The organism is Psychrobacter sp. TB55-MNA-CIBAN-0194 (assembly GCF_040309505.1).
In the GTDB taxonomy this organism is placed as follows: Bacteria; Pseudomonadota; Gammaproteobacteria; order Pseudomonadales; family Moraxellaceae; genus Psychrobacter; species Psychrobacter fozii.
This window is the reverse complement of the sequence record NZ_JBEOOW010000005.1, coordinates 57,672-173,014: the sequence shown is the minus strand read 5'-3', so window position 1 is coordinate 173,014 and position 115,343 is coordinate 57,672. Positions and strand designations below refer to the sequence as shown.

The window sequence follows — 115,343 nt, the reverse complement described above, 5'->3', positions numbered from 1 at the left end:
CAAATACCGTCACCAGATGACGCTATTGGGGTTTTAAACCTTAGCACAGCGTGGTCAATGGACAATAAAGCCGTGACCAATACTGCTAAAAATCTCAGTGAGACTAGCTACATCAGTACAGGTGATTTGGTCTATCGTAATGTAGAAGGGTATCTGTTCCTAAAAGGTCGTGCGGACGACATGATCGTATCTGGTGGTGAAAACGTGTATCCGCTAGATATTGAAAGTGCACTCAAACAACATCCGCAGATTGAACAAGTTGCCGTCATTGCGATAGACAGTGATGAATTTGGTAAACGGCTCGTCGCTTTTGTCAGTTTGATTGATGCTATTGGTACTAGCAAACTTGAGCTTTCAAATATGATAGGTAGGTCAAGTCTGCTAGATTCAAGTATGTCCTTAAATAATAGCGAGTCAATCACCGCCTTGCAGCTGATGCAGTGGTTGAAGCCTAAGCTGGCACGTTATCAGATGCCTCAGCAGATTAGGTTGATAGAGAGTTTGCCTATGACTAAGACGGGGAAGGTGAGTCATGCGAAACTTAAAGAATGGTTTTATAGTGAGTCAATAATATCAGTACACTAAGGCACTTCATTATTTAGGTTATGACACCCAAACTAAAAAGGCTACTCCGTTGAGAGTAGCCTTTTACTTTTAGCTAAGATAATAAGTTTAACGCATCGTCAACTACCGCATCGTCACAAACTCTTCTGAGCCAGTTGGGTGAATGGCAACCGTATTATCAAAGTCAGCTTTAGTCGCGCCCATTTTGATAGCGACGGCAAAGCCTTGAATCATCTCATCGACACCAAAACCAATACCATGCAGACCGATGACTTTTTCGTCATCGCCCAAGCATACCAATTTCATGGTGCATTTTTGGCGATGCTGAGTCACTGCACTATACATAGAGGTAAAGCTCGATTTATAGCATTTGATATTGTCTTTGCCATAGCGTTCAATCGCGTCAATTTCAGACAAACCGATTGTACCGATGGCAGGATGAGTAAAGATAACTGTCGGTATCAACGTATAGTCTAAATGCTCATTAGGCTTATTGTTAAACAGACGCTCTGACAAGCGGCGACCTGCGGCAATCGCCACTGGGGTCAAATCAACACTGTTTTCGATAATATCGCCGACTGCATAAATATTGTCGACATTGGTATTTTGGAGCTCATCGACTTTGATTTTGCCAGTCTCAGTTGTCGCGACCCCTGTCACTTGCAGGTTGATATTGTCCGTAGAAGGCGCACGACCAATGGCCCAAATCAAGCAATCAACTGTGTCAACACAGTCTTCGCCACCACTATTGGTAGATAGGTTCAGGCTATCATCGTCATTTTTATTGACTTCATTGATGGCAGTGTTGGTGTGTAGATGAATGCCATCTTGCTCCATCTCTATCAGCAAGGTTTCTACAATAGTATGGTCAAATGCGCGTAGTGGCGAGTGTTTACGCACATACAAATGCACCTCTGCGCCCAGACTGTTTAGTACGCCTGCGATTTCGACAGCGATATAGCCTGCGCCTACAATCGCCACGCGTTTTGGCAAGTGATTCAAAGCAAAGAAGCCATCAGAATCGATGCCGTATTCTGCACCTTTGATGTTTGGTTGAATCGGGTGACCGCCCGTAGCAATCAAAATATGGTCAGCGGTAATGAGTTCGCCATTCACTTCTACGGTATTGGTATCGACAAATTTGGCAAAACCTTTGATCACTTCGACGCCATTTTTCGCCAAGTTGTTATCATAAGAGCGGTGAATATTTTCGATGTACTGTTGACGGCTTTGGACCAGTTTTTGGAAGTCAAAACCTTTAAACTCAACATCAAAACCATAATCGGGCGCATATTTATGGATGGCTTCGGCAACTTGCGCGCCATACCACATCACTTTTTTGGGAACACAGCCCAAATTCACACAAGTACCACCCAGTTGATTGGCTTCGATAATGGCGCATTTTTTGCCATAGCTTGCTGCACGGTTGATTGAAGCAATGCCGCCGCTGCCGCCGCCAATGGCGATATAGTCATAATGTTTGGTCATAATCAGGTCTCTTTATTAAATTGTTATTGGTACAGTTTTAAGGTTTATTTTTTTGAATGCTAGTGTTCTGGACTCTACTGTAATGGGTCTTATAATCCATCTTACAAGTTTTTTATGGTTAAGGTGTGTTGAGTTGCTTCCATGTGGTCAGTGTTTATATAGCTAAGCTTATCTAGAGCCACTTAAACAATAGCACGACGTCTATAAAATAACAGCCCAGGAATCGACAAACCCAGTACCAATCCTGAGGTCACAAACAAAGCCTCAAACAAGTACACCATCATTTGACTAAATAACTCGTCTGAATAGCCGAAATAGCCAATCTGCACCATACTGACCATTGCCTTATACGCGGCGATACCGGGCATCATACAGATGACACTTGGCGAAATAAGCGCTTTGGGTGGTAGGGTATACTTCTTAGAAAAATACACGCCCAAAAAACTGGCAAGCATTGCCCCAAAAAAGCTGGCTACTACAAGATGTACTTGCTGATGGACAAGGGCAGTCTTTAGTCCAAACCCAAAAGCAGTCATGAGCAAACACGGCAGAATGTAGCGTTTGGGAACAGTGAACATCAGCGTCCAACCAAGGGTGATGATGCAAGACAGTACAACGGTTTCTATAAACCACATGTCAAAACCCCCAGTGCTGTATTTGAAGTAAAACAAGGGCCATCACGATGCCAACGCACGCGGATAAGGTCAACATATAGGTAAACACGGCACGTCCAACCCCGATATTGACATAACCTTTTAGGATATCTGAAAAAGAGTTGATGAGCGGGAAGCTGGGCACCAGTAACAGCACGCTAGAGGCAACAGCGATATCGGCATTGTTCCCAATATCAAAATAATAAGTAGTTGCGCCAATGAGAGAGGCGATAAATGCTGTCACGATAACGGTGATAAAGGGGTTAAAGTGATGTTTGGACAAATAAATACGAGTAAGCATCGCCACCATACCAGCGACAAATGTCACCGCCGTCATCAACCAGCTGGCACTGTTAAGATAAGCAAATGCGGCACAAGAAATGCCCACGAATATGCCGACTAGCCATGTTGGATAAACGGTCTTGTCTAACTCATCAAAGGCAAGCGTAGTCAGATCTATCAAATCATCATTATCTATGGTGTCTTCGGTCTTATTAACGATTTGCTGAATTTGCACCAATAAATTGACGTTGATACTCTGATTGATCGTGTCTCTGGTAGTCGTGATACAGCGCTCATCACAGATAGTGGTCAAGGTAAGGGCATTAAAATTCAGCGAGCATTCTACGCTGTTCATTCCCAAAGCAATGCCCAAGCGCTTGGACAAGTCCACCACGATGGCAGACTCAGCACCATACTGCATAAGAAGTAGGCCGCAGCGCACGCATAGTCGGGTAATGCGCTGCTGCTTTACGTAACTGATAGAAGTCATTGTGGAAGTACGCATATTGGTTATTGATACGCTATTATAAAGGGTCTGGGTGCTGACGCGCAGGCATTATTGGACATTATATTTGATGCGACTACAAAGGATAAGGTTTTTTAGACAATAGAAGATAGAGACTAGCGCAGATGCGTGGGTGATGATAGTAGACATAGTGTTTATTTAGGTGGGCTTGGATTGCAGAATGTACTCTAAGCAATGACTCAAATTAAAATAATGACGTTATATACTTCAGATGTATGTTGGGTATGACTTGCGACGGAAAATAGGCGATAGATTATAAAATTAATAGACTTTTGTTTTCTATGGTGATAATCTCTTCCTCGATAATTCAGACACATTACTTACATCTTGGTTACATTCTCAATTCATTACCTTTATCTAGCTACCTACTTCAACTGTATTTTTTAACTTGGACGTCTAATGACCACTTTTAATAAAATGAAAAATGTTCTATTGCTTACCACCATTACTACTTTGGCAGGCTGTACTACTGTCGCCGATATGGCAGGATACGATACTGCTACCCTAAATAGCGATGCGGCAAAAAGCTACTCTCAAGTGGTTTCTAGTGCCAAGAGTCAAGGCGCAGTAGATAATACTTCTTCGACTGCTATTCGAGTTAAAAAAGTCTTTAATCGTATAAAGCCTTACGCCGTTCAAGCCAATACAACAGGCGTTCCTTTTGATTGGCAAATTACTGTTATAAAGTCACCTGAACTAAATGCTTGGGCAATGCCTGGTGGCAAAATGGCCTTTTACACAGGTATTGTAGAGACGTTAAAGTTAACCGATGCAGAAATCGCTGCAATTATGGGACACGAAATGACCCATGCATTGTCTGAGCACAGTAAAAAGGACGCAGGGCAAAAAGTTCTGACTGGTTTAGCGATGCAGTTAGGTGGTGCGCAACTACAGTCAAAAACAGGGTTAAGTGATAATGCGTTGGGCTTAATTAATGACCTAGGTATTGATAAGCCGTTTTCTCGTAGTCAAGAATCACAAGCTGATGCAGGTGGTTTACGTTTGATGGCGCAGGCAGGCTATAACCCAGCATCTGCAGTGTCAGTATGGGAAAAAATGGAGGCCGAAAATGGTCGTAGTAGCGCTTTAGTTACTTTGACGTCTACGCATCCAAATTCCGGGCAGCGTATCGCTAAAATCAAAGCACTCTTGCCTGAAGTTACGCCAATTTATCAAGCGGCTGCTAAAGCACCTCAATAGATCGGTACAATTAGATAAGTACGATACTATTAAAAGAGCATGGTAAATAAAAAAAGCAAGTCGAGAGGCTTGCTTTTTTGCAATGAAATATCGAGAAATGACTGGTTTGATTTTGAAATTACATCGTAGGCTAGGTGTTGCAATCTGTACCCAAATTATGGGCCTTGGCAATACGCCAAGCATCGCGGTATATGAAAGCGGTGAGCGTGATCGGCATGATGCCAGTGAATGGACGTTTGTGATCGTTGGCCTGTCTAAACGTGAAGTCGAGTCGCAGTGCAGCCAAATTGAGGAGAGGATAGAACGTACGGTGGATGCACGGATGATGAATGTTGAAAGAGAGTTTGTTTAGGTTAAACGTTAATTACCTTAAGTCTTAGGTCGGAGAGTATCTTGCGATTTCAAAGCAATATGTGGAGTTAAAGAATATGTCTGTTATGGGAATGGTTGATAATGCGCAAAGTTCGGATGAAGAAGAATTCAGTTTTCCAATATCTTTTGAGAGAGTTTATAGGGATTATTGGTATAAGTTTGCTAATGAGAATGAACTATATTGGTTAAAGTCCTTTTTATATGGCATTGAAGTAGAGAGAGCTAGTTTCAATGAAGTAATAACAGAATTGAAGTTATTAAGAAAATTCTTACTGAAAGGAGAAGATGTTTATTACTTATCTGAAAGGAAGTATATTCTTTCACGAATTGAGCTGTTTCTTGAAAAGCTTGATGAAGCAGAGAGTTTTAGAGATGATATAGTCTTATATATTGGTTAGCTAATATAAGTCATCAACTACAACTATTCCATGTAAATCTGAAACCAAGGCGATACCACATTGAGTATCAGTAATCTTATTCATAGCGCTATCAACATATTCAATATAACCAAACACACTTTGCTTGAAAACTAGATTTGTATTCTTATCTTTATAATAGTGGAACTGACCCTGCGTGCTACAGAGGTCATCTTCCTGCGAATAGGTAAATAATTTTTCACATGTATCTAACAATATATCTCCAAAGGTTGTTCTACTATAACTATGTTCACTCCATGATTTTTGAGCGTCAACGACTGCATGCTTTGTCATTGGGATTTCTGAATGGTCGATGTTTTGTAATTCATCAATCCAAAAACTAAAATTACCTATTTTTAATAAAGAAGCCGAGTTTTTTAGAATAATAATAAACTCACCAATCAATACTGATTTGTCACTACTGAGAGCGCTAATAACAGCCAATTTATTTCTTTCTAAATGTGTATTGAAATTCATAAGATTATAGACTTACTATTAATGATTTGAATGGAATTGTGACATTTTAAGAGGTTTCATGAGATATGCTACGGTATGTGAGGCATAATTATTGTAAAAATGGAGAATAAGTTATGGGTACATCCTTCTGCAGCGTTGTAATCCAAACAGATACGAAAGACTTAGATTTTATGTCGGTCTTGACTAATTTATTCAATAAAGAATTTATACCTATTGAAAAGCATTGTGATTGTAGAGACGAGGATTGCTTTTTCATAGCTAAGACTGATAAATATTTGATAGTATCTAACTCCAAATTTGTTGATGAAATTCTACAGAATAATAGCTCATATAATATGGATATGATTCAGAAGACTTTTGTTCCTAAATTTGTTTTTGTTTTCGAAGAGTATGATAGTGGAGGTACTTACAGTTATGCAGTTATACTCGATAAGAAGATTGTCAGAAAATTTCGCAGCATTACCTATGAAATTACTGTCGATGAAGGCGAGCTATATGAGATTGAGTCCAAATGGAGAAGTTTGCCTACAAAGTTTATGAATGATGAAGATTATGAACATGAAAAGGTCTATTTTCATCGCTGATAGCGAGACTGAGTTTTATACTGAAGAATCACTACCGCAACTAATTTTGCACGAATTGATGAATGATAAAATTGGATTTGATGTTCATACATTAGATGAACATATAATTGATTCAGGTTTTTTTAAATATAAGAATAATGATTTTATAGGCAAAAAATGGTGGCAAGTCTGGAAGTAAGTATTACTATAGTCAAACAAAAAAAGCCACTCCCTAAAGAGTAGCCTTTCATCATCAGTCATCTGAAAATACTAATTATTGCGGAGGACCTTAACCTTCAGGTTTTTATACCCTTTTGCACTCATACAGGCCTCTAATTTCCAGCATCAGCTTATCTATTGAAATCAAAACAAGTTAAGTAAACCTATAACGATACCTAATAAAAAACATATACCAAGAAGTAAAGTCTTATACGTGGACATCTCAAATCCCTGTTCATAAGGACTTGAATAATGTCTTTTTTTATCATAACTCTTGAACAGTTCAGTATGACATATTTCTTTTTTAGTCAATAAACCAACGGCAACTGGGGTTTTATAATAAAGTTTATAATATGTGACTTGAGTACCTACTAGCAATATATCCTTGCCTGTATATTTACATAAGTCGTAGTAGAAAACGGTATCTTCATAGGCATCTCGAATATAGGCTTTGTATAAGATACTATCTATATTAGTAATGATGCCATCATTTGTATCAGAACCCATTTCTTCCTCTGAAATTTATATGTTGGGCGAAGACTACAATACCCAATGATTGTATGGTTGATTCAGTTTAAAAGAGAGTTAAAGCAACCGAGTGCAGATGTAACTGTGATACTTCAAGCGAGATTGACTTGTCCGAGTTGTGGCTGTCATCAAGAAACATTAGCTGAACGGAGAGTATTTTATGTCTCTCAACAAAAAAAGCCACTCACTAGAGAGTGGCTTTTCATCATCGACTATCTAAAGATATTAATTAATGTGCAGATGGACGGCCTTCAGGTTTTTTATAACCTTTTGCAGTCATACATGCTTCTAATTTCTTCATCTCACTTTGGCTTGGGCGACTGTCTTTAGACATTTTTACGCCAGCATTTTTAGCACAATCATCCATAGCTTGTTTCATGTCAGCTGACATCGCTGGTTTTTTGTGATTGTGGCTGCTATTTGATGTTCCGCTTGATGCACAGGCAGCAACGCCAACAGTAGAGGCTAAGACAATAAATAGTAATTTTTTCATGGAAAGTCCTTAAAGTTTTTAAAGGTCGTATAAAAGGAAATAGCGTCGATTCATGCACGCTATATCGTTCTCAACCAATTATTTCTATATCGCATGCATTTGCGCATGATGTTGTACCATTTAAATATTAATACAATCAAAGTTTAAGTATCTTTAATAAATATTAAGAAAGGTAACGCAATGTAGCCGTACAGGTCGAAATTTTACACACATCTATCAGTTAAGGTTTTCAACTCATGGACTGGGTAGCGCTTTATAGTATTCAATAAAATAGTACCCAACAAAAAAGGCCACCCTATTAAGTAGAGTGGCCTTTTATCAATAGTTTATTAACTGGTATCAGCTTACTTCTTTCATGCTTTGTTCAAGCATCGGCTTTAAGAATATACCCGTGTAAGACTCTTTGACTTCCGCCACTTGCTCAGGCGTACCTTCAGCGATGATCATGCCTCCACCTTTACCACCTTCAGGGCCAAGATCAATCACCCAATCCGCAGTCTTAATGACATCTAAGTTATGCTCGATGACCACAATGGTATTACCTTTATCACGTAGGGCATGCAAGATGTTGAGCAGCTTATCGATATCATGGAAATGCAAACCAGTGGTTGGCTCATCCAAGATATAGAGCGTCTGTCCCGTATCGCGTTTGGCAAGCTCACGAGCCAGTTTGACACGCTGTGCTTCACCACCTGAGAGTGTCGGTGCAGATTGACCTAAGCGAATATAGCTAAGACCAACATCCATCAAGGCTTGCAAACGACGATAAATCGCTGGTATGGCTGAGAAGAACTCAGTCGCGTCCTCAACGGTCATATCGAGCACATCGGCAATGGTTTTGCCTTTATAGTGAATCTCTAAGGTCTCGCGGTTATAGCGCTTGCCTTCACAAGTATCACAAGGTACATACATGTCTGGTAAGAAATGCATTTCAACTTTGATAAGACCATCACCTTGACACATCTCACAGCGTCCGCCTTTGACGTTGAAGCTAAAGCGACCAGCTTTATAACCACGGGCACGCGCTTCTTGCGTTTGTGCAAACATCTCACGCACAGGGGTAAACACACCCGTATAAGTCGCTGGGTTTGAGCGCGGTGTACGACCAATTGGGCTTTGATCGATATCGACCATTTTGTCCAAATGCTCAAGACCGCTAATGCTTTCAAACTTGTCGGCAATCAGTGTTGAAGCATTGTTTAACTGAGTCGCGGCCAATGGCATCAGCGTACGGTTGATCAAGGTTGATTTGCCCGAACCCGATACGCCAGTCACGCAAGTCATAATACCAATGGGAATGGTCAAATCCACATCATGTAGATTGTTGCCTGAGGCACCTTTTAGCTCAATCGTCATCGGTACTTTTTTCGGTTTGGCTTTTCCTTTGACTTCCACATCTATCATTTTTGGCTGATGACGAACGGTTGGAATCTCGATTCTCTTTTTACCAGACATGTATTGTCCAGTCAGCGATTCTTTGTTTGCCATGATGTCATCGACTGTACCTTGAGCAATGACATGACCGCCATGTATACCTGCGCCGATACCGATATCGATGACGTGATCCGCTTGGCGAATCGCATCTTCATCATGCTCAACGACCAGTACCGTATTGCCCAAATCACGCAAGCGCGTTAGGGTTTTGAGTAGGCGATCATTGTCACGTTGATGGAGTCCAATAGATGGCTCATCGAGTACATACATCACTCCCATCAGGCCGGCACCGATTTGGCTGGCAAGACGAATACGCTGTGCTTCACCGCCCGATAGCGTTTCAGCAGAGCGGGCAAGAGATAAGTAATCCAGTCCAACACTCACTAGGAAGTTCAGACGCTCATTGATCTCTTTAAAGATTTTTTCTGCGACTTCACCTTTATGCCCGCCAATCTTTAGCGTTTTATAATATTCTGCTGCATCACCGATAGAGAGTTTGACGATTTGAGCGATGGTCTGATCGTCAACACGGACATTGCGTGAGATTTCATTCAGACGCGCACCGTCACAGACGTTACAAGTGGTATCAGCTAAGTATTTGGCTAACTCATCACGTACGAGATTGCTTTGCGTCTTAGCATAACGACGTTCTAGATAAGGAAGCACGCCTTCAAATGGTACGGTTTTATTGGTTTTACGACCGCGCTCATCGGTAAAATTAAAGGTTAACTTTTCTTTACCAGAGCCATTCATAATGAGGTCTTGTTGCTCTTTTGGCAGGTCTTGCCACGGTGCATCCATGTCAATCTTAAAATGATTGCACACAGTCGATAGCAGACCGAAGTAATAAGCGTGACGCTTATCCCAACCATTGATGGCGCCTTGGTTAAGTGATTTCTCATGATGGGTAATCAGTTTCTCAGCGGAGAAGTACTGACGTTTACCGAGACCATCACAGCTTGGGCAAGCGCCGTATGGATTGTTAAAACTGAACATGCGAGGCTCAAGCTCAGAGACGGCACGATCACACACAGGGCAAGAATGCTTGGCTGACATGACTTGATTGTCATCGCCGCCTTCTTTTGGATTGCCATCCATGAAATGCAGCGTAACCAGACCTTGACCTAAGCGTAGGGCAGTCTCTAAGCTTTCTGCGACGCGGTTGCCCAAGTCATCACGGACTTTAAAGCGGTCAACCACCACTTCGATGGTGTGTTTTTTCTTTTTATCGAGTGTTGGTAGCTCGTCGGTATCGTAGACATCGCCGTCGACACGCACACGGACAAAGCCTTGACCTATGAGCTGCTCTAGTAAGACGGTATGCTCACCTTTACGCTCACGAATGACGGGTGCCAAAATCATAATCTTGGTGTCATCTGGTAAAGCCATGACTTGATCGACCATTTCGGTGACCGACTGTGCGACCATTGGCTCGCCATGCTCAGGGCAAAACGGTGTACCAATACGCGCATACAGCAGACGTAAATAATCATAAATCTCAGTAATCGTACCGACCGTAGAGCGTGGGTTATGGTTGGTTGATTTTTGCTCGATAGCAATCGCAGGGGATAGACCTTCGATACTATCGACGTCAGGCTTTTCCATCTGTGAGAGGAACTGACGTGCGTAGGCCGATAAGCTCTCGACGTAACGGCGTTGCCCTTCAGCATACAAAGTATCGAATGCCAATGATGATTTACCAGAACCTGATAAACCAGTGATGACCACGAATTTATCTCGTGGTATGTCTAAATCAATGTTTTTTAAATTGTGCGTACGTGCGCCGCGTATTGCGATATGGTCATGTGCCATCGGTGATAGGTTTCCTATTTGCTAAAATTGTATTTAAAAAAATGTCTAAACGTTGAAAGCGTCAATGAAGTCGAAGTGGTTTATTAAAATTGTGGATAATGCTGTCATTCATATCGCTCTATAAAGGCATTGATAGTTTTATAGAGCGATACAAACGAAACGATGTAAACGACAGTCGGTGTGCTCTTGTTTTAGTTTCTGATTTTAAGTTTTTATTTTGATAAGTAAATCTAAATCAAATCAGCAGTGAGTAACAGGTATGGTTTGTTATAGATTTTGCCAAACAATGTCATTTTATGAGAGGTATTCGTTATGTGGTCAATTCTGTACAAGCTAAAAGTGCTGCTCTGGTAATGTTTGCGCCGTCTTACTTTATTGTCATGATAGTGGCATTATTCAAGGTACGGTTGCTATTAGATGCACTTAATAACAAAAATATGGCATCACATTTACCGTTAAGTCTGGGCGCAAAAAGTAAAAGTTTCGGCAACCAAATGACGAATGTCTTATACTAGTGGGCTTGATTTATAGGCTGATGACTCGATAAAAGCAGCAGTGATAAACTAGCTAATGATCAACCAGTGAGGCGAGTATGAATAGCGTAGAAAAACGGGCAATCCTCGGGGTCGGTGGTGTCTTTGCCTTACGGATGGTTGGTTTGTTTATGATTGTCCCGGTATTTTCTGTATACGGTAACAATTATGCGCATGCGACGCCATTTTTGATCGGTTTGGCAGTTGGTATTTATGGGCTTGGGCAGGCTATTTTTCAGATACCGATGAGCCTTGCTGCTGACAAATTCCCGCGCAAACCTATTATATTTTTAGGGTTAATCTTATTTGCTATCGGCGGTATCATTGCGGCCAACGCGACAGATATTTATGAGGTCATTATCGGTCGGGCGCTGGCGGGTAGTGGCGCTGTCTCTGCCGTACTGATGGCATTACTGGCTGATGTGACTCGCGAGGAGATGCGTACCAAAGCGATGGCTACGATGGGTTTGACCATTGCGACCTCCATTATGCTCGCTTTTGCCTTTGGCCCGCTGTTGGTTGGTTCGCTTGGCATCTCTGGGCTGTTTTGGCTCACCGCAGGCTTTGCTATTTTGGCAATGTTGCTATTAATGATAGTACCGACGCCGCTAAGGGTGCTCAAGCATAATCTAGACAATAAATCGATCGGTCAGCAATTAGCGACAGTACTCAAAATTGGTGATTTAAATCGCTTACATATCGGTATTTTTGCGCTACATCTGACCATGACTGCGATATTTGTTATTTTGCCGCATCAGCTCAATGAAGTGATGGGATTATCGGTACGCCAGCAAGGTTTGGTTTATCTACCATTATTGTTTATTGGTTTTGCGGTAGCGATACCTTTTATTATCATCGCTGAAAAGAAACGCAAAATGCGTCAGGTATTTTTGGGTGCATTGGCATTAATAACTGCAGCTTTAGCCATACTCGCACTTGGCAGTCAGGCTGGTATTGGTATTATTTTAGGCTTATTACTGTACTTTATGGGCTTTAATCTCATTGAGGCGACTATTCCTTCGTGGATTTCTAAGCGCGCACCAGTGGCCAATAAAGCGACGGCAATGGGAATAAGCTCATCTAGCCAGTTTTTTGGTGCATTTGTGGGTGGTGCAATGGGCGGGCTATTATTGAGTCAGCCTAGTCTGTTGGCATGGGGTATATTGGCGGTCATTATGGGTATCGCTTTGCTGCTTATTATACCGATTGCGCAGCCACCATACCTATCAAGCACGACCGTTAGTATTCCTAAAAATGTCAATATGCAAGACTGGTCACGCCAAATGCTAGCAGTAGATGGTGTCGATGAGCTAGTCGTGATGGCAAAAGAGAAAGTGGCCTATCTTAAATTGGATAAAACCCAGCTGACGGACGATTCAAGGGAGCAGCTATCAAGTTTGGCACAGAGTCCGCTGGACATCTGATAAGCCATACATAATGGTATTAGGTTTGTCGAAAAGGTCTGGATAGTCAAAAACAGAGTAGACAACAACTGTATAGACCGCCACTATTATGAGGTGCAATCTAAACCTCTTTACTTAAATCTATCTCTATTTAAAAGGAATTAATATGAGTAAGTTTACGATGCTGTCTAGTGGTGCTGTTATTGGTAAAGGTGCTGCTCAAATAGCCAAACCCTTTACTTCTTTATCTTTGATGCCTCGATCAATAGCTAAGGTAGTGCTAGGTGCAGGGCTATCAGCCACTTTTTTCATCTCTGGCTGTGCCACCCAAAATATTCAAGCCTATCAAAATACGACGCCAATGCTCGATATGCATGAGTTTTTCTCAGGTCAGATTGATGGTTGGGGGATGTTTCAAGGCCGAAATGGTGAGGTCAAGAAACGTTTTTATGTCGATATCGATGCCACTCACGAGGGTGAGAATGTTATCGTTTTAGATGAGAGGTTCTCGTGGGCAGATGGGTCAAAATCGCAGCGTATATGGCGATTGACCAAGCAAGTTGATGGTAGTTGGAAAGGTACTGCAGGGGATGTCATCGGTGAAGCTACAGGGGAAGTCGTTGGTAATACGCTCCATTGGAATTATTTATTAGAATTGCCTGTTGAAGATAAGACCTACAAAGTTAATTTTGACGATTGGATGTATCTTATTAATGAAGATATCATGCTGAATCGATCTGTAATGAAAAAATTCGGCGTAGAGTTGGGTAGTGTCACTTTGAGTATGCATCGTCATCGCTCTGACGTTAAGTAGAGTAATAGGTCGCAGCGCTATCCTAATAGTCAATGAAGGTTGATGGTGTTAATCCACTGATTAAAGTGGCAAAATAGCACTATTACTGTCTTTTGATAGTAGAGACTGCGATAAGTGTGTTTAGAACAACTATATCTAGGCGACATAAGGTGTCGCCTTTAGTAGATAGTCTGTAGATATTTAAACTAAAATTGGTTAAAGTAAAATTATATGACTAATAGTATTAATTGATGCTATTAGCGAAAAATTAGAAAGATTCATCAAATTATTCATAAGCAAAAGGACGGTATCATGCGCGGAGTTAATAAAGTTATCATCATCGGTAACCTTGGAGCAGACCCTGAGGCACGCCAATTTAGTAATGGTGGCGGCGTGACCAATATCTCGGTTGCGACATCAGAGCAATGGACAGACAAACAAAGCGGTGAAAAAAGAGAGGCCACTGAATGGCATCGTATTGCACTCTTTAACCGTTTAGGTGAAATTGCGGCACAATACTTGCGTAAAGGCAGCAAAGTCTATATCGAAGGTAGCTTGCGCACGCGTAAATACCAAGATCCCAATGGTCAAGACCGTTATATCACCGAGATTCGCGCTGAGCAAATGCAAATGCTAGATGGTGCAACTGGTGGTGGTCAAGACAATGGCGGCTTCAGTAATAATAACCAAGGTGGTCAGAATCAAGGTCAAGGTGGTGGCTATGGCAATCAAGGTGGTCAAAGCAATCAAAACAACTTCGGTCAGCAAGGCAACAATCAGCCAGCTCAACAAGGTGGCTACAATCAAGCTAGTGGTGGTCAGAACAGCTTCAATAACAATCAAGCACCTGCCCAGCAAAACCAGTTTAATCAACCTGCGCAGAAACCTGCTCAATCTAAGCCTACGGCAATGCCAGACGGCCCTGTAGACGACGATATCCCGTTCTAGGATACACCTTAGACTTTAATGTAAAATATATGTTCTAGAAAACCCGCCACTAGCGGGGTTTTTTGTATGTGACAATAAATAATTTGAAAAAGTCGTTTTATTATATTGCCAAAAGCCATATGGGAATTAATTAGACTGTCTTTATCTATATATAGTCATTCCGCTATAAAAACGTTACTGCGTTAACGTCGCTCGAAGTATTGAATATCTATCTAGACTCGGTTGCTTTGCAGCAGAGTCAATCCTCTATAAACTGGATACAGTTTCAGTCTCGCTTAGTCTACTATTTGTAGCACTTTCACTCGACCTCCTTGTGTCCAAGTTATATTAAATTAAATATGCTTTTAAATCGAATCAACTGTAAGTGCTAATTACTAAATGAAATAAAACGTTTGTCTGTTTCTGATTATACTAATGGCATTAAAAACTCTAATTCTCAAAATAATAAAAATTCAATAATTGGTTGTTGAGTATTCAAAAAGGTTAATAATCGAATAGGTATTGGTTAGAATAATTAAATTTATAAGGTTTATTTCGCTTATTATTTCGTCAATTTATATGTTGAAAACGATAAAAACTACCTTTCATATCCTATATCAACCGTCTGTTCTATTAAATCAAATTAATGCTAACAGTCTATTGGACAGGTTGATATAATCCACTTGAATCAATGATTTATATGATATTAAACGTTCGGCTTTCGTTTAAAGTGATTTTTATTAGCAAATGAAAAGTCAGGGTTTGGCCATTTAATGGTTTAAAACATAAAAACTTACTTGGTCGGCATCTTAAAATAAGAATGCCCACCTCACTGCTAGTATTGAGTATACATAATGAATTATGGTGATGTGTTTCGAAAAAGTGATTTAGGTAGAGAAGAGATTAAATCTCAGAGTCTAGGTGTATTGCCGCGAGAAGCCAGAACATTACTCATTATGATTGATGGCAGACGCACGTATCAGAGCTATCTTAATACACTCGACAGTAGCAAGATGTTTGCTGAGTTTGGTGGTATTACACCGCTATTTGAGCTGCTTTTGAGCCTTGAGTGTATTGAGATAGCAGTGGCTGGCAGTGCTGAGACAGAAGTGCCCACGCCTGCTCAGACGACGACAGCCGTACCTGTCATTACTCAGTCTCAACCAGCAGTACCTGTCTTTGATGAGAAGTCTGAAATAGAGTTCAATAATACGTTCAATAATAAAAGCACCACTAACGTAAAAGAGTCAGAAAAAAAATCAATCAGTAGTATGTTTAAAACTAAGCCATCTAGTGCTAACTACGAAACGATCAAATCTGATTTAGCTACCTATATTGAAAAGAATGCACCACCTGTAGAAGCCTGGGGTTATTTATTAAGTTTAGAGCAATGTGGTAGTAGTACGCAATTATTGATCTTAGCAAAAGAAATACAGAATACGGATAGTGGTAATTTATCACGTGGTATGAATGATTTTATCAAAAGAATTCAACGTTAATGTTGACGGTATTTATGTAGTAAAAAACGGATATGACAAATATTTAGTTATGAAAAATAACGGTGCTGTCATTGTTGAAAAATCTAGCAAACTAATTGGAGTTTCTTGTGGAATCAGCTGAGCTATCGGAATTAGATCGTCTAAAAATGCGTCATGGTGAGCATGTTATTTTACGTTTAACTTATATTAGCCGTTATAACAACGACAATCCTACTGGTGAAGTGACACGTATTCTTACTCAAGCGCAGCAAAATAATGAGCGCAATGGTATTACGGGTGCTTTGGTGTTTAACCACAATTACTTTTTGCAAAGTATTGAAGGGGCGAGACCTGTTATCAATGAGTTGCTTAGAAAGTTGGTCGAAGACGATCGACATTATGCACTGCAAGTTATCGAGTGCCGTGAAGTTGAGCAGCGTCATTGGAGTAAGTGGTCAATGAAATATTTAATCCCAAGTGATGAAAACAAGGGGCTGGCACTCAAGTTTTCGACAGGCAATCAGTTTAATCCGTATTTGATGAATACCAATCAAATTATGATGCTGATTGATACGTTATCAGAACTTCAAGAGCAAGAAGAAATCGATGCTTCTAAAAAGAAGAAATCTTGGTTTTCTTTGAGTTGATTGATGTTTAGAGAAGCTATCAGACCCTATAACTTTATTATAAGAGATACGATATGACATCAATAATGGAAGATGCGCCCATTTTAATGAGCATGACATATGCGAGCCGTGCCAATCCAGGCGTGTCAGCTAAAGATTTCAATGAAATATTGAAGCAAGCACAGGTGAATAATGCCACCAACGGTATCACTGGCATGCTGACATTTAATAAAGATTATTTTTTGCAGACAGTAGAAGGTCCAAGAGCGCAAATTAATCGTCTATTGTATAGCTTAATCGCTGATCAACGCCATTATGATTTACAAATTATTGAAACACGTGAATTAAAGTATAGAACATGGTCTAAATGGTCTATGAATTACGCCACACCGACTGAAAAAAACGCTGCGATTTATTTAAAATACTCTACCACTGTTGATTTTAATCCGTACTTATTAAGCGCTGAATCAGCCCGTGAATTGATGAATGAGCTTAGTGACCAACGCGACTGATTGAGTAAAATTTTTGTTTGAATATTACAAATTTAAAAATAATTTTCAAAACTCAAGATCTATATCAATATATGGATTTATGTTTATTAAGTATGCGACCAATTAGCTTTGAAGGGCACTTTATAAGCAGTTCTTCAATGAAATATATAAACAAATATTGATTTATAAACGAATATTTGAATCTTCAAACTTTGCCCATTTACCAAATTTTACTATTCGTTGACTTTTGATATATAAGATATGACAGCCTGCTATTGTGATAGCATTGCTTTTTGTTTATATTGTCTCCGCCCATAGATATGTTGGCTAACCATATTTTTATTACAAAGAATATCTATTTATGACTTTATTGAATAATGAATAAGTCATCTCGGTTCTTAATAGTGAGTATTATATCTATTAAGATTGTACCTTTTATTTTACAGTTGGATCTACTATGAGCAAAAATAATGCAATTGATTTAGAGAATCTAAACGTCGCCGAGCTACGGGCAATTACTGAAAATGCTCAGCAGCTTATCGCTAAAAAACAACATCAGCGTCTGTATGATGCCTATATGAAGTTCGAGGAAATCGCAGAAGAAAGCCACGCCTCTATCGAAGAAATTTTGAAAGCGGGTGAAACCTTAGAGAAGAAACGCAGTATTAAATATCGCAATACTGACAACAACGAAGAAACTTGGACTGGTCGTGGTCGCAAGCCTACATGGTTGGTTGAAGCATTAGCAGCAGGTCGTGATATCGAAGATTTTGCTATTTAATGTTGTATTAACTAATAAGTTTTCTTATTAAGTTTGATAGCGATATCGCTGATTATAGTCATTCTATTATGAAAGTATTACTGCGTTAACCTCACTTGAAGTATTTAACATACATCTACACTCGGTTGCCTGGTACTACTTTTAAATTGAATCGACTACATTAGATGAAAGCCAGTATCTTTCTTGCCATTATTTGGTAAGAAGCTACTGGTTTTTTTACGTCTTCCGCACACCATATCTTTATTACTATTAAGGCGTTGATGGTTTGTTATCCCAATAATACCAACAGTAGCAGCGGTGTTCTCAAAGAGTAGAGCTATACATTAGATTGCGTATTCATAACACAGATAAACATAGAGCTCATCATATCCACGTATACTAAGCCAGTGATAACTTTTTAATTAATATCCATTATGAACAATTGCTGATAAAATTGATAAGTAACGGTACAAAGATATAGGATAGGTAAAGTGACAGAAAGTATAAAAGTGAAAAAGTGGGTTTCTTTGGGAGTCATTGCAACCGCCCTGTTGCTTTTACCTAGACGCAGTAGTCGAAAGTCTGATATGGACCTATTAAACAAAAATAATGCAAAATCTGATAGTAGTATTAATAGTAGTCAAAATGCTAATAACGGCAAAGAAATGAAATAGAGATTAAATTAAAAATTAAATACCTTTAATATAAGTTATTCTAATTATTAATGATGTCTATAAAATGCCGAACGATATAACGCTCAATTAAAAAACGTTAATCTCGGAGTCTATTAATGACCACTATAGTTCCATTTATAATCGGTTCAATATAATTTGGATACAAGGAAGGCGAGTGAAAGTACTACAATTAGTATAGTAGACTAAGCGAGACTGACACCGTATCCAATTTATAGAGGATTGACTATATGATATCTAAACAGACATTGCTCAAGACTTATCCTCTCATCGATACCCATACTCACTTTGATGCTCCAGTATTTGATAGCGATAGAGAGTTGCTAGTACAGCAAACTTATGAGTGCGGTGTACGTCATCTCGTATTGGTGGGGTATTCACACCAGTATTTTGAGAGAATGTATAATACTAAACAACTATTAAACAAGTTGCTAGTGCCCTTGGCTACTGAAGAAAGGGATAGCTCAAATCTTTCACAGATTGAGACTCATACTGCGATAGGCTTACATCCTTTTTATATTAAAGAGCACAGTGAAGATCATTTAGAAAATATGGCGCATATGATTGCTGAGCAGCGGCCAATAGCAATCGGTGAGATTGGATTGGATACTTTCACGGAATCTATGAGAGAGCCTGAGGTATTTGACAAACAAAAACGGTTTTTTAAGGCGCAATTGGACATGGCAGTGCTTCATAGGTTGCCGGTGATGCTGCATATTCGAAAAGCACATGCAGAGGCGCTGGCTATACTGAAGGCACACGATTATGATGCACACCAGTTAGGTGGTATCGCACATAGTTTCAGTGGCGGGGAACAAGAGGCAAAGGCATTTGTGAGGTTAGGATTTAAGTTAGGTGTTACTGGTCAGATCACCAACCCAAATGCCAAAAAATTGCGCCGTGCCATTCATGCCGCTGTCGATAGTCATGGTATAGAGTGTTTGGTCATAGAGACAGACTGCCCAGACATGACGCCTATCCAGTGTCAGATGTCAGACAATAGTTGTGCTGATAAGCAGTCACATGATCGTAACGTACCAGCTAATTTGCCATGGGTACTATTAAGCTTAAGTGAGTTGCTCAATGTGTCGCCAGATAGATTGGCTGAGCAATTGTGGCACAACAGTTGCAACGCTTTACAGAAGACATGGGATTATCCTCCAGTATAGTTATACCTATTATAGGCCATTATTATTTACTGCTAACTTGTACAATAGTAAATAAGTTATCAGTAAATAACCGAAGCACCTATAGATAAAACAATTTAAAAGAGCATTTAATCTGTTATGAATGAAACACAACAATTTGAGCCAACAGAGGCAGAGTTTGTCACCACTGAACATTTCGAAATAGAAGAAGTGATTAGAAAAGATGAGCAGTATGAGCGTCGTTTTCAAGGTACACGAACACTTTATGGCACCTCAGCAGTTGACACTTTCGCTGCTGCCCATGTCTATGTTATAGGCGTAGGGGGTGTTGGCTCTTGGGTAGCCGAAGCTCTGGCTCGGACGGCAGTGGGTACTATTACTTTGATTGATTTGGATGTTTTGGTTGCTTCCAATGTCAATCGGCAGTTACCTGCCCTAGATAGTACTTTTGGTCAGAGTAAAATCGGGGCAATGGCGACTCGTGTTCATGAGATTAACCCCAAGGTCACGCTCAATTTAATTGATGATTTTTTGACAGTAGAAAATGTAGCTGCTCTATTACCCAGTCGTGAAGAAGCAAAAGCGGCTATTGCCCAAGGTAAACCTATTGTTATTCTAGACTGTGTAGACGATATGAGTGCTAAGCTGGCCATTGCGCTGCATTGTCGTTTTAATAAACTAAAACTGGTCTGTGCAGGTGGTGCAGGTGGCAAAATAGACCCAAGCCAAATTAAAGTGAGTGACTTAAAGGACAGCTATCAAGACCCGCTACTTGCTAAATTACGTAATAAACTGCGCCATGAAAAAGGCATTAATAGCGCTTTAAAAGAAAAGTTCGGTATTAAATGTGTTTATTCGACAGAGCCACCACGGGTAGATAAGACCTGTCAAACAGGCGGGTTGCACTGTGGTGGTTACGGCTCAGCAGTTGTTGTTACATCAGTCGTCGCGATGATTATGGTGAGTGAAGCTTTGCAATTATTAATAAAACAGACGGTTATCAAACAGAGCGTCTGATCTTATTTAATGGAGTCTATTTTGTCTATATCTAACGCACCTAAACACAGCTATCCAGTAGCAGCGGATGAAGTAGAACGTATCCATAAGCTCAGAAAATATAAAGTACTGAATAATAATAATGAGCCTGCATTTGAGCGCCTAATCAATCTGGCTAAGCGATTTTTTGATGTATCCGCTATTACTATCAGCTTTATGGATGAAGAGACACAATATCTAAAATCTGCCTACGGCCTTGACGATGTATGCCAAACAACACGTGAAGTCGCTATTTGTAATTACACGGTGCTCTCTGATGAGGTTTTTGTGGTGCCAGATTTAACAGCAGATAGCCGCTTTAGCCAAAGTCCACTGGTGACGGAGGCTCCTTACTTACAGTTTTACGCTGGTGCACCAATTATCCTCATTGAAGACAATAAAAGCTACAATTTAGGCTCTTTTTGCTTGATGGATATAAAGCCTAATCATGATTTCGACGATGAGCAATTACAGATATTGGCTCAATTTGCGATGATGGCAGCCGACGCTTTGCAGCTACAAGATAAGCAGCGTGATGCTAAACATGCTAATGAGATGAAGTCGAGTTTTCTGGCCAATATGAGTCATGAAATCCGTACACCGATGAATGGTATTATTGGTATGGTAGAAATGCTAGGTGATACCAAACTTAGCAAAGAGCAGCAAGATTGTGTGGATAATATCAAAGTTTCCAATGAGCATTTGATGGCCATTATCAATGGCATTTTAGACTTGTCGAAAGTTGAATCTGGGAAAATGACAATTGATCATATTCCGGTCAATTTATCTGAATTATGTAATGAAGTTGTCAGTCTCTTCTCTGTCAAAGCACATCAGCGAAAATTGGTTTTAAACTACAATTATACCGAGTCCTTATCACCCTATATAGAGGGAGACCCAGTACGTCTCAAACAAATCATTACGAATCTCGTCAATAATGCGATTAAGTTCACCCGTGAAGGTGGTCAAGTCAGTATTGATGTTAAACACGTACTTAATTGCCAGTGTGATGGTGTTGACGTGCATGGTACAGCAGATGAGCACCGCTCTCAAGCAATTCCAAACAGCACTTCGAATGAAATTACTGTTCACGATACGAGTATAAAATCTATTCCTCCTAAAGGAATGACGGTATGTATTGAAGTCACAGATACTGGCGTTGGTATTAAAGAAGAATCGTTGGACGCAATATTTAATGCTTATGACCAAGCAAATCAATTCACACATCGTCTCTATGGTGGCACGGGTCTTGGACTTTCAGTTTGTAAGTCTTTGGTCGATTTGATGGATGGCCATATTGAGGTCAGTAGTGAAGTAGGTGTTGGCACTACTTTTACTGTTTTGTTGCCTTTACCTACTATTGATGAAAAGCACTATCAAAAATGGCAAGCAGAAAATGACTTCACTATGATGAAGCCGACGCAAGAACGTGCAGGTCATATACTGTTGGTCGAAGATGACACTGTTAATGCGATTATCGCGAAAAAAGCGCTGACTAATAGTGGTCATACTGTGACGCATGTCGCTGATGGGCAGCAAGCCATCGAAGCGTTTGTACTGTCACCTGAGCGCTACGATGTTATCTTGATGGACCATCATATGCCTATTTTAGATGGGGTGCAGGCGACCATAAAATTGCATGAAATGTATGATTCACAATCATTACCACCTATTATTGCTTTGACGGCCAATGCGATGGATGGTGAACGCGAAAAATATCTAAAAGTTGGTATGCAAGACTATTGCACTAAGCCATTTAAACAAGAGCAATTGAATGCATTGGTACAGTATTGGTTGATACAAAAACAATCAGCAGAGTAGCTGGATGAGAAGTAATTATTGAGCTTGTTGCATAGTTATTTCCTCTCATTGTTATAAGTACAAAAAAGCTGAATCCCTTAATGAGAGATTCAGCTTTTTTATGACATACTCAAAATAATATAGATTGCATATTATTTTTACGTGTTATTAGTTAACGCGAGTTTGATAGTCACCAGTACGAGTATCGACACGTACGACTTCACCTTGCTGTACAAATAGAGGTACACGTACGACAGCGCCTGTCTCTAGCTTAGCTGGTTTACCACCACCACCTGATGTATCACCACGCACACCAGGATCCGTTTCAGTGATCTGTAGCTCAACGAAGTTAGGCGGTGTTACTGATAGAGGTGCACCGTTGAATAAAGTAATGGTACATGATGCATTGCTGTTTTCTTTTAGCCACTGTATTGAGTCGCCCATCGCTGTTTTATCAGCTTGGATCTGCTCAAAGCTTTCTGGATCCATAAAATGCCAAAACTCGCCATCGTTATACAGATAGTTCATTTCAGTATCCATCACATCAGCAGCTTCTAAGCTGTCACCTGATTTAAATGTCTGTTCCAACACTTTACCGCTACGAAGATTGCGTAGTTTGACGCGGTTAAAGGCTTGGCCTTTACCTGGTTTGACAAACTCATTCTCAAGAATAGAACAAGGGTTGCCATCTAGCATAACTTTTAGACCAGCTTTAAATTCATTAGTAGAAAAATTTGCCACAAGAGACTCCTAGGGATGGTAAATATGATGATAAATAATAAGGGGTTGGGGCTTACGGTAAAAAACCTGCTATTAAGCCTAGTGTAGAGCGAGCAGTTGGTATACTTTGATAGGGCACACTCTAAGAGCGTATAATATCGGCTTTTGGGCACAGGTAATAGGCTGTCATGATAAACCATTTAATCACACAAAAAAACTGGCAAACGCAATTATCCGAGGCCATTACTTCTATTGATGAGCTATTAAGTATTTTGCAGCTCGAATCCCTACGTACCAGTGTCTATGTGCCTAAGCATTTTGAGCTGCGGGTACCACGGGGTTTTGTGGCAAAAATGACCGTTGGGGATAGTAATGACCCTTTATTGAAGCAAGTATTGCCAGATCAACAAGAGCAAATCAAGGTAACGGGCTATGTGGCTGACCCCTTACACGAGAATGCTCAAAACCCAGTAAAGGGCATGCTTCACAAATACCAGTCGAGAGTATTGCTGACCATTACAGGTGCTTGTGCTATTCATTGCCGTTATTGCTTTCGTCAGCATTTTGATTACAGCGCTAATATGCCAACGGCCGATGCAAAAGAAAATATCATTCGTTATATTACTGAGCATCCAGAAGTCAATGAGGTGATTTTGAGTGGTGGTGATCCATTGAATGTGACAAACAGGCGTTTGTTTGCATGGCTGGATACGCTAGAGTCGCTCCCGCAACTGACCACGATTCGACTGCATACTCGCTTACCCTTGGTCATTCCAGCACGTCTAGATGATGCATTGCTGGCTAGATTATCTCAAAGTCGCTGCCATATTGTCATGGTGATTCACTGCAATCATGCGAATGAGATAGATACCTTAACGTCCGAATATTTGCAACGTGCGAGGTCCGCTGGCGTGACTTTACTAAACCAAGCGGTTTTATTAAAAAGAATTAATGATAGTGTTGAGACTCAAACACAATTAAGTCAACGTTTGTTCTCATGTGGTGTATTACCTTATTACTTGCATGTATTAGACAAGGTCGCTGGCGCCGCACATTTTGATAAAGACGAGCGGTCGTCAATCGAGCTTTACTGGTCATTACTGGCCGCATTACCAGGCTATCTTGTACCAAAATTAGTAAGAGAGCTACCGAACAAACCTTTTAAGGTGCCAATTAACATTTACAATGTAAATTAATGTAGGCACTATAGGGTATTAAAAAATAGTAAACAAAGAGTGTTTTATTTGAAGGTTTGCATGCTGACAAATAGGTATTGGATGTCTTTATGACTGCTAAAATCTTATCCTGTCAATTTTTGAGAGTAGTGGTTACTTTGCATTATTTTATTATTATAAGTGGTATGGCTAGATAGTTGCCTTTTACTAAGTTACTCAGAGTTACTAGGAAAAATGATGATAACTTTATCGACGTTTCAAGAGTATTTATCGTCTACAGAGCCACTACCGCCATTATCGATTCGAGCGGCAAATGGTCAAGAGAGTTACTTGCTCAAGCTGTTGGCAAATTTGCCTTCGCAAACGCAGGTACAGCAGGTTGAGCAGCTAGAAAAAATACTGACGGTATTGCGCGTGGCTAATATAGATGAGCAGCAACGTCTTAAGTTAATGGCTACTGTGATAGGTGCCTCAGACAAATTAATTGCTGCATTGCGGCAGCATTGTATTTATGAGCCAAAAGGGTTTAATAGCGTTCAATTGGGTTATGTGAATCAGATAAAGTCACTGTATTATCTCATCATTATGGTCTATGACAGAGTTATACGGCATAGAATATCGCTATTAAACAGTCAGCATAAATACACGGCAAGTAATGGTTGGCAACGTTATTTCAATGGTGACAAGTCTTCATCACTGACAATTGCTATCGTTATCTATCAGACGTTGATGATGTATCAAAGACTCCTGTTTGCAGAAGCGCTTTGCTATCAAAAACCCTCTCCTTATTTATGGGCCAAAATCAATCAGCTTTACTATCTTGCCTATCAATATCATGCCACTGAGATTGATTTAAGTAAAGTGATTGATGTCCAACGTGCGGATAATATACATCGCTTGTACTGTCAAATTTGTTTACACAGCTTACTAAACGTACGTGCTATGCGTCGTCCTAATATCTTGCTAGTACAACGTTTGTTACCGGTATGGGCTGAGCATATTATTGCGACGATAGAACCACAAACTGATACTCGGATATACGTAGATTTACAAAGTAATAAGCCGCCTTCTTATCTCACTGCCAATTCTATAATCAATCCATACGAAGATCGCTATCACTGCTTATTTATAGAGTTGGATCCAATGCTCGAGTATTTTAACTCGCGTAGCCAAGCATTAGTTAGGGACGGCAATGCAGGGTTAGAGAGTTACTTACTCCAAAACATAGCAGCGACGATTCGTTATCGTTATCTAAAGTTGCCACTATCGGTAGCACCGAAACGCTATACAGAAAAAGAGGCTGTTTTGGTGACTGGTTTTAATAAAATCCATTACTGCGTGGGTCATTCACAAAGTTTTGCAAGCTTGATTGCTAAAAATGAATTGCCAGATGAGCATCAACCTCGTTACGATACCGTTAGTAAAAAACAAAATGATAGCGATATACTAGCCAATGAAATATTCGACCGTAATGATGATTTATCACTATTTCGCACACTGAAATTATTAGATAAAGTAATCAAGATAGATGAAGAAAGTTTAGAAGAAAACCATGGTAAAGAGAGTATAGAGGCAGTGACTACTGACGATGATGTCGCTATGACAGCACCACCGCCATTACATGTTATGAGTCTTCTGTTAGTCTGTCGTGCTGACACCATCACACCGCCCGATTGGTCACTTGGTGTCGTGCGCTGGCTGAGCCTTGATATTGAAAATCCAGAGGTTGATTGGCAAATATTGGGACATCAATTAGTGGCTTGTGGTCTGCGTTTAGAAGGCACAGCAACGCGCAGTCAACATTTTGTACCAGCATTCATCCTTGGTCGGGAAGAGCATCTGCAAACCACGGGAACTCTGATAGTACCAACGTCTTACTTCCAGACAGATGACAGGGTCATCATGCGTATCAACACCAAACAAACTTTGTTACGTTTGGGGAAGCGGCTACTAATTACGGATGAATTTAGTCAGTATGAAGTGGTGCAGTTGTAGCCTTTTGAAAGGATTGTCAAAAATAGAAAAATAGTAATGTAAATACAGAATTGAATAGACTTTGTTTACTTGATTTCGGCTTCAATAATTAAAGTAGATCAGCACGTTAGATAATGATAAGTTAGTCAGCAATCATTAAAATTATTGTCTATAATGTTCGATATTATTGCTATTTCTTATAAAATATCTTTGGCTAAAAAGTATATTATCTTAATCGTAAAAGCATGCCAGTATCATAAAGATAGCCAAGCCTATTCCCCATAGTGCATTCTGTGCTAGGTTGATCTCCGGAACAGATGTAGGGTATTGACAGCAACATATAAAAATAAGATCACAAAGTTTAAAAGGCTTATTATGCGTACTCAATCTATCTTAAATCTATTAGTCATCGATGATGATCAGCTCTATGCTGAACGTCTTGTGCACTTATTAGGCTGTTATTATGACAGTGTGAATTTAGGGTTTTTAGATGATAAAGAAGAATTATTAAAATTGCTGCGGCAGCCATGGGATGTCTTGGTATTTGGTAATGCTTACGATATGAATTTTACGGATGTAGTAGGTATCGTCCAAGAACAAAACATTGACCTACCTATGATCTGCTTATTAAATGAGGAGATGGTAGCGACCGCCCATAATAATGAAGGGCTGCCCAATATTATTAGCGGTACAATGGTCAAGGCGCTTAAAGTAGACGAAGAAATGGCCGTTGTGATGTCTATCTGTTTACAACATGATAATCTGCGTAGTCGCCGCGAGCTAAAAACATTGCGTCATGTACTCTCTGAAGCAGAGCAGCGTGCTAATGTATTAATCAAAAACTCTAAAAGTGCAGTGGCTTACATAGACCAAGGCATTCATATCTTCGCCAATGACCCTTATCTTCAGCTTTTTGGGTTTGCATCGATGAATGATGCCATCGGTGTGCCTATTATTGATCTGATTGCAGGCGGTGATAACGTTAAGGGCTTCAAGCAATTCTTACGTCAATTCGCGAAAGGAAACCGTCAAGAAGTAGAGTTTAAGTTTGAAAGTCTACGGACGGATGGGAGTACTTTTGAAGCAAAACTACAACTGGCAGCTGCGACCCTAGAGGGTGAGCCAGTTACTCAGGTTATCATCCAACAAAACAACAGTAACAGCGCTGAGGTGGCCAAACGTTTGGCAGCGGCTGAATGTAAAGACAGCTTGACAGGTATTAACAATCGACGCGGCTTTGAAGAGAAAATGGCAGTAATATATCAGCAAGCCCGCCAAGGAGAGCTGACGGCAGGATTGTTATATGTCCAACTCGATAATATTGGTAAGATTCGAAGCAGTTTAGGCTTGCAAGGACTAGATGCAACTGTCAAGCAGGTCGCTTATGCGTTAGATGAGCTAGTAGTAGATGGGCATGTAAGCCGTTTTAGTGATACGGCTTTTACCCTACTTGTAGAAGACAAAACAACAGCAGAGCTTAAAACGCTGGCTGAGCAAATCGGCTCGCGTATTAATGGTATGCTCATTGAAGTGGATAAACGCACGACTAGTACCACGGTTAGTATCGGTATCGTCAAAATCGAAAAAAATACAGCAGAGCCAAGCGTATTGCTTGAGCGTGCGATGGACGCTATCAACCAGATTATGATGGAAACCGCCAATAACGGGGCCACTTATCATTTATACGATCCAAGTGAACATGCTAATAGTGATGATCATGCGCTGGCTGAATCATTAATTGAGGCTATTACCAATAATCGTTTTGAGCTAACATTCCAGCCAATATATGATATTAATAACGATCGCAGCGACTTCTTTGAAGTATATTTACGCCTGCCATTGTCAGATGCTGAGAACACAGTGCTGACACCTGACCAGTTTATGGCAGTCGCCAAAAAACATAAGCTGCTCGAAAAGATGGATCGCTGGGTATTGATTAATGCCTGTAGAAAAGTAAACGATGTACGTAAAACACATCCTGAAGCTAAGCTGCTAGTGCAATTGACGAGTGCTTCATTAATAGATAAAAAACTGTCTAGCGTGGCTAGCCAGCTGATAAAAGCCGTGGGCGGTGCAGCAGGCGTGCTTACCTTACAATTTAATGAAAAAGACATTGCAGATCATTTGACGGTCGCGAAGACTCAGTTTGCAGCGCTTAGTCAAGCCGGTTGTCAGATGGGCATTAATAACTTTGGCTCTTCTGCCAAATCCATAGAAATTGCCAGTTTTGTGCAGCCAGATATGGTACGGCTACCCCGTAGCTACGTAGAAGATATTGATTCGGCAGAAAATTTGGAAACGGTCAAATCACTCATCATACGTACTAACGAAGTCAACGTTGATGTGTTGATGCCTTATATTGAAGATGCCGCGACCATGTCTGTCGCTTGGAGCGTAGGTGCACGCTACCTGCAAGGCTATTATTTGGAAGAGCCTAGAAAAATAATGAAAGTTGCGACCTAAGCACTACATAATATTTTTCTTCATATCCGTCATTCAAGTATTATTTATAAGTATATCTCTCATAAATAGTACTGTATTTCTATAAGCAGCTATGTATACGTGGCAATTAATAGTACTCTGTGTTTCTTAACATGGTCTCATTATATATGTCGTTCATACATGGCTGACACTCTCTACTCAAAGATTGCCAAAATGCCTAACACTCGTAAATATCAAATGAGCAGTCTGCTTGCCGCTATTTTATTACTCAGTGCTTGCGATCGTACGCCACCTGATCACCGTGCTCCTGTGACATTGCCGCTATATACTGACGGTGATGCAGATAACGGTGCTATTATTTATCAAGATGCCTGTGGGCAATGTCATCAGCTGAATGCTGGACTCAATAAAAAAGGTCCACAGCTGATGAATATCTATGGTGCCCACGCTGCTCAGCTAAAAGATTACACCTATAGTAAAGGGTTAAAGCAATCAGAATGGGTATGGGATGCTGAGACGCTCGATCCTTATATTGCTGACGCGCAAAAAGTCATGACAGACTCAAAGATGTTGTCAAATCCGATGCCAGATGCCAAAGAGCGTGCTGATGTGATTGCCTATCTATCAACTCTCCGTGAGTCAGTGCCAGTCGTTGAAAGCGAAGAAAAGTAGCTTCTCATTTATAATGAAAGCCTGTATTCGAGTCCATAAATTGAGACTTATCTAACGACATGACTCTTACCTTGTACTGACCAAATAATGTTTATCTCAATCCTATGACTGAATGTTCAATATGCCCCATTATTTCCATAAAAAATGAGCCGATGATTCACTATGACAATTGTAACCACCGACTACGCCGCTAATCAGCAAAAAATTACGCAGTTAATGAGACAACTGAATCAGATTGTATTGGACAAACCTCAAGTGGTGAAGCTGGCACTTAGCGGCATACTGGCGGGTGGGCACTTACTGTTACAAGATTTGCCCGGCATGGGTAAGACTACCTTGGCTCAAGGACTAGCACAGTTATTGGGGCTAAGTTTTAGTCGAGTTCAGTTCACCAACGATATGCTACCTGCAGATATCTTGGGTATGAGCATCTATGACCAAAGCAAACTAAAATTTGAATTTCGTCCGGGTCCTATTTTTACTCAGCTCTTGCTCGCTGATGAGATTAATCGTTCCAGTCCTAAAACACAAAGTGCGCTACTCGAAGCCATGGAAGAGCGACAAGTGACACAGGACGGTCAGACCTATCGTTTGCCTCAGCCATTTTTTGTGATTGCAACCCAGAATCCATTGCAGCAAGCTGGTGTATATCCGCTTCCTGAATCGCAGCTCGATAGGTTCTTACTATGTCTATCGTTGGGTTATCCCTCACCAGCTGCTGAGCGTGAGCTGCTAAAAGGTCAGGATCGTCGTGAGTTATTGAAAGGTTTAGATGCTGTGCTTGATACCGAGGCTGTGTTGTTAGCACAGCAAGGGGTCAAGCAGGTTTATGTCGCAGATGTGGTCTTGGATTACATACAAAGACTGGTCGCAAAAACACGAGCAAGCCAAGAATATCATGGGTTATCACCGCGTGGAGTACTGTCGCTACAACGTGCCGCACAGGCTCATGCCTATGTGTCAGGGCACATGGAGATGACCCCTGAAGATGTTCAAGCCGTGTTTGCAGCAGTCACGGATCATCGTCTCGGTCAACGCTTTGTACCGGCGCATGTGACGAGTGGACTAATGACGAAGACTATCGCACAACGTATTTTGGCAGAAGTGCCAGTCATTATCTAAATGCCTTTTGAGTAAAAGCTGTCTAAGTAAAAGTTAGTTAATTGATTATAGGCTTTAGTAGTTGAGTTATTTATCAATGAATTAATCAATTAATCAAAGGCTATTGGAAGTTTCTCACTTAACAAACATTGTGTTCTTTCTAAGTAAATACTCGAAAGGCATCTGTTGTCAAAACTGTCGTCCAATACCGACGATATTATCAATTCTATGGTAAGGATAGGGTAGTCATGAGTCTTTTGCCAAAAGCCTTAACCGTACCAATCAAGTCAAAACTAAGCCGCTGGTTTGCCTCGCGTGCACCCAAAAGTGATAGTGCTACGCTGAATTTGCGCAACGTATATATCTTTTTTAGCCGCGAAGGTATGCTGTTTGCAGTGTTGTTGATCATCACCTTTATCGCTGGTATCAATTATGGCAATAATCTGGTGTTGGGATTATGTTTTTATCTCATCAGCATTTGGCTTATCAGTTTTCATGTGACCTTTGCCCATATCTCAGGGTTGAAAGTGCATTTATTAGAAGTCACCATGGCAGAAGCAGGTGCTCCAGTCTGGGTTACCTTGCAACTACGTAGTGAGAGCCGTCAACCCAGACGGCAGCTGTTATTTGGCTTTGAGGATGTGGATAATAAGGTCAAGAGTAGCGTGGACATTCCAAGCTCTGTCTTGGTCACAAGGTTGCATGATGAGCAAATCATTCGGTTACCTGTCCAGACCAATACCCGTGGGCAGTTCGAATTACCACGTCTCAGAATAAAAACAGTTTATCCTTTGGGTATTATGAAAGCATGGTCTTATGTCTATTTTGCCCGTACAGCATGGGTATATCCGAAACCTGAAGCATTCGATTGGGAAACGCAGTACGCCATTGCAAGCTCAGAGGATTTGCCAACAGGTGGGCAGTATCGCCAAGGCCAAGATGACTTTGAACGGCTCGATAACTACATAGAAGGTGAGTCACTGGCACGTGTCTCTTGGGGGCATGTAGCTCGCGGTCAAGGAATGCTTACCAAGCACTTCGCTGACCCTATTGGTCATGAGCAGACACTAGACTATGCCGATATGCCTGCTGCACAACATGAACAAAAGCTATCACAATTGGCGTATGGCGCGATGACGTTGGGTCAGCTAGGTGTGCCATTCAATATGTGCTTACCTAATGATAGCCCCTTTGTTACAACAATGGGTGAAGGTGATGAATTTGCGCAAGATTGCTTGCTAAGGTTGGCAAAAGCACCATGATTAATTCTAAGCGCTTGTCTTCGAGTAAAGATGTAGAAGCATCTAACAGTACCTTTACAGCAGACTCTATCAAATCTGCAAGCTTTGAGCAGTTGGCGTTGGGTCAACATCTTACCACTCATGTTGCATTAGGTAGTGGCGCTAAGTCAGGCAGTAACGCTAAATGGTATCGCAAGCTACTGGCACTACCAGCGTATTATTGGATAATAATTGCGCAAGTTATTGTTATTTTGCCGCATGCCGCCCATTTACCATTATGGCTCATAGGCTTTGCTGTGGTGAGTATTATCGCCCAGCTGCCCCGTGTAAAGGCTCGATTCCAAAAGATATCTCATTTAAAGCGTGTCTATCAAGGCATGCAAATGCTGGGCTTCTTATTGGGTCTTTTGGGATTGTGGTTGACCTACAACACGGCATTTGGGCTAGATATGGGCGTGGCATTTTTAGTGCTATGTCTCATCAGTAAGCTCTGGGAATTGTACAAGCGTCGTGACGCCTATGTGGTATTGAATTTATCGCTATTTGTGTTGGCAGCACTGTTTTTGATGGATCAAGGGCTGCTTACGACTTTAGAGGTGGTGATTGGGGCAGTTATTGTATTACTGACATTTATTGCGCTAAACGATGATGGCAATGATCGGGGTGATGGTCGCCTGCGCACTTTAGGTGTATTAGGCATTGGTGCGCTGCCATTATTGGTGGTGCTATTTCTATTTTTCCCTAGGCTACCACCGCTATGGTCGGTACAGCTATCAGGTCAGCAAGCGACCACGGGCGTCTCCGACAGCATGTCACCTGGTGACTTTGCTAACTTAGGACAATCAACGGAGTTGGCATTTCGGGTAGAGTTTGAAAATAACCGTCCACCACAGCAGCAGCTTTATTGGCGCGGATTGGTATTTAGCGATTTTGATGGCGTCACGTGGCGTCGTAACCCTCAACAACGACAGTGGCAACCTTCAGAGCAACGTCCTGCTTGGATTGACAATGCGTTTGCTACCATTCCCGAAGAGGCACAAGTTGCACCAAATAACTATCAAATAATCTTAGAGCCTACTCAGCAAAACTGGCTATTTGGTCTCGATTATCCTTTTGCTCAGCAACAAGATGTCAGCATTACTTCAGATTTCACGTTATTAAAAGACGAGCCTGTCACTCAGCAGCTGCGCTATGACGTATTGCAGTTTTCACCGATGAGTATCGATCCTATCCTTACGGATGAGTCGCGGCGGATGAATCTTGCACTACCAAATGATGGGAATCCGAAAGCAAGAGCATTGGCTCAGCAGCTTTTTTCGCAGTCAGGCTCAGACCCTACGCGCTATATAGCAGCTATCGAGCACTGGATTAATCAAACAGATTTTCGCTATACGTTATCGCCGCCACGCTTGAATAACAATCGTATTGACGAGTTTTTGTTTGAGACCAAGGCGGGGTTCTGTGAGCATTACTCTTCAAGTTTTACTTTTATGATGCGGGCGGCAGGTATCCCTGCCAGAGTCGTCGCAGGCTATCAAGGTGGTGAGCCGAGCCGTGGTGGTAATGTTTGGGAAGTCCGGCAAATGGATGCACATGCGTGGACTGAGGTTTGGCTTGAGGGTCAAGGTTGGGTACGTGTCGATCCGACTGCTTTTGTAGCACCCGAGCGCGTCGAGCAGGGGATGGATGCGATGACGCAGTCACAAGGCGCTGCGATGTTTGGTGATGGCGCTGGTGCACAGATTGACTATCAACAATATCAAATGCTACAAACCTTACGTCGTCTCTCAGACCAAGCGAGCTACTATTGGCAAAAAGATGTCGTTGGCTACGACCAAGACAAACAAGCAGACTCACTATTCAAATGGTTCAACATCAGCTCCATCACGCAACAAATTATTTGGCTAGCCGCGAGTGCCATTACGGTCATGGTTATTTTGGTGTTTATCATTTGGCAACGTCGCCGTAAACGCTGGCACCCAGTAGATTTACCACTTGCTCAGTTGTCGAAGCGTATAGGTAAGCAAGATAAGTCACTGGCTCGTACTGATGATGAGGGTCAGTTGGCGTGGCTTGAGCGCTTAGCGATGGCCATTGATTCTAGTGCCTCAAATGACACTGATGCGAGCAATACCAGTCAATTAACAGACAGTGATCACCCTAAAGTTATTCAGGATAAAATCACCCAAATCAAACAAGACTATCGTCATCTACGCTATGGGCGCTTAAGCACTGTTGAAATTAATGATAATGAGTACCAGAAAGTGCTTAAGCAGCTAAAGAAAAACTTACACGAATTGTTGTAAGTCCATTTAGCCAGTAGCACTTATTAGCGATAGCGAATAGGTAAATGATAGATAGGTTTGGAACAAATAATGCGTAGCACTAAGGATCGTATTCGGCATGCTTTAGCATTTGAAATCATTGGGCTACTTATTTTCGCACCACTGGCAAGTTGGGTGTTTGGTTTTGAGCTGCACTCGATGGGTGTGATAGCGTTCGCTGGCTCTATTGTCGCGACCGTGTGGAATTATTTTTATAATGTCTTATTTGATAATGCCATGCTTAAACTACGTGGTGAGGTCAAAAAGACCGTTCCCATACGAGTGCTACATGCTACGCTATTTGAAGGTGGTCTGCTAGTGTTGTTCTTGCCAGCGATTGCTTGGTATTTGGATATTAGTCTGTGGGAAGCGTTTAAAATGGATATTGCCATGGCGACATTCTATTTGGTATATGCTTTTGTGTATAACTGGATTTATGACAGGGTATTTCCTATCGCTGATGCCGGCTAACGGTGGTTTTATCCAGATATGTAGAACGTATTAAGGAGCCAGTTATATGGCAATATATGTAGATTTTATGCAGATAGAATTTAAAGGTTATAAGTGGTGCCACATGCTGGCCGATACGTTGCAAGAGCTGCATGAGTTTGCGGCGTTCATTGAATTAGATGAGCGTTTGTTTCACCGTAATGCCAGTTATCCGCATTATGATGTTACCGTACAAATGCGAGAAACCGCGATTGAGTACGGCGCTATTCCTGCTGATCGCAGAAAAATTATCGAGTGTGCTAAAAAGTTAAAAGTAGAGTTACATGCACAAATAGCAGAGTCCGATAGTTTGAATTGAGGACATGCCCTAATGCATGAACAAATAAAAAGGTGGGTTATGCTTTCGCTAACTCACCTTTTTTTGCTTAGTTTTTTTGACGGTTACTTTGCCACTGCTGCTGTACTGACGCCATTTAGGGCTTTTGAGATGTTATCAATGACGGTGTCACAACCTTTAATATTATGACGGGTTTTTAAGTATTGAGGATCGTTATACGATAGCCATACTTTTTTATCTGCATCTTCACTGATGAGGATTTTTTGTGGCAAATCGATAGCGACGCTTTGCTCACACTGCATCAATGGCGTACCAGCTTTCGGGTTACCAAACATAATAACTTGTGTTGGTCTTAAGGTTAAATCGACACCTTGTGCATTTTTTTGATGATCGACGCGCGCAAATACTTTCATGCCTTTACTTTCGATAATGGCGGCCAGTTTATCAGCAGTCTCTTGGACAGAGTGATGACTTTGCATGGTTATCAAGCCTTTTTCGGCATTGGTAGCAGTCATCGTTGTTGTCACCGAGCGCGTGTCGCTTGGTGAATGTAAAATGTTTTCAACACTGGCGCAAGAGGCCATGGTCAAAGCCAGAGCGGCGATAGAGACAATTTTAATCATAAGTAATCCTTTTTATGGTGGTCAGTTATCCGTAATAGTTTGTAGCATCACATATTTATTATGCATCATAATATTGTGCGTAATAAACGCTGCATAGTAAAGAGCCGCATTGCAACCTGCCTTAATCAATTACTAAGCCAAGTGCTCTGCTAGATAGTCTACTAACAGCCTAATTTTTGGTGATAACTGGCGGTTGTGCGGATAAATGGCCCAAATACTTTCTTCAGGTTCTCTATAGTCATCCAACAAGCTTATCAGCTCCCCAGACGCTAGATGTTTTTGCACATAATAATCTGGCAGCTGGACGATGCCCAAGCCTTTTAGGGCAGCATCAACTAGGCTATGACCACTATTATATTGAATGCTCCCAGAAACGCGCAAATTCCTTTCTTTACCTGCATCCTTACTAGCACGCGGGTCAGTATCTATAAAGTGCCAGTAGTCACGCGTGCCAAGTAAGCAGTTATGTTGACTCAGCTCGCTCAAAGCGTGCGGTGTGCCATATTTATTAAGATAAGAGGGTGCCGCGCAGACAAAGTTGGTGCGATGACTGAGTTTTTTTGCCATCATCGTGGAGTCGCTTAATTTGCCGATACGAATCGCTAAGTCGTAACCACCTTCAATCAAATCGATCTTTTGATTACTCAAAAAAGCTGTCACTTCGATATCGCTATATTGCATCATAAAGTCATTGACCAACGGTAGCAATTGTTGTTCGCCATAAGTGACAGGGGCGGTCAGTTTGATCCTGCCTTGCGGTTTTGATTGCAAATTACTGACAGCCTGCTCAGCAGCATCCAAGCCATCGAGCACACTACGGCAATGCTGATAGAACACGCGACCTTCTTCTGTTAATGATACTTTGCGTGTTGTACGATAGAGGAGTTTAATATTAAGACGCTTTTCCAACGCGCTTATTTGCCGGCTTACTTGTGCCGTTGAGATACCTAATTCTTTGGCGGCACGCGTAAAACTCTCGTATTCTGCGACGTAAACGAACTCGCTAACACCATCCCAGCGCATAATTATTACCAATATGTAAAAGATATTTGCAAATATAGCATATTGTTATCACCCTAGAAATAACTATAATGGTAATCATCTACTCAAATAGTTGGTTGTAATCTAGCTGATTGTAATCATTTTCGAATGAGTATCCCAAAAATATTGGCCTGCATCTAATAGGCTGTAAATAATAACGAATTAAAAAGAGAAATTCTTATGTCAGATAAATTTATTAAATCAAAAGCCGCCATCGCGTGGGGGCCAAACCAGCCACTATCTATCGAAGAAGTGGATGTCATGCTGCCACGTAAAGGCGAAGTATTGGTCAAAATCGTCGCCAGTGGTGTTTGTCATACCGATGCGTTTACGCTCTCTGGTGAAGATCCAGAAGGTGTGTTCCCTGCGATTTTGGGTCATGAAGGTGGTGGTATCGTTGAGCAAATCGGCGAAGGCGTGACCAGTGTCCAAGTTGGCGACCATGTCATTCCGTTATACACCGCAGAGTGTGGCGTTTGTAAAATGTGTACGTCAGGCAAAACCAATCTATGCTCAGCGGTACGTGAAACCCAAGGTAAAGGCTTAATGCCAGATGGCACCACGCGCTTTTATAAAGATGGCGAACCAATCTATCATTATATGGGCTGCTCAACCTTCTCTGAATATACGGTCTTGCCAGAGATTTCTTTGGCCAAGGTCAACAAAGAAGCACCGTTAGAAGAAGTTTGTTTGCTTGGTTGCGGCGTGACTACCGGTATGGGCGCAGTGATGAATACTGCCAAAGTTGAAGAGGGCGCTACCGTTGCTATCTTTGGTCTTGGTGGTATTGGTCTGTCAGCAGTGATTGGTGCTGCGATGGCAAAAGCCAGTCGTATCATTGCGATTGATATCAACGAAAGCAAGTTTGAATTGGCCAAAAAGTTAGGCGCCACTGACTGCATCAATCCGAAAGATTATGACAAGCCAATTCAGGAAGTCATCGTTGAATTGACCGATGGCGGTGTTGATTACTCATTTGAATGTATCGGTAACGTCGATATAATGCGTTCGGCGCTAGAGTGCTGCCACAAAGGCTGGGGCGAGTCGGTCATTATTGGCGTCGCTGGTGCCGGACAAGAAATCTCAACCCGTCCATTCCAATTGGTGACTGGTCGAGTCTGGCGTGGATCAGCGTTTGGCGGCGTAAAAGGTCGTTCAGAATTACCAGGCTACGTTGAGCGTTACTTAGCTGGTGAAATCCCACTACAAGACTTCATTACCCATACCATGCCATTAGAAGACATCAACGAAGCGTTTGACTTGATGCATAAAGGTGAGAGTATTCGTACAGTGATACATTTCTAAAAAATATTGTGCAAGAGCAGTATCTGACAGTAACGTTAGATTTTGCTCTGAAAATACGGTTATTAAAAATAAAAAGGCCGCTTCGATTTCGAAGCGGCCTTTTTTAATGTTTATAACATCATCATTTTATATGTATGGTTACAGACCCGTTTACTCAGTCATATCAGCCAATTGCTCTAATATACTGACGTAGTTTTCGACTCCTTGAGCACCGCTAACAAGATGACGCTCATTAAAAATGATTGCCGGTACACTTTGAATGCCTTGTTGTTGCCAATGCTGCTCTTCTGTTCGCACTTCTTTCGCAAAGAGCTGACCCTCTAATATTGCTAGCGCTTCACTACGATCAAGTCCAGTCTCTGCTGCAATATCAGCAAGCACGTTGATATCTGAAATATCTCTGTTGTTGGTGAAATGCGCGGCAAACAATGCTTGTTTTAACTCATGCATGCTTCCTTTCTGATCAGCGAAATGTAGCAGCTGATGTAAATCAAAGGTGTTGTGCATGCGCGTGTCATCATTGAAATTAAACTCAAAGCCAACTTCCTGTCCAGCTTCAGTCATTCTGACTCGGCTGGCATCTGACTCTTGCTTGGTAGAGCCATACTTTTCGATGATGTGCTCACGTAGGTTTTGACCCTCGCTTGGCATGTTTGGGTTTAGCTCAAACGGGTGCCAATGGATAGTGTGGGCCGTGTTGGTTTGCTCAAGTGCTGCTGCCAATTGACGATAGCCAATGACGCACCAAGGGCAGACGACGTCTGAGACGATGTCTATTCGGAGTGGTTTTTCTGATGTGCTCATATTTCCTCGCAGGGATTGTTATTTGTATTTTATTTAAGGCTTCTAATTGCTCATATATCTCATCTAAATGTGTCTGCTTAGAGATAGTTGTCGACCAAGAAGCCTTAGTAATAATCATGCTTTAAATATCAAGCGTTAATGAACATTCAAAGCATAATCAGGTGAATACAATGCGCTCTGAGTGACTCGTTTGCTCACTGGATTGCTATTATTCATAGCTGCTTTTTTGCGATAAGGCAGTCAAAAATCAACCTCTGATAACAAAACGTATGAATATTTAACCAATCTGTCATGGCCATGAAATGGGTTTTTCTCTACAGTAGCTTTGCCGACATGGGTAGTCGTGACTTATAACCCATGCTAACACCAAGTCTTTAATAAATAATAAAAACTTAATATTCCATACAGGATGCACAAATGAAAAATATTACTGAAGCGATGAACTGGCGTTACAGCACAAAAGCATTTGATACCAACAAAACAATCTCAGCAGAAGATTTTCAGAGTCTAAAAGATATCTTGCGTCTCAGTCCTTCGAGCACTAATATCCAACCTTGGCATTTTGTGATTGCTGATGATGAAGCTGGTAAAGCTCGAATCGCTAAAGGCACGGATGGCATGTATGAATTTAATACGGCAAAAGTAAAAGATGCCTCACATGTCATCGTATTCTGTAGTCGTGTCTGTGCTGATGACGAGTTTTTGAATGAAATACTAGACAAAGAAGACGCTGATGGCCGTTTTGCGGAACCAAAATTTAAAGAGCAGATGCACCAAGTGCGTAAGATGTTTTTGGATATTCGCCGTTATGAGCAAAAAGACGAGCCACACTGGTTGATAGAGCAGCTATATCTCAATATGGGCGCTTTGCTACTCGGAGCTGCGACTTTAGGTATTGATGCTGTGCCGATGGAAGGGGCGGATTTGAAAGCACTTGATGAAGAGTTTGATTTACGTAGCAAAGGCTATACGGCTGTTGCGGTCGTATCGCTTGGCTATCGTAGTCAGGATGACTTTAACGCTGAGTTGCCAAAATCACGCTTTGATGAAGAGAGCATTATTACAAAAGCTTGAGCTATCACAAAAGCTTAAGCATCACGACAGCCTCATGAAAAGATGTGGTTAATCCTGAATAAAATGGACACACGATACTATATTAGTAGGGCCAGTAGAACTAGTAGGGTCAGTAGAACATGATGACTGTATGTACTACTTTTATTCTGGCTTGGCTATATCGCCTCTATGTGAATATTCAATACGCCCTGATGAGAGAGCCCAACCACCAACATGATAGAAACAGAACGGCTGTACCTTAGACAATGGCGAACAAGTGATTTTGCGATATTCGCTGAAATGAATGCCGATCTTGAAGTAATGAAGTACTTTCCCAAGCCGTTATCGCCAAAGTTGAGTGATGTGATAGCCAATAAATGCTCGCAGCTTATTAAAGATAAAGGTTGGGGGTTTTGGGTGGTCAGTCTAAAAGAGACAGATACCTTTATCGGTATGGTTGGCTTAAATCAAGCGCATGCTGATATGTCATTTGCGCCTGCTGTTGAGATTGCTTGGCGATTACACAAAGATTATTGGGGACAAGGTTATGCAACGGAGGCGGCACGGGCTTCATTAAATTTTGCATTTGACACATTAGCACTCGATGAAGTTGTTGCCTTTACTGCAGTGATTAACGAGCACTCGCAACTTATCATGCAGCGCATTGGTATGATAAATACACAACAAAACTTTTATCATCCAATGCTTGATTCTAATCATCCACTCGCTGAGCACGTTTTGTATAAGATTACTCCGGAGCAGAGGTCGTGAATGTGTTCTCAGTATATTTTTATTACTATGTGAGCATTACGAAATAGCAGTTCTAGAATAAGAGTAGAAAACATAGGTAATGTAGGATGCGCTAAATATGAGGACGCGCTCTAGTTAAGAAATTTCCCTAGTTAGGAAACCTCCTTAGTTAAGAAATCTCAATCCAGAGGTTTTGAGTGCCCATACCAGCTCTACAAAGGCGCGACTATTGGTCAGAGGTTCGCCATCGATAATGAGCACATAGCCTGAACCATCAATCCATAAGAATACAAAACTGGTCTCAGGAATGAGCAGATCGACCTGCTGAAAGAAAGAGATCGCTTGGCTTTCTACGGCCCATCCACGTTGCTTTTGTCGTAGCATAAACCCTGAAAAATCAGCTGCCGCGACACTGAGCATATCCGCTTCTTCTTGACTGTAGCCAATACGTGCCAAGCAAAACCCTTCGTCAGAGCCAATAGCAGCACGGCGTTTGCCCGATAAGCTGGCAACCACATAAGGTAAAAACTGATCGAGTGGCAGGTTGGGCGCTGGTAACAGAAGAGACAGTTTCTCAATCCAACCTTGTTCTATGAAATTTTGCAGCCATTCATCAGAGTAGCGTTCAAGCCAGTCGGCAGCGAGTAACGTCTGCGCATAGGATAACAAGTCTTGTAGTGATAGCTGCTCCTCAGTGGGCTCACCTTGTGAAAATGCCTCAAAAATACCGGCTGGGGTTAGAGTCAGATACGTTTTATCAGCATTTAAATAAGAAGACATAGCAGCTACCATTATGATGAAGGTTATAGAGTGGCGATAAATTAGGTTTTCATATAGTTGAATTCAAATAGTTTTGAGACAAGGAAACCGAGTGTAAGTTATACATTAGTATGCTTAGCGAGGATGACGATGTAGCAAATTTATATGGATTTGACTATAGTTTGATCAAGGTGCTGCTGACAGTTGTTCCAACGCGCATCGAATTGCCAGTCGCTTTTGCCCAAGCGAAACCACACTAATGAGAAAGCAAGGCGATCATTGCGAGCGATACAGTGTGCAAAGAACTCGTTTTCGACTTGCTCAATCGTACCCCAATCCTCATTAGTACGTGCTTGCATTAGCTCGGCTGTGATTTCTTTGGAGATTTCCTTGGCATCATCGCTACTGATACGCAACCGCTGATTTTGCTCATTGAGAGACGGCGATATCAATACACTCCAGCGGGTCGCAAGCATACTATTGCGTTGAATATATGTTTTTTTGTCGATACAGTCGCGAAACCCTTGTTGAATATGAGGATACAGGCGATCTTTGACACGAATGAACAAGTTATTCACATCATAAGGAATGTCATACCAGCAGCCATAAAAGAAGTCTGCAACAGCACCTTGCAGCGGCTCTCTCTCGGTCAATAGTAGCGCCGCATTGATGCGTTGTTCATGAAAGTGACGGTTGTTGGGTGCCAAAAACACTTTGCGCGAGTATAAGCGGAATACTCGCCGCGCTTCCATCTCGTTTTCTTTAATAAGATCTGAATCAGACATACCAGTGTCCTTTGAGTCATGGTCGCTATATAGTCAAATTCATATAAATCCGCTACATTGTCATCCTCGCTAAGCATACTAAAGTATCACTTACACTCGGTTTCCTTATATCGAAATTATTTGAATTCACTACAGTCAATTCCATATAAACCAGATAGATTGTCAGGCCCGTTCAGTCTACTGTTTATAGTGCTCTTACTTGTAGTGCTCTTACCTGTTTTCTATTGCGTATGTAGCCCAGTAATTAGCCCAACTATTAGTCTAGCAATGTCTGCATCAAATCTATCATAAATTCGGCATCTTCTTCATTCATCGCTTCAAACCCTTGAGGCATACCAAGTTCGGCCAAGGCTTCTTGACCATCATCATCGTTATGCAGATTGAGAATGGCTTCTATAAAGATTTGTGCATCAGGGAATCCGTCTTTGATAAGTAGCACGTGGCTGATGTCAGCCAAGTCACTTTCGATAAGTACGGAGAGCTGGGTCTTGGTCAACCGCGAAAAGCTATGAAAAATCTCTGCCAAAAAGAACGCGGCTTGGGCCTCACCCTTAATGACTTTACGGGCAGCTGCCTGATAGGTTTCAGTGACATCCCATGTCAGATCAGATTCTTCGATATCAACGGCTTCTAGCAAACGCAAGCCAATCAGTTTGACATCTCGGTTGTCTGCCATGGCGACAGTCGCACCAGCATGAATGTCTTCTAAACGAGTGATATCGCTATTGGCTGCTGCCGCAATGACCATCTCATCAGACTTGCCGATAGGACGAGCGACGGCTCGGTAGCCTTGCTCACGGATTAGGGTTGCGGCATCAAAAGGGTTGGCGTAAATGACCTGAATGTCACCAGCATTGATGACTTGCTCTTGCTCAGCATGTGATGCAGGGATGTTTAAGTGCATATTTAAGTTGGCACGTTTTTGAATCAACGTATTAAACATGTGCCAGCCTGCAAAACGCTCAGGCGAAAAATCTGGGGCGATTAACATATTGTGTGTCGTCATGATTTAGCCTTCCTCATTTTGTTTCATTTGGGCATATTGCACCATTGCCGCTTCGATTTTGCTGCGTGATGGCTTGCGTCGTACGGATGTATAGCCTACAGTTTCGCCGTGACGAACGTTAGGTACGACGGTTGCATAGACCCAATAATGACTACCATCTTTGCATAAGTTTTTGACGTAGCCATGCCATTTTTTTCCAGACTCAGCAGTGTCCCACAGGTCTTTATAAGCCGCTTTTGGCATGTCAGGATGGCGCAAAATATAATGCTGTTGGCCAATCAATTCATCGACATGGTAACCGCTAATCTCAACAAAAGCATCGTTGACGTGTGTCAGTATGCCATCCAAATCGGTACGCGATACAATCAATTTGCCATCTGGATAAGGACGTTCGATACCCGTGTCATAGACAGTACGTGACGTGCCATCATGGTAAGTCAGGGTAATCTGTTCGGCAGGCATATCAGGCTTGTGTGCATCAGGGATTGGAGAACCCATGGTCATCTCCTTCATTGGTCGTTATGTAGTCAATCCTGCATAAATTGGATACGGTGTCAGCCTTGCTTAGTCTACTACTTGTAGTACTTTCACTCGACTTCCTTGCATCCAAATTATATTGAACCGACTATGTTTATAGTAATAAAAAAGCTAATAAATTCGATAAGCAGTCGCCAATCAAATGAGCTTTGCAAGGGCTTCTGAGGCACGTTTGATATCTAAAAATATCAAACCAAGCTTGGCATTGGGTTTTGCCATAATAGTGAGCACTGCCTCATCTCCCGATGACGTCATAATAACGTAGCCTTTTTCGCCCTGAATCATAATACGATCGATACTACCACGCGCCAACTCACGACCTGCACGATCACCCAACGATAATAATGCTGCTGACATAGCACCCACACGATCTTCATCGACGCCAGTTGGTAGAGCTGAAGCAATCATCAGACCATCGTTAGAGATTAGGGCAGATGCTTCAACATCTGCTGATGAGCTGTTTAAGTCTTCCAATATCTGTTGAAATGAGTCTGTACGCATATCGCTTTCTCTATGATCAGTGGTGGATTGTTTAAGTAAAAAAACTGGTTAACTATATCCTTGCTTTAAGAAAGGTATTCTAACTCCTTACTAATGATATTGATATACATTTGCTCAATAAAAAACGACATTTTTGGAATTTTTTGCCGTTTATCATCGAATATTTGCCTTTGATCCTTGGTTTTTAAAGGAATTTGACAGAAATCCATTACTTCTAGTAAGGAAATAATGAACGAGTTGGCCTAATTATTTATATTTTTTTGATCAGAAATACTATCTGTATAGCTATTAATCGATGTCTAAAAATTCTGCTAAACAGTGCAGCTTAGATTTAGCTAACAAAAATTGATTATATGTTTCTATGATAGAGATATTTACTAGACTTATAAGTCTTAAAGATGGTATATAGTTATAAGGTGAAAAATGTCGACACTTATCTATTCTCTATAGATATATGAATTCAGTCAGCTTTTTTAATCCCATCTGTCTCTACAAACGCTAACGTGTTGTAGGGACGATTTCAGTTTTACATCAACGTTCGCAATCTCATTATCCGTTGTGATATCAAGCGACATTGACGTAAGTAAATATGATCCCCAGTTTTATCCTAAGGAAGAGATGTATGAGTATCAGTCAGGCCATCGAAAAAATCGAAGCACGTTATGCGCATCAGCCAGAGTTTATTCAAGCAGTAAAAGAGGTGGCGATTACGATTAAACCTTTATATGATGCTCATCCTGAATATAGTGCATTGAAAGTATTTGAGCGTTTGGTGGAGCCTGATCGGGTATTTGGTTTTCGTGTCAACTGGGAAGATGATAAAGGCGACGTGCAAGTCAATCGTGGCTGGCGTGTGCAGTTCTGTAATGCTTTAGGCCCTTATAAAGGGGGTCTTAGATTCCATCCTACAGTTAATCAGTCCGTATTAAAGTTCTTAGGCTTTGAACAGATTTTTAAAAATGCCCTAACTGGCTTGCCGATTGGTGGCGGTAAAGGCGGGTCAGATTTTGATCCTAAAGGTAAAACGGACAGTGAGATTCGCCGTTTTTGCTACGCTTTCATGCGTGAGCTACATCATTATGTGAGCAAAGACATGGATGTGCCTGCCGGTGACATCGGCGTTGGTGGTCGAGAAGTCAGCTACATGTTTGCGATGTATAAGAATTTAACACGTGAATCAACAGGTGTTATCACTGGTAAAGGCGTGGGCTTCGGTGGTAGCTTGATGCGTACAGAAGCGACTGGCTATGGTGCAGTTTATTTCTTAGAAAATATGCTTCTCGCCCAAAATGACACGCTCAAAGGTAAAAAGGTGCTGATATCAGGGGCAGGTAATGTCTCATTACATGCTGCCGAAAAAGTGAATGCACTTGGTGGTATGGCAATAACGGTCTCTGATTCACAAGGGACTTTGCATGATAAAAATGGCCTTAATCAAGAAAAAATTGATTGGCTCAAAAAGCAAAAACAGCATAATAAACCATTGGCAGAGTATGTTGAAGTCTATGGTGGAGAGTGGCTTGCTAAACAAAAACCATGGCAGTTTAAGGCTGATATTGCGATTCCATGCGCCACTCAAAACGAAGTCAATGAAGCTGATGCCAAACTGTTCGTCGAAAATGGTGTGAAGTACGTGGTTGAAGGCGCTAATATGCCGCTCACTGCTGAAGCGATTGATCATATCCGTTTGCACCGTGTCCATTATGCACCTGGTAAAGCTGCTAATGCTGGCGGGGTAGCAGTATCTGCGCTTGAAATGTCGCAAAACTCTGTCCGTCAATATCAAACCTTTGAGCAAGTCGATGAGCGTCTAAAAGGTATTATGAAAGATATCCACGACAGTGCTGCGAACGCTTCAGAACAATATGGTCAAACTGACAATGGTTATGTCGATTATATGGCTGGTGCCAATATGGTTGGTTTCAAACGTGTGGCTGATGCGTTGGTCGCTTTTGGTATTTTAAACTAAGGCGCTACTATATAACTCATAGCCTCATCTAATCATTGCAATAACCAATACTGTGTTTGTCCTCTTGAGACAAACGCAGTATTTTTTTATCGAAATAATAGCAATGGCTACTCGAAAATGAACGTTTCTATAGGTGATGTATTTAGATTGAGTGTCCAAACAAAGTAATTACACTTTGATACTTTTTCATCCTACAGTGAGTAGAAAACCTCGCTAACATGTACCTACGAATAACGAAGCCAACGTTTATTGATAATGAAGAGTAAGCGCTTGGCTAAAAAAGTAAGTCATCAGTGAAGGAGATAATATCATGGGAAAGCTGTCTAAAAAGATGCAGTTGACCACTTTAGGTGCAGGCCTAGCAGTCGCATTAACCGCAGGTGTCATGAGCACGACTGCCATAGCCGCTCAAACAAATCTATCTACCGAAGTAAAAGCAGCAAAAGGTAACAAGGTTGGCTTAAAGCAAGCGATCACTATCGCAACCAAAAATGCATCAGGTATGCTCATCAGCGCTGATTATGATGAGGACGACGATGATACAGAAAACGGTGTATACGAAATAGAATTTAGCACGGCTAGCGATAGCTATGAAGTGATCGTTGATGCTATTACGGGGGAAGTTGTCAGCACTGATACTGAACGGTTAGGTCGTGATGATATTAACGATTACAACGTACAGCGCCGTGTGAAAGTAAATGTCATGAGTGCGATAGGGATCGCTGAGAAGAAAATAGGCGGTATGACATTAGAAGTTGAGTTTGAAGCAGACCGTGATTACAGTGATCATCCTTTATATTACAAAGTGGATTTATTAAAAGGTGATGAGGTCGTCGGTATTAACATCGACGCTAATACAGGTGAGACGTTTGCCAACAAATATAAGCGCTAGTAGCAATGTTAATAACAACGTTAATAGTAACTGTAATAGCAACGTTCAAACAGACCAAACCAAAGCCATTAGCTGAACATATCAGCTAGTTGCTTTTTTGATGGCGATAAATAAAGGTAGGTTGATTACAAGGTAGGTTGATTATATTGTCTCGCGCCATTTACCTTGAACCATGATGCATTGGATAGGATTTAACCCCATCTGATAGGCCAAGTCAGCAGGACGGGCGATATCCCATAGTGCCAAATCAGCATCACAGCCCACTTCTATTTTACCTTTATTCGGTAGTCCTAAAGCTTGAGCTGCATGGACGGTCGCGCCTGCTAGTACTTCTTCGGGCGTCAGGTAAAACAACGTACAGCCCATGTTCATGGTCAACAACAGCGACGTTAACGGTGAAGTGCCAGGATTACAGTCGGTTGAAATAGCCATAGGAACTTGGTGTTTGCGCAAAGCCTCAATCGGCGGCAACTTAGTGTCACGTAGCGTATAAAATGCCCCTGGCAATATCACGGCAACGGTATTGCTAGCCGCCATTTTTTTGATGTCTTCTTCTGACAAGTGCTCTAGATGGTCGCTCGATAGCCCTTTATATTCAGCAACTAAGGAACTACCGCCTATATCAGACAGCTGCTCAGAGTGCAGTTTGACTGGTAGATCCAATGAGCGAGCTACTTCAAACACTCGTCTGATTTGTTCTGTGCTAAAGGCGATGTTTTCACAGAAACCGTCGACCGCATCGACTAAACCTTCTGCATACAGAATTGGCAGCCACTCGCAAACTTGCTCAATATAGTCGTCCGCACGGTCTTTGTACTCAGTAGGTAGGGCGTGCGCCGCTAGGTAAGTTGTGCTCACATGAATGTCGTATTTGTCTCCTAACTGACGAGCGACCGTGAGCATTTTGCGCTCCGTGTCTAACTCCAAGCCATAACCAGACTTGATTTCGATACTGGTGACGCCTTCTTTCATAAGCGCGAGTAAGCGCTTTTCACTTTGTGCAAATAGCGATTCAATACTGGCGGCGCGGGTAGCACTGACCGTCGCGACAATACCGCCGCCTTGTGCTGCAATGTCTTGATAGCTAGCGCCTTGCAAACGCGCTTCGAACTCATTGCTACGGTTGCCGCCATAGACGATATGCGTATGACAGTCAATAAGCCCTGGGGTTATCCATTTTCTATCCACATCTGTGATTTGATGGTCTGGATATTTAGGCAAATGAGCAGTGATTTGATCGTGTGTGCCAACCCAAGCAATTTTACCGTTTTTAATACCGATAGCCGCGTGAAGTAGCTGACCGTATGGGATGCTATCAGCGTGCTCATTTGTAGCATCACCTTTATTGACATTAAAACCATGCTGCGCTGAAAAAGTCGCAAGATTGGCATTGATAATAATATGATCAAATGATGTCATAGTAGACTCGTCTAGCGTCTGTTCTGTAGGGTTTTTCAATACGGAGTTCTTTGATTCATTCATAATATGCTCCTGATTTTTGTGAAGTCGATGATCTTTGTTGGCAAGATCTAAGCGCTAAGTAAGTGCTGCTCTACAATAGTGGCCAGTAAGCGAGCAGCGACTTTACAGCTACGACTGTCAATATCAAAGGTAGGATTGATCTCAGCAATGTCTGCCATTTTTACTTTGCCTGATGCCATGATGGTTTTGACCATACGCTCAACGAAACCCAGCTCAATACCGTAAGCGGCAGGTGCGCTCACACCTGGAACGACACTGGCAGGTAAGCAGTCCATATCGATGGTCAGATACACTATATCGACCTGATCTACAAAGCTTTTGACCCGCTCAGCAAGTGTATCCCAAGGCTGATAATGACAGTCTTCATCACTAATGACCTGTACGCCCAATTGCTCGGCACGATCAAAAAGCGCCGCGGTATTCGAGAATCGACTGACACCGATACAGCAGTAATGAAAAGGCTGACCATGTGCATCAAGATGCTCAGCAATTTGGCGAAAAGGTGTACCAGAGGTTGCTACGTCAGACTGACGAATATCAAGATGAGCATCAAAATTAATAATCCCGATAGTAGGTGCTGTGTTTGTGCTGATAGTTGTATCGTTTGCCTTTTCTAAGGCCTGCCATAATCCTAAAAAGCTACCATAAGCAATGGCATGACCACCGCCAAGCCCGATGGGTAGTCCACCTTGTTTGACGATAGTGCTGACTTCTTCAGCATACTTGATCTGAGCTTGCTCAAGGGCGCTCTCGGCAAAGCCATCATTATCATCACAATGAATGTCGCCAGCATCACCCAATAAGGTTGATAATTGACCATCAAAACGTTGTTGTAAATCAGCGATGACTGGCAGCGTAGCAAAAGCTCGACGAATCAATGGCGGGGCAGCTCTGGCACCTACGCGACCCTGATTGCGTCTGACGCCTTGATCACATGCAAAGCCAATTAGCCCAATATTTTGATCCTCGTAAGGCTGAGCAAGCTGATACCAATAGCGGGCACGCGCAGTCTCAAATGGCTCTGCACGTCCTGTCCATTGGGTCATATCAGCAGGTGTATGGCTAATGGGTGTGGTAGTCGTTGCTGTTGTTCTCGCTATTGTCATCGCTGTTCTCCGCCCATTAATATTTATTTAGACTCATACCAATCGCTGCGTAGTGACTGCCAATGTTCAGAAAGCGTGCCGTTTAATACCAACTGCTTAGCTGCTTCAATATCAGGGGCGAGGTAGCGATCTTTATCATAGAAAGTCACTTTCTCACGTAGTTTTCGATGCGCCACAGTCAACGGCTCTGAGGTGTCTAGTCCACGATGGAAATCGATACCTTGACCAGCAGCCAATAGCTCAATGCCGATGATGGTCGCGGTGTTTTGCGCCATCTCATAAAGACGGCGAGCGCAATAGGTTGCCATAGACACATGGTCTTCTTGGTTAGCCGAGGTCGGAATGCTATCGACACTACCAGGATGGGCGATAGATTTATTTTCTGAGGCTAGTGCTGCGGCGGTTACATGCGCAATCATAAATCCTGAGTTTACCCCAGCATTATCCACTAGGAATGGCGGCAGACCACCTGATAGCGTTGCATCGATCAGCAAGGCCACACGGCGCTCAGACATAGAGCCAATCTCTGCGATTGCCAAGGCTAAAATATCAGCGGCAAAAGCGACTGGCTCAGCATGGAAGTTACCACCTGATATGGCGACAGGGCCATCTTCGTTATTAAAGATAAGTGGGTTGTCAGTTACCGCATTAGATTCGATCAATAGCGTTTTACCTGCTTGGTTGATGATATCGAGACAGGCTCCCATGACTTGCGGCTGACAGCGTAAGCAGTAAGGATCTTGCACTCTATCGTCTTGCTCGCCGTCATGTGAGGCACGAATAGCACTGCCTTTGATTAATTGACGGTGTGCTTTGGCGATTTCGATTTGACCATGATGGCCACGTACTTCGTGAATACGCGCATCAAACGGTGAATCGGAGCCTTTGGCAGCATCAATCGACATCGAGCCAACGATGGTCGCAGTCTCAAGTAAATCACGCGCTAAGAAATAACCCCGTAAAGCTAGCGCGGTTGATACCTGCGTACCGTTGATAAGTGCAAGGCCTTCTTTGGCTGCAAGAGTAATAGGCTCAAGTCCATGCTGGGCTAGGGCATCAGCGGCAGGCACTTTTTTACCCGCAACAAACACATCTCCTTCGCCCATCATCGCAAGTGTCATGTGTGACAAAGGGGCTAGGTCACCAGATGCGCCGACCGACCCTTTGGCTGGAATATTTGGCGTGATTTGATTGTTGATTAAGCCAAGTAAACTATCAACCACCTCGCGGCGCACACCAGAGACACCTTGCGCCAAACTGGCGACTTTCATCACCATAATCAGTCGTACTACGCCTGCAGGAAGAGCTTCACCAGTGCCTACCGAATGAGAAACGATCAAGTTGCGCTGAAGTAGCTCAAGTTGGTCGTCACTGATACGCGTCTTTGCCAATAGGCCAAAACCAGTATTAATACCATAAGCGCTTTTGTCGCGTGCAATGATGGTTCGTACATCTTCATGCGAGGCATCTATTGCCTTATAAGCGCTCTCTGGTAATGTCAATATGAGAGGCTGCTCATAGATATCACGTAGTATCTTAAAGCTAAGCTGGCGAGGGTGTAGGGTTAGTTGTTTGATGTCGTTCATAGGGGTAATCCTAGGGTTGTAAGCCATATGGGTGATATTATTTTTGTTTCGTGTCTTTATTAAAATTAAATGGTTGAAGTGTTTTTTAATCAACGCAATAGCTATTATCGGGTTTGAATTTTTTAGCCAATCCAGTTGAAGTACATGGCCAGTTGTCCGAATGCCGCAGCCAATAAAATACTGAGTATCACGCGCTCGAACCAAATGATGACCATTTTGCCAACAGAGACAGGAATCTCGGTCGCAAGCACACACGGAATCATGGCTGAGAAGAACAGCACACTGCTAATGGAAATGACCCCTGCCACATAGCGTGTCAATATGTCTGCCTCACTCAGTAGTAATGCTGGCAAGAACATCTCAGCCAATCCCGCTGACATTCCTTTGGCAGCGACGAGCGGTTCCGGTAGGCCGCCAAGCCATGTAAAGGGATAAAGAAGCAAGCCCAACGCATCGAACACGGGCGTATATTTTGCTAATAGCAATCCTGTTAAGCCGACAGCGATGATAGACGGCACGATAGCGGCGGCCATCGTTAGACCGTCACGAAAGTTAGACCATAAGATTTGTTTGAGGTCAGTGGCACGGCGCGAAGTGGATAAGCCTAAATCAAACGCAGCTGCTAGCCGTGTACCACGTTTATGGTCTAAAGCTGGACGTTCAACGCTATCATCAAAGAGACTGATAGGCGGAATACGAGCGGTAATCGCAGTGACAATAAAGGTAATTACTAGCGTAGACCAAAAGAACACATTCCAAAACTCCATCAGACCAAGTGTTTTGGCAACAATCACCATGAATGCCGCTGACACGGTTGAAAACCCAGTCGCAATGATAATGGCTTCACGCGCTGAATATTGCTTTTGTAAATACACACGATTGGTGATGAGTAAGCCAATGGAGTAGCTACCGACAAAGGAAGCCACAGCATCAATCGCTGATGAACCTGGGGTTTTCCAAATAGGTTTCATAATCGGCTGCATGAGCACACCAACCATTTCTAGTAAGCCAAAACCAACCAAGAATGCCAATATTAACGCCCCAATCGGTACAATCATACCGACTGGTAAGGCCAATTTTTCAAACAAAAACGGCAGCATGTCCTTTTCCATCATAAAGGCAGGCGCTACGTCAGCCACATACATCACTGCCAATATAAGACCCATGATTTTAAAAGCAGTCATAATCATATGGGTTATATTTTTACGCCATGAGCCATCGATAAATGGTTTACTCACTCCATAGAGCATGAGTAGAAACAGTAATGTCACGGACAAGGTATGCTGCTGAGTCACTAGATAGGTCGCGCCATGATCGAACAAAATCGTGCTTTTTTCACCAATGGTAAATGGTACGAAAAACATCACCAAACCGATGGCACTGAATACGATAAGCTGTATTAAAGCAATAGGGGTTGATAGCAGTTTTTTTGATGATGTCGTTGGATTTTCATCGTGCAGATCAGATGTTGTATTTTGCTCAATCATATTATCCTCCTTGATAAAACGCCGAAAATATCCTTATACCCAGTTACAGCGTATAAGGACAAGGGGCAAACTATTTGATCATTGGCAGATTTAGACCATAATCTTTCGCTGTTTTAATCGCTAGTTCATAACCTGCATCGGCATGGCGCATAACGCCTGAGCCGCAGTCATTGACCAGTACTCGTGACAAGCGTTTGGCTGCAGCGTCCGTACCGTCTGCGACGATGACCATACCTGAGTGCTGTGAGTAGCCCATGCCCACACCGCCGCCATGATGTAGTGATACCCAGGTCGCACCGCCTGCCACGTTAAGCATACCGTTCAATAATGCCCAATCAGATACGGCGTCTGAGCCATCTTTCATACTTTCTGTTTCGCGGTTTGGACTGGCAACAGAGCCTGTATCTAAATGGTCGCGACCAATAACGATAGGGCCTTTTAGCTCGCCGTTTTTGACCATTTCATTAAACGCCAAGCCTGCTTTGTCACGCTCACCAAGACCTAGCCAGCAGATACGAGCAGGCAAGCCTTGGAATTGAATGCGCTCTTTTGCCATATCTAACCAGCGATGAATATGTTTGTTTTCAGGGAATAGCTCTTTAATTTTTTGATCAGTTTTATAGATATCTTCTGGATCACCTGACAGTGCTACCCAGCGGAATGGGCCTTTACCTTGGCAAAACAGTGGACGAATATAAGCAGGGACAAAACCTGGGAAGTTAAAGGCATCTTTAACGCCTTCATCAAAGGCGACCTGACGGATGTTATTACCGTAATCGGTCGCTGGAATGTCCATCGATTGCAGATCCAAAATTGCTTGTACGTGTATAGCACAAGATTTAGCAGCTGCTTTGGTGAGTGCTGCATGTTGCTCTGAATCTTCTTGTGCAGCTTTCCATTCTTCTACTGTCCAGCCGCTTGGTAGATAGCCATTAATCAAATCATGCGCCGAGGTTTGATCGGTGACCAAATCAGGCTTCATGCCACCAGCATTAGCACGCTTGACCATCTCAGGCAGGATATCTGCGGCATTGCCAAGTAGGGCGATAGAGATGGCTTCACCCGCATCGGTATGTTGTTTGATTAACTCGTAAGCATGGTCGAGGTTATCTGCTTGCTTGTCGACATAACCCGTACGCAAGCGGAAATCGATACTAGACTGCTGACACTCGATGTTTAGTGAAGTTGCCCCTGCAAAGGTCGCGGCTAGTGGCTGCGCACCGCCCATACCGCCAAGACCAGCGGTCAGAATCCAACGGCCTGCCCAGCTACCGTCATAATGCTGACGACCTGCTTCTACAAAAGTCTCGTAAGTACCTTGGACGATGCCTTGCGTACCGATATAAATCCAGCTACCGGCGGTCATTTGGCCATACATCATTAAGTCTTTGCGATCTAACTCGTTGAAGTGCCCCCACGTTGCCCAGCGCGGTACTAGGTTGGAATTGGCAATCAAGACGCGCGGTGCATTTTCATGCGTTTGAAACACGCCTACTGGTTTACCAGATTGCACCAATAACGTCTCATCATCTTCTAATTCTTTTAGCGACTCTAGGATTTGATCGTAGCTTTCCCAGTTGCGTGCTGCGCGTCCGATACCACCATAGACGACTAGGCTTTTTGGGTTTTCCGCCACATCAGGATGCAGGTTGTTTTGCAGCATGCGATAAGGGGCTTCGGTCAGCCAGCTTTTGCAATGTAGCGTAGAGCCAGTAGGCGCAGAGATATTACGGCTCTCATCGCGTCGAGTAGGTTTGTTGCTATTGTTATCAGTAGTCATGGTCAAATCCTTGTGAAATCTTTTAAGTCGATTGGGCAATTAAAGTGGGTGGTTTACAATCAGTCTAAGAGTGCACTCAACTGCTTGCTAAACTGGCTAGATTATCGATACTGCCGTAAAGTTGTATATACAAATTATCAAAGTTTATTTTTTCATGCAAGGATTTTTTATGGATAGCCGCATTATTTTTGTTATTAACTCGATCAAGACTAAACGCTTAGACATATTGACTAAGGCTTGCATGGCGGTCTCGTGATATTATGTGGCTACTTTTATTAGAAAAATTGACGGTTAAAAACGGACATGACAAAGACGATTCCGGCGTATCAACGTATAAAAAATGCCATATTAGACAATATTCACTCTGGTAAATGGCAAGCAGGTAACGCGATTTCGACAGAAATGGCACTGGCTGAAGAGTTTGGTGTGTCACGGATGACGGTGAATCGCGCCTTAAAAGAGTTGAGCGAGGAGCGGGTATTAGAGCGTCGGCAAGGGTCAGGGACGTTTGTCGCGCAGCAGCAGTTCAACCATACGTTTGTTGAAGTGCGCAATATCGCACAGGACTTGAAGTCAGCCAATCGCGACTATCGAGCAGAGGTTGTGAGTAAGCGTGCTATTACGGCCGACATGCTCGATGATGAACTACGGCGTGATTTTGGTATTAATAAGGTTGATGGCGGTCTTGGCAAGGATGGTAGTAGCGAAGCATCCGTTCTATATGAAGTAAAAATCATTCACTTTGCGGATGGTCAGCCGATACAGTTTGAAGAGCGTTGGGTGGATGCGAACAAAGTACCAGCGTTCATTGAGCAAGATTTTAGTGTGGTCAATACCAGTGATTATCTAATCGCTAAAAGCCCACTGGAGCGTGGTAGTTATACCATCCGAGCGCTGGCCGCACCTGATGAGATTGCTAACTTTCTACAAGTCTTACCACAGTCACCAACGCTTGTATTGTGTCGCCAAACCTATTCGGCTGGTCAGGTCGTCACCTTTGTCAAAATGTGGCATGCTGGCGATCGCTACCAGTTTTCAGGTGATTTATAGGTGTTACCTTTCGCATGCTCACGGATTTTGTACGTTTTTTATGTCTAAATTGAGATACTATGTTTGTAAGCTGCTATTTAATGAGCAGCAATTTTCATTGACTGAATGCGCTATAATAATTGAACAGTCGTTAAAAATTCAAAAATAAACCAGAAACAGTATTGAAAAATAGGCGAAATAACCTCAAATCGAGCAGCCAAAGCCGAATATTGCAGGGCAGTCATTGTACTGGTCTCTTATATCGGCTTTTCCCTATTTATTGGTTGTATGTGTTTTCACTTTATTCATTCACTCTTATAAGGACGTCTTATGAAACGTCGTACTCTTTTAGCCCTTGCCGCTAGCACTATGTTCCTTGCCGCTTGTGGTCAGTCTACTACTAATGATGCCGATACTACTGCGACTGACAGCGCTGCGACTGGTGGATCTGATTTGCTACAGCGTATCAATAATGGCGGCACCATCAACGTCGGTACAGAGGGCACTTATCCTCCGTTCACGTATCATGATGAGAGTGGCAAACTGACAGGTTATGATGTCGAAGTGACACGTGCCGTTGCGGATAAACTAGGCGTAGACGTTGAATTCAAAGAAACCCAATGGGACGCGATGTTGGCAGGTTTGGATTCAGGACGTTTCGATATGGTGGCCAACCAAGTCAGTTTGACCACGCCTGAACGTCTTGCTAAGTATGACAAAGCCAGTCCTTATAGCTGGTCAGGTGCAGTAGTATTGGCACCGACTAACGAAACTCGTTATACCTCATGGGATAACTTAAAGGGTTTGCGTACCGCACAATCACTCAGCAGTAACTATGGTGAGCTAGCAGAACGTTATGAGGCAGAAATCGTTCCTGTCGATGGTATGGCGCAAGCAATTCAATTGGTTAAGCAAGACCGTGCTGACTTTACGATGAATGACAACTTGGCTGTATTGGACTATCTCAAAAAATTCCCAGATGCAGATCTTGAGATTAAACTGACGGCTCCTGCTAGCGAGATGCGTGGTTCAGGTTTGGTGTTGATTAAAGGTGATGATGCAGTCGTAGCAAAACTAAATGACGCGATGGCAGAATTGACCGCTGATGGTACGCTCACCAAGCTTAGCGAAGAGTTCTTTGGTGCTGATATAAGTCAACAAAAATAATGTCAGGTTTTATCATGCCAGCTTCTGTAATGTCAGCATCATGGTTCGCGGACTTATTGGCAGTATTGCCATTCATGAGTCCTGATCGAGCGCAGATTGTCATCTCATCATTTTGGCCGATGCTCAAAGGTGGTATCTATTACTCGATACCGCTAGCATTGATCTCATTTGCGATTGGTATGGCCATTGCGTTGACAGTAGCATTGATTCGTATCGTACCGCGTGCCAGTTGGTTCCATGAGGTAATCTATCGGCTTGCGCGCGTGTATGTGTCGGCGATTCGCGGTACACCGATGCTTGTGCAGCTATTTATTATTTTCTATGGTTTGCCAAGTATTGGTATAAAGCTCGATCCCTTTCCTTCAGCGATTATTGCCTTTTCGCTCAATATTGGCGCTTATGCATCGGAGACGGTGCGTGCTTCTATTTTGTCGATTCCAAAAGGGCAGTGGGAAGCAGGCTCGACGGTTGGCTTGACGTATCTACAGACCTTCCGCCATGTCATTTTGCCGCAAGCGCTTCGGGTGTCAGTACCACCGTTATCCAATACTTTTATTAGTTTGGTAAAAGACACCTCTTTGGCCTCACTTGTATTGGTGACTGAGCTATTTAAACAAGCTCAGATTATCACAGCACGTAACTATGAGTTTATGCTGGTTTATACTGAGGCGGCGATTATTTATTGGGGTATTTGTCTGTTCTTGACCTTTATTCAAGGCAAGCTTGAAACTAGGCTAGATCGTTACGTGGCAAAATAAGTGATAGTTGAATAATTCTTAGCTACACAGCCATTAGCTAGATAGCCATTAGTCATACAAGCGCTTTAGAACAAGTATTTAAGAATAAATAGTCGCAAATAGAGACCAGTACAACAGGAATTTTTATGATCAAAGTCACTAATATTCATAAAGCCTTTGGTGGCAATCAGGTGCTCAAAGGCATCGACTTGACTATCAATAAAGGTAAAGTGGTGGTGATATTAGGGCCATCAGGGTCAGGTAAGACGACGTTTTTGCGTTGTCTCAATGCGCTAGAAATTCCTGATCAAGGTGTCATTGCTTTTGATGATGGTAGTTTGACAGTAGACTTTGCTACTAAGCCTAAAAAGAAAACGTTGCTAGCACTACAGCGTAAGTCTGGCATGGTATTTCAGTCTTATAACTTGTTTCCACATAAGACCGCTATTGAGAACCTAATGCTTGGGCCTACAGTAGTACAGGGTCAGACCAAAGCACAAGCTCGTACGCAGGCATTGGCGCTACTGGAGAAAGTTGGTCTATCAGACAAAGCGGATCTGTATCCGTTTCAGCTATCTGGTGGTCAGCAGCAGCGCATTGGTATTGCTCGTGCGCTCGCTATCGAGCCGTCATTGCTATTGTTCGATGAGCCGACCTCTGCGCTTGATCCAGAATTGGTTCAAGATGTCTTAGGTACCATGAAGCAACTTGCCTCTGAAGGTTGGACGATGGTTGTCGTGACACACGAAATCAATTTTGCTCGTGATGTTGCAGATCATGTGGTATTAATTGAAGACGGTCATGTGGTCGAAGAAGGCAGCCCTGAGCAGATGTTTGAATTGTCAGTGCATCCTCGTACGCAGGCATTTTTACAGCGTATCGAAAAGTCATAGCGTTATGACAATTGACTGACGTTCCAAGCGAAAAAAGCCCCAATCATGATGTCATGGTTGGGGCTTTTTTTATAAGCGTAGATAGCAGGCGATGTTAAATAATTACACAGAGCGTTTAAACTTTTTTTCGTTTTTTTAACCTTAACCAACGTGGTACACGAGTGGCAGTACCATTTAGCACAGCATTAAACAAAGCTGCTAGTAAAATAAGCACCACACCCACATACTGAATCAAAGATAGTGATTGATGTAGTAATAGTATGGCAAGGGCAATGGCTGTCAGAGGCTCAAAAATCGTAAACACTGAAGCGCGACTGGCAGGGAGCTTCTCTAACGCTTTCATGTACAACCCAAAAGGCACCACGGTTCCTAGTAAAGACAGCCCTAAGACATAACCCCAAGTCAGCAGAGGCAGACTAAATAGTTGCTCATAAGTATTATAAGTCTCTGGTAATAGCAGCAGCACACCTGCACTGATGATGATGGACGTGAAAAATACCAATGGAGCAGGGTGAGCATAATGCATAGCACGCTTGCCGAGTACGCCATATAAGGAGTAGCACACGCCTGCTGACAAGCCCAATAAAATACCCCAGTTGACTTGTGCTTGCTCGCCTAGCATCGTCAAGCCGACACCAAATACCGCCATGAGTGCCAATAAAGCTGATTGGCGAGTGATAGACTCATTGAGCAAAAAGGCTGAAAATAATAAGCTGAAAACTGGTGCAGTGTACAGCAGCGCGACAGCAGGACCTGCGCCAACATAGCTGACGGCAAAAAAATAGCAGATGGACATGCTAAGCACACCTATTAGTGACTGAAGTGCCAGTCCTAACCAGTGTTTTGGGCGCAGCTTAATCAGATCAGGCCATAATTTTGGGAGCATGGCCAATATAATAAAAGCGGCCGTGACAATCCGTAGTATGGTCACTTGCCAGCCACTAAAGCCGATTTGATTAAGGTAGGTAGAAAATATACCCAGTGTTCCCCAGCAAATAGCTGCCGTGATAATTTGAATGATGCCTATCCATGATTTTGGTGATGGCACTGCTGTATCCATGTTCGCCATATCGTTCTCTTTTTTATTTGAGTGTCGCAAGATTTACAAGTTATAGGCTGTCCAAGCCTCTTGGGTAACTACAATCTAATCACTATAAAACTGCTAGGGTAGCAACTTCGTTAACCATACCAACGTATGGCTAATAAGGTTTTCTTATATCGATATTGCGTGCTGACGATATACCAAACTCAAAAAATACAGTCAGCTGTGCCAACTCGTTTAGCCTACCAAAAGTAGCGTTTGAACTCGCTTTCTTCACTGCTCAAATTTTGTGAATGGTCTGACGCAATACAATACTGAAATAAGAAAAGACAACCCGATTGAGGGCTGTCTTTTGTTTGTTCGTTATTTTAGTCTATCACGAAAATATTATGGGGTCGCTTAGAAATGTTATCGATATAAATATAATCACCCTAATATGACCGGTTTATACCTGCATCAAAAAGTTACTGAGCAAGCGCTTGGCACCTTCAGTAGCAAAAGACTCCGGATGAAACTGTACGCCTTGAATCGGATAGTCTTTATGCTGAAGACCCATAATTTCATCACCTGCTAACGCCGACTCCGCCAAGCTATGCTCAACATGGGCATCGTTAGTCACTACAGCGGTGATGGTTAAGCAATCTGGTAACGTATCTGCTTTCACCATTAATGAGTGATAGCGCATGATTTCGATCTCTTGCGGCAGGCCTTGATAGACACCTGAACCATCATGGCTAATTGATGACACTTTGCCATGCATCGGTACATTGGCACGTATCACATCGCCACCAAACACATGAGCGATGCCTTGCATGCCTAAGCAAACACCCAATAGCGGCGTCGTTTTGCCCATCACTTCGATGACTTCAGCACAAATACCGAAGTAGGCGGGGTCGTCAGGTGCACCAGGGCCTGGTGAGATAATGATGCGATCAAGATTCATCGCTTGCACGTCAGCCAGCGTAATTTCATTGTTGCGTTTAACGATGACGTTTGCTTCTTCATCACCATCCATGGTTTGCAAAATCTCACCAATATATTGGTAAAGATTGAAAGTAAACGAGTCGTAGTTATCGATAATTAAAACATTCATGGGTCATAAACTCTTTTGTAAAAATATAGCTAGGTAAAAAGTGGTCAATTTACGAATTGTGGTTGGTACAAATGACAGCTACATAAAGCTGTCTAATACCACTTTCATCGCAGACAGCTTGCGCTGAATTTCCAAGTATTCATCGGCAGGATTGGAGTCGTAAACGTTGCCGCCACAGGTTTGTGCATATGCAGATTCGCCACTGATAAAGAGGCTGCGAATAGGAATAGCAAAGATACAATCACCATTGAAATTGAATGACCCAAGCGCACCACCATAAGCACCGCGACCATCGGGCTCTAGCTCATTGATGACTTTGATGGCTTCAACTTTTGGTGCGCCAGACAATGTGCCGGCGGGGAAGTTGCTGGCAAGCGCGCTAAACATGTCTTCATTGGGATGTAAGATGCCGACGATTTCAGAGGAGATATGCTGCACGTGTGAGAAGCGTTTGATATCCATCAAGCTACGGACTTTTACGGTGCCAAATCGTGCCACACGGCCAATATCATTACGATGTAAATCGACTAGCATATTGTGTTCGGCAATTTCTTTGTCATCGTTGAGCAATGCGCGGGCGAGCTTACGGTCTTCTATCACATCGACGCCGCGTTTGGCTGTACCTGCGAGTGGATAAGTTTCCATCTCACCTTGACGTAAGCGAAATAGCAGTTCAGGTGAGGCGCCGATGATGCACTGCTGAGCAAACTTCATAAAGTACATGTGCGGTGAAGGATTGACGGCGCGCAGTTTTTCATAAATTGGCATCTTATCGCCCGCGATACGATACTTAGACTTGAACCCTACTTCACACTGAAAGATACGCCCAGAGACAATATCTTCTTTGACCTTCATTACTACTTTGGCATGTTCCTCTTGGCTCATACCATCGCCCAAAAACTCAACCGTAGGCTTCTCATAGCTTGGAATGTCGATATCAAATAAGGCTTTGATCTGTTCGATACGATTTTCTTGCTGCGCGGTTGGGTAGTAGAAGTAGAAAATTTCACCAGTCATTTTATCGAGCGTCAAGCCATCTAAATACACACCAAACTTAAATGGTTCAAAGTCGTCGCTAGACTTGGCATTTAGGCTGGGCTCAAAGAAATTCACACTGTCATAGCCTAAATAGCCGACCAGACCACCGCTTTGATCGCGAGCGATGACATGCTGAGGGGTAATCTGACGTAGTAACTGATATGGGTTTTCAGTTTGGTAGTGGCTGGTTTGGGTAGTTTTGTTATCAGTAATCGCAAGGGTAGTGCAGTCTAATGCTGCGATGGTCATAACTGGATCAAAACCAATGGCATGATGACGTGAGATATGGCTGTCTTCGCCTAAAGATTCGAGTAAATAGCAGGTATCAAAAGTGCTTTCGATGCGTTTAAATAGCGCAAAAAAATCAATATCTTGAGTGAGCTTGATACGCTGTGGCTTGCTAGGAATATCAATCGCCGCAGGTTGGCTATGCTGTAATGTAGGAGAGGTCATAACAAAGTCCGAAATAGTTCAAATATGTGTCAGTTAAAAATAGGAGAAATTCAAATAATATGGTGTCGTATATAGTGGATTGACTATATTAAGAGTCTTGTCTGTGTGTCGCTAATAGGGCGCTGACGTCATGACTTTGCATAACTTTAGCACCGCGCGAGACAGTTGCGATACCGACGCCTAGTTTCTCAGATATTTCACGTTGGGTGATATTGTGTTCTAACAAGTCAAAGATACGGATACGGTTGGCAATTTCGCGTTGTTCTTTGTCGGTCAATAGCGCACTAAACAGCACTTCGATATCAGCGCTGTCATGACAAGCCGCTAGATGCTTTAATAAACTGCGATAAGGGTCAGTACTCATAATGTTCAATCTTAATAAAAGGGTAGATAGCTGTCTTGCTAATGTCAGTCTTAATCTTGTTTCAGTATTCTAGTACAGTAGTACGTAAAAGACAAGTAAAGTCATAAAATGCTTCCTTGTTTTCACTAACCTTTCCATAAAATTGAACTTGTCTAAAGTAAAAAACCAGCTAACGGTGATTAGCTGGTCTGTTTATCATTTGTTATTAATAGCGATTAAATCTATTCTGGGGCAAGCTCAATTTGCACCTGCCAACCGTCTATATCGAGCTCATAGCAGTTCTGACCTTCACCATTGATACGGTCAATCACTAAAAAGTCAGAGTCATGACCCAGTGCGAGTAGGGGATGATGCCAAACATTGGCGTCATATTGCACCCCTTGATGAGATTTGGCATAAAACACGGTCAAATCATCAGCAGATTGAGGCGGTGTACCTGCGGGAGCAACGACAACGATATAGTCCTGAGCATTCATTGAAAAAAACGCTTGCGTGCCAAATGGATGGTATTCCATCACCGATAAGCAGATAGGGAAATCACGTTTTTTGGCACGGAAGATACTCATGCCCACATTACCACCATCGAGCTTAGCCTCGGCAATGGCATGATGGCGACATGCGTAGCCTTTATTGATATGGTAGCTGTTTTCAGGCGTTTGCTCATCCTTGTTATAGGGTTCGATAACGGTGCCGTAGGGCGCAAAATCAGCTTTGGTTAAAGGTTTTGCAACGATCGTAGTCTTCATAAGAGTACTCATGATTTGCCTTACTTTTGGCGATTACTATTTATAATCACTGTTTATACTTATTATGAGCTAATTTATCATAAACCAGTACGCGACCTAAATCACCACTTGAGAATAAATGACATACTCAAATAAACGATGATGCGTCTATATTGTTTATTTATAGTCAGGTTAATACAAAAAAGAGACGACTTATCGCTCTGGGCGAATAAATGGCATATGTCTATTCACGTCTTTATAGAGCAAGTATCTAAATGGACCAGGTCCACCGGCATAACAAGACTGCGGGCAAAATGCGCGTAGCCACATAAAATCACCGGCCTCCACTTCGACCCATTCACCGTTTAAGTGATAAACGGCTTTACCTTCTAGTACATACAAGCCATGTTCCATCACATGCGTTTCATCAAATGGAATCACGCCACCCGGTTGGAAAGTGACGATATTTACATGCATGTCGTGACGCATATCAGACTGCTCTGTAAACCGAGTGGTTGCCCATACGCCGTCTGTGCCCAGCATCTCAATAGCAGCAACTTCGTGATCGCTGGTGACAAAAGGCTCAGGCGCATCAATACCGTCTACAAACTGATAGGCTTTGCGGATCCAATGAAATTTAACGTGCTTATCGCTGTTGTTTTTCACCGTCCACTTACATTCAGGCGGTAAGAAAGCATAGCCACCCGCTTCCAGATGATGCGCTTCGCCCTCAATGGTAATATCCATTTCACCTTCAACGACAAATAATACCCCTTCAGCTTTAGCGTCCAGTTCAGGCTTTTGTGAGCCTCCGTTTGGCGCTACTTCAACGATGTATTGTGAGAAGGTCTCTGAAAAGCCAGTTAAAGGACGTGCAATCACCCACATTCGCATGCCTTCCCAAAATGGTAGGTAGCTAATAACAATGTCGGTTAGTACACGTTTAGGAATAATTGCATAAGCTTCGGTGAAGATAGCACGATCGGACAGTAGCTGTGTTTGCGGAGGTAAGCCGCCAGTTGGTGCGTAATAAGTGCTTTTTTTTGACATTATTAATATTCCTTAATGGTGTTGTGCCGCGATAATAATGGTGTGCCGCGATAAATTGGTATCTAAATGTAGGGTTACAGCCAGTTTGTCGTGTTGTCCGCAGTGGCTGGATGGTTTTTATACCAGTGTTTGGCAATGTCATCGCGGCGGCATACCCACACGTCGGGTTTGCTAGTGATGTATTGCAAAAACTTTTTGAGGGCAGTGATACGACCAGCACGGCCAATGATGCGGCAATGCAAACCGATAGTCAGCATTTTAGGTGTATGTTCGCCTTCTTCATATAAGGTGTCGAAGCTGTCTTTTAAGTACTGATAAAAAGGTTCAGCGTTGGTAAATCCAGGGCTAGACGAAAAGCGCATGTCGTTGGTTTCTAGCGTATAAGGGATGACCAGATGCGGTTTACGTGCGATTTTGTTACCGTCTTCTACTTTGACATTGAGCCAGTAGGGCAACTCGTCCGCATAAGAGTCAGAGTCATAAATATAGCCACCTTGCTCGGCGACTAGCTCACGAGTGTTTGGGCTATCACGACCAGTGTACCAGCCAAGCGGCTGCCCACCAATCATGCTCTCGAATATCTCAGTCGCGCGGCGCACATGCTCACGCTCGGTTTCGCGGTACATATTTTGATAAGTAATCCAGCGTAGACCATGACTGGCAATTTCGTGCCCATCTTCTAATACGCGCTCGATGATATGCGGTGTTTTTTCGGCAGCGGCAGCACAAGTAAACGTGGTAATAGGCAAACCATACTCTTTAAAGGTATCCAATACTCGCCAAACGCCAACACGGCTACCGTACTCAAATGCTGACTCAATCGATTGGTGACGATTGTTAAACTCAGGCGTACCCAAAACATCCGATAAAAATCGCTCTGACTGACTATCACCATGAATGACGCTGTTTTCTGCGCCTTCTTCGATATTTAGGACGAACTGAACAGCGATCTTGGCACCGCCTGGCCAGTTGGCCTTTGGTGGCTTATCGCCATAGCCTTTTAGGTCACGAGGGTAGGCATCTTGATTGAAATCACTGGTTATTTTTTTACTCATTGTAAATGTATCCTTAATATCTTAAATGCCTTAAATAAATTAGAGCAACTGCAGCAAAGTAATGTATAACTTTGGATTTATACGATCTTTATCTATCGACCGTTATCTATAACCCTGACGCATAGGCAACCATCTGCTGACGTTCTTCATCCGTCAACTGAGTGAGATTGGCCAATGGCATATAGCCTGTTTGTACGGCAGTGATTATTTTGGCTTTGTGCATTTTTATGTCTGCTGGCGTTTGCAAGATGATACCTGCTGGTGGCGCGGCAAATCCCTGCTGAGTAGGCTGTGCTGCATGGCAAGTGCTACAGCGCGTGTGCACGACATTCATCATGGCGTCGTCAACACCAGTAGCTACAGAGGCCGTAACTGGTACGACATCGGCAGTGACACTTTCATTGGAGACAGCTTCATCAGAAATGGCATCAGTACTCACAGCAGAACTGGCGACTGCACTCTCAGTAGTTGGTGGCACATCATCTGGCGATACGCTATCTGGTGTTGTTTCCGCAGCGACTGCAGCAGTAGCAACAGGCAATGGTTCAATTGGCTCAGGACGCATCCAAATAATTAACAAAACCGTTAATACAGCAGGGATAACCAAATAGCGCGGCTTATGATTATCCAAATGCTTTTGGTTAAAGTAATGACGTACGATTGCAGTGATAATACAAACAAAGACTAACACCAACCAACCGTGAGCATGAGCATACATCATCGGATAGTGATTGCTAATCATGATAAAAATAAGCGGCAGGGTGAAGTAGTTATTCATCAACGAGCGGTTTTTGGCTTGTAGTGCCAAATCGGCTACTTCCTTGCCCGGTTTCTCTCCGCGCCTCACACAATCGACTAGCGCTCGTTGGGCAGGCATGATGCCAAAGAAGACATTACCTGCCATAACCGTACCTAAAATGGCACCGATATGGATGAACGACGCACGGTCGCTGAATAACTGGTACGAACCCCAGCAAGCGATAATCAATAGGATAAAAATAATGCTACTAAAGATGAGTGAGTTTTTGCCCAAGTGACTACGGACAATGACTTCATAGATAAAGTAGCTACCGAATAAGAACAACAAGCTGGTCGAGATAGCACCAACACTGCTACCAAAGGCAACCTTGCTTGGGTCAATCAGATAGGCCGTAGCATTGGCATAGTAAACGATAGACAGCATGGCCATACCCGTCAGCCAGGTGGTATAAGCCTCCCATTTGAACCAATGCAGCGTTTTGGGCATCTGTTCAGGTTCGAGCTTATATTTGGCAATTTCATAAAAGCCGCCGCCATGTACCGCCCATAGGTCACCAGAAATACCTTTGTCCGTTTTCCATTGTGGTGGTTTACGTAGACTGAGATCTAACCAAACAAAATAAAATGAAGCCCCAATCCATGCTACGCCAGCGATGACGTGGAACCAGCGGAAAAATAAATTTAACCAGTCGAGATAATAAGCGCCCATGTGGCAAATGTCCTTTTTTACAATGTTCTGTCGTCAGCGTTTTTTTGTTCGATATGCTTTGTTATTTAATATACCGTTGTATTGCGATGTATTGCGATGTGCTCTTGCACCGTCATTTCGTCGTCATGACCTCAAATCAAATGACATCAAATCAAATGCTATTAAATACAGTCACGAGCCACGATAAGTGCTATAGCCATGTGCGCTAAGCAATAACGGTATGTGGTAATGATTGGCATCACGCATCATAAAATCGATGATGACTTGCGGATAAAATGCGGTGAGCTGCTGCGTATCAAAGTAAGACTGCGTATCAAAAGTCAGCGTATAACGGCCATGACTCAAATCAGATTCGCTACTATCAATTTCTGAGCCAAACTGCCAGCTATCAGGAGCCACGCGTCCATCGGCATTGGTGATACCGTTTGCTAATAGAGTAGCTTCGCCGCTATCGGTAATACGATGTAGGGTCACGGCGACATCAGCCGCTGGTTTGCCAAGATGAGTGTCTAAAATATGTGATGAGAGAGTGGCTGACATAATAACTCCATTTATATATGTGGGGCAGATGAGGTTTACGCGGCGCTCAGTAGTTTCTGTAACCGTAAACGCGTGATTTTATTTTGCTCGGCAGCGGCATTGACGAGTTCAGCATCGCGATCATTTGGTAGCCGTGCTAACAGTAGATCCAGCATTTGCTGAGCGCTCTTACCGGTGGCAAATACAATAAAGATAAAACCAAATTTATCGAGATAATCTTGATTGCCTTGTGCCAATGCTGCAATGACATCGTCTTCAGCATCATTGGCACCTGATTGCTCGTGTGCTGCACTGTCTTGAGTGTTGCGATATTTTGCTTTTAGCGAATCGACATTACCAATTTGTGGATGCCCATCAAACGCCTCTAGTAGATTTTTCTCATCCGTTTGAGCTTGTACCCAAGCGTCATCACTATGAGCGATTAAGGCGTGCATGTCGATGAAAGGACGTTTATTTACTAAAGTCTGCGCCCAGTGAGTGCTAGTACAACAGGTCAATAGATGTGAGGTTGCGTCAGCTGGCGAGAGTTCGTTAAATTGCTGTAAAGATAATTTCACAGTAATATCCTTTTCATTTAACAGTGATGGATTAGAATGGGCGGGCATTGGGTTTATGGTGATACGCTCATGCTGCTAGATACAAAATCACATACTGAAATAGTATTTATCGAATAATAATTGGTTTAATATTACTATTCTGCTCAAACCTGACCATTTGGTCAACTACTTTATCAGGATATTTTATTTAAGTGGCTTATATTTCATAAAAATTAGAAATTAAATAGAGCTACTTACTCGAATCCTGCTATCTATTCATCATAATAACGACAGGTATAACTCATATGGCCCAAGAGACCGACATAAACATACAAGAGACGTTTGAGGCGGCGACACCGCACAACCAGCAAGGCATTCGTGCGCATAATCAGGCTGTCATTCTAGCGGCAGCTGAAGAAGAGTTTGTGCTGCAAGGATTTGGTGGTGCGACGATGCAAAGTATCGCTGATAGAGCCAAGCTGCCAAAAGCCAATATTCATTATTATTTTAAAAATAAAAAGAATCTATATCAGATGGTGCTGCACTCTATTATTCAAGAGTGGAATGATGGTTTAGTGACTATGACAGTTGATAGTGACCCTAAAGTGGTCATCGAAAAATTTGTTCGTACCAAATTGCATCAAGCCTTTGCTAATCCAAACCGACATAAACTGTTTGCGCTTGAAGTCATCGGCGGCGCACCACATTTGAATAATTTTATGTCGACGACGATGAAAGAGTGGGCGATTGATAAAGCGAAGGTCATGAAAGTCTGGCATGAGCAAGGCAAAATTGGTATTGCTGACCCATTACAGTTATTGATTTTAATTTGGGCAACAACGCAACGCTATGCTGAATTTGAAACAGAAATCGTTGGCTTGATGGAAAAGACTGATTATGACCAGCAGGACGAAACACGTGCCGCTGATTTCTTGGTGCCGTTTATCTTACGTGGCTGTGGTCTTGAATAACGATTGTTTCTTGCCATTTTTTACGCACAAATTATAAAAAATAACGCTAGTGCATTATCAATGCGCTAGCGTTATTCCCATTAGGGAAGGTTAAATTTTTTGTCTAAGCGGTTTTAGACCGTCATCTAAATGCTGTTCTGCTGTATCAAATTCGACACCGTAATTCTTGGGTAAAATCATATCAAGTGCAATAGCGACGATACCCGACATGGTCACCGCTGAACCAAAGATATTACGGAATAGCTGCGGTGCTTGTGCGAATACATCAGGTACAAAGGCCACACCCATTGACAGACCTAAAGAGGTTGCAATAATCAAGATATTGCGATGGGTGAAGTTCACCGTTGATAGGATGCGAATACCAGCAGTCGCTACCGTTGCAAACATCAGCAATGTCACACCGCCAACGACCGGCTTGGGTAACTGAGTAAAGATAGCGCCAAGGATAGGGAACATGCCCATGGTGAATAAGATAGCGCCAACATAAAAACCAATATAGCGGCTGGCAATACCCGTCATCTGAATAACACCATTGTTCTGGCTAAAAGTCGTCACTGGGAAGGTGTTGAATACCGCTGCAATCAATGAGTTGACTCCATCACCTAGTACACCGCCTTTGATGCGTTTTTCGTATACTGGGCCTTTGATTGGCTCGCCTGAGATCATCGAAGTCGCCGTCAAATCACCTGACGTCTCAATACTGGTAATGACATACATAAAGGCGATAGGGATAAAAGCCTGCCAGTCAAAACCAAAACCGAATTTAAAAGGTACAGGCATCGTAAATAGAGGGGCTTCAGAAACTAGAGAAAAATCAATACGTCCCATAAAGACAGCAGCTATCAGCCCAAGCATCAACCCAATAAATATTGCACTTGAGCGAATGACTTTACTGTTGACGATACTAATCAGTACCACACTGACCAACACACCGCCGCCTAGTAGTAAGTTTTGCATACTACCAAAGTCTTCTGCACCGACACCACCTGCCAAATCTGTCAAGCCAACCTTAGTCAACGACAAACCGATAGTCACGATCACACAACCCGTCACGATTGGACTCATCAATGATTTGAGTTTGGTGATGAACTGACTCAAGAAAATTTCGACAAAGGCACCAAGAAATGACACCCCAAAGATGACAGAGAGAATTTCCTCTGGACCACCGCCCCTGTTTTTTACCACAAAGCCTGCTGCTAGTACGGCGGCTAAGAAACCAAAACTGGTGCCTTGTAACGCCATTAAACCTGAACCCACTGGCCCAACTTTACGTGTTTGGATAAAGGTTGCAATACCTGAAACCATCAATGACATGCTGATGAGATAGGGGATGTGTTCCCCTAAACCCAAGACACCGCCTATGATTAATGATGGAGTAATGATACCAACGAAGCTGGCAAGTACGTGTTGTACTGCCCCTAAAAATGCTTTTGCAGGAGCAGGACGGTCATGCAGTCCATACAATAAATCGGGGTTCCCTTGAGTGTGTTCACTCATCTTGGCTTCCTCCTAAGGTGACTTTCAGTCCCAGCTCTATGGAGATTATTAAGCAATGCGATGATACATAGTGTCAATCAATGCACTATAAATGCGTTACAGCGTCAGCCTCACTTGAAGTATTCAATATACCTCTACACTCGGTTGCCCTGTCATACTTTCCAACTGAATTGATTTTAGTTTAGAGAAGCAGTCGTATTGTTTAGCCATCTCACAAAGAGTCGCACTTATTTTTATGTGAATACATAAAAGTAGGTAGCTATTGGTTATTTATGAGTCTAGCAAATAGTCATTCTTACAAACCTGACTAATTGGTCAACTATCCAAGGGTATAGGGAAAGGGTTAGTTATTGCAACATTTTTTTAACATTAGCACGTTTATTTCTAAAATAACGGGTATTTATTATAAGAATATAGCGATAGGTTTTACGTTGAGAAGCCCGTTATATAAGGCTTTACTTAATAAGTTATCAGAATTTCTTGATGAAGGGCCAAGTCTTCAAATCTGCCTAAATATGAAATTAATCATAGTAATTATTGCTAAATTGTTAATATTTAGTTAGGATACCTGTCTTCAGTAAATGCTAACAATTATCATTAGTATTTTTATTTATGAGATAAATTTAGCATGGTAAAAATGGCTATTCATCTGAATACCTATCATGCAAAAAGCAGTTGTTAATCATCAATAGAAGCGATTATTCAAAACAATCAACGTTTGAATAAATCGTCTCAAAAATTCTAATTCCTAATAGTAAATAAAGTGAGTAAGTTCGTTATGCGTGAAGTAAAATCATCAAAGCTCTCTAGCCCATTAACAGTATTGTCTATGGGTGTTGCTGCGGTATTGTGGTCGCAAGCGGCTAGTGCAGCTCCTGTAGAAGAGGTGCCAAACGTCACGTTACAGACCATCACAGTGACAGCCAATAGCTCTGTACGTGATAATTTGCAAAAGAATTCTGTTGATTCAGCCCAGTATATACCTGCAGGGCAAGCGAGTCTTTTGAGTGACTTTTTAGATGGCGTACCAGGCGCTTCGGTAGGCGGTACAACGGCAATCAATCAACGTGTGCGCATTCGTGGCTTTGATGATACGAATCTAAAAGTGACCGTTGATGGTGCTCGTCAAGAAGGCTATGCATTCCACCATGCTGGAGATTTGGTCATTGATCCAGACTTGTTGAAGCGGTCTGAAGTTTCAGTTGGTAATAACTCAGTCACTCTAGGTAATGATGCGATTGGTGGTGCGGTTGCTTTTGAGACAGTTGATGCTGCGGACTTGCTCGATGTCGATCAAAAAATTGGTGCAAAAGTCCATACCGGCTACGCCAGCAATAATAACGAGCTGTTAACGTCAACGACCGTATTTGCTGCACCGACAGAAAATGTTGATTTATTGGCTTATTATGGCAAACGCACCTCCGAAGCAGGTGAAGATGGTGATGGTCGCGACATTCAAACGTCAGACGGTGACACCGAAAGCATTTTGTTAAAGGCAGGCACTTATCTAGGTGATAATCATCACGTCAGTGGTAGCTTTAGCCGTACAGAAAATGAAGGCATGTATGCAAACCGAGCGGATTTTCCATTAACTGATGAGAATGGTTGGAACCCTGCTGTACCTTGGAAACAAAGCCGTGATACCTATACATTAGAGTATGGTTACCAACCAGCCAATGACTTAATTGATATCAAAGCCAACATTTATCAGTCTGAAACAGAGCTCGATAAAGACAATGGAGCTGTTGAAGTTGATTTGATCACCAAAGGCGGCAAGATAGAAAACACCAGTCGCATACAAAGTCAGTTAGGCTCACATAAGCTGATTACTGGTGTTGAGTATTACACAAAAGAGTCTGATGCTTCGTTCGACGGTGTTCATCAGGGTAATGATGAAGCAAAAAACACGTCTGTATATTTAGAAGATCAGTGGCAGATTGGTAAGTTAACGCTAACACCTGGCGTCCGTTATGATCATTACGAAGCGCCAGAAGAAGTGGCAAATGGTGAAACGTACGACAATGTAGTGGGCGCTTTTGCCGCTAGCTATCAAGTGTTGCCAAGTACCAATGTATTTGCAAGTTATACCCAGTTGTTCAATGGCCCTGACTTACAGGAAGCCATCCGTAATACAGATGGTGAAGATAAATATATTTCTTCTAATTTAGAGCCTGAAACTGGCAGTAATACTGAAGTTGGTGTATCAACTATTTTCCGTGGCTTAACCACTGAAGATGATTCGTTACGCCTCTCTGGTAAGTACTTTGTGACAGATTTGGAAAACTGGATTTCTTACGAAAGCGGCCTTGATTGCACCACAGGACTGGCCTCTGATACGGGCACGTGCGCAGGCTCATTTAATGCAGATGAAGATTATGAAATCAAAGGGGTAGAGCTTTCAGCTGATTACCGTACTAATAACTTCAATATGGGATTGAGCTATGCGCGTGCCCGTAGCGAAGGTAAAGAGTCTGGCTATAGTCTGTCACAAGGCACAGGAGATGAAAATGATTCTGGTGACAAGTATATGGTTAACTTGGGATATGCTCCGACTGACACACTTGATTTAGGCTGGCGCAGTACGTACGTGACCTCTATCAATCCTAATACAGGTGATGATACAGATACCGAAAAAGAAGGCTATGACGTACATGATATATTCATGACCTACACGCCTCAGCAGTTAGCGGGCGTAAAAGCGACGCTAGGCGTCTACAATATGTTTGATGAAACGTATGCAAATCATTCATCACGCTACTCAGACGATTCGGACTATACGGATTATGCGATCGGAAGAAATGTGAAAGCCTCTCTAACCTATCAATTTTAATAGCTAGATTTGATAGCTAGACAACGGGCATTTGATCATTCATGTTTAACACGTCAATTTGACAGCTAATAGCAGCCAGTTACCTTTTTGAGGTGGCTGGCTTTTTAATGTTTATATGAGATTGACTGTTCTATTTTTACCCCTGTTAAAGAACTATTGATTGAGTTGTTGTCAGACACTAAACGTTAGAGATAACTTTATAGAAAAAGGATGCAAAAATGGCCAAACCAACTCCTAGAATTTTAGAGGTTAAAAGTATTGTCGATATCACGCCCAACATGCGCCGTATTACGTTAGGCGGAGAGGCATTTGACGGTTTTCCCGCCGATCAGGAAAGCGGCTATATCAAGCTGATGTTTCCACAGGGTGAAGGGCGTAAACCGATTATGCGCACTTACACCATTGTCCAACAGCGTTACAGTGAGATCGATGTCGATTTTGTATTACATGGTCTTAATCATCAAGGTACCGAAGGACTGGCATCGCACTGGGCAAAAACAACTGCCATAGGAGATGAGATTTTGATTGGCGGCCCTGGTGAAAAAAAGCTGATCAATCATCAGGCAGACTGGTTTTTGTTAGTAGGCGATATGACGGCACTGCCAGCTATCACGGTGAATTTAGCACAGCTACCTGATGACGCAGTCGGTTATGCCGTCATAGAAGTGCTAAGCGACGCTGATATTCAGTCTGTTAAAAAACCACAAAATCTAGAGGTTCATTGGGTTATCAATCCAGCGGCAAGTGATAGCCACTATCCTTTACTAGAGCAAGTCAAAGCACTGACTTGGTTAGAGGGCGAGGCTGCCGTATGGACAGCGTGTGAGTTCAATAGTATGCGAGCACTGCGCCAGTACTTCAAACATGACCGAAATGTGGCCAAAACCCATTTGTATATTTCGAGTTATTGGAAACTGGACAATAGCGAAGATGAGCATAAAGTGATCAAGCGTCAAGATGCAGAATCTGATTCATAGCGTTTATAACGGTGTAAGTTGTCACTGAAGGTTTTGTGGGTTCTGATATATCTTGAAGATACCGATAGAGTTTGGATGGGCTTATACAAATGGCATTATGAGGCGTTTCTATAGGTATATTGAGCACTGATTTCGCATTTAAAACAGCTATTAGGTGGTGTGTGCAAACATTAATGAGAATAAGTATCATTAATGTTTGCATTATCTTTTCTATCTTGCTAAAGTGTGTTCCGTTCATTACAGAATAGTTAAAGATTCTTTGCTGTACCTATTCTAGAGAACTTATCGTGATTCATATTTTAAGCAGTTGGTCTATGCCAGTTGTCGCGTTACCAAACTTTTAACCCTACTCAGTACCTACCTTTACTAATTTGTCTTACATCGATATTTAAGCCACTTGACCATGCTTTAGTCACACTTTGCATACGCATACTTCATGACATGTTTGTTACGGAGTGGCTAAAAATATTCGCTGTCGGTGCAATTGAAAGGTACTAATGAGCCTAAGTGCTTCAAGGAACGTTATTTATGTTAAACCAATCAGGTCGCTCTGATCATTCATACCTCACTTCTCCAAAGAACGCTCAACGCTTAGTGACGGGCAAAGTTTTGCTCAGTATCGCTGTGGCTTCTATTCTTAGTAGCACAGCTGTTGCAGCAGAAAGCGATGAGATGGTAACGCAAGCAGCGACTGAGCAGGAAGCAGTGCCTACAGCCACACTAGACACGATTGTGGTGCGAGCGGCGAGAGAGGAGTTGGAGCAGGCGGCAGGGCTGTCTATTATTAGCGAAGAGGCCATCGAAAAAGCATCGCTTTCTAATGACATTTCAGAGATTGTACGTAAAATGCCGGGTGTGAATCTCTCAGGATCGTCGACGTCGGGACAGCGCGGTAACCAGCGTCAAATTGATTTGCGTGGCATGGGTCCAAACAACACGCTTATCTTAATCGACGGCCGTCCTGTGACTTCTCGCAACTCCGTACGTCCTAGCCGTGGTAGTGAGCAAGACACGCGCGGTGACTCACAATGGGTGCCACCAAGTGCTATTGAGAGTATCGAAGTACTGCGTGGCCCAGCAGCAGCCCGTTATGGCTCTGGTAGTATGGGCGGTGTGGTAAACATCATTACCAAGCGCCCAACAGAAACGGAGTTTTCTGTCAGTGGACATTACGAAGCACCAGAAAGTGATCTAGAAGGCAGTAGCTGGCGTACCAACGTCAATATGTCTGGCGCATTGACTGACAAGCTGTCCTCGCGTACCACTCTTGGTTACCACGATAGTGAAGCGGACGATCCTTCTATTAACGCAGCAGAAGCGCAAGACGATTCTATTGCAGCAGGTACTGAAGGTGTCGAAAATATCGATGTGCGCCAACTGTTCGAATATGCAATGGATGCGATGAATACCGTCGGTTTTGAAGTGAATTATAGCCGCCAAGAGAATCGCTGGGCAGGTGATTCATTGTTCCAAACCGTGAACCAAAATTTATTAGATCAGTTAGAAGGTGAAACAACGAGCAAAATGCAGCGTTATGGTGCGGCAATCACGCATCGCGGTGAGTATGATGACGCTAGTAGTAACAGCTTTATCGAGTATAGTCGGACGGTCAATGAAAGTCTGGCTGTAGGCAGTGCTGGTGGTGGTGAAGGTCAAATTGTCATACCTGATGACGGCGAGGACTTCGAATGGACAGAAGCCACTTACGATACGCTCAATGCTAAGTCAGAGTGGGATATCTATTTTGACCGTCATACTTTGACCGCTGGCGCTGAGTTCCGTGGTGAAAAGCTAGATAACCCTGTAGTATCTGATTTGGCATTTACAGATGGTTTTGATTTTGGTGATGTAGAGACCGACCCTGAAAAGCGCGACCCAACCTCTGATGCCTACCTCATCGGTGCTTATTTAGAAGACAACTATGAGATTACACCTGACTGGTATATCACTCCAGGTCTACGTTTTGACTACCATAGCGAGGCTGGCAGTAACTGGTCGCCTAGTATCAACAGCACTTGGCACTTTAGTCCTGATTGGTCAGTGAAAGGCGGTGTCAGCCGTGCCTTCAAAGCGCCCTCGTTATATCAACTTGATCCAAATTACATCTACTACACGGGTGGTAATGGCTGTCCATCTTGGGTACCTGCTGACGAAAGAGGGTGTCATGTATTGGGTAATCCCGACCTAGAAAATGAAACCTCTTGGAATAAAGAGCTGACCTTTACTTATGATGATGGTACTGGGCTAAATGCTGGCTTGACTTACTATCATAACGCTTATGACAACCGAATCGGCGCTGGTGTCGATCGTGTGGCGTTAGATACGGCGACAGGCCGCTCGATCTTCGTATGGGAAAACCAAGGCGAAGCAGTGATTGAGGGTTTAGAAGGGTTTGTAAAAGTCCCTGTTACCGATACGGTGTCATGGTCTTCTAACATAACTGGTATTTTGCGTTCAGAGCGAAAAGACAATGGCGAGCCGCTATCACTCATTCCTAAGTTCACTGTGAACACAGGTGTCGATTGGGACATTACGCCGCGTTGGAATGCTAACGCTGATGTGAGCTACTATGGCACGATTGAGGCCCCCAAGCGTTCAGTGACCACAGATGATGAACTCGATACATTGTTGCTTGACCGTGATCCGTACGCCATTGCTAATGTGAGTACTCGCTATGATCTGACAAAAGCAATTACCGTTGGTGCGGGTGTCAAAAACTTGTTTGATACGGGTGTTTATCGCGAAGGTACTAGTACCAATGCTGGGGCACGTACCTTCAATGAGCCGGGTCGTACTTATGTGTTTGACGTTAGCGTTGACTTTTAATAGGTAGACACAGGGTTTGTTCGATTAAAAAAGGTCTGAGCTATTGGTTCAGGCCTTTTGTGCTGTCAGTAACTTTTTTTAAATGGCTTTCTTGAATTAAGCCTCTTTAAATGAGCTTGATTAAACAGATTTCTTTTAATAACTATCATAATATAACAGCAGATTTATTTATGTCATTCAATCTTCGCCTCAGTTGTCTTTGGATTCACCGTTATACGGGGCTTGCCATGGCAGCATTTTTAATTATCGCTGGTATTACTGGCACGTTATTAGCATTTCATGAAGAGCTAGACGATGTGTTCAATCATAAACTGGCTAAGGTTGATGCCCAAGACACGCCGCACCTTCCTATTGCAGTGCTGCATGATAGGGTAGTCAGTGCCTATCCAGAGCATAATTTTTCTAGCATGCCAACGTCGATAGCGGCAGACAGGTCGGCAGTATTTTCGGTAGATAGAGCCCGAGGTAAGGCTGCCCAAAACCAACCGAAAGCACCGTTTCAAGAAGTCTATGTGAATCCCTATGACGGTAATATCATCGGAACCCGTGATAAAGATCAATGGGCATTGCACAATACCATGTGGAAAGTTTTTTGGTTGCACCGCGATTTATTGCTTGGCGATATCGGCAAATGGGTATTAGGTATCGTATCTGTCGTTTGGACGATTAACTGCTTTATCGGTTTTTATTTAACGTTTCCGAGAGCACTTAAAAAGAAAAACATACAGAAAAAGCCCTCATCTAAAAAACGCGCATCCTTTCTCAAGCGTTGGTTACCAGCGTGGAAAATTCGTACCAAGAGTAATCTGTTTAAACTAAATTATGACTTGCACCATGCCTTTGGGTTGTGGCTTTGGGGTATGTTATTTGTCATTGCTTGGTCGAGTGTTGGCTTTAATTTACAGCAAGTCTATCGCCCTGTCATGCAGGCAATTGTTGGGCTCGAAGGCAGAGGCGAAAAACAAGAAAAATCAAAAAAACCACGTGAAAAAGTTGGGCAGACTGCTAGTGCAGACAGAGGTGCGAGGATTGGCGCTGTAAAGGGCGAAGCTTTGAATAACGAGGCTGATAATGTCTATGCTATGGATGTTGTCAATAAAGCCAATAGTATTGCTTATCTAAGCGAACAGGCAGACATCGCTGCCAAAAGTAAGGGCCTGACAGTACGTGAGTTATTAGGCATACGTTGGGTAGAGGATGAAGGTCAATGGCAACTGCGCTTTAAAACAGATAAAGATATCGGCAGAAAAGGCGGCGCTTCGTCTATTACTGTCAACGCACGGACGGGTAGCGTTGAGCGCGTCAACTTTGGCTATCAAAACTCATCATTTGGTAGCAAAGCTGATCAATGGCTATCAACCTTACACATGGGGCATATTAGCCAAGGTATTGGCCATTTACTGTATCAAATATTTTTAGCATTGATAGGTTTGGCTGTGACTGTTTTGTCTATTACTGGCGTTTATCTGTGGTGGAAAGGTCGTCAACAGCGATTAAAGGCGTTGCAAAAGGGGAGGTGATATTGCCAGATTCCTAAGGTAGGCTTTTAATTCAGTAAATAGCTACGTACTGAATTAAAGGCATGTCCTAGTTATCACTTGAATTGCAAAAATATTGTGTATGCTATCAAGATAGTAAAAATAAAGGAAGAAAATCTCTCACCTAGCATCACCCATTTATGCCATGTATTATTTTCATCATAGTTCTTTGTGTAATCTACTGAAGAGATGTTTTGAGTAAAATCCATAGGAATAACCACCAATCTTAGAGCATATAAAGTGATTCCTAGCCAAAAAAAAGTATTTGCTATCTCTTTATTTAAAGCATTAAAAATGAACAAGCAAAAGCTAATCACTAAAATTAATATAGATAGATTTTTATAGTTTATCCATCGATTATTCAATAAAGCTTTATGCATCGACAATTCCTTTTTTCGTTTGCAAAGTCCTGTACTTAAACCGCATCAACAATCACTGGACGACCTTGATGGTTTAGCACGGTCACATCGACATTGTATAACTGTTTCATCGTTTCTTGTGTGATCACATCGACAGGCTGACCAACAGCCATCACTTGGCCTTCTTTCATCGTGACCACGGTATCAGCAAATTGTGCGGCTTGATTGATATCATGTAAGACGATGACGACGGTCTTCTGCTGACTGTGACTCAGCTCTCGTAGTTCACGCATCAGGCGACCAGCGTGATACATGTCCAAATTATTCAGCGGCTCATCTAGCAATAGATACGGCGTATCTTGGCAAACAATCATGGCAATCAGTACGCGCTGGCGTTGACCACCGGACAATGTCGACAAGAAGCGGTCGGCTAACAGTTCCAGCTCGAATCGCTCAATAATCTCTAGCACTTTCTGCTGATCGTCAGCGGTTGGCTGCCCTTGATGATAGGGATAGCGCCCAAACATCAGCAGCTCATGCACGCGCAGTCGCCCTTGCACTTGATTGTCTTGGCCTAGCATTGCTACCGTCTTGGACAATGTCCGCGCATGACAACTGACAATATCATGCTCACCAAAGCGCACTTCCCCTGACTGTAGCGGTTGTAAGCGTGCCATAACGGAAAACAAGGTGGATTTACCAGCACCGTTTGGACCTATCAACGCAATGACTTGTCCACTTGGCAAGGACAACGTAATGTCATGTAGAATTTGCTGTTTACCGATGTGGTATGAGATGTTGTCTAATTTAATCATAGAGCTTCTTGTCTTTAGAGAGTGCTAATTTTTATTGGTATTATCGACGGCGACGTTGTTTCGTAAATATTAATAATAAGAATACTAGGCCACCTGCCAATTCAATCACAACCGATAGTACGCCAGCCATGCCCAGTACTTGCTCAAAGATAGTCTGACCGAGTACCAAGCAAATCATAGCAACCAGACTGACCAATATCAGCCGCTCGCTATGGTACATATGACGGGCGATACGATTGGTCAATGCACATACCAATAAGCCAAAGAAAGTCACAGGGCCGACTAAAGCAGTGGCCATGGCGACCAATATGGCGATAACGCTCAACAGTCCAAATGCTAGGCGCTGATAATGGATGCCAAGGTTAATAGCTTGTGACTTACCAAGCATCAATACATCGCACTGATAGCGCCAGCGCCAGACAAATACAGCACTAATGAGGCAAATGAGTAGGCTGATACCAAGCAGTTGCGGATTGATCGTATTAAACTGCGCATAACTGCGAGATTGTACGATGACAAAATCATCAGGATTAATTAGTCTAGCAATCAAGGTTGATAAGCTACGAAACAGCACGCCAAAGATAACCCCTACCAATATCAATCGCGTCAAATCCTGACTGCTTTTTGAAAATAGCAGTTTAAATAACAATAATGACGCGCCAAACATCAAGACAATTTCAAGTGTGAATTTGGCAAGAGGGTCAATACTGGTAAAGCTAATCGCACCCAAAAAGAAGACCAGTAGGCTTTGCAGTAAGATATATAGTGAGTCAAAGCCCAACAAGGAAGGCGTGAGAATAGGGTTGTGCGTTAAGGTTTGAAACAGTAGTGTCGATACCCCGATAGCATAGCCGACCACCATTAATGCCAGCAGTTTTTTGCCACGTAATGGTAGGGCAAAGTCCCAATGTCCATTAACGTTGAGTGTCAAAAATAGCAGCATCGAGATGACCAAGATAGCGGTGGCAATCGACTTTGGATGATTGACGATCCATGCCCAAAGTTGTGATAGACGACTTTGCCAAGCCGTGGCAGTAGCACTGTTTTTCAAAGTGCTATCTTCCAAGGCACCGCTTTCTATCGAGCTGTATTTTGTTGTATTGGTTTTAGCCATGGTCGTTTTTTCAGAGCGAGGCGTAGACGGTGAAAACATACGCGAATCCTGTAGTATCAAGCATAAATATCAGGCTTATCGATCAGCCGGAGCGCGCAATAGTAGCCACAAAAACAGCACGGTACCAACCACGCCAAATACCGTCGCAACGGGCACTTCAAATGGATAGCGGATAGAGCGACCAATGATATCGCAGAGTAGGACAGCGGATGCACCGAGCAATGCGACTGCTGGCAAGCTACGACGTAACTTATCTCCCATCAATCGGCTGACAATATTGGGCACGACTAAACCGATGAAAGGAATCATCCCAACCGTGACCACGACGACAGCACTCATCATCGCGACCATGCCGACGCCAAGCCATGTGACCTGCCGTTTACTAATACCCAAGTTCAGTGCGATATTATCGCCCAATCCTACGATGGTGAGCTTATCAGCGATGATATAAGCTAACACACACAGACCTCCGGTCAGCCATAGCAACTCATACCGACCAGCCAATACGCCAGAAAAATCACCAAACTGCCAAACGCTGAGCATCTGCAATGACTCAGTCTGATAAGCGATAAAGGTCGTTACTGCTTCGAGAATGCCACCAAAGACAATACCAATCAGTGGAATCATCAAAAAGTCTGTCGGTGGAATCCGATGAATAAGCAGCATAAACAGCATCATGCCAAGTACTGCTGCGACGGTCGCCACACCCATTTTGATAATGAGTGCGCTGGCTGGAAACAGTAGACTGACTACCAATAATCCAAGCGCTGCGCTCTGAGTGGCACCAACCATTGAGGGTTCTACAAAGCGGTTTTTTAGCACTACTTGGATAATCATCCCTGCAACTGCCATCGAGATACCGGTCAAGATAATCGCAATAGTGCGAGGTAGTCGGCTGACTAAAAAAAGCGAGCTATCAGAGTTGGCGCTATGATTGATAAGGCTGCGTAGAAAACCGGACCACGAAAAATCTGCGACACCAATAGATAAGCTCAATAACACCAAAAGCCCCATAATAATGAGGCTTCCCGTGTTGATTAACCATGGTGGCATGGCGGCACGGCGATGTTTAGCATTTAGACTGTTGCCAGTACTTCCTTTCCAACTCGCTGATGCGGCTGGTGAAGAAGTACTGGCTTTAACGCTGGGCTGTGCACGATGTGAAAATAATGACATAACGGCTACTGGCATACAGATGAGGTATAAAAACGGTCATTAAAAACGGCCATCAACAACAGTTAATTAAGCAATGATGGCGTTTACTTAGCGTTAGTAAAGGCATCTTTGATGGTCGTCAAATCTTGCATCCACTGATAATAGCCGCCAAATGCAAGGTAAGAATCTGGGCTTAGATAAACCACTTGGTCTTTTTTCCATGCAGTGGTTTGTGCCACTAGTGGATTGTCTAATACCGCTTTTGCACCGACACTGTCTTCGCCGATAGCCGCACTACGATCCACTACAAATAACCAGTCTGGATTTGTCTTTTGTAAGTACTCAAAAGAGATTGGCTGACCATGACGCCCTTCTTTGATTTGATCATCAGCGATGGGTACGTTTACGACATTATGAATAAAGCCATAGCGTGATTCAGCACCATAGACAGACATTTTATTGCCATTGACCATGACCACTAGGCCAGTACCGCTGTCTTTGGTGACGGCTTTGGTTTCTTCAATCAAACCATCAATGTCTTGTTGTAATTTAGCGGCTTGTTCACTTTTGCCAAACAATGCGCCTAAATCGGCCAAGCGGCGTTTACTTGACTCATAAATATTGGCCGTATCGATAGACATGTCTAACGTCGGGGCAATGCTAGAGAGCTCATCATATTTTTCAGCCATACGTGAGCCAACTAAGATGGCTTGCGGCTGCATAGCATTCAATGCCTCAAGATCTGGCTCAAATACCGTACCGACGCCTGCAGGTGCTGGTTGGTTTTTGGCTTGTAAGTTATCTAGAGGTGTTGTGGCTGGCGCGCCATCAATCGCCACATCAAGCGCTGCCAAATCCTGCATCAATGTCATGTCATACACCACGATTGGCGATGGGTTTACCGCTAACTCGACGTCTCCTTTTACGGTATCCACTGTTATAGTGCTAGCAGCGCTGTTATCGGCAGTTTGATTTTCAGTCGTGATATCTGTTGGCTCAGAGTCCGTTGATTCTGGTGAGCTACAGCCTGCCACACTGATACTAGCAACGAGTGCGGTCGTCATAGCAGTCAGTAATGGGCGTTTAAAAAAGGCACTAGGAGAGCGGTTAGACAATAAATCGATAGACATAAATAACTCGGTATATTAGCAGTTTGGGCAAATTGTTAAAAAAATGATTACCCATATAAAAATGAAATGAGTTTGTCCAATGTGATGTATATACCAGACAATGCTCGGCGGTATTTATTTAACTGTTATAGTTTTTATGAGGTGGTTGTGCACTTATAACTTAAATTTTTTAATTATCTTATGGTGTAAAATAAGAGATAGTATTCGATAAGCAATCTTCGATAAACAACTCAAGAACCGCAATGATAAGGCAATTGAGATTCATTATCAATATAAATGATAATGATTTTTATTAACAAGGTAGATTCGGTTTGTTATAATTGTATTAATAAAAGAGCAATTATCTCAATTTATTATTGATAATAATTATCGTTTGCATTATTATCTACGCCATTCTATCTCAGTTAATTAATATTAGGGTGTTATGAGTTCAACGAATTTAGACGCGCCATCACCTAAGTTGACGCTTGCGACTATTGCGGTAGTTGTGGGATTGCATGTGCTGACGGCAGTAGCATTAGCGGCGGTCAAAACGCCTGAGATGAAAGTAGAACCAGAAAAAGTGACGCCATCTATTGAAATAGAGCTGATTACGCCTCCACCACCTCCGCCACCTGTGGAGATTGAAGAAATAAAAATTGAAGAAAAGCCGAAACCAGTCAGAGAGGTTAAGCCTAAGCCAAAAGCAAAGCCAGTTGCTGCGCCCAAGCCTAAAGTTGTGCAGAAGAAGCAACCAGTAGATAAGCCGAAAGCGAAACAAGCTGAAAAGCCTAAGCCTGCTGAGTTCACGCCACCACCTGCTAAACAAAAAACTGCCCCTCAAAAAAGCACTACGACGCAAGTGGCTGATAATCAGCAGAAGCTTTTGGCAGCGCAAGCAGCGCAAGCGAAAAGAGATGCATTATTAGCTGAAAAACAGCAAGCACAAGCCGATGCCGATGCCATAGCAGCACAGGTAGCTGCTGATGCGAAGAGAGCTCAAGAAATAGCTGATGCTAAAACCGCTGCCGATGCAGCTGCGGCACAAAAAGCAAAGGACGCAGCAGCAGCAGAAGCTGCTAATAATCAACCGGTACCATTTACTGCCAATAGTGCCAGCTGGGCATCTCCGCCAAACTTCGAATTTCCTAAACGTGCTGCATCTAGTGCTCGTCCAGGCGAGACTTTTAATGTTGTATTGAAAATGACTGTCAATAAACAAGGCGCTATCAGCAATGTAAGAGTGGCAAGGTCGTCAGAGAATCGAATAGTTGATAATGCAGCTAAACAACAAGTTACATCTGGTAGATTTAAACCTTTTACTCAAAATGGTGTTCCAAGAGTAGGAAATGTCACATTTACTGTTTCTTATCAAGTGCCAGAGTAATACCAAGTTTTTTATAGATTGTGATATCAATATTAATAATTCTAAATAACATTGTCATAATGAAAGCAACTGTGCTATCTGCAATGATATCAAGCCATAACACAAAAGACGAAGGAGTCTGACATGGACTTTATGCAATACTGGCAATATAGTGACATGGTGACCAAAACCTTGTTCTTTGTACTATTCGCTTTATCCCTTATCTCTTGGGTGACGGGTATCATTCGTGTACTACAAAGCCGCAAGTTGGCGGCGACGGTTGCCGATGATTTAACTCATCAAGTCCAAGCCAAACAGACTGGGTTGAGAGAAGTAGATGCGCCCACTCGTCGCTTGGTGATAGAGCAGGCGTTGCTCAAGCATATTGGACGCTATCGCTTTTCTAGTGAGCGTGGTCTGCCTATCCTTGGTACGACGGCAGCGATTGCACCGTTTATTGGTTTGTTTGGTACCGTATGGGGTATTTTTCATGCGCTGCATAATATTGGTACGAGCGGACAAGCAGGCTTGGGGCAAGTAGCAGGGCCAGTCGGTGAGGCTCTTATCATGACAGGCTTGGGTATTGCTGTGGCTATTCCAGCGGTGGTCTTTTATAACCTCGCTGTGCGTATCAATCGCCGTGTGATGTATCACGCAAATGATAGAGCACATGACTTACTGGCGGATTCTGCGAATATAAAAGCAGTAGCGAACACGCAGCCTACCGAGCAAGTAACTTCAGTGAAAAGCTCAGCTGACACCCAAACGAGCAATACTAATAAACAGTATCGTAATGTGTCTACTTCGCAGTTATAGACGGTATCATGGGATAGCGACGGTTACCTTTAGCGGGTAACAGTGCTTCCTATCATCGTATAAGTAACGATGAGATAAACAGTGAAGACAAGTACTGACTAAGCACACATAGTAAGCATATATTGAGAGTAATTATGGCATTTCAGTTAGGTGATGATGACGTCCAAGGCATGAATGAGATGAACCTCATTCCGCTTATCGATGTCATGCTGGTTTTGATGATTATCTTTTTGTTGACTGCGACCGTTCTTAATCCGACTGTTCCGCTTAACCTGCCGGAGACGAGTGCACAAGTCAATGAACCACCACCAGAAGCGATTCAGATCAGTATCGATCAGGATGCAGGCGTGTTTTGGGACAGTGATCCTATCACGATAGAAGAGTTGGATAAGCGCTTGCAACAAGAAAGTGCGCAAGGCAAAAACCCTTCTATTCAGCTGCGTGCGGATAAAGAAAGCAAATATGATACGGTCGCACAAGTACTGGCATCTGCCAGCGAAGCAGGACTGACCAAGATAGCCTTTGTTAATGAGTAAGGTAAGTATAAAAGGTGGGTTGGGATTGTCATGTGACGATTGTTAGATAGCCAACCATTAGATAGGTAGAAAGATAGGTAGCTAGTATAATAATAAAATAAAAATAATAAACTTTTCTCCAACCTCACTGAGTACTTAAACCTCAAATTAAGTACTCGGTGAGGTTTTCTTTTTTACCAACGATGCTTTATTTTTACTAATAATGTCTAATTTTTACCAGCGATGGCCTAGTGGGCGATATCTGCGATCAAAGTGACCATATCCGAAAGGATAAGGTGAGCGTAAATAGTCCAAATCTTGCTGGCGGATATAGTAGTAGCGCCCTTGTGAGTAGGCTTCTTCCAACTTCTCGATACCTTCTAGTGGACATACCGCTTGCCACTCGTAACCTTCGCGGCCGAGTTTGTAAGCCGTGAGCTCGGTGCAGTAGTTTTTGAGCCCTTGCTGACGCCCCTGTTCCCACTGTATCCGATTGGGTGTCGCACCGCCTATACTTGCACAGCTACCTGCATAGTGGCCGAAATAAGCACCTGAGCGGCCACGGCTGCCATCTGTATAACCGACTTCTTGCCAGTTACTGGCTTGGCATTGCTGCGGTGTGAGGCTTTGAGTGGTTGCACAGCCTGACAATGTCAGTAATGCAGCACCGACCAGTGATATAGAGATACCTGATTTGCTCATGACTTTATTGACCAAATGGTGAGAAATATCGGTAGTCGATGAGTTTCGCTTAATAAGATAATTCATAATAAACCTGCGCGCGTTTAAAATTATGGTTTATCATAGCACTTTTTGCGGCTGACCACTTTTTCTATCTTATTATTAGGCTGGCTTTCAGTGCCTCTAAGTAGTTGATATGTCAATATATATAGCGATGGTATGGTGGTCTAAATGAGTCGTTGTTGAATGGCTGCTAGCTCATCATGCTTGATTTTTCGTGGTTCGTGCTCATTATAAGCATCTATATAGTATTACTTTAATTCAGTCAAAAGGTCAGACCATCATGGGCATATTTATTGGCGTTATCATTGTACTATTTGTATTAGGGAGTATGATGGCGCTCAAACCGAATGGTATCGATCAGCGCTTGGACAAACTGCGCATGACGGCGCGTCGGTTACAGCTCAATCCAAAACTGGTGGCCTGTCCTGATTGGATTAAAGGCAAAGACAACGAGTATGGCCGTGGCATGATGGGTCAATATTGCTTAGTGCTAGACGAGACGCAATTACCGCATACGCGTTATCAAGTGATTGATGGACAGTGGCGTCCAGATAGTAGTTTTGTCGATACGACGAGAGATACGACCAAACTCACTATCCCAAGTGCCATTCGTTCCAATTATGGTCATGCGGATACCACGGTCAAAAAAACCAATTTTAGCTTGGATAAAGTACCGCTCGATTTACCAGTCAGTATTGAGCCGTTTATAAAAGGCTTATGGACCAAAGCCAATAGCATTATTATTTATTGGGAAGATATTGCTTATGTGCGTCCATTGAGTAACCCTGCTTATCATCACTCACTGATAGAAAAAGACCTGTTAGCGTTGAAAGAAAATTTGGAAAAATGGGCAATAGAAGTACAGAAAACCTAAGCAAGGTAGTAAATAATTTTTTAATCTCCATTAATAACCAATATGCAAGCACTTTTGATAGACTCCCAGTCATTTTCAGTTGACAGTTTAGCGCTTAGCAGTGTAACGTCTTTATAACTATATCTTTATATTATGGTTATTGTTTGTTTTATAACTGTTTTTATGAGCAACTATCAGCGCCATGGTCGAATGTTTAATGCGCCTCAATACAATAATTCGCTGAGCTATTATAACCAATTATTATAAATTGCCATGTCGTTGAATTTATTCTTACTTTTAATTTACTTATATTATGGTGTCGTAAAATATGGCAAAAACCGCAGCCAAAAAAAGTACAGCAACTACTGCTGACAGCCCAAAGGGTAAGTCTTTGGTGATCGTAGAATCACCAGCCAAGGCAAAAACCATTAATAAATACCTTGGTGATGACTTTATTGTACGCTCAAGTATTGGTCACGTTCGTGATTTGCCAGTTGGTGCGAGCAAGAGCGCCAAAAAAGCAGCAACGACCAAAAAAGATGAGAGCCTAAGTAAAGAAGAAAAAACCCAGCAAGCCTTAGTACGGCGCATGGGTGTAGACCCAGAACATGATTGGGCAGCAGTCTATGAAGTACTGCCAAACAAGACCAAAGTCATCAAAGAGCTAAAAGCGCTAGCCAAAGACGCTGACAAAATCTATCTCGCAACGGATATGGATAGAGAAGGGGAAGCAATCGCTTGGCATCTAAAAGAAGTCATTGGCGGTGCTGATAGCAAGTATGAGCGTGTGGTCTTCAATGAGATTACCAAATCTGCTATCCAAAATGCCTTCAAGCAGCCATCCAAGCTCGATATTGACCGTGTCAATGCTCAACAAGCACGTCGCTTTTTAGACCGTGTCGTTGGTTTTATGGTATCACCACTATTGTGGCAAAAAATCGCGCGCGGTCTCTCAGCAGGTCGTGTACAGTCAGTTGCCATGCGTTTGGTGGTTGAGCGTGAGCATGAGATTCGCGCCTTTATTCCAGAAGAGTACTGGCAGATTCATGCAGACACGCATATTGCCAATAGTAATGCCCCAAAAACTTCAGACGCTGAGCAAATTGGTATACGCCTAGAAGCGACCAAGCAAGGTGGCAAGACACTTAAGCTGGTGAATAAAGAGCAGACTGATAAAGTACTAGCCATTCTTAATGCAAATGACTTTATCGTTAAAGAGCGTGAAGAGAAGCCAACACAATCGCGTCCCAGTGCGCCATTTATTACCTCTACATTGCAACAAGCGGCCAGTACGCGATTGGGATTCTCTGTTAAGAAAACCATGATTTTGGCGCAGCGTTTATATGAAGCTGGCCATATCACCTATATGCGTACTGACTCGACCTTTTTGTCTGGTGATGCATTGGCGGCGGTACGTGGCTATATCGAAGACAGCTATGGCACAAAATATGTGCCAGAAAAGCCGAACTTTTATGGTAACAAACAAGGCGCACAAGAAGCGCATGAGGCCGTTCGACCTTCCAATGTCAATATGAAGTCAACCCAGCTTAAAGGGGTTGAGCGTGATGCGATACGGCTATATGAGCTGATTTGGCGTCAGTTTGTGGCGTGTCAGATGCTACCGGCAAAATACCTGTCAGTGAATTTGTTTGTTGGCGCTGATGATGTCGAGCTAAAGGCCCGTGGTCGTACCATGGTGTTTGATGGTTTTACGCGAGTTATGCCGCCAGCCAAGACCGATGACACGCTATTACCTGATGTTAAAAAAGGCGATAAATTAACGCTAGATAAGCTTGACCCAAGCCAGCACTTTACCAAGCCTGCACCTCGTTTCACCGAAGCCAGTCTCGTCAAAGAGCTTGAGAAAAAAGGCATCGGTCGTCCATCGACGTATGCTTCTATCATCTCGACCATTCAAGATCGCGGCTATGTGAAGCTTGAGAATAAGCGTTTATTTGCCGAAAAAATGGGCGATATCGTTACTGATAGACTGACAGCAAGTTTTCCAGATTTGATGGATTATACGTTCACTGCTGCATTAGAAGACAAGCTGGATCACGTAGCAGAAGGTGAGCAAGACTGGAAAGACGTGCTCGATAACTTCTACGGCGAGTTCAAAACGACTCTAGATCGTGCTAAAGAAAAAGACGGCATGCGTCCCAATGATCCGACCGACGTGCCAGATGTCCATTGTGATCTTTGCGACCGTCCGATGCAGTTGCGTACTGGCTCTACAGGTGTATTCTTAGGTTGTACGGGTTATAACTTACCACCGAAAGAGCGCTGTAAAGGCACTAAAAACTTAATGCCAGTCGAAGCTTTTGCCAATCTCGATGATGCTGAAGGTGAAGAAGACGAAGCGGCCGAAGTCAAAGATTTGATGGAGAAAAAACGCTGTCCGAAATGTGGTACAGCGATGAACGGCTATATCGTGGATGGTGGTCTAAAGCTGCACATCTGCGGTAACAATCCTGACTGCGATGGCTATATTCTAGAAGAAGGTAAGTTCGAAGTGCCGGGTTCAGATGCACCAACCATCGATTGTAATAAGTGTGATGGACAGATGGAGCTGAAGACGGGACGTTTTGGTCCTTATTTCGCTTGTCAAAAGTGTGACAACACTCGTAAAGTACTAAAAACAGGTGAAGCAGCACCACCACGTATGGATCCGATTCACTTACCAGAGCTAAAATCGACCAAGCATGAAGATTACTTTATCTTGCGTGAAGGCGCAGCAGGGATGTTCTTAGCAGCGTCTAAGTTCCCGAAAGTGCGCGAGACACGTCCGCCAAAGCTGGCTGAGCTAAGAGAAATCAAAGATAAAATGGAAGACAAGTTCCAGTATCTGTTCGAAGGGCCAGACGAAGATCCTGAGGGTAATGCAACGATATTACGTTGGTCACGCAAGAAAAAAGAGCAATATATCGGCTCTGAGAAAAATGGCAAAGCCACCCGTTGGGGTGTGTACTGGCGTAAAGGTGAGTGGGTAGAAGAGTAAATCTCTTTTACCTTCGTCATAAATAGTTTTAAAGCATAAAAAACCTCTTAGATCATCTAAGAGGTTTTTTTATGCTATCAATAATATTTAGCTCTAATGATATTCAGTTTCAATAACTTTTAGCTTTAAATATTATTAGTGCAATATTACATCGTTTCGATAATACCGCAAGCGACACGGTCACCAGCATTACCTGCTGGCTGACTGGTATAGTCATCCGTGCCACCATGTACGATAAATGCTAAACGGTTAACGCTATATTTACCTGCTTCAGCCGCAGATATTTTCTTGTTTACGAAGTTAATAGTCGCTACACCATTGTCGTTGGCCGTTAGGTTAGGTAGGTCGCCAGCATGACCATTCATATCGTCTGGGTTAGAGTGTGGCTTATTGTCTGGATTGAAGTGACCGCCTGCTGCTTTGCCCATATCGGCACAGCTACCCGTTTCATGGATATGTAGCGCCACTGTCTGACCTGGCTTTAGATTCATCAGCTTACCGTATACTTGTACGCCGTCATCAACTGGGCGTAAGAATATTTGACCAACTTCTTTTTTGTCACCACTTACAGTGTGTATGGTTGATTTTAGGGTAGGTTGGCTCAGAGGGTTGCCTGTTTGCATTTGGCCTTCGACTGTTTGGCAACCAGTCATTGCTAAAGCTGAACCACATAATAGAGTACTTGCAAGCATCATTTTATTCATTATTTTCTCCAATTGTTTTAGTCATTATTTTTAGTCGTCATTAAATTTCGAATATCTATGGTTATTGTTCTATTAAGACTCGTATCAATATTCGTTAACATCGGAGTTAGTATAGCCAAGGTAACCCTATAGTTATTCATCAAATGCGCAACAATCAGTTAATAAATGTAAGTATCGTATGGGTTTGAAAAATAGACTTAGCTAAATATTTTTTGAGATTAAACGAATTTAGATATATAAGCAGTATATCTTGAATAATAGTTGAATGTTCCAAGAATAAATAATGAACATGCATAAAAAAGCCGCCCATCATATGATGAGCGGCTTTTTAGAATCTGTCAGATTGAGCTAATAACAGAACACTTATTAACTGTGCAATGCTTTACCTTTAGTTTTATCGACCGTTACTTTAGCAGGCTTGATTGGAACTGGCATGCTCACCAAAGCAACCTTTAAGATTTCTTCAATCGTGGCTACTGGTTGAATGGTCAAACCTGCTTTAACGTTATCAGGGATATCAGCCAAATCACGCTCATTGGTCGCTGGAATCAACACATGCTTGATACCACCGCGATGTGCCGCGAGTAGCTTTTCTTTGAGACCACCGATACGCAGGATTTTCCCGCGTAAAGTGATTTCACCTGTCATCGCAATATCTGGACGAATAGCAATACCAGTTAGGGCAGAGACTAGCGCTGTGGTAAGGGCACCACCAGCTGATGGGCCATCTTTTGGCGTGGCGCCTTCTGGCATATGCACATGGACGTCAGTGGTTTTAAAGGTCTCATAGTCAATGCCTAAGCTTTCACCGCGAGCACGAACCACGCTCATGGCTGCACGAATAGACTCTTTCATGACATCGCCGAGCGACCCTGTAAAGCTAAGCTCGCCTTTACCTTTCATGGCGACTGCTTCGATAGTGAGTAGCTCACCACCGACTTGCGTCCAAGCAAGCCCAGTAATACGGCCAATCTCAGGCTCTTCTTCAGCCAGACCATAGTCATATTGATGGACACCGAGATAGTCATCGATGTTTTTGTCATCGACCACGATTAGCTCACGTTCTGCTTTTTTCGGAGCACGTGCGCCATGTGTCTCAACTGAACCGCGAACGACTTTACGGCAGATTTTATTCACTTCGCGCTCAAGGTTACGGACACCAGCTTCACGGGTATAACTACGAACGATACTGTGCAGCGCTGCTTCAACAATCTCAATCTCGCCTTCTTTGAGACCGTTATTCTTAATCGCTTTTGGCACTAGATACTTCTGTGCGATATTTACTTTTTCTTCTTCGGTATAACCCGGTAGGCGAATAACTTCCATCCGATCAAGGAGAGCTGCTGGAATATCCATGCTGTTGGCAGTACAGATAAACATCACTTGCGATAAGTCTAAGTCCATATCTAAATAATGGTCGTTAAACGTATCGTTCTGTGAGGGATCTAACACTTCAAGCAAGGCTGATGCTGGATCACCGCGGAAATCTTGCGCCATCTTATCAATTTCATCCAATAAGAATAGCGGATTTTTGACTTCGACTTTGGCCAGTGACTGAACGATTTTACCTGGCATTGCACCGATATAGGTACGGCGATGACCACGAATTTCCGCTTCATCACGTACGCCACCAAGTGCCATACGTACGAACTTACGACCAGTGGCACGAGCAATCGATTCACCCAGTGAAGTTTTACCGACACCTGGAGGACCGACGAGACATAGAATCGGGCCACGAAGTTTTTTCACACGTGATTGCACGGCGAGATATTCCAAGATGCGGTCTTTTACATCTTGTAATCCGTAATGATCTTCGTCTAATACCGTCTTAGCTTTGTCTAAATTGATCGAAACTTTGGTCGTCGCATTCCACGGCGTATCCAAAATCCACTCAATATAGTTGCGTACGACTGATGATTCACTTGATGCAGGTGGCATCATCTTGAGCTTCTTAAACTCTTGCTCCGCTTTTTTGCGGACATCTTCTGGCAAGTCAGCATCTTCCAAGCGCTGCTCAAGCTCAGCGACATCATCATCACCATCGAATGCGCCGTCATTCATATCTGACAGCTCATTTTTGATGGCTTTCATTTTTTCGTTTAAGAAGTATTCGCGCTGATTCTCTTCCATTTGCTGACGGACAGCTTCTTGGATATCTTGCTCGATATTTTGCTCAGCACTTTGTTTGACCAAGTATTCAGTCAAGGTATTGATATGCGTTTTGATATCGTCTTTTTCTAAGAACGACTGTTTGATATCAAGATCCATCGACACACGAGTTGAGATGAAGTACACCAACTCAAGTAAGTCGTCGATGCGTTTCGCCACACGAGTTAGCTCACGCGCATTACGCAGACGTGCATCAGCATAGCTTTCAAAGAGCGTAGTCAGCGCTTGAATGGTGTTCTTTTGCTGACTCTCATCCATACTGACATCGAGGTCAGCACGCTCAAATCTTGCCATCAATAACGTGTCGTGATCTTCTATATTGTCAACGCGCGCACGATACTGACCTTCGATTAATACCTTGATGCAATTTTCATCGCTGTCATGCGGCATGGTGCTGACGATGCGGCATACCGTACCGTATTGATATAAGTTGTCTTGATCAATGTCTTCGGTCAGCGAGTCTTTTTGCGCCACGACCAGTACTTTATTACCGTACTCAGCCTGTGCCAGCTCAACGGCTTTGACCGATGGCGCACGGCCTACGAACAAGGCAATTTGCATATGTGGATAGACGACCACATCTCTCAATGCCAATAAAGGTAAGTATGTATCGTCTTCAACGCTGTCTTTAGCATTGTCGTCTTCACTAGTACTGTCTTCGCTATCGTCGTCTTTGGCAGTATCTTCGTCTTGTGTAATATCTTCGATACTGTCAGACGCTGTCTCTAACTCGCTTTCTGACGCATGACTAGACAAGGTGTCTGGCTGGTTATCATCAGCAACAGTAGATGAAACGTCGATATCTATATCGATATTGTCTTGGGCTATTTTATGTTCACTCATATATTTTTCCTCGTTCACCAGACTTGTAAAGTCAAGTTCGTGGTTCATGTTTAGATAAATGGTGCTCACAGATAAAATTGCAAGGCTTGTACTCAAACTCACCTGCTTAACTTTGCAAAATATTTATATCTAACTGAATACAGAGCGTCATATGGTTATGAGCTTAATGCGTCACTGGTGAGAGTCAGTATATCGGAAGTAGCCATACAAGAGTCATAGAAAGCAGTCATAACAGATGCTTAGAGAACACTTATAAATAGCATCTATCAAATATCTATTGGGTTCTTCGCATAGGTTTTATAGGCAAAATAAGGTAAACTGTCGCGCGTCTTAAACGGTGTGTTTTAGAGTAGAACGCTTTAGAGACACATTCGAGAAAAAGCATTTTTGAGACGACGGCGATATCCATAAATTATGAGATATCAATAAGTTTACATTGAACCAAAGCAAATAGAATACGAGGCAACACATGGCAATCAATGCGGTACTGCTGGCAGTCATCATCATGTTGGGGCTGTCACTTGCGCGAGTGCACGTGGTGCTCAGTTTATTAATTGGTGCGCTGGCTGGTGGACTAATAGCAGGTCTCGGTATTACTGAGACTTTAGAGGCGTTTCAAGAAGGTATCCGCAATGGTGCAGAGATTGCACTGTCATATGCGTTACTTGGGGCGTTTGCGGTCGCCATTGCTCATTCGGGATTGCCGCAATCACTGGCAGGATCTGTCATCAAGCGCATTGATGCAGGCGGCACCAGTGGCATGATTAAGTACATGCTGTTTGCAGGTCTCATTACCATGAGCTGCTTTAGCCAAAACTTAATCCCTATTCATATCGCCTTTATTCCTTTATTAGTACCGCCACTGTTACTAGCATTCAATCGTATGCACATTGATAGACGACTAATTGCGTGTTTGATTACCTTTGGTCTGGTCACCACCTATATGTTTATCCCATATGGCTTTGGTGATATCTACCTCAATCAAATCATGCTCAAAAACGTTGGTGAGGCGGGCATTGATATTAGTGATATCTCTGTCACTAAAGCGATGGCGATACCAGCCTTAGGCATGTTTATTGGTTTGCTGATTGCTGTCTTTATCAGTTATCGCAAGCCACGCGCGTATCAACAAGTTGCCATAGATAAAGAGGCACATGATGCGGTCGTAGAGGGTGATGCCTTGAGCAAAACGGCGGCTGATGCACAGTCGCAAAGCAAGCTAAAAACGCTGGTTGCACTGGCAGCTATTGTGACTGCTTTTGTCGTACAGCTTTATACTGATTCGCTGTTGCTGGGTTCGATGTTTGGTTTTGGTGTCTTTATGGCCACTGGTGTGGTCAAGTGGCGTGAAGCCGATTCGGTTTTTAATGATGGTATCAAATTGATGGCGATGATTGGCTTTATTATGATTACGGCACAAGGGTTTGCGGAAGTCATGAAAGTAACTGAGCAAATTCAGCCGCTGGTCGATGGTGCGGCGTCATTGTTTGCGGGTAATAAAGCAATCGCGGCGTTCATTATGCTATTGGTTGGCCTAATTGTGACCATGGGTATTGGCTCATCATTTTCGACGATTCCTATTTTGGCCGCGATTTATGTACCGCTATGTATCTCGTTAGGATTTTCACCATTGGCGACTGTGGCGATTATCGGTACGGCTGGCGCGCTGGGTGATGCAGGTTCTCCTGCGTCAGACTCAACCCTTGGGCCGACGTCTGGTCTAAATATTGATGGACAGCATGACCATATCAAAGACAGTGTGGTGCCGACCTTTATTCACTACAATATTCCGTTATTGATATTTGGTTGGATAGCAGCGATGGTGTTGTAGACGTACAGAGTACGGCCTGTAAATAACAGCAGATAAAACAAAACTTAGAAGTAAGTCTTGTTTTTTTGAATAAGAGATACAGAGGGTAAGGGTTATTGTGAAAACACAGGCGTTTCTTTATGTATTAAGCCATTTTTCATCTCTGTTATGGTTTTAAGTAGAAGGTAGCTGAAAAAAAGCTGAAAAACCGGATCGTAGATATGATCTAGCGCTAAATTACCATGCCTATAGTCTAGGAATGATAAACCAAACAAAACCATGAGTATCCCTAAGAAAATATAAGATACAAGGATAAGGATACGTGAGAATGATTTGTCGTTGCGCTGTTTTGTCCGTTGTGTTTCTACATAGCTCACGAGTGCGAAAGTATAGAATACCGTTAGAGTGAAGCCAAAGCTCTTAAGTCCGGCAAGCTCAAAACCATTATAGTCATATATATAATCAGCAAGCGTTAGCAGAAATAATATTACGAAAAGGTAAAAAATAACCTTGAACGAAGCTGGTGACATAAATTCTTTTTTCGTTTTGCTCTTCATGACGGACGATACCTATTCGGTAATGATAATTATTTCCAATAATTATAGTTTATAGGTAATTTATAAACAATAGTTTGATATAAAAATAAGTATTTATCCGTTAAAGCATTTCATTATTGATACTTGGTTGGATTGTGATGTTGTAGGGTAACTTGTATTTTTAATTAGGTATGAAATTTCCTATCTTCATTCCTAGGTTCTACGGAATACACAACGTAAAAAGAATGAGCAAGCCTGACAAAAGCAAATAACCGAAAACAGTAGAAAAGATAAGAAAGTCCAAAAAACCATAAAGCCTAGTGACGGCGGTGCATGCATTGCCACCATACCGAAGCAAAGTAAAAATAATGTGGTAATAATCAGCATGGTAAAAAACTTCCACTGGCTACGCATGTATACATCGATAGTAACGAGAAAGCTTAAATGAAAAAGCATCGCAACCACCAATATGACGACGAGCTCTATATCATATGAATGCGGCTCAGGAGCATCAAGCATCTGTAGCGCATGAGGGTTTGGCTCAAAGCCTGAAGTAATAATAAGACCGACAAACAAAGCCCATAAAATAGCGAAAAATATTCGTAGTTTCTGAGCTTTAAAGTAGCTAGCGACTGTCCTCATAGAAATTTTTTTTGTGCTCATGTGTCATACCTAATCATCAAAATCTTTAATCTCACCGTTCAAACTACTCAAAAATTCATTGCTTTGGGCCATCAGTTTATTTAGACGCTCTTCATTGACTAGCCTTGTCATCTCCTCAGAGCTAAAGGGTTGTTCTTGACTGTAGTAACGCAGCTCTCTAGCGTCCTCATTGCCTAATGTCTGCAAATACTCATCCACATTATCAGCGCTAGAGTTAGCATGCATCGCTTGTTTATCATTTTTCATCAAAACCACCTTATGCTGCTTGGCGTAATTAAGCCATCTAATGGCACATCCCAAGGCTGCCGCGCTAATTGCTCAACCACTTGAAAGTCATAACACCAGCCAATTTTTAATGGCTTTTTAGCGCCCGACCGATAGCTTTTGCCAAGCGTCGTATCATAGAACCCACCACCCATGCCCATACGGTTGCCGTTTAGGTCGACCGCTACTAGCGGACAGATAATAACATCCAATTCGCGCGCCCAAAGTAGACGGCGATGATGGTTTTGCTTCATACCTAATCGATGTATACGTGTCGGTATGTTGAGTAGTTTTGAATGATAAATAGGTACGAAACGTAGATGTTTATCTTCAAATCCATTGCTAGTACGGCCAAGTGAGCCGACGACTGGTAAGTAAGGAAAATAGCCTAAGCGTTGACACCAGTCCAATATTGGCTGAGTAGGCAGTTCACCAAAGCCATCGTAATATAGTCCAATACGTGCATTCGTTGGCAAGCGCTGCTGTAGCTTAGATAGATGCAAGCTTGCAGACTGAGCAAATTGTCTCCGCGTGCCGTCGCTTAACTGGCGGCGCTGGCGAGTAAAGTGCCGTCTGGGCGGATTGCTAACTGCCGAATCCTCCGCCGCTACGTTTTTTGGTTCAGGATGCATAGTTATACTATCCGATAATTTATTGAGTTGATGGTGACTGGTGCTTTTAGACATTGCTCAAGGCTATTTGTGAATATTCAACACGCCCTAGTCATGCTATCATAACGCCACTTTATATCGTATTCTCCTTTATGTGCAGCAGCTGTTGCATTTTTTACGAAGCAGTCATAAAACAACAAACCATCAAAGAGGGTAGTTATGTCGACACAGAATCAGGCAACTCGTACCGAAAAAGACACCATGGGCAACGTGGAAGTCCCAGCTGACGCTTATTGGGGTGCGCAAACTCAGCGTAGCCGTGAGAACTTTAAAATCGGTGGCGAGACTTTGCCACGTCCGATGATTGAAGCAATGGCACTGGTCAAAAAAGCCGCTGCGATTACTAATGCAAGCCTAGAGCGTATCGAAGATGACAAGCGTGATCTCATCGTGCAAGCCGCTGACGAAATCATCAACGGTGGTCTAACGGATCAGTTCCCATTGGTTGTATGGCAGACGGGTTCTGGTACGCAGTCAAACATGAACATGAATGAAGTATTGGCCAACCGTGCCAATGAAATCGCTGGTTCTGAGCGCGGCAGCTACACGCCAATTCACCCAAATGACCATGTAAACCATGCACAGTCTACCAACGACAGCTTCCCAACGGCGATTCGTGTGGCGGCTGCTCGTCAGATCAATAGCTTATTGATCCCTGCGGTAAAAGCATTGCGTGATACGCTAGCTGCAAAAGCCAAAGAATTCGATAGCATCGTAAAAATCGGTCGTACGCATTTACAAGACGCCACGCCTTTGACGTTAGGTCAAGAGTTCAGCGGCTATGTTAGCCAACTTGATCACTCATTGGTACGTATTGATAATGCGTTGCAAGGTCTATATGAATTGCCATTAGGTGGTACTGCAGTTGGTACGGGTCTAAACGCCCATCCTGATTATGCAGTAAAATCAGCTGAGCAACTAGCGACTTTGACTGGCTTGCCATTCGTTACCTCACCGAACAAATTTGAAGCACTAGCGGCTCGTGATGCAGAAGTGTTTGCGTCAGGCGCACTAAAAACGCTAGCAGCTAGCTTGAACAAAATCGCTAACGATGTACGTTGGTTGGCATCTGGTCCTCGTTGTGGTCTAGGTGAATTGACGATTCCTGAGAACGAGCCAGGCTCTTCTATCATGCCGGGTAAAGTAAACCCAACTCAGTCAGAAGCATTGACGATGGTTGTTGCTCAAGTCATGGGTAACGATGTGACGATCAGCATGGCTGGCGCATCAGGTAACTTTGAGCTAAACGTGTATAAGCCAGTTATCGCGTTTAACTTATTGCAATCTATCAAACTATTGGGTGATGGCTGCAACAGCTTCAATGAAAACTGTGCCGTTGGTATTGAGCCAGTAAAAGATAAAATCGATGACTTCTTGCACAACTCATTGATGCTAGTGACTGCATTGAACCGTCATGTAGGTTATGAGAATGCTGCGAAAATCGCTAAAACTGCTTATAAAGAAAACAAAACGTTGAAGCAAGTTGCGGTTGAGCTAGAGCTATTAACTGAAGCTCAGTTTGATGAGTGGGTAATTCCTACTGATATGGTGAACCCTAAGTAAGCAGTAGACCAAGCAGTAGATCAAGTAGTGACCTGCTACGGCGTCAGACATTGCTTAATGTACGATAAGTACCATTTGCATTCGTTTTTCTGGTAGCAGCGTCATATTTGTTCGACTGAGAATTTAGAAATAAAAAAGACAATAACCTAAATCGGAGTAAACAATGATTACCCATGTACCTGATATGACTTTTAAAACTCGTGTTCGTGATGACTCTATTGGAGGAGACAACCCATTCACATGGTATGATCTAACCACAGATGAGTTATTTGCCAATAAAAAAGTGGTTGTGTTTTCTCTACCAGGTGCGTTTACGCCAACTTGTTCAACCAGCCATCTCCCCCGTTATGAAGCGCTCTATAATGAGTTTAAGGCATTAGGCATAGATGAAATAGTTTGTATTTCTGTCAATGATGCGTTCGTCATGTACCAATGGGGTCTAAAGCAAAACCGTGAAAACGTTTTCTTACTTCCTGATGGTAATGGTGAGTTCACTCGTAAAATGGGCATGCTTGTTGATAAGAGTAATGTTGGCTTTGGTATGCGCTCATGGCGTTATTCGATGGTTGTCGACAATAAAGAAGTTAAAAAAGTGTTTAAGGAAGCTGATTTTGGCGACAACTGCCCAATAGACCCATTTGAAGTATCAGATGCAGACACTATGTTAGCGTATTTAAAAAGTAATGCTTAGATTCCATTGAGAAGTTAGAAATAAAAAAGACCTTGTCACGCTATGTGGCAAGGTCTTTTTTTGCTTTCTGATTTGGCTGTGTTCTTTATTCATCTAAACCAGTAGGATACCACTGCAGTTAGAGCTATATTAGACCCCTTTTATATTTAATAAACTAGACAAGACAACAGTGAATATAATATACAAGTTACGATGACATATTTTTGAGCGAATATAAAATGATAGTAAATCTGCGTGACTATATAAAGCAATACACCAAATCTCAACAAGTTGGCATCTATATAATATTTTTTTAATTTATCTGGGTTTGTTTATGAAAATTTGGGGATTTAATATGATAGCTGATAAGTTAGCGGAAGATCCAAGTAATTTCAAACAAGGATGTATGTATTATGAAAGTACGTTTATAGATAAAAAAATAAATATGAAGATTTTGACTGTATCTATAGATGGCTATAAAAGTGAACACATTCATATTTTTGCGAATAGCTTTCCTAGTAATAAAAACTGGAAAGGGAAAACGTATAAGAGGTTTATTGATTATGCAGAAGCACATCGACGAGACTGCCACCCTGTAGAATACATAGAATTCCCTTTATTGATAGGACGCGAGATTTATATCTACAATTATTTAGGTGATTTTGGTGACACCATGAGTCCCTCCAATATCACCAAAGACTGATACTATGACGATTGTTAAAAATAGAGTATTAAAAAAAAGACCTTGCATAAGTAATCGCTACCCTCTAAAAGTATATTGGGGGAAGTCAGTGAAACGGTACTTTTGCAAGAGGTCTACTAGACAAGATGCCAGTGAATATAGTGTACGAATTACAGCAACATATTTTTAAGCGAATATAAAATGATAGTAAATCTACGTAACTATATAAAGCAATACACCAAATCTCAACAAGTTGGCATCTATATAATATTTTTTTTAATTTATCTGGGTTTGTTTATGAAAATTTGGGGATATCGCTTGATAGCCGACAAGTTAGCGGAGGACCCAAGTAACTTCAAACAAGGATGTATGTATTATGAAAGTACGTTTATTGATAAAAAAATAAATATGAAGATTTTGACTGTATCTATAGATGGCTATAAAGATAAACATATTTCAATCTTTGCGAGAAGTTTTCGTCGAAATCAAAACTGGGAAGGGAAGACATATAAGGGGTTTATTGATTATATGGAAGCACATCGACGAGACTGCCATCCCGTAAAATATATAGAATTTCCTTTACTGATAGGACGCGAGATTTATATTTACAACTATTTAGGTGATTTTGGCAATACCATCCGCTTCTCTAATACCACTAACTCTACTTCCAATATCACTAAGGACTAATACCATGACGATTGTCAAAAATAAAGTATTATAAAAAAAGACCTTACCACATCACGCGACAAGGTTTTTTTATGCTTATGAATTTTTGATGAAGAGGATGCGACAAAAACATAGCTTTTACGCAAAGTAAGGAGTGTTAGATAGGTATATTAGGAGCTATTAGATCAAACAACCATTGCTCCAGTAGAATAGGTAAGGATAACTCATGAGCCTTGATCATACTTGTCCCAACCCTCCAACACTGTCTAAAATAGCTCTGTACGTGTGGCTACTATCTCTATGTTTACCTGCGCTACATTACGATGGTGAAACCTATTTTGGTTATGAGACTTTAGTAATGGGTATTCTATTTGGTTGGGTCGGTTTAGTATTCCAAGCTTATAGTAACCTCACTTTTTTGCTAGCTATATACCTGACGTTTCGCCATAAAAACCCGATTAACCTTGCCGCTTTTACTTTTATGCTTGGGTTATCTACTTTTTTTATCACAACCATAGTAGCAACAGGCGATAAAGGAATTCATGATTCAGAAATCGAACTGAAAGTTTGGGGATTCGGGTGTTGGATTGGCTCATACATATTATTATTCATAAGTACGGTTTGGCGCTTCTATTTAGAGCAAAACTTAAATAAAGTACGATAAAAAAGCCAGCAGAGCGTTTGAGTTTATAACAGCTCGACTTAAACCAAAAAAAGCCGAGCAAAATGCTCAGCTTTTTCACATCAAATCAAATATCTAACCCTAACTAGAACTTATAAAGCAAACCAAGCGTTGTCGCCGCTTCAGTACGTGAGTCGACCATTGGACTATCGTACTGCTCATTTGGGACATAGCTCACGCTTTGATTGGCAAACCCTGCCCAACGATCATTGAAGTCATAGTTGGCACTAATATTAATATACGGGTTCACACTCGAATTAGATTTATAAGCGTCAACGCCTGTTTCCGCTGATTCTTCATCACTGACGCCATAATAGTATTCATTGTAGTCAGCATCATGATACTCAAAACCAATGCTCGGATAGACCGTCAGCTTGCCTTTAGTGATTCTAGCAAGATACGTCAAGCGAGCCGTGTTGCCGCCACTACGATCTAACACATCAGTCCCTATCTGAGCACGGATGCCGCCAACAGACGTACGACGCTGATAGCTCAGACCCGCTTCTGCTGATGATTTGCGTTTATCCAGACCTTGAAGCGCACCATTGGCATCATCAGGATCAAACTCAGAACCAGCGAGTTTGGCATAGGCAGACAACTGATTGACACCATCATTGATCGCGTAGACACCCGCTTGCGCGCCGCGTATATAAAATCTGTTATTGTCATAAAATGCACCTGGTAACACATTTACCTCGGTATCATCTTCCAGATCATAAGCTGATTTGACCGCCATGACGTTGACGCCGACGCTTAGTACAGCATCTTTGTCAGTCGGTAAGTTGTCATTAAAAATCGCAGCGTTAGACAGGCTAGCCACACTGAGTAGCGCAGTAGCGGTTAACGCATTGAACATAGTACGCGTAGAGATATGAGGTAGCGCTGCAAGTGTAAACATAAGAGAATCTCGTAAAGGAGTGGTCGTCATAAGATAAAACAATTAGGTAGCAATAAGCGAGTAGGGAAAACCAAACTAAGAAGCCGTTGAGCCATGATAGATAAGTATGGACGTTTACTCAATAGCTTTTAATATTTGTAGTATCTGATAGTGAATATCTTGCCACCACCAGACAAAGCCAATACTGATCAATAACATCGCTAGCCATGGCAATAACTGCCAGATAAACGAGGGTTTGATAGGTGTTTTTGATGGGATGCTGCTGGTATGAGCAGTGTTGATATCTGACCCTGCATCCGTTCCAGTATTACTTTGAGCATAAGTATCATCGCTACGTGAATCGGTCGTATCTAAATCAGTAGCCTGACGAGCTGAGTAACTATCGATGCTAGGCGGTTGATTGATGTAGGTCGTTTGATAACGGTGTAAATTTTGGTTTTGATAGATAGCCGCGTTTTGTAGCGTAACAGCCAAACGCTGACGGTAAGCAATCGCGAAAGACAGTGCGATGATTAGTCCGGTAATAGCACCACCGATATGACCCGCGTTATCTATACCCGGTACGGCAAAACCATAAACCAAGTTAATGCCCATGATAAATATCAAGCTTTTGAGATTGAGCACCATGCCATTCACTGATATTTTAAACAGTGCAGCGATTAATAATGCCGCGCCAATACCCATAATACCACCAGAGGCACCAGCCGACAGTCCAGGCTGTCCCGTACCATCCAAAAGACTCTGCCATGTCACATAACTATTGAGTAAATTGCCACCGATTGCGGACAATAAAAACAATGCCAAAAACTTGGCTGAACCAAACATCGGCTCGGCAACTTGCCCAAAGAAATACATGGCAAAGCCATTAAACAACAAATGCATCAAGCCAATATGCAAAAATGCACTGCTCACCAGCCGCCATGGTTGTTCTTGCATGGTGTAAGGCAACGCATTCGCGCCCCATTTTAGCAAGGCCTCAGTGGAGGGATTATTGGCATCGACGCCTGTCAGCACTTGCACAATAAATAAGCCAATAAAGCTGACTAACAATAACGTGGTGACGGGCGCTGTTTTGAATAACTGTTGAATGGTCATAAAAGCTAACTATTAATGAAAGGTTGTGAGTAGAGTATAAAGGGTATGGTCAGATAATGTTATGCATCAACCTGCCAGCGCGTTTTAAAGCTTGGCAATTTTTATGATTAGCGACTCATACATTGCCATTTCAAAAGTGGCTGGTTTTAAAAATGGCTAGATTTAAACACCAGCAACTTTGAGGTTTTCATAAGTGCCTTTCACTAAAATATTATCCGTGACGTTATTGATATCGGTATGACCACAAAATGCCATTGAGAGATCACATTCTTTATAAATGATTTCAAGCGCACGGCGTACGCCATCTTCACCATAAGCGCCAAGCCCATACAAGAAAGCCCGTCCAATCATAGTGCCTTTTGCACCCAGCGATATAGCCTTTAATACATCTTGACCAGAACGAATACCGCTGTCTAGCCAGACCTCTATATCGCTATCCTCAGCATGCACAGCCTGCACGATGTCAGAAAGCGCAGAAAGAGAGGACAGCGCCCCATCTAATTGACGGCCACCATGGTTTGAGACGACCAGAGCATCAGCGCCACTACGGGCAGCCATGATGGCATCTTCTGGTTCCATGATGCCTTTTATAATGAGTTTACCACCCCACATGTCTTTTATCCGTGCGACATCGTCCCAGCTTAAACGCGGGTCGAACTGCTCTTCTGTCCAAGCGGTTAGTGAGGACAGATCGTCTACGCCTTTTGCATGACCAACGATATTGCCAAAGCTGTGACGTTTGGTGCCGAGCATATTTTTACACCATTGCGGTTTGGTCATGAGATTGACGATATTGGCAAAAGTTGGTCTAGGCGGTGCGGACAAACCGTTTTTAATATCTTTATGACGTTGTCCAAGTACTTGTAAATCAGCAGTCAGAATCAGTGCTGAGCAGTTAGCATCTTTCGCCCGTTGAATCAGATTAGCGACGTAGTCTTGATCGCGCATTACATATAACTGAAACCAAAACGGCGCACTGGTGTTTTCAGCGACGTCCTCGATTGAGCAGATACTCATGGTTGAGAGTGAGAAGGGCACGCCGAATTTTTCAGCAGCCTGTGCGGCCTTAATTTCACCGTCTGCCCACATCATACCGGTAAACCCTGTTGGAGCAATGGCGACTGGCATCTTGACGGATTCGCCAATCATTTGTGTGGCCAGACTGCGGTTGTCCATATCGACCAAGACCCGCTGGCGTAACTTGATACGGTCAAAGTCGGTTTCATTACTACGATAAGTGGTTTCGGTCCATGAGCCTGAATCGACATAATCATAAAACATACGTGGTACTTTGCGTTCGGCGATTCGGCGCAAGTCTTCGATTTCAGTAATCTTTTTTAAAATAGGCTTTAGATCTTTCATGGCGTTCCCACTATCTGGTTTTTATGACTGTTTTAATATTATTGACTGAGTAGTTGCTGTAAGTCCAGTACCGAAAACGGATAATTTAATCGCTTTGACGGCGTCAAGATAACAGGAATCGTGGTGGCAAATTCCATCATCAGGGATTCATCAAAATCAGCGATATCGACATCATGATAGGTAACGGGCTGTACTGCTTGAAACTGTGTCAGCAGTTGCGCGGCGACATCACATAGATGACAGCCAGACGTGCCTAGCAACCACCATTTATCCTGATAGGCATTAAGGCTAGGGGACTTTTCAATGATCCGTGCTCGTAGTTCTTTTATATTATTATCATCGTACATAGTTGTTCTCTTGTTTTAATACTTGTCACAAAAAGCTTGTCTTAGAATTTTAGTCAAAAATTAACATAGTGTTTCACTGTTATGACATGATAAAGAAGTAGGGTAAATAATGACAGCGATTGTGAGATTAGGTAAGATGACCTGCTGCTTTTCATTACTGACTTATTACTTCATCTTATTACCTTTTTTAACATTTGGATATCGCGCATGGCAAGTTTTGGCAAATTTCTCAAACGACTATTATTGGTATTGATACTGTTAGTCGTGGCATTTCACGTGCTAGTCGCTGGACTGCTGTTAATTTGGAAAACGCAGCCGATCAATAACAGTATGTTTATGTTGTCGCATCGCCTAACGGGTGGCACGGTCACTCAGACGTGGGCTAATTATGATGCCATTGCAAAATCTGCCAAACAAGCGGCGATAGTAAGTGAGGACTCGACGTTCAGCCAACATAGTGGTTTTGATTTCAAAGGTATTAAAGCTGCACGTAAGAAAAATGAAGAGACAGGTAAGGCGTCTGCTGGCGGCTCAACGATTACTCAGCAGCTCGCAAAAAACTTATTTTTGACCTCGCATCGCTCGTACGCGCGTAAAGGCGAAGAAGCTATAATTACCGTGATGATTGAGACGCTATGGGACAAGCAGCGTATCTTGGCTGCGTATCTCAATGTGGCAGAGTTTGGTAATGGTATTTATGGTATCGACGCGGCAGCGCATCATTATTTTGATAAGTCGGCTGCCAACCTCAACCGTGATGAGTCAGCTTTGCTTATTTCTATGTTGACCAACCCAAAATATTACGAAGACAATCAAGGCGATAGACGATTACGTAACAAACAGAGCATCGTTAAAAAGCGTATGAAAAACGCAGTGTTACCATAGTCGCCCGAGTTTAATGACCCTATAACAGATGATGGCGTATCGATACAGTAAAAGGACTAATGACGTGTTAGATGTGAATAAAGAGCAAAGTAGTGATAGCAATGTGAATGACGTTGTGGCTGTTGATAATAAAACCCATACAGAGGGTAACCATGAGAATTTGACCACAGTGGCATGGCAGCGTTCAGAAGACGGTAGCTACTCGCCGAGCAGCTATATTAATCGTGACCTGTCTTTATTGCAGTTTCATTTACGTGTATTAGCGCAGGCGGCCAGTCCCCGCCATCCGCTACTTGAGCGCCTATTTTTCTTGATTATTTTCTCATCAAACATCGATGAGTTTTTTGAGATTCGGGTCGCAGGCCTGATGCAAAAGCTCAATATCGGTGATGTCTCGACCAGTGTCCACGGTATGCGCCCTAGTGAGGTACTGAATGAGATATCCACGGTCATGCATGATGCTATCGATGAGCAGTATCGCATTCTTAACGAAGATGTCTTGCCCGCGCTTGCTAAGGAAGACATCCGTTATCTAAAACGCGATGAGCTGAATGCAGAGCAGTCGGCTTGGATGAAGCGCTATTTCACTGAGCAAGTATCGCCAGTGTTGACGCCGATTAGTATTGATCCTGCGCATCCGTTCCCGCGTTTGGTTAATAAAAGCTTAAATTTCATCGCTACCTTAGAAGGCAAAGATGCGTTTGGTCGTGATATCAATCTTGCGATTGTGCCAGCGCCGCGCAGTCTGCCACGTGTGATTCGTCTACCTGATGAATTGACAGGCGGTAAAGAGCATCACGTCATGCTATCTGCCATCATTCATGAGCATATTGGAGAGCTATTCCCTGGTATGAATGTGACAGGGTGTCATCAGTTCAGGCTGACCCGTAATGCCGATTTAGATCTGGCTGATGATGTCGAAGATATTGCCAAAGCGCTAGAGGGTGAGTTAGAAAACCGCCGCTTTGGTGACAAGGTTCGTTTGGAGGTCACCATGGACTGTCCGACGCATATCAGTGATTATCTACTCAATGAGTTTGAGCTACATGATAATCAGCTATATCGTGTCAATGGTCCAGTTAACTTAACACGGTTGCTGTTTGATTTTAATATTCCAGCGCTGCGCTATGAGCCGTTCACTCATGTGATACCGAAAGAGTTCCGCCGTGAGATGGACAAACTGGACAAAGCGACCAGTATGTTTGCCGCGATGCGCAAAAAGGATGTGCTCGTACATCACCCTTTTCATGCATTTTCGCCAATTATCAATTTATTATGGCAAGCCGCCAGTGATCCAAAAGTGCTAGCGATTAAGCAAACGCTATATCGTTCAGGTACCAATTCAGAAATCGTCAAAGCACTTGCCGCTGCTGCCCGTAATGGTAAAGAAGTGACCGCTGTTATCGAGCTGAGAGCGCGTTTCGACGAAGCCTCTAATATTGCCGTTGCTAATTATCTGCAAGAAGCGGGCGCAGTCGTGGTCTATGGTATCGTCGGTTATAAAACCCATGCCAAGCTCATGCTCATCGTTCGCCGTGAGGATGACCGTATCCGCCGTTACGTGCATTTGGGTACAGGTAACTATCATGCTGCCAACGCAAAAGTCTATACCGACTATGGTTTGTTTAGCGCAGATCCTGACATCTCAGAAGACGTCCATAAAATATTCCAAGAGCTGACAGGGATGGGCAAGCCTGCCAATCTCAAAAAGCTACTGCATGCCCCATTTACGCTACATGATAAATTAATACGCTTTATCGATGCTGAAATCGCACATGCAAAAGCAGGCAAGAAGGCTCACATTATCGTGAAAGTTAATGCCCTGACTGAGCGTCGTCTAATTGCTAAGTTGTATGATGCCTCACAAGTAGGCGTCAAAATCGAGCTGATTTTGCGCTCTATATGTTGCTTACGTCCACAAGTAAAAGGTCTGTCTGAAAATATTACTGTACGCTCTGTGATTGGCCGGTTTTTAGAGCACACACGTGTTTATTATTTTTATAACAATGGTGATGAGCGTCTATATTGCGGCAGTGCTGACTGGATGGATCGCAATCTATTCCATCGCGTAGAAGTGGCATTTCCTATTGAAGACAAAAAACTGTTTAAGCAAGTCTATCAAGATGGATTGCTCAGTTACCTAAAAGACAATACTCAAGCTTGGACACTGGATGGCAATGGTGTGTGGACACATCTGCAACCAGTAGCGGGTGAAACGCCGTATATCGCCCAAGAACACCTATTAAAGGTTATCAATGGGGTGGGAGATTCAGTCTAGCGCACTCTTGTAGATATATTTTTGATGTTGTAAATAGTTTTAAACGAGTTAACAAAACCAAGCGCTGGTAAGTACTGGCGCTTGGTTTTTTATTTGGACAAATGATTTGTATAAGTTACAAACTGTCTTGTAACCTCACATTTATTCACATATTGATACGGCAGTACACTGGTGAGGTACGCAACGTTCTACTTATAATCAATATCAGTCCTACTAGATAGGCAGCTATATAAAAACAAGTAAAACCAATGAATTATAAAAATAGGAAAATCATTATGAGTACGACAAACAACGACAGCTCAGATATCAAACAAGCAGCAGAAAACGCTGACAGCAAACAAATTGCACAAAATCTCAAGAGTGATAGAAAAGTAGATGCGCCTGAATCATTGAGTGAAAAAGAGCAAACCTCTTTCATCGAAGATGAACTACGCACTGACAAATAGTTATGGTAATAAATGCTTTGATTTAACGTTTAACGAAATATAGTTGATTCAGTTTAAAAGAGAGACAAGGAAACCCAGTGCAGATGTACATCTGGTACGTCAAGCGAGGTTAACGCTGTCACTCTCTTATAGAGGATTGACTACAACTTGAGGGATAAGCTATGACAATTAATAGTCAGTCAAACAATGAAGAAAAAGTAGTAGTCAATGATTCGGCAGCATCACATCCAAACAACATACAGGACAGTTATGAAGGGCGTAAGCATGAGCCAGACATTGACGGTCCACAGCAAGACTCACAAGAAACAGATGAAATATATGCTGATCCACGCAAAGAAGAAGACTTACCAGCGGGTGGTAAAAATGTTGCGGATTTGAATGTCCAAGACTTGAGCCAAAAAGGTAACGAGTAAAGATTGGCTGATGTCGAATGAATTTGATAAACAGCTTTTAATGATAAATAACTTCTAACGATAATTGACATAGCCGTTAAAAAGAGACGAATAAAAATAATAAGGATATGACCATGGAAAACAAAAAATCAGTATTATTAGATGGCCAGATAGAAAAGAATATCACTGAGAACAAAGGAACGGACACGTTTGAAGAAGGGGTTGTTCGTTCGGAACACGTAAATGACAACGATAATCCTGCCCGTCAGCCTGATCGCCGTGACCAAGAGGGCAATGCTTTTGATGACGGTATCAATGAGCATACAGTTGGCAGTGAGCCTTCTAAAAGTGAAGGTATTAATAATCTAAACCGTTATGCAAACGCTGACAATGCGCAATTACGTGTGCTGAACCCTGATGAAAAAGACAGATAGTATTTACTCAGTAATTTATATGTAGATAAGACAATAATAATAACGACGAGAGTGAGGTGTCATTATGAGCATGCCAGACGATAAGGCAGTGAATGAGAGTCATAAATTAAAAGATGCAGATGATAACGATGATAACAATGGCATTGTCGCTAATAATGCCTTACAGAAAGCAAATCCTGCTGCTGCAGAAAGAGCGACGGACGATCACGACCCACATAATATTGCCAAAAACCATAAACAGTATGACAGTCCGTTAATGAAAGACGATAAATAGTGATTTATTGTGATGGTTCTAGGCTTAACAAAGAATGTCATAAGCGAAAAGGTCAATAGACAGATCTAATCAGAATCAGGAAAGGTACTACTAGAGTTCAAGCTAAATATCTTGAACTCTAGTAGTACCTTTTTTATTTGTCTAAACGATTACCAGTATCTAAATGACTAGCAACAATATCTAAGCAGGTGTACCGCTATGAAAGCGTAATTCAGCATCCGGACTAGATATCAGCTCTGATTCCACTTCTTTAAAGAAAGCCACTCTTTCATCGATATTGTCTTCAGATAGTGATTGAGCCAAGGCCAAGTAATCCTCAAAATGACGACTTTCTGACTTAAGTAAGTAACGATAGTACTTTGCCAAGCGCTCATCATTGATAACCTCAGCCAACGACGCAAATCGTTCGCAAGAGCGTGCTTCAATGAATGCCCCAATGATTAACACATCGACCATCGCTGCTGGCTCGTAAGTGCGCTTGTGTTTCAACATGCCTTTAGCATAACGTCCAGCACTGAGGTATTTCCACTCCAGACCACGGTCATTCATGATGCCTAATACCTGCTCGTAATGTAGCATCTCTTCACGTATCAACTGCGCCAGCTTACACTGCAAATCATAGGAAAACTCATAGCGGAATATGAGATTCATGGCGGTGCCCGCTGCTTTTTTTTCGCAATTGGCATGATCCTGAATGATTAATGGCAAGTTATTAATCGCAGCATCTACCCAAGCCTGTGTGGTTCGAGCACCCAAGAAATTATAGACAGGGGAGAGGTCTACCTTGATGGGCGTACGTAGCTGAGTGATATCAACACTGTCTGTTTCTATGCTGTCTTTTACCATCTCGTTGTCGTTCGTAAGTTCATCGTTTAAGGCGTTATCACTGCTGTTAATAGGTTTCATATTTTCTTTGTTCATAGTCTCTGTCATGGTTAAGTATTTGATACGTATTGGCTAAACATAAAAATGGGATAGATAACTAATAACTATAAGTCGATACAGTAATGATTACTTACTGTTTATCTAGGCCTAATTGTCTGTGCATATAAAAGCACTGAGAATAGGCTTTAGGGCCGACAGTTTATAGGTCATCATAATTATACAACCCCAACATTTACTTGGTGAATGGTGTTTTCTTGTTTATTTCTTTATTTGATAGTAGGATAAGATTTTGCTAAAGCAGAATCTTTCTTACTATTGACATATCAGTCATCGCTTAGTGATGGGTAGTGAGCATTATAGCTCATGCCAATACGACATAAAGCTATTGATACACAGGTATAGGCCGTTTGAAATAAATGGCTGTATTTATGACCTATATCGTTTTCTATAATGTTGTTAGCAAGCGTGATTCAATGCAGCAAAAAATGTATGCTAGTAGCATAGCACAAATGTTTAAAGTGCTATTCATGACAAGCTTATATGATAGAACAACAGATTTGATTCGTACTCATCTAAACTTGGAATAGATGTCTAAGACCGACAATGTCCAATCATTGCGGTAGCAACTTCGTATTTACACTCTCACGAACAGATAAGGATAACAACATGAGCCAGTCTTCTAACGCCAATCGTATTCAAAAAGGCATCCTTGCCATCGACCAGCAATTGTATGACTTTATTGAAAACGAAGTGCTACCGAAAGTCGGTGTTGACTCAGACAGTTATTGGTCAGGTTTCGAAAAAGTCATCAAAGAGTTTACCCCGCGCAACAAGGCACTGCTGGCGACTCGTGACAAAATTCAAGCACAGATTGATCAGTGGCATTTAGATAACCCTGCCAAAGATGGCGAAATCGATTACCCTATATATAAGGCATTTTTACAAGAGATTGGGTATCTATTACCAGAAGGCGATGACTTTAAAGTTAGCACACAAAACGTTGATGATGAGATTGCTCATATCGCAGGGCCACAGCTGGTCGTACCCGTACGCAATGCTCGTTACGCACTGAACGCAACCAATGCACGTTGGGGTAGTTTGTATGATGCCTTATATGGTACCGATGTCATCAGTAATGATAATGGTCAAGAAGCAACAGGTGGCTATAATCCGACTCGTGGTGCTGCCGTCGTCGCTTATGCAAAAGCATTCTTAGATGAAAACTTTGCGCTAGCATCAGGTTCATACAATGACGCGACAGGCTTTGCAGTGGTTGATGGCGCACTTGAAGTTATCCAAGGTGATAGCAGCACTTCGCTAAAAGACACTGAAAAATTTGTCGGTTTTGTGGGTGATGCCGCAGCACCAACAGGTATTTTATTAAAGAACAACAATCTGCATGCCGAAATCCAAATCGATGCCAACCATCCAGTCGGTAAAGATGACCCTGCAAATATCAAAGACGTCTTACTTGAGTCAGCGATTACAGCCATTCAGGATTGTGAAGATTCAGTCGCTGCGGTTGATGCTGAAGAAAAAGTTGAAGTCTATCGCAACTGGCTTGGTTTGATGAATGCTGACTTGCAAGAAACCTTTGAAAAAGGTGGCAAGACGCGTACTCGTCAACAAAACCCAGACCGCGAATACACCACGCCAGATGGCGGCAAGCTTATCCTACCAGGTCGTTCGTTGCTACTCATTCGTAACGTCGGTCATTTGATGCAAAACCCAGCAATCTTAGTAGATTTGGGTAATGGTCAAGAACAAATCTTTGAAGGATTGATGGATGGCTTAATCACACCGTTATTATCTTTAAATGATTTAAAAGGTAAAAACCCACTATCGAATTCACGCAAAGGCTCAATGTATATCGTTAAGCCAAAAATGCATGGTCCTGAAGAAGTCAAAATGGCCAATGACTTGTTTAACGCTTCAGAAGACTTGCTAGGGCTTGAGCGCAACAGCCTTAAAATCGGCATTATGGATGAAGAACGTCGCATGACGGTTAACTTAAAAGAAGCCATTCGCCAAGCCAAAGAGCGTGTGATCTTTATTAATACGGGTTTCCTCGACCGTACAGGTGATGAGATGCATACCAGTATGAATGCAGGCCCGTTTGTACCAAAAGGTGAGATGAAGTCACAAGCGTGGCAGCCAGCCTATGAGCAGTGGAACGTAGATGTGGGCCTTGAGACAGGTCTACAGGGTGTTGCTCAGATTGGTAAAGGCATGTGGGCGAAGCCTGATGAAATGAAAGAGATGATGGACACCAAGGCTGCGCATCCCAAGTCTGGTGCTAGTACGGCATGGGTACCGTCACCAACAGGGGCAACCTTGCACAGCATGCACTATCATCAAGTAAATGTGACAGAAGTACAAGACAGCCTAAAATCACGTGAGCGTGCAAGCTTGGATGATATCTTGACCATTCCATTAGCGAAAGACACCAACTGGTCTAAAGAAGAAAAGCAGCAAGAATTAGAGAACAATGCGCAGGGTATCCTAGGTTATGTCGTACGCTGGGTAAACCAAGGCGTTGGTTGCTCTAAAGTACCTGATATCGATGATGTTGGTCTTATGGAAGATCGTGCCACGCTACGTATTTCCAGTCAACATATCGCTAACTGGCTGCATCATAATGTGATCACTGAGGAGCAAGTGCTTGAGACCATGAAGCGTATGGCAAAAGTCGTTGATGAACAAAATGCTGGTGATAGTGATTATCAACCAATGGCTAGCGATTTTGAAAACTCTTATGCATTCAAGGCAGCCTGTGATTTAGTGTTTAAAGGACGTGAGCAGCCTAGTGGCTACACTGAACCATTGTTGCATCAGGCACGTCTTGATCTAAAAGCAAACACCTAAAATGATAAATTAAGTATCATTTTTTAGGCAGGCTTAAGCTAATGAGCAGGATGGTATATTGTACTATCTTGCTCGTTTGTGACTGTCAAATGTGACAAAAATAAGACAAGCAGTATTTTATAAGCGCTATTTATTGTTAAATAAATAGCGCTTTTTTTGGCTAAATACTTGATATTCGTTATTGCTATTTAAGATTATCAGTAATGATATTAATCAATGTTTTCTGTATCTTGTTGAGTCAATAGAATTTTTTTTAGTGATCGCTCAAATACAACCAAGCATTTTTTATTTGATAATGGATGTATCGAAAAAGCAAAAAAACATGTTGCAAATTATGTCAAAGTTGTTATGCTTGTACTCGAAGTATGAGTTTGGTAACGGATGTTACGCACGGAGCAATAAATACCAAAGGTTACATGGCAGTTACGTTGTTTTAATCCCAGTCATGTGAGTCATGGTTTTTGATCTTACTGCAATAGCAATTCGCCACACTTGTTCCTGACTAATCTCGGTAGCCAGTTACACATTATATCTTTGAGGATTTGTGACGATACCATTATGAGCACCAGCTAATAATAGCTAGCTTATTACTAAAATTGTAAAGTGGAGATACACCCATGAAAAAACTACTTTTAGCTACAGCAGTTGCTGCTTTATCTGTATCTGCAGCCAATGCAGCCCCTACTATTTATGGTAAAGCATTCGTTACTGCTGACTATGTAAATGCTGAGCGTGACTCATCACTTCCAGAATATGATGTAGATAGCGATTCAGTACAAATCAACTCAAACATCTCACGTCTTGGTTTTAAAGGCTCTGAAGCAATGACTGCTAACACTGATGTTATCTATCAGTTAGAGTATGGCATTGCTATCGATGACAGTGGTGATGATAATGTTGCTTTAAGAAGCCGTGATACTTACCTTGGTCTAGACAACAAAACCTTAGGTCAGTTCCGTTTCGGTCGTAAC

The 115,343-nt window shown here is 42.6% G+C and carries 107 protein-coding genes (2 of these 107 cut by a window edge); 58 read left to right on the top strand and 49 right to left on the bottom strand.

Going from position 1 to position 115,343, the window contains the following annotated elements:
* Positions 1 to 585 carry the 3' portion of an AMP-binding protein gene (locus AAEY75_RS07880; protein WP_197216612.1) on the top strand. The gene continues 1,335 nt to the left of window position 1, outside the view, so the window shows 585 of its 1,920 coding nt (coding positions 1,336-1,920); its start codon lies beyond the left edge, outside the window; its stop codon occupies positions 583 to 585.
* Between the two features lie 102 nt (positions 586 to 687).
* Here AAEY75_RS07880 and gorA read toward each other — a convergent pair whose 3' ends face one another.
* The 3 genes from gorA to AAEY75_RS07865 form a co-directional block, all read right to left on the bottom strand.
* Positions 688 to 2,052 carry a glutathione-disulfide reductase gene (gorA, locus tag AAEY75_RS07875; protein ID WP_352259305.1) on the bottom strand — a complete coding sequence of 455 codons (1,365 nt, stop codon included), beginning with the start codon at positions 2,050 to 2,052 and terminating at the stop codon, positions 688 to 690.
* A 182-nt stretch (positions 2,053 to 2,234) separates the two neighbouring features.
* The gene (locus AAEY75_RS07870) at positions 2,235 to 2,687 is read right to left on the bottom strand and encodes a threonine/serine exporter family protein (RefSeq protein WP_197101656.1); all 453 of its coding nucleotides are present in this window, start codon (positions 2,685 to 2,687) and stop codon (positions 2,235 to 2,237) included.
* Position 2,688: 1 nt separating this feature from the next.
* On the bottom strand, positions 2,689 to 3,477 hold the full coding sequence (locus AAEY75_RS07865) for a threonine/serine exporter family protein (protein WP_197101838.1): 789 nt from the start codon (positions 3,475 to 3,477) through the stop codon (positions 2,689 to 2,691).
* A 453-nt stretch (positions 3,478 to 3,930) separates the two neighbouring features.
* On the opposite strand from AAEY75_RS07865, the gene AAEY75_RS07860 reads away from it, so the two are divergent.
* From AAEY75_RS07860 to AAEY75_RS07850, 3 genes are all read left to right on the top strand, one after another.
* On the top strand, positions 3,931 to 4,713 hold the full coding sequence (locus AAEY75_RS07860) for a M48 family metallopeptidase (RefSeq protein ID WP_352259333.1): 783 nt from the start codon (positions 3,931 to 3,933) through the stop codon (positions 4,711 to 4,713).
* Positions 4,714 to 4,810: 97 nt separating this feature from the next.
* Positions 4,811 to 5,065, top strand: coding sequence for a DUF503 family protein (locus tag AAEY75_RS07855; protein WP_352259304.1), 255 nt, complete (start codon positions 4,811 to 4,813; stop codon positions 5,063 to 5,065).
* 76 nt (positions 5,066 to 5,141) lie between these two features.
* Positions 5,142 to 5,483, top strand: coding sequence for a hypothetical protein (locus AAEY75_RS07850; protein WP_352259303.1), 342 nt, complete (start codon positions 5,142 to 5,144; stop codon positions 5,481 to 5,483).
* Here AAEY75_RS07850 and AAEY75_RS07845 read toward each other — a convergent pair whose 3' ends face one another.
* Positions 5,484 to 5,978 carry a hypothetical protein gene (locus AAEY75_RS07845; protein WP_352259302.1) on the bottom strand — a complete coding sequence of 165 codons (495 nt, stop codon included), beginning with the start codon at positions 5,976 to 5,978 and terminating at the stop codon, positions 5,484 to 5,486. It abuts the gene before it with no gap.
* 113 nt (positions 5,979 to 6,091) lie between these two features.
* Between AAEY75_RS07845 and AAEY75_RS07840 the strand changes: the two genes are divergently transcribed.
* Positions 6,092 to 6,562: a hypothetical protein gene (locus AAEY75_RS07840; protein WP_352259301.1), complete on the top strand. Its 471-nt coding sequence runs from the start codon at positions 6,092 to 6,094 to the stop codon at positions 6,560 to 6,562.
* A gap of 342 nt (positions 6,563 to 6,904) precedes the next feature.
* Here AAEY75_RS07840 and AAEY75_RS07835 read toward each other — a convergent pair whose 3' ends face one another.
* The 3 genes from AAEY75_RS07835 to uvrA form a co-directional block, all read right to left on the bottom strand.
* The gene (locus AAEY75_RS07835) at positions 6,905 to 7,267 is read right to left on the bottom strand and encodes a hypothetical protein (RefSeq protein WP_352259300.1); all 363 of its coding nucleotides are present in this window, start codon (positions 7,265 to 7,267) and stop codon (positions 6,905 to 6,907) included.
* 250 nt (positions 7,268 to 7,517) lie between these two features.
* Positions 7,518 to 7,781 carry a hypothetical protein gene (locus tag AAEY75_RS07830; RefSeq protein ID WP_352259299.1) on the bottom strand — a complete coding sequence of 88 codons (264 nt, stop codon included), beginning with the start codon at positions 7,779 to 7,781 and terminating at the stop codon, positions 7,518 to 7,520.
* Between the two features lie 339 nt (positions 7,782 to 8,120).
* The gene (gene uvrA / locus AAEY75_RS07825) at positions 8,121 to 11,027 is read right to left on the bottom strand and encodes an excinuclease ABC subunit UvrA (protein ID WP_352259298.1); all 2,907 of its coding nucleotides are present in this window, start codon (positions 11,025 to 11,027) and stop codon (positions 8,121 to 8,123) included.
* 592 nt (positions 11,028 to 11,619) lie between these two features.
* Here uvrA and AAEY75_RS07820 point away from each other — a divergent pair.
* The 11 genes from AAEY75_RS07820 to AAEY75_RS07770 all read left to right on the top strand — a co-directional run bounded on the left by AAEY75_RS07820 (position 11,620) and on the right by AAEY75_RS07770 (position 22,734).
* A complete protein-coding gene (locus AAEY75_RS07820; protein ID WP_352259297.1) occupies positions 11,620 to 12,984 on the top strand; it encodes an MFS transporter in 1,365 nt (454 codons plus the stop codon).
* Between the two features lie 145 nt (positions 12,985 to 13,129).
* Complete coding sequence (locus AAEY75_RS07815; RefSeq protein ID WP_352259296.1) at positions 13,130 to 13,777, top strand: DUF3833 domain-containing protein; 648 nt, start codon at positions 13,130 to 13,132, stop codon at positions 13,775 to 13,777.
* Positions 13,778 to 14,068: 291 nt separating this feature from the next.
* Entirely contained in the window at positions 14,069 to 14,704 is a 636-nt protein-coding gene (gene ssb, locus AAEY75_RS07810; RefSeq protein WP_352259295.1) for a single-stranded DNA-binding protein, read from the top strand.
* 833 nt (positions 14,705 to 15,537) lie between these two features.
* Entirely contained in the window at positions 15,538 to 16,182 is a 645-nt protein-coding gene (locus tag AAEY75_RS07805; protein ID WP_197101678.1) for a hypothetical protein, read from the top strand.
* A 107-nt stretch (positions 16,183 to 16,289) separates the two neighbouring features.
* Entirely contained in the window at positions 16,290 to 16,808 is a 519-nt protein-coding gene (locus AAEY75_RS07800) for a BLUF domain-containing protein (RefSeq protein WP_352259294.1), read from the top strand.
* A 53-nt stretch (positions 16,809 to 16,861) separates the two neighbouring features.
* Positions 16,862 to 17,299: a BLUF domain-containing protein gene (locus AAEY75_RS07795; RefSeq protein WP_352259293.1), complete on the top strand. Its 438-nt coding sequence runs from the start codon at positions 16,862 to 16,864 to the stop codon at positions 17,297 to 17,299.
* 436 nt (positions 17,300 to 17,735) lie between these two features.
* A complete protein-coding gene (locus AAEY75_RS07790; protein WP_352259292.1) occupies positions 17,736 to 18,059 on the top strand; it encodes an H-NS histone family protein in 324 nt (107 codons plus the stop codon).
* Positions 18,060 to 18,529: 470 nt separating this feature from the next.
* Positions 18,530 to 18,712 (top strand): hypothetical protein, encoded by a 183-nt coding sequence (locus tag AAEY75_RS07785; protein ID WP_352259291.1) that lies wholly within the window; start codon positions 18,530 to 18,532, stop codon positions 18,710 to 18,712.
* Between the two features lie 248 nt (positions 18,713 to 18,960).
* A complete protein-coding gene (locus AAEY75_RS07780; RefSeq protein ID WP_352259290.1) occupies positions 18,961 to 19,899 on the top strand; it encodes a TatD family hydrolase in 939 nt (312 codons plus the stop codon).
* Between the two features lie 180 nt (positions 19,900 to 20,079).
* Complete coding sequence (locus AAEY75_RS07775) at positions 20,080 to 20,895, top strand: tRNA threonylcarbamoyladenosine dehydratase (RefSeq protein ID WP_352259332.1); 816 nt, start codon at positions 20,080 to 20,082, stop codon at positions 20,893 to 20,895.
* Between the two features lie 21 nt (positions 20,896 to 20,916).
* Positions 20,917 to 22,734, top strand: coding sequence for a GAF domain-containing hybrid sensor histidine kinase/response regulator (locus tag AAEY75_RS07770; protein ID WP_227681313.1), 1,818 nt, complete (start codon positions 20,917 to 20,919; stop codon positions 22,732 to 22,734).
* 147 nt (positions 22,735 to 22,881) lie between these two features.
* Here AAEY75_RS07770 and efp read toward each other — a convergent pair whose 3' ends face one another.
* A complete protein-coding gene (efp, locus tag AAEY75_RS07765; protein ID WP_110923222.1) occupies positions 22,882 to 23,454 on the bottom strand; it encodes an elongation factor P in 573 nt (190 codons plus the stop codon).
* Positions 23,455 to 23,621: 167 nt separating this feature from the next.
* On the opposite strand from efp, the gene epmB reads away from it, so the two are divergent.
* The 9 genes from epmB to AAEY75_RS07720 all read left to right on the top strand — a co-directional run bounded on the left by epmB (position 23,622) and on the right by AAEY75_RS07720 (position 35,170).
* Complete coding sequence (gene epmB / locus AAEY75_RS07760; RefSeq protein ID WP_197216633.1) at positions 23,622 to 24,629, top strand: EF-P beta-lysylation protein EpmB; 1,008 nt, start codon at positions 23,622 to 23,624, stop codon at positions 24,627 to 24,629.
* A gap of 216 nt (positions 24,630 to 24,845) precedes the next feature.
* Positions 24,846 to 26,603 carry a cyclic-di-GMP receptor FimW-related protein gene (locus tag AAEY75_RS07755; RefSeq protein ID WP_197216635.1) on the top strand — a complete coding sequence of 586 codons (1,758 nt, stop codon included), beginning with the start codon at positions 24,846 to 24,848 and terminating at the stop codon, positions 26,601 to 26,603.
* 354 nt (positions 26,604 to 26,957) lie between these two features.
* Positions 26,958 to 29,045: an EAL domain-containing protein gene (locus AAEY75_RS07750; RefSeq protein ID WP_352259289.1), complete on the top strand. Its 2,088-nt coding sequence runs from the start codon at positions 26,958 to 26,960 to the stop codon at positions 29,043 to 29,045.
* 192 nt (positions 29,046 to 29,237) lie between these two features.
* Positions 29,238 to 29,696 carry a c-type cytochrome gene (locus tag AAEY75_RS07745; protein ID WP_352259288.1) on the top strand — a complete coding sequence of 153 codons (459 nt, stop codon included), beginning with the start codon at positions 29,238 to 29,240 and terminating at the stop codon, positions 29,694 to 29,696.
* Between the two features lie 162 nt (positions 29,697 to 29,858).
* Positions 29,859 to 30,818, top strand: coding sequence for an AAA family ATPase (locus tag AAEY75_RS07740; protein ID WP_352259287.1), 960 nt, complete (start codon positions 29,859 to 29,861; stop codon positions 30,816 to 30,818).
* 227 nt (positions 30,819 to 31,045) lie between these two features.
* Positions 31,046 to 32,059: a DUF58 domain-containing protein gene (locus AAEY75_RS07735; RefSeq protein WP_352259286.1), complete on the top strand. Its 1,014-nt coding sequence runs from the start codon at positions 31,046 to 31,048 to the stop codon at positions 32,057 to 32,059.
* Positions 32,056 to 34,344: a transglutaminase TgpA family protein gene (locus AAEY75_RS07730; protein ID WP_352259285.1), complete on the top strand. Its 2,289-nt coding sequence runs from the start codon at positions 32,056 to 32,058 to the stop codon at positions 34,342 to 34,344. The genes AAEY75_RS07735 and AAEY75_RS07730 overlap by 4 nt, the downstream gene beginning before the upstream one ends.
* 69 nt (positions 34,345 to 34,413) lie before the next feature.
* The gene (locus AAEY75_RS07725; protein WP_352259284.1) at positions 34,414 to 34,833 is read left to right on the top strand and encodes a PACE efflux transporter; all 420 of its coding nucleotides are present in this window, start codon (positions 34,414 to 34,416) and stop codon (positions 34,831 to 34,833) included.
* 46 nt (positions 34,834 to 34,879) lie between these two features.
* Positions 34,880 to 35,170 carry a DUF4031 domain-containing protein gene (locus AAEY75_RS07720; protein WP_352259283.1) on the top strand — a complete coding sequence of 97 codons (291 nt, stop codon included), beginning with the start codon at positions 34,880 to 34,882 and terminating at the stop codon, positions 35,168 to 35,170.
* An 83-nt stretch (positions 35,171 to 35,253) separates the two neighbouring features.
* Here the strand turns inward: AAEY75_RS07720 and AAEY75_RS07715 are convergent, their stop codons facing one another.
* Positions 35,254 to 35,772, bottom strand: a complete 519-nt coding sequence (locus AAEY75_RS07715; protein ID WP_352259282.1) for a DUF302 domain-containing protein — start codon at positions 35,770 to 35,772, stop codon at positions 35,254 to 35,256.
* A 132-nt stretch (positions 35,773 to 35,904) separates the two neighbouring features.
* Positions 35,905 to 36,795, bottom strand: coding sequence for a LysR family transcriptional regulator (locus tag AAEY75_RS07710; RefSeq protein WP_352259281.1), 891 nt, complete (start codon positions 36,793 to 36,795; stop codon positions 35,905 to 35,907).
* Positions 36,796 to 36,993: 198 nt separating this feature from the next.
* Here AAEY75_RS07710 and AAEY75_RS07705 point away from each other — a divergent pair, with 198 nt between their 5' ends.
* Positions 36,994 to 38,118, top strand: a complete 1,125-nt coding sequence (locus AAEY75_RS07705; RefSeq protein ID WP_110923210.1) for an S-(hydroxymethyl)glutathione dehydrogenase/class III alcohol dehydrogenase — start codon at positions 36,994 to 36,996, stop codon at positions 38,116 to 38,118.
* Between the two features lie 150 nt (positions 38,119 to 38,268).
* Here the strand turns inward: AAEY75_RS07705 and AAEY75_RS07700 are convergent, their stop codons facing one another.
* Entirely contained in the window at positions 38,269 to 38,922 is a 654-nt protein-coding gene (locus AAEY75_RS07700) for a DsbA family oxidoreductase (protein WP_352259280.1), read from the bottom strand.
* A gap of 417 nt (positions 38,923 to 39,339) precedes the next feature.
* Here AAEY75_RS07700 and nfsB point away from each other — a divergent pair, with 417 nt between their 5' ends.
* Positions 39,340 to 39,996 (top strand): oxygen-insensitive NAD(P)H nitroreductase, encoded by a 657-nt coding sequence (gene nfsB, locus AAEY75_RS07695; RefSeq protein WP_352259279.1) that lies wholly within the window; start codon positions 39,340 to 39,342, stop codon positions 39,994 to 39,996.
* Between the two features lie 213 nt (positions 39,997 to 40,209).
* Entirely contained in the window at positions 40,210 to 40,746 is a 537-nt protein-coding gene (locus AAEY75_RS07690; protein ID WP_352259278.1) for a GNAT family N-acetyltransferase, read from the top strand.
* A gap of 144 nt (positions 40,747 to 40,890) precedes the next feature.
* Here AAEY75_RS07690 and AAEY75_RS07685 read toward each other — a convergent pair whose 3' ends face one another.
* The 5 genes from AAEY75_RS07685 to AAEY75_RS07665 all read right to left on the bottom strand — a co-directional run bounded on the left by AAEY75_RS07685 (position 40,891) and on the right by AAEY75_RS07665 (position 44,313).
* A complete protein-coding gene (locus AAEY75_RS07685; protein ID WP_197216660.1) occupies positions 40,891 to 41,505 on the bottom strand; it encodes a hypothetical protein in 615 nt (204 codons plus the stop codon).
* A gap of 140 nt (positions 41,506 to 41,645) precedes the next feature.
* Positions 41,646 to 42,269: a hypothetical protein gene (locus tag AAEY75_RS07680; RefSeq protein WP_352259277.1), complete on the bottom strand. Its 624-nt coding sequence runs from the start codon at positions 42,267 to 42,269 to the stop codon at positions 41,646 to 41,648.
* A 256-nt stretch (positions 42,270 to 42,525) separates the two neighbouring features.
* A complete protein-coding gene (locus tag AAEY75_RS07675; protein ID WP_197101719.1) occupies positions 42,526 to 43,275 on the bottom strand; it encodes a PhnD/SsuA/transferrin family substrate-binding protein in 750 nt (249 codons plus the stop codon).
* Positions 43,276 to 43,278: 3 nt separating this feature from the next.
* Complete coding sequence (locus tag AAEY75_RS07670) at positions 43,279 to 43,773, bottom strand: PAS domain-containing protein (protein WP_197101721.1); 495 nt, start codon at positions 43,771 to 43,773, stop codon at positions 43,279 to 43,281.
* Positions 43,774 to 43,950: 177 nt separating this feature from the next.
* Entirely contained in the window at positions 43,951 to 44,313 is a 363-nt protein-coding gene (locus tag AAEY75_RS07665) for a roadblock/LC7 domain-containing protein (protein ID WP_010201036.1), read from the bottom strand.
* Positions 44,314 to 44,935: 622 nt separating this feature from the next.
* On the opposite strand from AAEY75_RS07665, the gene gdhA reads away from it, so the two are divergent.
* Together gdhA and AAEY75_RS07655 are read left to right on the top strand one after the other, a co-directional pair.
* Entirely contained in the window at positions 44,936 to 46,282 is a 1,347-nt protein-coding gene (gene gdhA, locus AAEY75_RS07660; protein ID WP_352259276.1) for an NADP-specific glutamate dehydrogenase, read from the top strand.
* 310 nt (positions 46,283 to 46,592) lie between these two features.
* Positions 46,593 to 47,174: a PepSY domain-containing protein gene (locus tag AAEY75_RS07655; protein ID WP_197101725.1), complete on the top strand. Its 582-nt coding sequence runs from the start codon at positions 46,593 to 46,595 to the stop codon at positions 47,172 to 47,174.
* Between the two features lie 141 nt (positions 47,175 to 47,315).
* On the opposite strand, the gene hutI is transcribed toward AAEY75_RS07655, so the two are convergent.
* From hutI to hutU, 5 genes are all read right to left on the bottom strand, one after another.
* Complete coding sequence (gene hutI, locus AAEY75_RS07650) at positions 47,316 to 48,593, bottom strand: imidazolonepropionase (protein ID WP_413787062.1); 1,278 nt, start codon at positions 48,591 to 48,593, stop codon at positions 47,316 to 47,318.
* A gap of 110 nt (positions 48,594 to 48,703) precedes the next feature.
* Complete coding sequence (gene hutG / locus AAEY75_RS07645; RefSeq protein WP_197101729.1) at positions 48,704 to 49,762, bottom strand: formimidoylglutamase; 1,059 nt, start codon at positions 49,760 to 49,762, stop codon at positions 48,704 to 48,706.
* A 23-nt stretch (positions 49,763 to 49,785) separates the two neighbouring features.
* Positions 49,786 to 51,348, bottom strand: a complete 1,563-nt coding sequence (gene hutH, locus AAEY75_RS07640; protein WP_197101731.1) for a histidine ammonia-lyase — start codon at positions 51,346 to 51,348, stop codon at positions 49,786 to 49,788.
* A gap of 122 nt (positions 51,349 to 51,470) precedes the next feature.
* Positions 51,471 to 52,835: a YjiH family protein gene (locus tag AAEY75_RS07635; protein WP_352259275.1), complete on the bottom strand. Its 1,365-nt coding sequence runs from the start codon at positions 52,833 to 52,835 to the stop codon at positions 51,471 to 51,473.
* 70 nt (positions 52,836 to 52,905) lie between these two features.
* Complete coding sequence (gene hutU / locus AAEY75_RS07630) at positions 52,906 to 54,615, bottom strand: urocanate hydratase (RefSeq protein ID WP_352259274.1); 1,710 nt, start codon at positions 54,613 to 54,615, stop codon at positions 52,906 to 52,908.
* Positions 54,616 to 54,918: 303 nt separating this feature from the next.
* On the opposite strand from hutU, the gene hutC reads away from it, so the two are divergent.
* From hutC to AAEY75_RS07610, 4 genes are all read left to right on the top strand, one after another.
* Positions 54,919 to 55,665, top strand: a complete 747-nt coding sequence (hutC, locus tag AAEY75_RS07625) for a histidine utilization transcriptional repressor HutC (RefSeq protein ID WP_197101737.1) — start codon at positions 54,919 to 54,921, stop codon at positions 55,663 to 55,665.
* 309 nt (positions 55,666 to 55,974) lie between these two features.
* Positions 55,975 to 56,811, top strand: coding sequence for an amino acid ABC transporter substrate-binding protein (locus AAEY75_RS07620; RefSeq protein WP_352259273.1), 837 nt, complete (start codon positions 55,975 to 55,977; stop codon positions 56,809 to 56,811).
* Positions 56,812 to 56,825: 14 nt separating this feature from the next.
* The gene (locus AAEY75_RS07615; RefSeq protein ID WP_110923335.1) at positions 56,826 to 57,569 is read left to right on the top strand and encodes an amino acid ABC transporter permease; all 744 of its coding nucleotides are present in this window, start codon (positions 56,826 to 56,828) and stop codon (positions 57,567 to 57,569) included.
* Positions 57,570 to 57,694: 125 nt separating this feature from the next.
* A complete protein-coding gene (locus AAEY75_RS07610) occupies positions 57,695 to 58,441 on the top strand; it encodes an amino acid ABC transporter ATP-binding protein (protein WP_110923194.1) in 747 nt (248 codons plus the stop codon).
* Positions 58,442 to 58,556: 115 nt separating this feature from the next.
* Here the strand turns inward: AAEY75_RS07610 and AAEY75_RS07605 are convergent, their stop codons facing one another.
* From AAEY75_RS07605 to uraD, 10 genes are all read right to left on the bottom strand, one after another.
* Positions 58,557 to 59,510 carry a DMT family transporter gene (locus AAEY75_RS07605; protein WP_352259272.1) on the bottom strand — a complete coding sequence of 318 codons (954 nt, stop codon included), beginning with the start codon at positions 59,508 to 59,510 and terminating at the stop codon, positions 58,557 to 58,559.
* A gap of 418 nt (positions 59,511 to 59,928) precedes the next feature.
* The gene (locus AAEY75_RS07600) at positions 59,929 to 60,576 is read right to left on the bottom strand and encodes an anthranilate synthase component II (RefSeq protein WP_197101741.1); all 648 of its coding nucleotides are present in this window, start codon (positions 60,574 to 60,576) and stop codon (positions 59,929 to 59,931) included.
* A gap of 78 nt (positions 60,577 to 60,654) precedes the next feature.
* The gene (locus tag AAEY75_RS07595; RefSeq protein ID WP_197101743.1) at positions 60,655 to 62,067 is read right to left on the bottom strand and encodes an anthranilate synthase component I family protein; all 1,413 of its coding nucleotides are present in this window, start codon (positions 62,065 to 62,067) and stop codon (positions 60,655 to 60,657) included.
* An 88-nt stretch (positions 62,068 to 62,155) separates the two neighbouring features.
* Entirely contained in the window at positions 62,156 to 62,431 is a 276-nt protein-coding gene (locus tag AAEY75_RS07590; protein ID WP_194197759.1) for a Trp family transcriptional regulator, read from the bottom strand.
* A 221-nt stretch (positions 62,432 to 62,652) separates the two neighbouring features.
* Positions 62,653 to 63,189: an ureidoglycolate lyase gene (locus AAEY75_RS07585; protein WP_352259271.1), complete on the bottom strand. Its 537-nt coding sequence runs from the start codon at positions 63,187 to 63,189 to the stop codon at positions 62,653 to 62,655.
* A 180-nt stretch (positions 63,190 to 63,369) separates the two neighbouring features.
* Complete coding sequence (locus AAEY75_RS07580; protein ID WP_197216685.1) at positions 63,370 to 64,206, bottom strand: bifunctional allantoicase/(S)-ureidoglycine aminohydrolase; 837 nt, start codon at positions 64,204 to 64,206, stop codon at positions 63,370 to 63,372.
* Positions 64,207 to 64,280: 74 nt separating this feature from the next.
* Positions 64,281 to 65,261 (bottom strand): allantoinase PuuE, encoded by a 981-nt coding sequence (puuE, locus tag AAEY75_RS07575; RefSeq protein WP_352259270.1) that lies wholly within the window; start codon positions 65,259 to 65,261, stop codon positions 64,281 to 64,283.
* A gap of 106 nt (positions 65,262 to 65,367) precedes the next feature.
* Positions 65,368 to 66,729, bottom strand: coding sequence for a urate hydroxylase PuuD (locus tag AAEY75_RS07570; protein WP_352259269.1), 1,362 nt, complete (start codon positions 66,727 to 66,729; stop codon positions 65,368 to 65,370).
* 171 nt (positions 66,730 to 66,900) lie between these two features.
* Positions 66,901 to 67,269: a hydroxyisourate hydrolase gene (uraH, locus tag AAEY75_RS07565; RefSeq protein WP_352259268.1), complete on the bottom strand. Its 369-nt coding sequence runs from the start codon at positions 67,267 to 67,269 to the stop codon at positions 66,901 to 66,903.
* A gap of 35 nt (positions 67,270 to 67,304) precedes the next feature.
* Positions 67,305 to 67,826: a 2-oxo-4-hydroxy-4-carboxy-5-ureidoimidazoline decarboxylase gene (gene uraD, locus AAEY75_RS07560; protein ID WP_352259267.1), complete on the bottom strand. Its 522-nt coding sequence runs from the start codon at positions 67,824 to 67,826 to the stop codon at positions 67,305 to 67,307.
* Positions 67,827 to 68,110: 284 nt separating this feature from the next.
* Between uraD and AAEY75_RS07555 the strand changes: the two genes are divergently transcribed.
* Complete coding sequence (locus AAEY75_RS07555) at positions 68,111 to 68,776, top strand: TetR/AcrR family transcriptional regulator (RefSeq protein ID WP_194197766.1); 666 nt, start codon at positions 68,111 to 68,113, stop codon at positions 68,774 to 68,776.
* A gap of 90 nt (positions 68,777 to 68,866) precedes the next feature.
* Here AAEY75_RS07555 and AAEY75_RS07550 read toward each other — a convergent pair whose 3' ends face one another.
* Positions 68,867 to 70,273 carry a uracil-xanthine permease family protein gene (locus AAEY75_RS07550; RefSeq protein WP_352259266.1) on the bottom strand — a complete coding sequence of 469 codons (1,407 nt, stop codon included), beginning with the start codon at positions 70,271 to 70,273 and terminating at the stop codon, positions 68,867 to 68,869.
* A gap of 778 nt (positions 70,274 to 71,051) precedes the next feature.
* On the opposite strand from AAEY75_RS07550, the gene AAEY75_RS07545 reads away from it, so the two are divergent.
* The 4 genes from AAEY75_RS07545 to AAEY75_RS07530 all read left to right on the top strand — a co-directional run bounded on the left by AAEY75_RS07545 (position 71,052) and on the right by AAEY75_RS07530 (position 78,426).
* The gene (locus AAEY75_RS07545; RefSeq protein WP_352259265.1) at positions 71,052 to 73,103 is read left to right on the top strand and encodes a TonB-dependent receptor domain-containing protein; all 2,052 of its coding nucleotides are present in this window, start codon (positions 71,052 to 71,054) and stop codon (positions 73,101 to 73,103) included.
* 218 nt (positions 73,104 to 73,321) lie between these two features.
* The gene (locus AAEY75_RS07540; RefSeq protein ID WP_197216699.1) at positions 73,322 to 74,080 is read left to right on the top strand and encodes a siderophore-interacting protein; all 759 of its coding nucleotides are present in this window, start codon (positions 73,322 to 73,324) and stop codon (positions 74,078 to 74,080) included.
* Between the two features lie 528 nt (positions 74,081 to 74,608).
* Entirely contained in the window at positions 74,609 to 76,906 is a 2,298-nt protein-coding gene (locus AAEY75_RS07535) for a FepA family TonB-dependent siderophore receptor (RefSeq protein ID WP_352259264.1), read from the top strand.
* 170 nt (positions 76,907 to 77,076) lie between these two features.
* Positions 77,077 to 78,426, top strand: a complete 1,350-nt coding sequence (locus tag AAEY75_RS07530) for a PepSY-associated TM helix domain-containing protein (RefSeq protein ID WP_502944386.1) — start codon at positions 77,077 to 77,079, stop codon at positions 78,424 to 78,426.
* Positions 78,427 to 78,500: 74 nt separating this feature from the next.
* Here the strand turns inward: AAEY75_RS07530 and AAEY75_RS07525 are convergent, their stop codons facing one another.
* The 5 genes from AAEY75_RS07525 to AAEY75_RS07505 form a co-directional block, all read right to left on the bottom strand.
* The gene (locus AAEY75_RS07525; RefSeq protein ID WP_197134459.1) at positions 78,501 to 78,824 is read right to left on the bottom strand and encodes a hypothetical protein; all 324 of its coding nucleotides are present in this window, start codon (positions 78,822 to 78,824) and stop codon (positions 78,501 to 78,503) included.
* A 35-nt stretch (positions 78,825 to 78,859) separates the two neighbouring features.
* On the bottom strand, positions 78,860 to 79,618 hold the full coding sequence (locus AAEY75_RS07520) for an iron ABC transporter ATP-binding protein (RefSeq protein WP_352259262.1): 759 nt from the start codon (positions 79,616 to 79,618) through the stop codon (positions 78,860 to 78,862).
* A 40-nt stretch (positions 79,619 to 79,658) separates the two neighbouring features.
* Complete coding sequence (locus AAEY75_RS07515) at positions 79,659 to 80,771, bottom strand: iron chelate uptake ABC transporter family permease subunit (protein ID WP_352259261.1); 1,113 nt, start codon at positions 80,769 to 80,771, stop codon at positions 79,659 to 79,661.
* 36 nt (positions 80,772 to 80,807) lie between these two features.
* Positions 80,808 to 81,785, bottom strand: a complete 978-nt coding sequence (locus AAEY75_RS07510; RefSeq protein ID WP_227681330.1) for an ABC transporter permease — start codon at positions 81,783 to 81,785, stop codon at positions 80,808 to 80,810.
* A 206-nt stretch (positions 81,786 to 81,991) separates the two neighbouring features.
* Positions 81,992 to 83,017 carry a siderophore ABC transporter substrate-binding protein gene (locus AAEY75_RS07505; RefSeq protein ID WP_352259260.1) on the bottom strand — a complete coding sequence of 342 codons (1,026 nt, stop codon included), beginning with the start codon at positions 83,015 to 83,017 and terminating at the stop codon, positions 81,992 to 81,994.
* A 424-nt stretch (positions 83,018 to 83,441) separates the two neighbouring features.
* Between AAEY75_RS07505 and AAEY75_RS07500 the strand changes: the two genes are divergently transcribed.
* The 3 genes from AAEY75_RS07500 (at position 83,442) to AAEY75_RS07490 (ending at position 85,714) form a co-directional block, all read left to right on the top strand.
* Positions 83,442 to 84,383 (top strand): TonB family protein, encoded by a 942-nt coding sequence (locus AAEY75_RS07500; RefSeq protein ID WP_352259259.1) that lies wholly within the window; start codon positions 83,442 to 83,444, stop codon positions 84,381 to 84,383.
* Positions 84,384 to 84,506: 123 nt separating this feature from the next.
* Positions 84,507 to 85,178, top strand: coding sequence for a MotA/TolQ/ExbB proton channel family protein (locus AAEY75_RS07495; protein WP_197216707.1), 672 nt, complete (start codon positions 84,507 to 84,509; stop codon positions 85,176 to 85,178).
* Positions 85,179 to 85,312: 134 nt separating this feature from the next.
* Complete coding sequence (locus AAEY75_RS07490; RefSeq protein WP_110923171.1) at positions 85,313 to 85,714, top strand: ExbD/TolR family protein; 402 nt, start codon at positions 85,313 to 85,315, stop codon at positions 85,712 to 85,714.
* 213 nt (positions 85,715 to 85,927) lie between these two features.
* Here the strand turns inward: AAEY75_RS07490 and AAEY75_RS07485 are convergent, their stop codons facing one another.
* Positions 85,928 to 86,461 carry a DUF2799 domain-containing protein gene (locus tag AAEY75_RS07485; RefSeq protein ID WP_227681316.1) on the bottom strand — a complete coding sequence of 178 codons (534 nt, stop codon included), beginning with the start codon at positions 86,459 to 86,461 and terminating at the stop codon, positions 85,928 to 85,930.
* A gap of 256 nt (positions 86,462 to 86,717) precedes the next feature.
* Between AAEY75_RS07485 and AAEY75_RS07480 the strand changes: the two genes are divergently transcribed.
* Together AAEY75_RS07480 and topA are read left to right on the top strand one after the other, a co-directional pair.
* Positions 86,718 to 87,311, top strand: a complete 594-nt coding sequence (locus AAEY75_RS07480) for a hypothetical protein (protein ID WP_352259258.1) — start codon at positions 86,718 to 86,720, stop codon at positions 87,309 to 87,311.
* A gap of 307 nt (positions 87,312 to 87,618) precedes the next feature.
* Positions 87,619 to 90,288, top strand: coding sequence for a type I DNA topoisomerase (topA, locus tag AAEY75_RS07475; protein WP_352259257.1), 2,670 nt, complete (start codon positions 87,619 to 87,621; stop codon positions 90,286 to 90,288).
* A gap of 146 nt (positions 90,289 to 90,434) precedes the next feature.
* On the opposite strand, the gene AAEY75_RS07470 is transcribed toward topA, so the two are convergent.
* The gene (locus tag AAEY75_RS07470; protein WP_352259256.1) at positions 90,435 to 90,992 is read right to left on the bottom strand and encodes a superoxide dismutase family protein; all 558 of its coding nucleotides are present in this window, start codon (positions 90,990 to 90,992) and stop codon (positions 90,435 to 90,437) included.
* A 366-nt stretch (positions 90,993 to 91,358) separates the two neighbouring features.
* Positions 91,359 to 94,004, bottom strand: coding sequence for an endopeptidase La (gene lon / locus AAEY75_RS07465; protein ID WP_352259255.1), 2,646 nt, complete (start codon positions 94,002 to 94,004; stop codon positions 91,359 to 91,361).
* Between the two features lie 469 nt (positions 94,005 to 94,473).
* Here lon and AAEY75_RS07460 point away from each other — a divergent pair, with 469 nt between their 5' ends.
* Entirely contained in the window at positions 94,474 to 95,835 is a 1,362-nt protein-coding gene (locus AAEY75_RS07460; RefSeq protein WP_352259254.1) for a Na+/H+ antiporter family protein, read from the top strand.
* A 92-nt stretch (positions 95,836 to 95,927) separates the two neighbouring features.
* On the opposite strand, the gene AAEY75_RS07455 is transcribed toward AAEY75_RS07460, so the two are convergent.
* The 4 genes from AAEY75_RS07455 to AAEY75_RS07440 form a co-directional block, all read right to left on the bottom strand.
* Positions 95,928 to 96,371, bottom strand: coding sequence for a hypothetical protein (locus tag AAEY75_RS07455; protein WP_352259253.1), 444 nt, complete (start codon positions 96,369 to 96,371; stop codon positions 95,928 to 95,930).
* 192 nt (positions 96,372 to 96,563) lie between these two features.
* Positions 96,564 to 97,013, bottom strand: coding sequence for a hypothetical protein (locus AAEY75_RS07450; protein ID WP_352259252.1), 450 nt, complete (start codon positions 97,011 to 97,013; stop codon positions 96,564 to 96,566).
* A gap of 9 nt (positions 97,014 to 97,022) precedes the next feature.
* Positions 97,023 to 97,259: a hypothetical protein gene (locus tag AAEY75_RS07445; RefSeq protein WP_352259251.1), complete on the bottom strand. Its 237-nt coding sequence runs from the start codon at positions 97,257 to 97,259 to the stop codon at positions 97,023 to 97,025.
* Complete coding sequence (locus AAEY75_RS07440) at positions 97,259 to 97,909, bottom strand: 5-formyltetrahydrofolate cyclo-ligase (protein WP_227680912.1); 651 nt, start codon at positions 97,907 to 97,909, stop codon at positions 97,259 to 97,261. The genes AAEY75_RS07445 and AAEY75_RS07440 overlap by 1 nt, the downstream gene beginning before the upstream one ends.
* 198 nt (positions 97,910 to 98,107) lie before the next feature.
* Between AAEY75_RS07440 and fumC the strand changes: the two genes are divergently transcribed.
* From fumC to AAEY75_RS07415, 5 genes are all read left to right on the top strand, one after another.
* Entirely contained in the window at positions 98,108 to 99,511 is a 1,404-nt protein-coding gene (gene fumC, locus AAEY75_RS07435) for a class II fumarate hydratase (protein ID WP_197101792.1), read from the top strand.
* 163 nt (positions 99,512 to 99,674) lie between these two features.
* Positions 99,675 to 100,202, top strand: coding sequence for a peroxiredoxin (locus AAEY75_RS07430; RefSeq protein ID WP_020444073.1), 528 nt, complete (start codon positions 99,675 to 99,677; stop codon positions 100,200 to 100,202).
* Between the two features lie 313 nt (positions 100,203 to 100,515).
* Positions 100,516 to 100,884 carry a hypothetical protein gene (locus AAEY75_RS07425; protein WP_227680913.1) on the top strand — a complete coding sequence of 123 codons (369 nt, stop codon included), beginning with the start codon at positions 100,516 to 100,518 and terminating at the stop codon, positions 100,882 to 100,884.
* Positions 100,885 to 101,160: 276 nt separating this feature from the next.
* Positions 101,161 to 101,550, top strand: coding sequence for a hypothetical protein (locus AAEY75_RS07420; protein WP_227680914.1), 390 nt, complete (start codon positions 101,161 to 101,163; stop codon positions 101,548 to 101,550).
* A 205-nt stretch (positions 101,551 to 101,755) separates the two neighbouring features.
* Positions 101,756 to 102,193, top strand: a complete 438-nt coding sequence (locus AAEY75_RS07415; protein ID WP_197101796.1) for a hypothetical protein — start codon at positions 101,756 to 101,758, stop codon at positions 102,191 to 102,193.
* A gap of 103 nt (positions 102,194 to 102,296) precedes the next feature.
* Here the strand turns inward: AAEY75_RS07415 and AAEY75_RS07410 are convergent, their stop codons facing one another.
* The 4 genes from AAEY75_RS07410 to AAEY75_RS07395 form a co-directional block, all read right to left on the bottom strand.
* On the bottom strand, positions 102,297 to 103,109 hold the full coding sequence (locus AAEY75_RS07410; RefSeq protein ID WP_197101798.1) for a MipA/OmpV family protein: 813 nt from the start codon (positions 103,107 to 103,109) through the stop codon (positions 102,297 to 102,299).
* A 114-nt stretch (positions 103,110 to 103,223) separates the two neighbouring features.
* On the bottom strand, positions 103,224 to 104,204 hold the full coding sequence (locus AAEY75_RS07405) for a rhomboid family intramembrane serine protease (RefSeq protein WP_197101799.1): 981 nt from the start codon (positions 104,202 to 104,204) through the stop codon (positions 103,224 to 103,226).
* Positions 104,205 to 104,366: 162 nt separating this feature from the next.
* The gene (locus AAEY75_RS07400) at positions 104,367 to 105,566 is read right to left on the bottom strand and encodes an alpha-hydroxy acid oxidase (protein WP_352259250.1); all 1,200 of its coding nucleotides are present in this window, start codon (positions 105,564 to 105,566) and stop codon (positions 104,367 to 104,369) included.
* A 38-nt stretch (positions 105,567 to 105,604) separates the two neighbouring features.
* On the bottom strand, positions 105,605 to 105,913 hold the full coding sequence (locus AAEY75_RS07395; RefSeq protein WP_197101802.1) for a glutaredoxin family protein: 309 nt from the start codon (positions 105,911 to 105,913) through the stop codon (positions 105,605 to 105,607).
* Positions 105,914 to 106,120: 207 nt separating this feature from the next.
* Here AAEY75_RS07395 and mtgA point away from each other — a divergent pair, with 207 nt between their 5' ends.
* The 6 genes from mtgA (at position 106,121) to AAEY75_RS07365 (ending at position 110,622) form a co-directional block, all read left to right on the top strand.
* Positions 106,121 to 106,798 (top strand): monofunctional biosynthetic peptidoglycan transglycosylase, encoded by a 678-nt coding sequence (gene mtgA, locus AAEY75_RS07390; RefSeq protein ID WP_197101804.1) that lies wholly within the window; start codon positions 106,121 to 106,123, stop codon positions 106,796 to 106,798.
* Positions 106,799 to 106,901: 103 nt separating this feature from the next.
* On the top strand, positions 106,902 to 109,076 hold the full coding sequence (ppk1, locus tag AAEY75_RS07385; protein WP_413787063.1) for a polyphosphate kinase 1: 2,175 nt from the start codon (positions 106,902 to 106,904) through the stop codon (positions 109,074 to 109,076).
* 275 nt (positions 109,077 to 109,351) lie between these two features.
* Entirely contained in the window at positions 109,352 to 109,522 is a 171-nt protein-coding gene (locus AAEY75_RS07380) for a hypothetical protein (RefSeq protein ID WP_352259249.1), read from the top strand.
* A 161-nt stretch (positions 109,523 to 109,683) separates the two neighbouring features.
* Positions 109,684 to 109,935: a hypothetical protein gene (locus AAEY75_RS07375; protein WP_352259248.1), complete on the top strand. Its 252-nt coding sequence runs from the start codon at positions 109,684 to 109,686 to the stop codon at positions 109,933 to 109,935.
* Positions 109,936 to 110,048: 113 nt separating this feature from the next.
* Positions 110,049 to 110,348 (top strand): hypothetical protein, encoded by a 300-nt coding sequence (locus tag AAEY75_RS07370; RefSeq protein ID WP_227681319.1) that lies wholly within the window; start codon positions 110,049 to 110,051, stop codon positions 110,346 to 110,348.
* Between the two features lie 64 nt (positions 110,349 to 110,412).
* On the top strand, positions 110,413 to 110,622 hold the full coding sequence (locus AAEY75_RS07365) for a hypothetical protein (RefSeq protein WP_352259247.1): 210 nt from the start codon (positions 110,413 to 110,415) through the stop codon (positions 110,620 to 110,622).
* A gap of 180 nt (positions 110,623 to 110,802) precedes the next feature.
* On the opposite strand, the gene AAEY75_RS07360 is transcribed toward AAEY75_RS07365, so the two are convergent.
* Positions 110,803 to 111,543 carry a MiaE family protein gene (locus tag AAEY75_RS07360; RefSeq protein WP_197216729.1) on the bottom strand — a complete coding sequence of 247 codons (741 nt, stop codon included), beginning with the start codon at positions 111,541 to 111,543 and terminating at the stop codon, positions 110,803 to 110,805.
* A gap of 630 nt (positions 111,544 to 112,173) precedes the next feature.
* Between AAEY75_RS07360 and AAEY75_RS07355 the strand changes: the two genes are divergently transcribed.
* Positions 112,174 to 114,372 carry a malate synthase G gene (locus AAEY75_RS07355; RefSeq protein WP_352259246.1) on the top strand — a complete coding sequence of 733 codons (2,199 nt, stop codon included), beginning with the start codon at positions 112,174 to 112,176 and terminating at the stop codon, positions 114,370 to 114,372.
* Between the two features lie 617 nt (positions 114,373 to 114,989).
* On the top strand, positions 114,990 to 115,343 hold the beginning of the coding sequence (locus AAEY75_RS07350; protein ID WP_201591867.1) for a porin. The gene runs 696 nt beyond the window's last position; 354 of the gene's 1,050 nt are visible here — the first part of the coding sequence; it begins with the start codon at positions 114,990 to 114,992; its stop codon lies beyond the right edge, outside the window.

Coding starts and splice junctions, on each gene's coding strand:
- AAEY75_RS07415 (WP_197101796.1), top strand. CDS start 101,756: ATGAGCCTTGATCATACTTGTCCCAACCCTCCAACACTGTCTAAAATA.
- AAEY75_RS07705 (WP_110923210.1), top strand. CDS start 36,994: ATGTCAGATAAATTTATTAAATCAAAAGCCGCCATCGCGTGGGGGCCA.
- AAEY75_RS07820 (WP_352259297.1), top strand. CDS start 11,620: ATGAATAGCGTAGAAAAACGGGCAATCCTCGGGGTCGGTGGTGTCTTT.
- AAEY75_RS07585 (WP_352259271.1), bottom strand. CDS start 63,189: ATGAGTACTCTTATGAAGACTACGATCGTTGCAAAACCTTTAACCAAA.
- hutC (WP_197101737.1), top strand. CDS start 54,919: ATGACAAAGACGATTCCGGCGTATCAACGTATAAAAAATGCCATATTA.
- ssb (WP_352259295.1), top strand. CDS start 14,069: ATGCGCGGAGTTAATAAAGTTATCATCATCGGTAACCTTGGAGCAGAC.
- AAEY75_RS07430 (WP_020444073.1), top strand. CDS start 99,675: ATGATTACCCATGTACCTGATATGACTTTTAAAACTCGTGTTCGTGAT.
- hutG (WP_197101729.1), bottom strand. CDS start 49,762: ATGACAATAGCGAGAACAACAGCAACGACTACCACACCCATTAGCCAT.
- AAEY75_RS07745 (WP_352259288.1), top strand. CDS start 29,238: ATGCCTAACACTCGTAAATATCAAATGAGCAGTCTGCTTGCCGCTATT.
- AAEY75_RS07600 (WP_197101741.1), bottom strand. CDS start 60,576: ATGAATGTTTTAATTATCGATAACTACGACTCGTTTACTTTCAATCTT.
- AAEY75_RS07730 (WP_352259285.1), top strand. CDS start 32,056: ATGATTAATTCTAAGCGCTTGTCTTCGAGTAAAGATGTAGAAGCATCT.
- AAEY75_RS07445 (WP_352259251.1), bottom strand. CDS start 97,259: ATGAAAAATGATAAACAAGCGATGCATGCTAACTCTAGCGCTGATAAT.
- nfsB (WP_352259279.1), top strand. CDS start 39,340: ATGAAAAATATTACTGAAGCGATGAACTGGCGTTACAGCACAAAAGCA.
- AAEY75_RS07860 (WP_352259333.1), top strand. CDS start 3,931: ATGAAAAATGTTCTATTGCTTACCACCATTACTACTTTGGCAGGCTGT.
- AAEY75_RS07590 (WP_194197759.1), bottom strand. CDS start 62,431: ATGAGTACTGACCCTTATCGCAGTTTATTAAAGCATCTAGCGGCTTGT.
- hutH (WP_197101731.1), bottom strand. CDS start 51,348: ATGAACGACATCAAACAACTAACCCTACACCCTCGCCAGCTTAGCTTT.
- AAEY75_RS07595 (WP_197101743.1), bottom strand. CDS start 62,067: ATGACCTCTCCTACATTACAGCATAGCCAACCTGCGGCGATTGATATT.
- AAEY75_RS07515 (WP_352259261.1), bottom strand. CDS start 80,771: ATGTTTTCACCGTCTACGCCTCGCTCTGAAAAAACGACCATGGCTAAA.
- gorA (WP_352259305.1), bottom strand. CDS start 2,052: ATGACCAAACATTATGACTATATCGCCATTGGCGGCGGCAGCGGCGGC.
- AAEY75_RS07530 (WP_502944386.1), top strand. CDS start 77,077: ATGTCATTCAATCTTCGCCTCAGTTGTCTTTGGATTCACCGTTATACG.
- AAEY75_RS07520 (WP_352259262.1), bottom strand. CDS start 79,618: ATGATTAAATTAGACAACATCTCATACCACATCGGTAAACAGCAAATT.
- AAEY75_RS07485 (WP_227681316.1), bottom strand. CDS start 86,461: ATGAATTATCTTATTAAGCGAAACTCATCGACTACCGATATTTCTCAC.
- puuE (WP_352259270.1), bottom strand. CDS start 65,261: ATGAGTAAAAAAATAACCAGTGATTTCAATCAAGATGCCTACCCTCGT.
- AAEY75_RS07525 (WP_197134459.1), bottom strand. CDS start 78,824: ATGCATAAAGCTTTATTGAATAATCGATGGATAAACTATAAAAATCTA.
- AAEY75_RS07850 (WP_352259303.1), top strand. CDS start 5,142: ATGTCTGTTATGGGAATGGTTGATAATGCGCAAAGTTCGGATGAAGAA.
- AAEY75_RS07845 (WP_352259302.1), bottom strand. CDS start 5,978: ATGAATTTCAATACACATTTAGAAAGAAATAAATTGGCTGTTATTAGC.
- AAEY75_RS07750 (WP_352259289.1), top strand. CDS start 26,958: ATGCGTACTCAATCTATCTTAAATCTATTAGTCATCGATGATGATCAG.
- AAEY75_RS07830 (WP_352259299.1), bottom strand. CDS start 7,781: ATGAAAAAATTACTATTTATTGTCTTAGCCTCTACTGTTGGCGTTGCT.
- AAEY75_RS07700 (WP_352259280.1), bottom strand. CDS start 38,922: ATGAGCACATCAGAAAAACCACTCCGAATAGACATCGTCTCAGACGTC.
- AAEY75_RS07540 (WP_197216699.1), top strand. CDS start 73,322: ATGGCCAAACCAACTCCTAGAATTTTAGAGGTTAAAAGTATTGTCGAT.
- hutU (WP_352259274.1), bottom strand. CDS start 54,615: ATGACTACTGATAACAATAGCAACAAACCTACTCGACGCGATGAGAGC.
- AAEY75_RS07620 (WP_352259273.1), top strand. CDS start 55,975: ATGAAACGTCGTACTCTTTTAGCCCTTGCCGCTAGCACTATGTTCCTT.
- AAEY75_RS07865 (WP_197101838.1), bottom strand. CDS start 3,477: ATGACTTCTATCAGTTACGTAAAGCAGCAGCGCATTACCCGACTATGC.
- AAEY75_RS07735 (WP_352259286.1), top strand. CDS start 31,046: ATGAGTCTTTTGCCAAAAGCCTTAACCGTACCAATCAAGTCAAAACTA.
- fumC (WP_197101792.1), top strand. CDS start 98,108: ATGTCGACACAGAATCAGGCAACTCGTACCGAAAAAGACACCATGGGC.
- AAEY75_RS07870 (WP_197101656.1), bottom strand. CDS start 2,687: ATGTGGTTTATAGAAACCGTTGTACTGTCTTGCATCATCACCCTTGGT.
- epmB (WP_197216633.1), top strand. CDS start 23,622: ATGATAAACCATTTAATCACACAAAAAAACTGGCAAACGCAATTATCC.
- AAEY75_RS07410 (WP_197101798.1), bottom strand. CDS start 103,109: ATGTTTACACTTGCAGCGCTACCTCATATCTCTACGCGTACTATGTTC.
- AAEY75_RS07580 (WP_197216685.1), bottom strand. CDS start 64,206: ATGTCAAAAAAAAGCACTTATTACGCACCAACTGGCGGCTTACCTCCG.
- AAEY75_RS07835 (WP_352259300.1), bottom strand. CDS start 7,267: ATGGGTTCTGATACAAATGATGGCATCATTACTAATATAGATAGTATC.
- AAEY75_RS07550 (WP_352259266.1), bottom strand. CDS start 70,273: ATGAGTGAACACACTCAAGGGAACCCCGATTTATTGTATGGACTGCAT.
- AAEY75_RS07655 (WP_197101725.1), top strand. CDS start 46,593: ATGGGAAAGCTGTCTAAAAAGATGCAGTTGACCACTTTAGGTGCAGGC.
- AAEY75_RS07505 (WP_352259260.1), bottom strand. CDS start 83,017: ATGTCTATCGATTTATTGTCTAACCGCTCTCCTAGTGCCTTTTTTAAA.
- AAEY75_RS07395 (WP_197101802.1), bottom strand. CDS start 105,913: ATGTACGATGATAATAATATAAAAGAACTACGAGCACGGATCATTGAA.
- AAEY75_RS07365 (WP_352259247.1), top strand. CDS start 110,413: ATGAGCATGCCAGACGATAAGGCAGTGAATGAGAGTCATAAATTAAAA.
- AAEY75_RS07355 (WP_352259246.1), top strand. CDS start 112,174: ATGAGCCAGTCTTCTAACGCCAATCGTATTCAAAAAGGCATCCTTGCC.
- topA (WP_352259257.1), top strand. CDS start 87,619: ATGGCAAAAACCGCAGCCAAAAAAAGTACAGCAACTACTGCTGACAGC.
- AAEY75_RS07815 (WP_352259296.1), top strand. CDS start 13,130: ATGAGTAAGTTTACGATGCTGTCTAGTGGTGCTGTTATTGGTAAAGGT.
- AAEY75_RS07510 (WP_227681330.1), bottom strand. CDS start 81,785: ATGCCACCATGGTTAATCAACACGGGAAGCCTCATTATTATGGGGCTT.
- mtgA (WP_197101804.1), top strand. CDS start 106,121: ATGGCAAGTTTTGGCAAATTTCTCAAACGACTATTATTGGTATTGATA.
- AAEY75_RS07615 (WP_110923335.1), top strand. CDS start 56,826: ATGCCAGCTTCTGTAATGTCAGCATCATGGTTCGCGGACTTATTGGCA.
- AAEY75_RS07545 (WP_352259265.1), top strand. CDS start 71,052: ATGCGTGAAGTAAAATCATCAAAGCTCTCTAGCCCATTAACAGTATTG.
- AAEY75_RS07720 (WP_352259283.1), top strand. CDS start 34,880: ATGGCAATATATGTAGATTTTATGCAGATAGAATTTAAAGGTTATAAG.
- lon (WP_352259255.1), bottom strand. CDS start 94,004: ATGAGTGAACATAAAATAGCCCAAGACAATATCGATATAGATATCGAC.
- AAEY75_RS07405 (WP_197101799.1), bottom strand. CDS start 104,204: ATGACCATTCAACAGTTATTCAAAACAGCGCCCGTCACCACGTTATTG.
- hutI (WP_413787062.1), bottom strand. CDS start 48,593: ATGACATCATTTGATCATATTATTATCAATGCCAATCTTGCGACTTTT.
- AAEY75_RS07375 (WP_352259248.1), top strand. CDS start 109,684: ATGACAATTAATAGTCAGTCAAACAATGAAGAAAAAGTAGTAGTCAAT.
- AAEY75_RS07470 (WP_352259256.1), bottom strand. CDS start 90,992: ATGAATAAAATGATGCTTGCAAGTACTCTATTATGTGGTTCAGCTTTA.
- AAEY75_RS07455 (WP_352259253.1), bottom strand. CDS start 96,371: ATGAAGAGCAAAACGAAAAAAGAATTTATGTCACCAGCTTCGTTCAAG.
- AAEY75_RS07795 (WP_352259293.1), top strand. CDS start 16,862: ATGACATCAATAATGGAAGATGCGCCCATTTTAATGAGCATGACATAT.
- AAEY75_RS07535 (WP_352259264.1), top strand. CDS start 74,609: ATGTTAAACCAATCAGGTCGCTCTGATCATTCATACCTCACTTCTCCA.
- AAEY75_RS07855 (WP_352259304.1), top strand. CDS start 4,811: ATGACTGGTTTGATTTTGAAATTACATCGTAGGCTAGGTGTTGCAATC.
- AAEY75_RS07690 (WP_352259278.1), top strand. CDS start 40,210: ATGATAGAAACAGAACGGCTGTACCTTAGACAATGGCGAACAAGTGAT.
- AAEY75_RS07670 (WP_197101721.1), bottom strand. CDS start 43,773: ATGGGTTCTCCAATCCCTGATGCACACAAGCCTGATATGCCTGCCGAA.
- AAEY75_RS07370 (WP_227681319.1), top strand. CDS start 110,049: ATGGAAAACAAAAAATCAGTATTATTAGATGGCCAGATAGAAAAGAAT.
- AAEY75_RS07610 (WP_110923194.1), top strand. CDS start 57,695: ATGATCAAAGTCACTAATATTCATAAAGCCTTTGGTGGCAATCAGGTG.
- AAEY75_RS07570 (WP_352259269.1), bottom strand. CDS start 66,729: ATGGGCGCTTATTATCTCGACTGGTTAAATTTATTTTTCCGCTGGTTC.
- AAEY75_RS07360 (WP_197216729.1), bottom strand. CDS start 111,543: ATGAACAAAGAAAATATGAAACCTATTAACAGCAGTGATAACGCCTTA.
- AAEY75_RS07450 (WP_352259252.1), bottom strand. CDS start 97,013: ATGAGCACAAAAAAAATTTCTATGAGGACAGTCGCTAGCTACTTTAAA.
- AAEY75_RS07500 (WP_352259259.1), top strand. CDS start 83,442: ATGAGTTCAACGAATTTAGACGCGCCATCACCTAAGTTGACGCTTGCG.
- AAEY75_RS07715 (WP_352259282.1), bottom strand. CDS start 35,772: ATGATTAAAATTGTCTCTATCGCCGCTCTGGCTTTGACCATGGCCTCT.
- AAEY75_RS07675 (WP_197101719.1), bottom strand. CDS start 43,275: ATGACGACACACAATATGTTAATCGCCCCAGATTTTTCGCCTGAGCGT.
- AAEY75_RS07635 (WP_352259275.1), bottom strand. CDS start 52,835: ATGATTGAGCAAAATACAACATCTGATCTGCACGATGAAAATCCAACG.
- AAEY75_RS07380 (WP_352259249.1), top strand. CDS start 109,352: ATGAGTACGACAAACAACGACAGCTCAGATATCAAACAAGCAGCAGAA.
- AAEY75_RS07400 (WP_352259250.1), bottom strand. CDS start 105,566: ATGAAAGATCTAAAGCCTATTTTAAAAAAGATTACTGAAATCGAAGAC.
- AAEY75_RS07460 (WP_352259254.1), top strand. CDS start 94,474: ATGGCAATCAATGCGGTACTGCTGGCAGTCATCATCATGTTGGGGCTG.
- gdhA (WP_352259276.1), top strand. CDS start 44,936: ATGAGTATCAGTCAGGCCATCGAAAAAATCGAAGCACGTTATGCGCAT.
- AAEY75_RS07555 (WP_194197766.1), top strand. CDS start 68,111: ATGGCCCAAGAGACCGACATAAACATACAAGAGACGTTTGAGGCGGCG.
- AAEY75_RS07840 (WP_352259301.1), top strand. CDS start 6,092: ATGGGTACATCCTTCTGCAGCGTTGTAATCCAAACAGATACGAAAGAC.
- AAEY75_RS07725 (WP_352259284.1), top strand. CDS start 34,414: ATGCGTAGCACTAAGGATCGTATTCGGCATGCTTTAGCATTTGAAATC.
- AAEY75_RS07805 (WP_197101678.1), top strand. CDS start 15,538: ATGAATTATGGTGATGTGTTTCGAAAAAGTGATTTAGGTAGAGAAGAG.
- AAEY75_RS07680 (WP_352259277.1), bottom strand. CDS start 42,269: ATGTCTGATTCAGATCTTATTAAAGAAAACGAGATGGAAGCGCGGCGA.
- AAEY75_RS07490 (WP_110923171.1), top strand. CDS start 85,313: ATGGCATTTCAGTTAGGTGATGATGACGTCCAAGGCATGAATGAGATG.
- AAEY75_RS07790 (WP_352259292.1), top strand. CDS start 17,736: ATGAGCAAAAATAATGCAATTGATTTAGAGAATCTAAACGTCGCCGAG.
- AAEY75_RS07440 (WP_227680912.1), bottom strand. CDS start 97,909: ATGCATCCTGAACCAAAAAACGTAGCGGCGGAGGATTCGGCAGTTAGC.
- AAEY75_RS07425 (WP_227680913.1), top strand. CDS start 100,516: ATGAAAATTTGGGGATTTAATATGATAGCTGATAAGTTAGCGGAAGAT.
- uraH (WP_352259268.1), bottom strand. CDS start 67,269: ATGTCAGCCACTCTCTCATCACATATTTTAGACACTCATCTTGGCAAA.
- AAEY75_RS07605 (WP_352259272.1), bottom strand. CDS start 59,510: ATGGCGAACATGGATACAGCAGTGCCATCACCAAAATCATGGATAGGC.
- AAEY75_RS07710 (WP_352259281.1), bottom strand. CDS start 36,795: ATGCGCTGGGATGGTGTTAGCGAGTTCGTTTACGTCGCAGAATACGAG.
- AAEY75_RS07685 (WP_197216660.1), bottom strand. CDS start 41,505: ATGTCTTCTTATTTAAATGCTGATAAAACGTATCTGACTCTAACCCCA.
- AAEY75_RS07420 (WP_227680914.1), top strand. CDS start 101,161: ATGAAAATTTGGGGATATCGCTTGATAGCCGACAAGTTAGCGGAGGAC.
- uvrA (WP_352259298.1), bottom strand. CDS start 11,027: ATGGCACATGACCATATCGCAATACGCGGCGCACGTACGCACAATTTA.
- AAEY75_RS07665 (WP_010201036.1), bottom strand. CDS start 44,313: ATGCGTACAGACTCATTTCAACAGATATTGGAAGACTTAAACAGCTCA.
- AAEY75_RS07495 (WP_197216707.1), top strand. CDS start 84,507: ATGGACTTTATGCAATACTGGCAATATAGTGACATGGTGACCAAAACC.
- AAEY75_RS07740 (WP_352259287.1), top strand. CDS start 29,859: ATGACAATTGTAACCACCGACTACGCCGCTAATCAGCAAAAAATTACG.
- AAEY75_RS07480 (WP_352259258.1), top strand. CDS start 86,718: ATGGGCATATTTATTGGCGTTATCATTGTACTATTTGTATTAGGGAGT.
- AAEY75_RS07780 (WP_352259290.1), top strand. CDS start 18,961: ATGATATCTAAACAGACATTGCTCAAGACTTATCCTCTCATCGATACC.
- AAEY75_RS07755 (WP_197216635.1), top strand. CDS start 24,846: ATGATAACTTTATCGACGTTTCAAGAGTATTTATCGTCTACAGAGCCA.